The following is a 110,894-nucleotide window of genomic DNA, read 5'->3' on the forward strand; positions in this document are numbered from 1 at the left end:
CCGCGCCCACGGGCTCGGCCACGGCCGCCTGCCCCGCGACGGTCTGGCGCTCGAACATCAGGCGCGGCGTGAGCTTCCAGCCCGCCGTGCGCAGCCGCGACACGATCTGCAGGCTCAGGATCGAATCGCCGCCGAGTTCGAAGAAGTTGTCCTGCCGACCCACGCGCGGAAGGCCGAGCACCTCGGCCCAGACCGTTGCCAGAGCCTGTTCGATCTCGCCCTCGGGCGCTTCGTAGGTCTGCGCCCCACCGCGCTCGGGCTTGGGCAGCGACTTGCGGTCGATCTTGCCGTTGGCATTGAGCGGCAGGGCCGGCAGCACGCACAGCAGCGCTGGCACCATGTACTCGGGCAGCACCTCGGCCAGGCGCGCCTTGAGCACGGCCACGTCCAACGCCGCACCGGGCTGCGGCGACACATAGCCGACCAGCCGCGTGCCACCCGGTCCTTCGTCGGCCACCACCACGGCCTCGCGCACGTGCGGCTGGGCCAGCAGCTGCGCCTCGATCTCGCCGAGCTCGATGCGGAAGCCCCGCACCTTCACCTGGTGGTCGATGCGGCCCAGGTACGCCAGCTGGCCGTCGTCGCGCCAGCGCACGAGGTCGCCCGTGCGGTACAGGCGCTCGCCGCTGTCGCTGAAGGGGTCGGCGACGAAACGCTCGGCCGTGAGGCCCAGCCGGTGCAGGTAGCCGCGCGCCAGGCCGATGCCACCCAGGTACAGCTCACCGCCCACGCCCGGCGGCACCGGGTTCAGGCCCGCGTCGAGCACGTAGGTCTTGCAGCCCGCGATGGGGCGGCCGATGGCGACATGGTTCAGCCCGTCGGCGCGGCAGGTCCAGTGCGTCACGTCGATGGCCGCCTCGGTCGGGCCGTAGAGGTTGTAGAGCCCCGCGCCCGGCAGGCGCTCGAACACCTTCGCCTGCGCCTCGGCGGGCAACGCCTCGCCGCTGCAGACGATGCGCCGCAGGCTGGTGCAGGCCTCGATGCCGTCGTGCGCGAGGAAAGCCTGCAGCATCGAGGGCACGAAATGCAGCGTGGTCACGCCGTGCGAACGGATCAGCTCGACCAGGCGTGCCGGCTCGCGGTGATCGCCAGGCGCGGCCACGACAAGGCACGCGCCCTGCATCAAAGGCCAGAAGAACTCCCACACCGACACGTCGAAACCGAACGGCGTCTTCTGCAGCACGGTGTCGCCATCGTTCAACGCGTAGGCGTCCTGCATCCAAGCCAGGCGGTTGTAGAGCGCGTTGTGGCGGTTGGCCGCGCCCTTGGGGCGGCCCGTGGAGCCCGAGGTGAAGATCACGTAGGCGAGGTTCTCGCCATGCAGCGCGACCTGCGGGCACGCGGTGGATTCGCCGGACAGGTCAATTGCATCCAGCGCCAGCATTTGCACATGCGCCGCCACCGGCAGCGCCTCGCGCAGGTGCGACTGCGTGAGCAGCAGCGTCACGCCGCTGTCTTCCAGCATGTAGGCGATGCGCTCGCGCGGCAGTTCGGGGTCGACGGGCACATACGCGCCGCCGGCCTTCAGGATCGCCAGCAGCCCCACCACCATCTCGAGGCTGCGCTCGGCGGCGATCCCCACGGGCATGTCGGGCCGTACGCCCAGGCCGATCAAACGATGCGCGAGCGCGTTGGCGCGCGCGTCGAGTTCGCCGTAGCGCAGCACCGTGTCGCCGAACACCAGCGCGACCGCCTCGGGCCGCTCGCGCGCCTGCGCTTCGATCAGCCGGTGCACGGGCTGCGTGTACGGGCGATGCGGCAGGTTCTCGCTCCAGCCGCGCAGCCGCGCCTCGTCGTCCGCATCGATGAGCACGAGGTTCGCGAGCACGCGGTCGGGGTCGTCCGACATCGCCTGCAGCACGCGCTGGTAGGCGCGCACCAGGCGCTGCGCCGTCGTGGCGTCGAACAGGTCGGTGTTGTATTCGAGCCGCCCGCGCACGCCGTGCGGGTCGATGTAGAAGTCCAGCGACAGGTCGAACTTGGCGCCCGCGTCGTCGAACTCTTCCAACTCGGCGCGCACGCCGGCGAAGTCGAGTGCGACGGCCTCGCCGGCCATCTGCACGCCGAACATGGCCTGGAACAGCGGGCTGCGCGCGGGGTCGCGGCGGTCCTTGCGGCTGGCCAGCAGCACCTCGAACGGCAGGTCGGCATGGTCGAGCGCGGCCAGCGCGTCGGCGCGCACCTGCCGGCACACCTCGCGCAGCGTGCGCCGGGGCGCGAGCCGCGCGCGGAACACCTGCGTGGTGATGAAGAAGCCCAGCAGGTCCTGCACCTCCTCGCGGTGGCGGCCGGCATTGGGCACGCCGATGGCGAAATCATCCTGCCCGCTGCAGCGCGACAGCAGCACCTGCCAGGCCGCGAGCAGCACCACGAACGGCGTGCAGCGTTCGGTGCGGCAGAACTTCTGCAACGCTGCCGCCAGGGCCGGCGGCAGCTCGAAGCCGAGCGCGGTGCCGGCGAAGGTCTGCTGCGCGGGGCGCGCACGGTCGGTCGGCAGATCGAGCGACGGCACCTCGTCGCCGAGGTGGCGGTTCCAGTGGTCCAGCTGCGGCGCGAGCGCCCCGCCCTGCACGCGGGCCCGCTGCCACACGGCGAAGTCGGCGTACTGCACGGGCAGCGGCGACAGCTGCACCGGGCCTTCGCTGCGCAGCGCCAGCGCGTAGGCCGCGCCGAGGTCACGCGCCAGGATCGGGTTCGACCAGGCGTCGGACACGATGTGGTGCAGGCAGACGGTCAGCACATGCCGGTCGTCGGCCAACTTCGCGAGCCGCGCCACCAGCGCGGGCGCGCGGCCCAGGTCGAACACATGCGTCGCGGTGCGGCGCACGAGCGCATCGACAGCGGCTTGTTGCGCTTCGGCGCTCTGGTCCGAGAGGTCGATGCGCTCCAGCGCGAACGGCACCTCGGCCTGCACCACCTGCATCGGCACGCCATCGTGCTCGACGAAGTGCGTGCGCAGGATCGCGTGGCGCGCAATGACCGCCTGGAACGCGCGTTCCAGCGCATCGGCGTCGAGCGCGCCGGTCAGCCGGAACACACGCGGCAGGTTGTAGGCCGTGAGCCCGGGTTCGAGCTTCTGCAGGAAGCACAGCTGCTCCTGCGCATACGACAGCGGCACCGCCTGGGCGTCGTGCACGGTTCGGGTGATCTCGTCCATGGCCCTGCTCATGCGGCCTCGCCCACGGATTCGTCGGCGAGGTCGCGCTGCCGGTGCGTCTGCGCCAGCTGTTCGAGCGCGACGGCATCGGCGCTGGCCTCCCGCAGCACGGCGGCGAGCGCCGCGGGCGTCGGGTGGTCGAACACCACGCCGGCCGCCACCTCGACCTGCAGCAGCTTGCGGATGCGCGCCACCAGCTTGATGACCTGCAGCGAGTGACCGCCGAGTTCGAAGAAGTCGTCTTCCACGCCGACCGGGCCGCTGCCCAGCAGCGTGGCCATGCCGTCGGCGAGCAGCGCTTCGAGCGCGTCGCGCGGGGCCGCGATGACGCGCCGTGGCGCTTCGGCCGGGGCCGAAGCCGCCAGCGCGAGCCGGTCGATCTTGCCGTTCGGCAGGCGCGCGAAGGCGCCCACGGCCGTGCAGCTCGCGGGCACCATGTGCGCTGGCAGCACCGCGGCGAGTTGCTCGCGCAGCGCGCGGCCGTCGCCCCCCTCGCCGTCGCCGACGAAGAAGGCGGCGAGCGTGGTCGCACCGGCCGCATCGGGCACGGCGAGCACGACCGCCTGGCGCACGCCGGGCCGCGCCAGCAGCGCCGCCTCGACCTCGGCCGGCTCCACGCGGTAGCCGTGGACCTTCACCTGGTGGTCGGCGCGCCCCGCGAGTCGCAGGCCGCCTTCGGGCAGCACCCACGCGAGGTCGCCCGTGCGATAGAGGCGCTCACCGGCGCGGAACGGGTCCGCGACGAACACGTCAGCGTTCGCGCGGTTCAGGTAGCCGCGGCACAGCTGCGCACCACCGATGTAAACCTCGCCCAGCCCGCCGGCCGGCACGAGGCCGCGCGACGCATCGAGCACGCGCACGCGGTTGTTCGCGAGCACGCGCGTCAGCGGCAGCTGTTCGGGCACCGCCGCGCCGGGTTCGACGGCATGCACCATGACACCGACCGTGGCCTCGGTCGGCCCGTAGTGGTTGTAGATGGCGCACTGCGGCGCCAGCCGCGCGATGCGCTCGACCAGCGCGCGCGGCGCGGCCTCGCCGCCGAGCACCAGCATGCGCGGCAGGCAGGGCGCGGCGCTTTCAAGCAACGCTTCGAGGTGCGAGGGCACGATCTTCAGCGCGTCGATGGCGTGCGTGCGCATGAAGCGCGCGAAGACCTCGGCGTCTTTCGCCTCATGCGGCGCCGCCACGACAAGGCAGGCGCCGTTGTGGAACGCGCCGAACAGTGCGGTGTTGCCCAGGTCGGCCGCCACCGAGCTGGTGAGCGCCCAGCGGCGGCAGGTGTCGAGCTGCATCGCGGCCGATGCGGCTGCCACGTAGTTCTGCAGCTGGCCCTGCTCGACGGCCACGCCCTTGGGCGTGCCGGTGGAACCGGAGGTGTAGAGCACGTAGGCGAGGTCGCTCGGTGCGGCGATGTGCGACGCGGCTTGCGCTTCGGGCAACGTGCTCGCATCGGGCAATGCCGCGTCGATGGTGAAGATGGGCTTCGCATCGGCCAGCACCGCCGCACGGCGCGCCTCGGGCCAGTCGGGGTCGAGCGGCAGGTAGGCGGCGCCCGCGCGCCAGACGGCGAGGATCGCCACCGGCAGATCAAGCGCGCGCGGCAGGTTCAGCGCGACGATGGTGCCCGGCACCACGCCCTGCCCTTGCAGCCAGCGGGCGACGCGGGCGGTGCGCTGGTCGAGTTCGCGGTAGCTCAGGCGCTGCTCGCCCGCTTCGAGTGCGGGCGCTTCGGGCGTCTCGGTGGCCCAGTGGGCGATGCGCTGCGTGACGGTCTGCGTGCCGAGATCGGCCACGGCTTCTTGCGACTGCAGCAGCAACTCGCGCTCACGCGCACCGACCAGCGGCAACGCGCCGAGCGCGGCGTCGGGGCGTTCGACGATGGCGTCCAGGAGACAGAGGTATTGCATCAGCAGGCGCTGCACCGCCATCTCGCTGTGGCGTGCGGCATCGGCATGCACCGAGAGCGCTGCGCCGTCGGCGTCCCATGCGATCTGCAGGGCGAGTTCGAAAGCCGGCAACGGCCCCGGCAGCGCAACCAGTTGCCATTGCGGATCGACGCCGTGGCGGCGCGGCCGGTCGTGGCACGCGAAGCCGACCGCGAGGTGCGCGGCGATGGACGGCGCCTCGACGGCCCAATACTCCTGCGCCTCGACATGCGCGGCCAGCGTGCCGTCGACGTTGTCGAACCAATCGGCAAAGCGCGTCTCTGGGGTTGTCTCGACGATGAGCGGCAGCACCTTGTCGAACACGCCGACCGCACCCTGCATCGGCGGGTAGTCGCGGCGGCAGTCGTGCTGCCAGCCGGCGACGAAACGGCCGGTGCCGTCCAGCCGCGCGAGCAGCAGCCACCAGACGGCTTGCAACAGCGTGTCGGGCTGTGCGCCCAGTGTGTCGGCGCAGGCGGCGATGCGGCCCGCGAAAGTGGCGTCGATAGATTCGTCGGCCTGCACGCGCACAGCCTGCTGGGAGGCAGCAGCTTGCCGGCCGACGAGGCGCGGCGGCGTGAGCGCGGCGGCCTGCGCGAGGTAGCGTTGCCAGTAGGCACGGCCCTCGGCGGCATCTTCGCCGTCGAGCAGGTCCTGGCGCCAGGTCACGAAGCGTGCGTAGGGGAACACCTCGGCGGCATCGAAAGCGTGTTCGTCCGCGAAGGCCGTGGCGATCTGGTCGAACAGATGTTGCAGGCTGCCCCGGTCGCCGACCCAGGCATGGATGGAAAGCGCCAGCGTGTGGCGTGCTTCACCGGTGCGAGCGAGCCCGGCATGGACCATCTCGCCGCGCGCGATGTCCAGCGGCGCGGCCTGCAGGTTCGCCAGCCATTCGGCCAGTGCGGCTTCAGGCGCATCGCGCAGGTCTGCGTTTGCCCAGGCCAGCGGCGTCATCCCGTCGGTGTACTGCTGGCGCAGGCCGCGGTAGCCCGGCACCGCGCGGATGGCGCTGCACAGCGCGCCATGCGCGCCCAGCACGCGCGCGACCACGTCGCGCAGGCGCGCAGCGTCGAGCCCGCCCTCGATGTCGGCGCGCAGCAGCAGGCGCGGCGCATCGGCCGGCACGGCGCGTTGTTCGGGGCTCAGCGGGAAGGTCGTGTCGTCGAAGTGGTCGGTCATGGTCGTCATTTCAGTCATGCACCTTGCTCATCGGCCAGGCGGGCCTCGGCGCCGCGCGCGCTGTCGTCGAGCGCGGCGCGGTCGAACATCGCGCCCATCGCCACCACGATCTTTCGCGGGCCCTCGAAGGGGTCGCGCGCATGGGCGGCGAGCATGTTGTCGAGCATCACGACGTCGCCCTGGCGCCAGTCGAAGCGCACGGCGCAGGCCTCGTAGGCCTCGCCGACGATGGCCATGGTTTCGTCGGCGATGGGCGAGCCGTCGCCGTAGGTCACGTGGCGCGGCAGGCGCTCGACGCCGCCCATGGCCAGCAGGTCTTCGCGCACCTGCGCCTCGAGGCAGGCGACGTGGTGCAGCTGCACCTGGTTGAAGAACACGCGCTCGCCGGTGAGCGGGTGGCGGATCACGGCGGGACAGCGGGTGCGCGTCTGCAGCGTGTCGCCGTCGAACCAGCGCCATTCGATGCCGGCGGCGGCCAGGCGCGCCTCGACCTCTTCGCGGCGATCGGTCTTGTAAAAGTCCTGCCAGCTCACGTCCAGGCCGGGCGTGAAGGTGCGCACGTACTGCAGCCCCTTGCGCTCGAAGCCGGCGACCACCTCGGCCGGCAGGCGGCGCAGCATCTCGCGGCAGTCGACGATGGGCGTGGCGCCGCCCACGGGCGACGGCAGCTCGCAGAAGAACCACTGCTTGCGCGGCCAGCGGTCCAGGTGCGCGCTCTCGTTGTGGAACAGGATCATCTGGCGCTCGGGGTACGGCGTGGAGCGGTAGGTCTTCTTGCCGCCCTCCTTCTTCGGCAGGTCGCCGTAGCTGCCGTACAGCTCGGGCTCGATGGCCTCGGCGAAGGCCTCGAAGTCCTGCGGCGTCTTCAGGCCGAAGTCGCGGAACAGGATGCCGCCGTGCTTGGCCACCAGCATCTCGATGTAGTCGGCCTGGCCCTTGGCCCAGGCGACGGTGTCGAGCTCGGGGCTGGTGGCCTGCAGCACGATGGGGAACTCGGCACCGGGCTTGAGGAACGAGGTCTGCACGGCGGGCCGCGCAGCGGCGCGCACGGGGGCACGGCCGGCGCCCAGGGCGTCGAGCTTTCCAAGTTTGCCGAGCTTGTCCAGTTTCGAGGCCGGGCGGACGTTGGGAGCGTTTGTCATGGCGATGGATTCCTCCGAGGGCATGGGGGCCAGCGCGTCGATCGGCTGGCCGGGTGTGGCGACGATCCGCTCCAGCAGCGCATGCCACGAAGCGGTGAAGGTTTCGACGGTCTCCCGCCGGTAGAGGTCGGTGGCGAACACCCACTCGGCGGTGAGCGCGCCGTCGTGTTCGCTGGCGAACACCGCCAGGTCGAACTTGGATTCGTTCATCTGCTGGGGCAGCACCTCGACCTCGGCGCCTTCGATGGCGAACCGGATCTCGGGTGTGTTCTGGAGCACGAAGAGCACCTGTACCAGCGGGTTGCGGTCGCGTGCACGCGGCACGCCCGACAGCTCGACGATGCGGTCGAAAGGCACGTCCTGGTGGTCCATCGCGGCCAGGGTGTCGGCCTTGGTGGCGGCGAGCCATTGCGCGAAATCGGTCGTTCCCTTCGTGCGACGCGAGCGCAGCGGCACCACGTTGACGAAGAAGCCGAGCAGCCCTTCGAGGTCCGGGTGGCCGCGGCCCGCGACGTCGGTGCCGATGACGATGTCGTCGGCGCCCGAGGCCTGGTGGAAGAACAGGAAGAACGACGACAGCAGCAGTGTGAACAGCGACGTGTCCGACGCCCGCGCGAGCGCGGCCAGCGACTGCGACAGCGCGGGCGACAGCGTGAGCCGCACCGAGTCGCCGGCGTGCGTGGGCACTGCCGGGCGCTGGTGGTCAGGTTTGATGCCCGAGGTCTGCGGCGCGCCCGTCAGCCGCTCGCGCCAGAACGCGGCCTTCGGCGCAAAGCCGTCGGAGGCCAGCGCACGCGCATACCAGGCGGCGTAGTCGGCGTACTGCACGGGCAGCGGTGCCAGCTGGAGTGGCTGGCCGCGCCGCGCGCGCTCGTAGAACGCGGCCAGTTCGCGTGCGAACACGGCGATCGACCAGCCGTCGAACACGATGTGGTGCACCACGAGCACCAGCACATGCTCGCGCGCAGCCATGCGCACGACGGTGGCCTTGATGAGGGGGCCCTCGGCCAGTGCGAGCGGTGTGCGCACCAGTTCGTCGAACAGCTGGCCGTAGCGCGCGCTGTCGTCGAGCGCGATCACGGGAATGTCGAGCGGCGCGCCGGAACGCACGACGGCCATGGGTTCGCCGTCGTCGTCCTCGGTGAACACGGTGCGCAGCACCTCGTGGCGCGCGACGATGGCGTCGATGGCGGCGCGCAGCGCGCGGATGTCGAGCTCGCCGTGCAGCGCGAGGCCGGCCGACATGTTGTAGGCCGCGCGGCCGCTGCGGTTGGTGGCGTCGGTGAGGCGGTCGACCAGCCAGAGGCGGCGCTGCATCGGCGACAGCGGCAACGCACCGCCGCGCGCGACGGGAGTGATCTCCATCGCGCTGCGCTGCGGCGCGATGGTGGTCGAGACGACACCGAGCCGCGCGGCCAGGCCTGCGATGGTCGGCGCCTTGAAGAACTCGCTGGGGTGCAGCTCGGTCGCGTAGCGCTTGCGCACGCGCGACAGCAGCTGGATGGCGACGAGCGAATCGCCGCCGAGTTCGAACAGGTTGTCGTCCACGCCGATGGGCGCGATGCCCAGGCGCTCGGTCCACAGCGCGGCGAGCGCGGTCTCGACCTCGCCCTGCGGCGCGACGAACGGGGTCTGCAGCGCGGGCCGGGGATGGGCCGCGCCCGCGGCGGCGGCCGGTGCCTCGTCGCCGAGCAGGTCGAGCATGCCGTTGTCGAGCGGGCCCAGGCGTGTGGCCAGGTCGGCGGTCGAGATGACGGTCTGCGCGCGCGCCGGACCGTTGACGATGCGCTCGAAGACGCGCGCGCCTTCGGGGCCGTCCATGCCGATGTCGTCGGGCACGTCCATGTGCGCGGCCATGCCCAGGCCGCGCCAGGCGTCCCAGTTGACCGAGAACACCGGAAACGCGCCGAGTCGTTCGTGCGCGACGGCCACGGCGTCGAGGTAGGCGTTGGCGGCGGCGTAGTCGCTCATGCCCAGGCCGCCGGCCACGCTGGAGATGGACGAGCACAGCAGCACGAAGTCCAGCGGCTGGCCGCGCAGCGCGTCGAACAGCACGCGCGTGCCGTGCACCTTGGTTGCGAACACGGTGTCGACCTGCGCGCGCGTGCGTCCGGCCATCATGCCGCCGCCCGCATCGCCGGCCGCGTGCACGACGCCGTGCAGCGCACCGAAGCGATCGTTCGCCTGCGCGAGGGCGGCGCGCATCGCGTCGGCGTCGGACACGTCGGACGACACGGTGAGCACCTGTGCGCCGAGCGCTTCGAGTTCGAGCAGTTGATGCAGCCGCGCCTTCAGATCGGCGGGCGTGCTGTCGGCCGCCACCAGCGCGGGCCACTCGGTACGCGCCGGCAGCGCGGTGCGGCCCAGCAGCACCAGCCGCGCCTGCCAGTGCACGGCCAGGTGCTTCGCCAGTGCAAGGCCAACACCGCCCAGGCCGCCGGTGACAAGGTAGACGCCCTCGCGGCGCAGACGCGGTTGCGCGGCGGCGGTCAGTGTCGCGGGCTCGTAGGTCTTGATCCAGCGGTGCGCGCCACGGCAGGCCACCAGCGGCTCGCCGGGCTCGGTCTGCAGCGCCACGGCCTCGGCCACGATCTGCGCGACCAGCCGGCCTTCGGCATCGCTTTCGGGCGCAGGCAGCACCACGTCGATCACGCGGCAATGCACGCGCGGGTATTCCTGGCCGATCACCTTGCCGATGCCGCGCAGCGTGGCCTTCTCGGGGCACAGCGGCTCGGTGCCGGTGACGTCTTCGAGCTGGTTGGCGACGACGGCCAGCGGCAGCGTGCGCTCGCCGACGTCGAGCGACTGCACGAGCGCGAGCAGGCTGAAGAAGCTGCGCTCGAGCAGCTCGGCCTGCGGCTGTTGCGCGGGCAGCGCTTCGTCGAGGCTCCACAGGTGGTAGATGCCGGCGATGGCGCCGAAGTCGGCGGCGATCTCGGCCTGCAGGCGCGCGTGGTCATCGCGTGCGCCGGGGCGCAGCGTCCAGTGGCCGTGGCCCGTGCGCGCGAAGGCGCTGCCGCGCTCGGCCAGCACCACGGTGCGGCCCTGCGCGCGCAGCTGGCGCACGAGGTGGCCCGTGAGGCTGCGGCTGTCGCCGAGCACGAGCAGGCAGCCGCCGGCATCGGTCGAAGGCGCGACGGCCAGCGGCTCCGTGCGCTGCCACGAGGGCACGTAGAACGCGTCGCCAGCCGGACGTTGCGCCACCTTCGCAGCGTTGGGCGCTTCGACCCAGTAACGGCGGCGCTGGAACGGATACGCCGGCAGCGGCACGCGCCGACGCGCGGCGCCCGCGCGGCAGGCGGCCCAGTCGATGTCCACGCCCGCCACCCACAGCTGGGCCAGCGTCTGCGCGATCTGCTGCGCGTTGCGTGCTTGCTGCTGCGGGTGCGCCTGGCTGGCGAGCACGCCGGCGACGGTGTCTACCAGCGGATGCTGGCGCGCCAGGCCCGCCAGCGTTTCGCCGGGGCCGACTTCGAGCAGCACGCGGCCCGGCACCTGCAGCAAGGTGCCCACGCCGTCGGCGTACTGCACGGTGCCGCGCAGGTGGCGCGCCCAGTAGGCGGGGCTCATGGCCTCCTCGGGCGTGATGAGCTGGCCCGTGACGTTCGAGACAAAGGGGATCGTCGGCGGCCGGCGCGGCACCGAGGCGATGAGCGCTTCGAGCGGCGCGAGCAGCGGCTCGGTCATCGCCGAGTGCGAAGCGATCGACACATGCAGCCGGCGCGGCAGGTGGCCCGCCGCGCGCAGCCGCGCCTCGGCGGCCTCGACCGCCTCGCGCGGGCCCGAGATCACGCACAGCTGTTCGGCATTGGCGGCGGCGAGGTCGCAGCCCGGCGCCAGGAAGGGCGCGAGCGCGGCTTGCGACAACGGCACGGCGGTCATCGCGCCGGGCGGCATCGACTGCAGCAGGCGCCCGCGCAGGGCCGCGACGCGCAGTGCATCTTCGAGGCGGAACACGCCCGCCAGGCAGGCGGCAACGTACTCGCCCAGGCTGTGGCCCATCATCACCGCGGGGCGCACGCCGCGGCGCATCCACCACTGCGCCATCGCGTACGCGACGACGAAGAGCGCGGGTTGCGCGAGCGCGATGTCGAACAGCCGCGCGTCGGCCTCGGCCTCGCCGCCGGGCGCGGGGAACAGCACGGTGCGCAGGTCGAAGCCCAGCTCGGGTTCCAGCAGCGCGCAGCAGCGGTCGATGTCGTCGCGGAAGGCCGCGTCGTCTTCGTAGAGCGAGCGACCCATCTGGGCGTGCTGCGTGCCACCGCCGGGAAAGAGGAAGACCACCTCGGGCGCCTGCGCGGGCGCGGCGCGCACGGCCAGGCCCTCGCCCGCTGAGAGCAATTGCACGGCGCCTTCGGCATGGTCGGCCACCACGGCGCTGCGGTGCTCGAAGACGCGGCGGCCCGCCTGCAGGGTGTGGGCAATGTCGGTGAGCGGCAACGCGGGGTGCGCGCGCAGGTGATCGGCCAGCTGCTGCGCGGCCTGCCGTGTCGCGGGCGCGCTGCGGGTCGACAGCGGCAGCACCTGCCAGCCGGCCGCTTCAGTGGCCGTGGCCACGGACGGCGCCTCTTCCAGCACGACGTGCACGTTGGTGCCGCCGATGCCGAAAGAGCTGACGCCCGCGCGGCGCGGCGTATCGCCCTCGGGCCACGGGAGCGCCTCGGTGTTCACGCGGAACGGGCTGTTCGCGAAATCGATCTGCGGGTTCGGCTGCTCGAAGTGCAGGCTCGGCGGCAGCGTGCGGTGGCGCAGCGCCAGCGTCGCCTTGATGAGACCCGCCACGCCGGCTGCTGCATCGAGGTGGCCGATGTTGGTCTTGACCGAGCCGATGGCGCAGTAGCCGCAGCGCCCGCCATCGCCGCCATCGGCACGGAAGGCCTGCGTGAGCGCGGCCAGCTCGATCGGGTCGCCCAGCGTGGTGCCCGTGCCGTGCGCCTCGACATAGCCGATGGTGTGCGCGGGCACGTCGGCCATCAGCTGCGCCGCGCGGATCGCGCCGGCCTGGCCTTGCACGCTCGGTGCGGTGAAGCCGATCTTGTCGGCGCCGTCGTTGTTGGCGGCCGAGCCCTTGATGACGGCGTGGATGGTGTCGCCGTCGCGCAGCGCATCGGCCAGCCGGCGCAGCACGACGATGCCCGCGCCGCTGCCGATCACCGTGCCCGCGGCCCGGGCGTCGAAGGCGCGGCAATGGCCGTCGGGCGAGAGGATGGCGCCGTTCTGGTAGCGGTAGCCGCCGTCCTGCAGCAGGTTGAGCCACACGCCGCCGGCCAGCGCCATGTCGCAGTCGTGGCTCAGCAGGCCCTGGCAGGCCAGGTGCACGGCCACCAGCGAGGTCGAGCATTCGGTCTGCACGCTCAGGGCCGGGCCGCGCAGGTCGAGCTTGTAGGCCACGCGCGTGCACAGCGAGCCGGCGGAGTTGCCGCTCATGAGGCCCAGCATGTCGGCGATGCCGGTGCCCGCGTCGATGCCGACGGCGGGCAGCAGGTGCTTCATGAGGTAGAGGTTGGGGCCGTCGCCCGCGTAGACGCCGACGGGCGCCCCGCCCTTCGGGCCGGTCGGCCAGCCCGCATGGTCCATCGCCTCCCAGGCGCATTCGAGAAAGATGCGCTGCTGCGGATCGAGGTGCTCGGCCTCGCGCGGCGAGTAACCGAAGAAGCCGGCGTCGAAGCGGTCGAAGCCGTCGAAGAGCACGCCGGCCTTCACGTAGTCGGGATCGGCCAGCGCGCGCTCGGGCACGCCGCGCGCACGCAATTCGTCGTCGCTGAAGACGGTGACCGACTCGACACCGTCGCGGATGTTGCGCCAGAAGGCGTCCACGTCGGGCGCGCCGGGAAAGCGGCCGGCCATGCCGACGATGGCGATCTCGAGGCCCGTGGTGTCGGGGGCAGAAAGCGGGGTGTCGTCTTGCGCGTGCATCAGAGGGTTCTTTCCGTGGGTCGGCGGCGTTGCAGCAAGGCGGCGCGCTGCTGCTGCGCGCGTTGCTTCGCCTGCGCGGCGTCGTCGGTGGCGGAAGCAGCGGCGGGGCCGCGCCCCTTCTGCTCGATGTGGCGGGCGAGCGCGCCGACGGTCGGGTACTTGAAGAGGTCGACCACCGCCAGGCCCGGCTGCAGGCGGTCTTCCACCAGCCGGTGCATGCGGATCACGAGCAGCGAGTTGCCGCCGAGGTCGAAGAAGTTGTCGTGCAGGCCGACCTGCGCGACCTTGAGCAGCTCGGCCCAGATCGCGGCCAGCGTCTGCGCGACGTCGCCGTGGGGAGCTTCGTAGCCTGGCGTGCCGACGGCCGCCGGTGCGGGCAGCGCGCGGCGGTCCACCTTGCCGTTGGCGCCGAGCGGGAAGCTGTCGAGCACCATCAGCGCCGAAGGCACCATGTAATCAGGCAACGCCTGCGCCAGCTGCGTCTTGAGCGTGGTCGCGTCGAGCGATGCGCCTGCAGCGGGTGCGACGTAGGCCACGAGCGACGGGCCGGCCGCGCCCTCGTGCAGGCACACCAGCGCCTCACGCACGCCGGGCTGCTCGCGCAAGCGCGCCTCGACCTCGCCGAGCTCGATGCGGAAGCCCCGCACCTTCACCTGGTGGTCGAGCCGCTCCAGGTATTCGAGCTGGCCGTCGGCGCGCCAGCGCACGAGGTCGCCGGTGCGGTACAGGCGACCGCCCGCCCCGTCGAAGGGGTCGGCGACGAAGCGCTCGGCCGTCAGCGCCGCGCGCCCGAGGTAGCCACGCGCGAGGCCGTCGCCGCCGAGGTACAGCTCGCCGGGCACGCCCTGCGGCACGGGCTGCAGATCGGCGTCGAGCACATGGGCCGTGCGGCGGCCGACCGGGCGGCCGATGGGGGCGTAGCCCTGCACGATGGCCTCGGCGTCGGCGGACCACAGGGTCGGCGTGATCACGGCCTCGGTCGGGCCGTAGGCGTTCACGATGCGTGCAGGGTGCAGCACGCGGCGGACCAGCGCGAGGTCTTCGCCGGTCCAGGCCTCGCCGCCGAAGAGCGCGAGGCGCACGGCGTGCTGGAACGGCGGCTGGTCCTGCAGCAGCTGGCGCGCATAGGCCGGCGGCAGGTCGACCACGCTGACGCGGTGGCGTTGCAGCAAGGCATCGAGTTCGCTGGCGAGCGAGCACCACTGCGGCTGCAGCACCAGTGCGGCGCCGGTGGTCAGCGGCAGCAGGCACTGTTCGATGGCGGCATCGACGTGCGGCAGCGCGAACTGCAGCGAGCGGTCGTCCGCCGTGAAGCCGCAGGCGTCGGCCATGGCCTGGAGATGCATCGACAGCGCGCCGTGCGCGACCGCCACGCCCTTGGGGCGGCCGGTGGTGCCCGAGGTGTGGATCACGTAGGCCAGGTGGTGGTCGTGCAGCGCGACCTGCGGGGCCTCGTTCGGTTCGTCGTCGAGCGATGCGTCATCGACTGCGAGGCGCGCGACGGTTTCGTTCACTGAGCTGTGGCTGCCGGCCAGCAGCAGCGCGGCGCCGCTGTCGGCCAGCAACTCCGACAACCGCTGCGGCGGGTGCGACGGGTCCATCGGCAGGTAGGTGCCGCCAGCCTTCAACACGGCCAGCAGGCTGACGACGCGATCGACCGGGGCATCGACGGCCACGGCGACCCGCGTGTCGGGCCGCACGCCGTGGCGCAGCAGGCGGTGCGCGAGGCGGTTGGCGCGGTGGTCGAGTGCGGCGTAGGAGAGCTCGGTGTCGCCGGCGATCAACGCGACGGCATCGGGTGCGCGGCGGACGTGCGCTTCAAACAGGCGATGCGCGGGCGTCGCAGCCAATGCGGACGATGTACCCGTGCCCCAGGCATGCAATTGCGCCTGCTCTTCGGCAGCGAGCCACGGCGCATCGCCAATGGCGCGGGCCGGGTCGGCCGTCAGCGCATCGAGCAACGCACGGTAGTGCACGGCCATGCGCGCGACGGTCTCTTCGTCGAACAGCTCGGCCGCCGCGGTGAAGACCGCGCGCACCTGGCCGTCAGCGCACTCGCGGATGTCGAGCGCGAGTTCGCACTGCGCGGCGCTGTCCTCCATGCGGTACTCTTCGACCGCCAGGCCCGGCAGGCCGCGCAGCACGGCCGTGTCTTCGCGCAGCAGGTTGAACATCACCTGGAACAGCGGGTTGTGGCTGAGGCTGCGCTGCGGCTGCAGGGCGTCCACGAGCTGCTCGAACGGCAGGTCTTGATGGGCCTGCGCGCCGAGCGCGGCCTCGCGGGTCTGGGCCATCAGTTGCGCGAACGGGGTGCGGCCGTTCAGCGTGGCGCGCAGCACCTGCGTGTTGACGAAGAAGCCGATCAGGCCCGTGGTCTCGGGGCGGTGGCGGTTCGCAACCGGCACGCCCACGCGCACGTCGGGCTGGCCCGTGTAGCGATGCAGCAGCGCCTGAAAGCCCGCGAGCAGCACCATGAACAGCGTGGCGCCGTGCGCCTGCGCGGTGGCGTGCAGGCGTGCGACGAGGGCGGCGTCGAGGTCGAAGGCATGCGCGGCGGCGCGGTAGTTCGCGACCGCATGGCGGGGGCGGTCCGTGGGCAAGGCCAGCACGGGGTGCGTGTCGCCGAGCTGGGCGCGCCAGTAGGTCAGTTGCCGTTCGGCCTCGCCCGCGGCGAGCCAGTCGCGTTGCCACGCGGCGTAGTCGGCGTACTGGATCAGTGGCGTGGCGAGCGACGGCGTCTCGCCCTTCGCGTGCGCCGCATAGGCCACGCCGAACTCGTCGAGCAGCACCTGCAGCGAGGCGCCGTCGGACACGATGTGGTGCGTGACGATCGCGAGGATGTGGTGCGCGTCGCCGAGCTGGAGCCAGGCGGCGCGCAGCACGGGGCCGGCCACGAGGTCGAAGGGCTCGGCCTGCAGCGCGCGTGCCTGTGCGGCGGCGGCGCCTTCACGTTCGTCGACCGGCAGCGCGCGAAAGTCGATGTGGGCGAGCGCCAGCGGCGCCGTCGGCAGTACCTGCTGGCCGACCGTGCCGTCGGCCGCGATGCGGAACACGGTGCGCAGGCTCTCGTGGCGCGCGAGCAGGCCTTCGAGCGCCGCCTTCAGTGCGTCGGCATCCAGCACGCCCGACAGGCGCAGCGCCACGCCCACGTGGTAGGCGCTGTTCTGCGGATCGAGTTGCCACAGGAACCACTGGCGCGCCTGCGCATGCGACAGCGCGAGCAGCCCCGTGCGGCGCTCGGCCGGCAGGGCCAGGATCGGCTGGTGCGCGCGGCGCTGGCCGAGCGCGAGCACGCGCCGCAGTTCGCGCGCGAGGTCGCCCAGGCGCGGTTGCTCGAACAGCGCGCGCAATGGAAAGTCGATATTCCAGCGCTCGCCGACGCGCGCGGCCACCTGCGTGGCGGCAAGCGAGTTGCCGCCATGGGTGAAGAAGTGCGCGTCGCGCGCCAGCGGCCGTTCGACGGGGCGGCGCAGCACCTCGTGCCAGATCGTGGCGAGGGCCTGCTCGACGTCGTCGAGCGCGGCTTCGGATGTGTCGACTGCGGGGGCGCTGCCGCCGAGCACGAACGCGCCGTGTGCGTAGATCGCATAGGCGTCCGCGGTGCGATCGATCCAGCCCAGGCGGCAGGCGCCGCGCTGCAGCTTGCCACTCGTGGTCTTGGGCATGCCGCCCGGGTTGAGCAGCATCACGACCGACAGCGGCTCGCCGCACTGTTCGCTCACGGCCGCGCTCAGCGCCTCGACCAGCACCTCGGGCCGCACCAGCTTCTGGATGCTGCGCGACACCTCGGCCGCGAGGCCGATGCCCTCACCTTCTGGCCCGTCGACCGCGAAGGCCGCGACACGACCCTTGCGCACGGCCTCGACCTCGCGCTCGACTTCGCGTTCGATGTCCTGCGGGTACAGGTTGTGGCCGCGCACGATGACCAGGTCCTTGATGCGGCCGGCCACGTAGAGCTGGCCGTCGTGCACGAAGCCCAGGTCACCGGTGCGCAGCCAGCGCGCGCCCTCGTGCTCGACGAAGGTCTGCTGCGACACCTCGGGCTTGTTCCAGTAGCCGCTGCCCAGGCTCGGGCCCGAGGCCCAGATTTCGCCGACGGCACCATCGGCGCACACGCTCAGCGTGGCGGTGTCGACGATGCGCACCGAGTGGTGCGTGACGCTGCGGCCGCAGCCCACGAGCATCGCGCCGGCCTCGTCGCGCACCACGGCACCTTGCGCCAGGCGCGCCTTGTCGAAGGCGTACGCGACCATGCCGGCGCCGCGGTGTCCGCCCGTGACGAACAGCGTCGATTCGGCGAGGCCGTAGCAGGGGTACACCGCCTCGGCCGGAAAGCCCGCGGGCGCGAAGCGTTGCTGGAACGACCGCAGCGTGTCGGCGCGCACCGGCTCGGCGCCGGAGAACGCGAGACACCACGACGACAGGTCGAGCCTTTGCAACTGCGCGTCGGACACGCGGTCCAGGCACAGGCGGTAGGCGAAGTCGGGCCCGCCGCTGACCGTGGCGCGCAGCCGCGAGACGGCTTCGAGCCAGCGCACGGGGCGCTCGAGAAAGTAGCGCGGAGACATCAGCGCCACGACGGCGCCGCGGTGCATCGGCTGCAGCAGGCCGCCGATGAGGCCCATGTCGTGGTTCAGCGGCAGCCAGGTGACGAAGGTGTCGCTCGTGCAGACCGAAAGGCCCTCCTCGATCGCGCGCATGTTCGCCATCAGGTTGGCGTGCGTGACCATGACGCCCTTGGGCGCCGAAGTGGAGCCGGAGGTGTACTGCAGGAAGGCGATGTCGGCGGCGGCCGGCGTGTGCGGGCGCCATGCGTCGGCGCCGGTGGCGTCGATCTCGTCCACGGCGATGAGCGTGGCCTGCGTGAAGGCGTCGGCCACGCCCGCCATCGCGTCGCGGATGGCGGCGTGGGTCAGCACGCAGCAGGCGCCCGCGTCGGCGGCGATGCCCTCGAGCTTGCCCAGGTGGCGCTTGCGCGTGGACTCGGGCGGGAACACCGGCACGGCGACGAGGCCCGCGTAGAGGCAGGCGAAGAAGCTGACAACGTAGTCGTCGCTGTTGTCCAGCATGATGAGCGCACGGCCGCCGGGCGCGAAGGCCTGCTGCAGGTGCGCCGCGAGGCCGCGCACGCGCGCATCGAGGGTGCGGTAGCTGATGGGTGTGTCGAGTGCGGCGCCGTCGCGATCGGTGATGGCGATCAAGGCGATGTCGTCGGGGCGCTGCGCGGCGAGGCTGCGCAGGTGGGTCACGAAGTCCACGGGATGCATCGGATTCACAGGGGTTGTTCCTTGGTGTGCCAGGCCAGCGCGGCGGCGTAGCCCGGCGGCGCGGACAGCGCCATCGCTTCGATGCCGGCCCACGCGGGCACGGCGCAGTCGACGGCGAGCGCGCCATGGGCGTCGGGGTGGATGCCGACGCTTTGCAGGTGTTCGGCCATGCCGACGCCGGCGGCTTTCAACACAGCTTCCTTGCCGACCCAGCGTCGGTAGAAGGCGCGTGGCAGGTCGGCGTCGCTGCGGATCTCGCGCTGTTCGCGCGCGGTGAAGGCCATGGCGAGCAGCGCATCGGCGTCGGCCATGAGGTCGCGCGCGCAGGCTTCGATGTCGACGCCGACGCAGCGCACGCGCGCCGGGTCGGCCAGCGCGATGAGCGCGTGGTCGCCGGCGTGCGAGATGTTGAAGAGGGGCACGGCGTTGTCGCTGCCGGCTTCGACGAAGGGCTTGCCGTGTGCGTCAGTGCGCAGCGGCACGTCCGCTGGACGACAGGCAAGGCGCTGCGCGATCAGGCGGCGCACGGCGGCGCGGGTGTGGGCGAAGCGCACGCGGTCGGCGCGGCGAGCAAAGTGATTCGCGCGTGCGCGTTCGTCGGACGTGAGGTCGGCCCAGGCATCACCGTCCTCCGCCGCGAGGTCCAGGTCCAGGCGGTGCAACGCGATGCCCGGCGGCAACGGGTCATGCCAGGGCACGAGCCGCATCGACGCCTCCTGCCGCCATCACCGCCGGCGCGAGGTGCCGCGCCAGCGCGGCCAGCACGGAGGTCTCGTGCTGGCGGATGAAGAAGTGACCGCCCTCGAACCAATCGAGCGTGAAGCGCGCATGCGTGGTCTCGGCGGCCCAGGCCCGCATGCGCCACGGCGCGATGTCGTCCTGGCGGCCGGCCAGCACATGCAGCGGCACGGGCAGCGGCGCGGGGTCGGCGTGCACGAAGCTGCGGCACAGGCGGTAGTCGGCGCCGAGGGTGTCCAGCGTCATGCACAGCAGCTCGGGGCTGTCGAAGAGTTCGTCGGGCGTGCCGCCCTGCTTGCGCAGGTCGGCGATGAGGGCTGCGTCGTCGGTGATGTCGAGAAAGCGGTCAGGGTCGCGCTGCGACGGTGCAGCGCTGCCGGAGACGATCAGCGCATCCGGCAATGGCCGGTGCTGTTGCCGCTGGTGCTGCGCCATGCCCCAGGCCAGCAAGGCGCCCATGCTGTGGCCGAACAGCACGTAGCGACCTCGCAGCACGCCTTCATGCTCGGTGCACAGCTGCGCGACCATGCGGTCGAAGCTGTCGACGAAGCTTTCGCCCAGGCGCCCGCCGCGGCCCGGCAGCTCGACCGGCACGACCTCGATCCAGCGCGGCAGCGCACGCCGCCAGCGCAGGTACATGGTGGCGCTGGCGCCCGCGCAGGGCAGGCACAGCAGGGGCAGCGAGGCCTGCATGCGCGTCAGGCGGAGGCGTTGTCGGGTTGCTGCTGCGACTGCTGCGCGGCCATCCAGTCGCGCAGCGACTTGGGGCGCATGTCGGTCCACTGGGCTTCGACGTAGTCGAGCACGGTCTTCTTGTCGCCCTTGACGCCGTCGACGGCGGTCCAGCCGCCGGGCACGGCCTTCCAGTGCGGCCAGATGGAGTACTGCGCTTCGTGGTTGACGAGCACGATGAAGGTCTCGTCCTCGCGGTCGAAACAGCTGGTAGACATGGGCGGTCCTCTTGGTAAGTGCAATGACGGGCAGGGTTTGCCCTTGCGATACAAGACGCGCCGCGAGGCCGGGTGTTTAGTCCCGCATGCATCCAGACCGTGCACGGCTGCGCCGCGGCGAGGGCCGCTGCAGGAGCTGCGAAAAAAAGAGGGAGCGGGCTAGCGGGCCGCGTCTTCGGCGTCCGGCGACGGGACGTCGTGCGCAGGCGGCACCAGGCCGACGAGCAGCCAGAGGCGGCCTGCCTCGTCGTAGGCCTGGCGATGGGCAGGATCGGCGGCGAGCCATTGCGCGAGCTCGGCGCTCGCGGCGGCGTCGAGGGCGCCTTCGCCGGCGTCCTGGCGGCGAACCCACGCCCAGGCGGTCTGCCAGGTGGGGTCGCTTTGCGTGTCGTTGGGACTGCTCATCGGCGGCCATCGTAGCGCCGATGCGGTGCGTCGGAAAAATCAGCCGGCTTGCACGAGGTAGCGGCAGCTTTCGAGTGCGGCGTCGGCGTCCTTGATCATGAAGTTCACGAGCGTGGCGGAGCAGCCCAGGCGCGTGGCGATCTCGCGCTGGGTCAGGCCACTGAGACGGTTGAGTTCGAACGCGAGGCGGGTGCGTGGCGGTAGAGCCTCGAGCACGCGGTCGATGGCCACCAGCGCCTGCCGGCCGCCGAGCACGCGGTCGGGTGCGTCGTTGCTGCTGGGCGGGCTCACGAGTTCGACGTCGTCGCAGTAGGTGCGGTAGCTGGCCTCCACGGAATGGTGGCGGTGGTAGTCGACCGCCACGTTGCGCACCACCTGGCAGCAGTAACCGAGCGGCTTGCGGACATCGCGCACCGAAGCGCCGTCGGCGAGCTTCAGATAGGCGTCCTGCAGCACTTCGTCCGCGAGGTCAGCGGTGCGGACGATCTTTTGCGCGACGCGCTGGAGCTGGGCACGGTTCGCGATGAAGACCTCCCCCAGCGTGGGCGCGGACGGGGAAAGCGACAGATCCATGGGTACTCCTGAAGTGTTCAAGGGCAAAGATGCAAATAAGAACTATTACCATTTGATGACGCAAGAAGGCCCTGTTTTTCCCGGTGGCGCCTTCTCGTCTCTCTCCCTGTCTAGACGTTCGAGCGGCCGAAACCGAGACACCTAAAATTCCGCCCCTTACATCGCACCCGTACCCATGAACATCGTCGTCAACGAAGAACTCAAAGCCTATATCGATCCCTTGACGCCGGAGGAGTACGAAGCCCTCGAACGCAGCATCCTCACCGAAGGCTGCCGCGACGCGCTGGTGCTGTGGGGCGACGTGCTGGTGGACGGCCACAACCGCTACGGCATCTGCCAGAAGCACGGCCTGCCCTTTCAGACCGTGCAGAACACGCGTTTCAAGACGCTGCAGGACGTGCACCTGTGGATGATCGACCAGCACCTGGGCCGCCGCAGCATCTCGGACTACCTGCGCGGCGTGCTGGCGCTGCGCAAGAAGGACATCGTGGACGAGCGCCGCGCCCGCAGCAGCGCCGCCACACCGACCACCCCGACCACGGCGGACGATCCGCCCTTCGACGTCGACGACGCGCCCGCTTCGACCTCCGCTCCCGCTTCCGACGAGGCCCTACCGCCGCCCGTGCCGCTGAACAGCCGCGAGGCCATCGCCCGCGCCGCGCGCCTGAGCAGCAGCCAGGTCGTGATGATCGAGAAGATCCAGAAGCAGGCTGCGCCCGAACTGGTGGCGGCCGTGAAGTCAGGCGTGATCTCGATCAACACGGCCGCGGCCGTCGCGTCCCTGCCCGCCGAAGAGCAGGTGTCGGCCGCCAACGCCGGCAAGGATGAGCTGAAGCAGGCCGCCAAGCGCGTGCGCGAGGCCAAGCGCAAGCCGCGCGAAGCCGCGCCCGAAACCGAAGAAGGCGCCGAACCGGCGGCGCTCGACGCCGTGCAGCAACTGCAACAGCGCGTGGCCGAACTCACGGCCGAGAACGCCGACCTGCGCCGGCAAGTGGCCGAGCTGCAGGCCCAGCTGGCGCACTGACGCCCCGGCGGGCGCCCTTCTCCCCGCCAGCCGCTTTCCCCGCCCCTCCCTGAAACCTCGCGTGCCGCGCTGCGGCCCGCGAGGCTTTGTCGCGTCCGCGACCCACTGAAAACAGTTGTTCGTAATCTTGTGTTTTTATTTGCAACAAGTGTTATATTTTTGACGCCACCTCCAAACAAACACTTTAGTTCTCCCAGCCAGCGTTGCGATCGGCGTCTCCGTCCAACTTCTTACAGTGAGTGCTTAAGTTGCAAAAAGAACGGCGATGCCGCCTCCAATCGGTGTTTTCGATGCGGTTGAACGCAACATCCCACAGCGGCCGGCCGATGGGCACGGTGGTGCGGAGGCTGCATGACGGCCGTTAACACCGTTCCCAAAAGTCAACGCGCCCTGCTGAGCTACAGCGTCGAAGGGCTGCCGCACCGCGAAGAAGTGCTGCTCAAGTCGCTGATCCGGCTGCTCGACCACCGCACGCACCAGAACTGGTCGTGGAAGGCCGAACAGGCCGACCTGCGGGTCGTCGGCGACCAGGTCGCCCTCGCAGCCGCCTCGCCCCAACCGGCGGTGCCCACGCTGACCGTTGCCCATGCCGACCCGCAGCGCGGCCCTTTCCTGGCCCTGCCGCTGCACACCGATGCGCTGGAAGTGGCGCTCAACCGCCTGGGCGCGATGGTGGTCCACGCCCGTGGCCTGGGGCTGGCCATGACTGAGGTGCCGATCGGCGAGCACGAAGAGTTCCGCATGCTGCGCTGGCCGCCCGCGGCCGTGCTCGAGGCGCCGATCCGCCTGCGCCTGGCCACGCTGATGTCCAACCGGCCGGCGTCGGTGCTGTCGCTGCAGCAGCGCTCGCCCGCCACGCGCCAGGAGTGCGCGGACTTCCTGGCCGACCTGCAGCGCGCCGGCCTGCTCGAACGCGCCGCCAGTCCCGGCGTTCTTGTGGCCGCCTCGGCCCCCGACAGCGTCTTCCCCGACAGCCGCTTCCCGGCACCCGCCCGCGACACCGTGCAGCCCGGCCTGCTCGCACGCATCAGGAACCGACTCGGCTTGCTGCCGTCAGGCCCTCAATGACCGTAGAACACAAGATCCTCTTCACCGGCACCATGGGCGCCGGCAAAACCACGGCCATCGCCGGCGTGAGCGAGATCCCGCCCGTGAGCACCGACGTGCGCAACAGCGACACCTCGGTCGCCAAGGCCACCACCACGGTCGGCCTGGACTACGGCGAACTCACGCTCGACAACGGCGAGAAGCTGCGCCTGTACGGCACGCCCGGCCAGATGCGCTTCGACTTCATGTGGCGCATCCTGGGGCGCGGCGCGCTCGGCGTGGTGATCCTGGTGGACAACAGCCGCCCCGATCCGCTGGCCGACCTCGACATCTACCTGGACGGCTTTGCCGAACTCATCGCGCAGACCGCCTGCGTGGTGGCCGTGGGCCGCATGGAAACGCACCCGAGCCCCGGCATCGACGCCTACGCCCGGCGCATGGAGGCCAAGGGCGTCGTGTGCCCGGTGCTGCCGGCCAACGTCACCGATGCGCAGCAGGTCGTGCAGCTGCTGGAACTGCTTCTGCTCCAGCTCGAGGTCTGAACGCAGGACGCCCTCTCTTTTTCTCCTTTTCCTTCCATTCAGGCAGCAATGAACATCACTCCAAGAATCAGGCTTGCAGCGGAATCGGCCATCGACACCCTGATGCGGGAAATCAAGGGCGTGAAGGCCGTGGTGATCTCGACCGAAGACGGCCTGGAGCTGGCCGCGCGCGTCGAGAACACCGCGCAGGTCGCGCGCCTGTCGGCCATTGCCAGTTCGCTGGCCGCGCTGGGCGCCGTGGCCGGCGAGGAAAGCCAGCTGGGCCATTGCGACAACGTGGCGATCGAGGCCACGCACGGCCACATCCTGATGCTGCAGGCGCGGCACCCCGAGATGACGCTGATCGTGAGCGTGGTCACCAGCCGCGAAGCCATCATCGGCCAGGTCCTCTACTTCGCGAAACAGGCGACGCAGCTGCTGCAACACGCCTGACGCCGGGCGTCGGCGCACCACACCCATTCGACACCGGCAGCCACCCATCCCCTTCGCCCGGGTGGCCGCCGACTTTCAGGGGCGAGGACTAGGAAAGATTTCGATGGCAAATATCAAGCAATCCATGGACGACCTGATGACCTGCGACGGCGCCCTGTGCGCGGCGCTGGTCGATTCGAGCAGCGGCATGATCCTGGGCCAGATCGGCTCGGGCGTCGATCTCGAGGTGGCCGCCGCCGGCAACACCGAAGTGGTCCGCGCCAAGCTGCGCACCATGCGCGACCTCGGCCTGAACGACAACATCGAAGACATGCTGATCACGCTCGGCAAGCAGTACCACATCATCCGCCCGATGCAGAAGAAGGAAGGCCTGTTCGTCTACCTGGTGCTGGACAAGACCAAGTCGAACCTGGCCATGGCGCGCCGCAAGACGCTCGACGTCGAACAAGGCATGACGGTCTGAGACGCCCGCCGCGTCCCGCGCGGCGGCTGCGCCGCGCGGACGCCTCAGGTTCGCATCAAGCGCGCGTCAGCAGCGTGTTCGACGGCAGCGTCTCGTCGAGCAGCTTGCGCGCCGTTTCCACGCCCGCCACCGGCAGCAGCGCCGCGTCGAGCAGGCCCACCTGCACCAGCACGCTCGCCTGGTCCCAGTAGATGTGCTCGTGGTAGAGCTTGTCGCCGCGGAACTTGATCACCGCGAGCAGCGGAATCTCCACGCGCTTTCCGGTGGGCGCCACGCCGGGCAGCATCCACGGGATCTCGGTGGTGTGGGTGAAACAGAACAGCATCTCGTCGACCACCTGCGTCGCGCCCACGGTGCGCGAGATCGGCACCAGCGAGGTGTCGGGCGGGTTGCTGTTGACGAAGTGGTTCGTATAGAACGCGTGCAGGTTCTTGTAGCCTACGCCACCGGTCATGGTCGGGATGTGGTTGACGTAGGGCTCGGCCACCATGGTGCCCATGGTGTCGTCGACATTGCGCGTGCCGAACTCGTACTCGCAGTGCTTGTCCCACAGCGCGGCCAGGTCGTAGTTCGGGCCGATGGCCGACTTCAGCGCGGCCACGCTGCGCTCGTGCGCCATGAGCGCCGAGGCACGGTGGAAGTGCTCGCCGCCCACGCGCGCGAAGGCGTGGTCGACGCCGGGGTACACATGCACCTCGACGTTCGGCCGGCCGCGCAGCGTCTGCACGATGCGGTCGCGCGCCTCGGGCGGGCAGAAGCCGTCGAGTTCGGCCACGTGCAGCGCCAGCTTGCAGCGGATGCGGTCGGCCTCGTCGAGCGCGGCGTCGATGCCCACGCCGTAGTAGCCCACCGCCACGTCCGCGTCGGTGCGGCAGGCCGCCAGGTAGGCGAGCTTCCCGCCCAGGCAGAAGCCGAGCACGCCGACCTTGCCGCCGGGCACTTCGGGGCGCTGGCGCAGCGCGGTGATGGCGGCCTGCATGTCCTGCATGCCGAGCGCTTCGTCGAAGCCCTGGTACAGCGCGAAGGCACGCTGCCAGTCCTCGGGCGTGTAGCCCAGCTGCACGTCGGGCTGCTGGCGCCAGAACAGGTCGGGCACGAGCACCACGTAGCCTTCCTCGGCGTAGTAGTCGGCCACGTCACGCATGGTCTTGTTGACGCCGAAGATTTCCTGCGCAAGCACCAGGCCCGGGCCGGTGCCGCCGCGCGGCAGGGCCAGGTAGGCGCCGAAGCTGCCGCTGCCGTCGGCGGCCTGGATGCGGATGTCTTGCGACGAGGAGGTGGATGCCTTGTTCTGCATGGGTGTGTGACTCCGTTCAATGCTCAAAGGTGGACGTGGGGAACCAGGGGCTCACTGTACGCATTCCGGATGGCGCGTCGTGACCTGGTAGTAGCCCGAGTGAAAAACCAGCGGCTCGCCGTCGAAGCGCTCGTAGCCTTCGACCTCGCCGATGAAGATCAGGTGGTCGCCGCCGTCGTACTGCCGCACGTTGCGGCACACGAAGCGCGCGAGCACGCCGTTGAGCAGCGGCACGCCGGCCGTGCCTTCGCAGCAATCGACGCCGCCGAACTTGTCGGCCTGCGGCGTCGAGAACTGGCGCGACAGGTGGTGCTGCGGCGCGGCCAGCACGTTGATCGCGAAGTGGCTCGCGCCGGTGAAGTCGGCCACGCTGGGCGCCTGCCGCGCCAGGCTCCACAGCACCAGCGGCGGATCGAGCGACACCGACGAGAACGAGTTGGCCGTCATGCCCACGCGGCGGCCGTCGAGCGCGCGCGTGGTGATCACGGTGACGCCGGTGCTGAACTGGCCGAGCGCCTTGCGGAAGTCGCGCCGGTCGAAGCGATCGACCGCGGCCTCGCGCGCCTTCGCTTCGAGAAAACGGTCGGCCTCGGCCGCGTCGAACCACCAGGGCGCGAAGTTGCGCGGGTCGTCGAAACCGTTGACCACCGCGCTCGCCACGGCCGGCCTGTGCGTGGCGCTCTGCAGCAGCTTCTGCAGGTGCGGCGCGGGCGGCGTGAGCAGGCTGTGCGTCCAGTCGGTGGCCCAGCGGGCGTAGCCCTCCCAGTAGCGGTCGAAGGTCTGCTGCATCCACGCGGCATCGAAAGGTGCGTCGCCGTGCTCGAGGATGCGCTTGAGGTAGATGTCGGCCGCCTTGGCCGCGTTGTTCGAGCCCTGCCCCGTGATCGGGTCGTTGAGCACGACGGCATCGGCGAGCCCCAGCACCTGGCGGCCCGAAGGCAGCGTGGCGACCGGGTGGCGCACCACGGGCGTGACGCGGCCACGCAGCACGCCGTGGTCGTCGGTGAGCTCGATGTGTTCGCAGCGCTCGGCCTCCCAGGGCAGGAAGGTTTCGAGAATCTGCTTGCTGCGCGCCAGGTGCTCCTGCGGCGTCTTCACGTCGTCCCAGCAATCCATCGGGCCACCGGGCACGCCCTCGAACACCATGATCTCGCACGGGCCGCTGGTGGTCAGTGCCGGGAACACGAAGTACTCGCCGACACCCGGAATGAGGTTGAAGCTCACGGCCGCGAACGGTTCGCGCGGGCGCATGCCCTTCACGTAGGTCAGTGCCAGCGCGCGCTGCGGCGCGTCGAAGGGCGAGCGCGCGTCATCGCGCGGGAACAGCGCCGAGATCTCGCCTTTGCCGCTCGCGACGACCACGAGGTCGTGCGTGCGCGCGCAGTCTTCCAGCGTGTCGAGGTCGGCGTCCTCGTGCACGAGGCGACCGCCGCGCGCTTCGAACAGCTGCATCCATGCCGAGATCTTCAGGCGCTGGTCGACCGACTGCGCGGGGCCGTCGAGCCTGGCCTCCCACGCGATGGCGCGCTGGCCCTCGGGGCTGCGCACCGACATGCCGATGCCCTCGACCACCGGGCAGGTGTCGGCCCAGCTGTCGAGCCCCAGTTCGCGCTCGGTCTGCAGCGCGGTCTCGAACATGCACTGGCTGGACATCACCGGCCCGTCGAAGATCTCCTGCGCCGTGCGGTTCGCATACACCGTCACGGCGTACCCTTTCGCCCGCAGGCCCAGTGCGAGCTGCATGCCGGACTGGCCGGCGCCGACGATGGCCACGCGTCGTGTCATGCGCTGGCTCCGCCTACGCAGCCGCCGCGGCAGCCGCGCAGGTGTCAAGGTAGCGGTCGGCCTCCTGCGGGTCGGCGAACCACGGGAAGAAGGTGCGCGGATCGTCGAAGCCGTTGGCGATGGCGCTGGCCATCGGCGCCACGGCGCCCGCGCTGCCGAGCAGCTTGAGCACGTGCGGCGGCGGCGGTGCGAGCAGCATGTTGGTCCAGCGCGTGACCCACTGCGCGTAGCCGAACCAGTAGCGGTCGAAGGTCTGCTGCATCCACGGCGCATCGGCCGCGCCCTCGCCGCGCGCCAGGATGCTTTTCAGGTAGGTGTCGGCGCACTTGGCCGCATTGTTCGAGCCCTGCCCGGTGATCGGGTCGTTGAGCACCACCACGTCGGCCAGGCCGAGCACCTTGCGGCCCGAAGGCAGCGTGGCGATCGGCTTGCGCACGGTGGGCGCGAAGCGGCCGGCGAGGATGCCGTTGTCGTCGGTGAGTTCGATGTCGGCGCAGCGCTCGGCCTCCCAGGGCGTGAAGGTGTCGAGGATCCACTTGCTGCGCGCCAGGTGCTCCTGCGGCGTCTTCACGTCGGCCCAGCAGTCCATCGGGCCGCCGGGCACGCCTTCGAACACCATGATCTCGCACGGGCCCGTGGTGGTGAGCGCCGGGAACACGAAGTACTCGCCCACGCCCGGAATCAGGTTGAAGCACACGGCCGAGTACGGCGTGCGCGGGCGCATGCCCTTCACGTAGGTGAGCGCGAGTGCGCGCTGCGGCTGGTCGTAGGTCGACTTGGCGGCGTCGCGCTCGAAGAGCTTGGAGATCTCGCCCTTGCCGCTGGCCACCAGCGTGAGATCGTGGCTGCGGGTGCAGGCCTCGAGGTCGTCGATGCCGGCGTCCTTGAAGACCAGCTCGCCGCCCTTCTGCTGGAACAGCGCCATCCACGCCGGCACCTTCACGCGCTGGTCGACCGACTGCGCGCTGGAGTTCAGCCGCGCCGCCCATTCGATGGCCTTGGCGCCCTTCTGCTCGGGGTGCGGCACGGCGAAGCCGATGCCATCGACCGTGGGGCAGTCGCTGGCCCAATGGTCGAGCCCGAGGTCGCGCTCGACCTGCAGTGCGGTGTGGAACATGCACTGGCTCGACATGACCTTGCCGTGGCGGATGTCGTCCGCCGTGCGGTTGCTGTACATGGTGACCTCGTAGCCTGCGTCCAGCAGACCGAGTCCCAGTTGCAGGCCCGACTGGCCCGCGCCGACGATGGCGATTCGCTTCATGGCTTGCTCCTTCTTTCGTTGTCTCGTGGGGGTGTTGTTGTGGATGCCGATCAGGGTTCCATCAGGCGGGGAATGGCCGGCACGGCCTGCTCCGGGCCCATGGCGGAGTAGCCGCCGTCCACCGCGTAGTCGGCGCCGGTGACGAAGCTCGCGTGCTCGGAGCACAGGAACAGCACCACCTGCGCCACCTCGTCGGGATCGCCGACGCGCCCCAGCAGGTGGTAGGGCGCGGCCACGCGGTCGGTGCGCGCGCGGTCGCCGCCCGTGAGCTGGTCCATCACCGCCGACCAGGTCCAGCCCGGCGAGACGCTGTTCACGCGGATGCGGTCGGGTGCGAGGTCCATCGCCATGTTGCGCGTGAGCTGCGCCATCGCGGCCTTGCTCACGGGGTAGAGCCAGCGCCCGGTCTGGGCCACGCGCGAGGAGATGCTGGTGAAGTTGACCACCGCCCCGCCGCCCGCCGCGACCATGTGCGGGTGCGCCGCCTGCAGCATGGCCACGGCGCTGGCCACGTTCACGTTGAACGAGGTGAGCCAGTCGGCACGCGGCGACTTGAAGCCGTCGTCCACGTACGAACACGCCAGGTTCACCAGAAAGTGCACGCCGCCGTGGCGGGCCGCGGCCTCGTCGACGCAGGCTTTCACCTGCGCGTCGTCGGTGATGTCGGTGCGCACGAAGCGCACCCCGGCGCCCAGCGCGTCGGCCAGCGGCTGACCCTTGTCGGCGTCGATGTCGGCGATGACCACCTTCACGCCCGCGGCGTGAAAGGCGCGCACCACGCCGGCGCCTATCAATGTCGAACCACCCGTGACGATGGCGCTTTTGCCTTCGAGACCTTTGAACATGACGCTTGCTCTCCTCGGTTGAATCGCCGGTTCGGCGAATGGGCCAAAGGTAGAACGCAAGGCCTCGCCGGCCGATCCGGAAAACGCAGGCGCTGTCCCTGCCGCGCAGGTTTTTTCGGGGGGTCCAAGGGACGGCCCGAATTGTGGGCTGGAAGGCTTTTTGCTACGGTCTGCCCGCTTCCCTATGGAAACCGCCACCGCCCCACGACTGCCGCTGCAGCGTTACCGTTTGTTCGAGAGCCACGACATGGACGAGGCGCGCGAGAGCGTGGCCCGCGTGTTCTGCCCCCACGGCCTCACGATGCTGCGCCCGCGCACCGAACTGGACGCCTGCCACCACAGCGCGCGGCTGCACCGCGACGTGAGCCTCAATTACGTGCAGTACGGCCCCGGCGTGCAGATCGACCCGGGCTACCTGCAAGACTTCTTCCTGTTGCAGATTCCGTTGCGCGGCGGCGCCGACATCCGCTGCGGCGGCCAGCAGGTCGACGCCACGCCGCGCGTCGCCTCGCTGCCCTCGCCCACCGAATTGCTGTCGATGCGCTGGGCCGACGACAGCCCGCACCTGATCGTGCGCATCGCGCGCGCGGCGCTGCTGTCGCGGCTCGAGGCGCTGCTGCAGGCGCCGGTGCGACAGCACCTGGTGTTCGACCTCGGCGTGCCGCTGGACAACCCCGCGCTCGCGCCGCTGGTGCACTTCATCGACTACCTGCGGCTCACGCTCGATGCCGGCAATGCGCTGCAAGGCGGCGGGCGCCTGGCCGAGCATGCCGAGGAGTACCTGATGTCGAGCCTGCTGATGTCGGCGGGCCACAACCACTCGCGCGCCTTGGCCGGCGACGCGCAGCGCCACCTGCTGCCGCGCGCGGTGCGCAAGGCACAGGAGTTCATGGCCGCGCACGCCGAGCAGCCGCTGTCGCTGGCCGACGTGTGCCGCGAGGCCGGCTGCAGCGCGCGCGCCCTGCAGATCGCGTTCCGCCAGCATGCGGGCCAGGGACCGATGGAGTTCCTGCGCGAGCTGCGGCTGGACCGCGTCCGCGCCGAGCTGCAGGCCGCGTCCACGCAGACAGGCGTGCGCGACGTGGCGGAGAAATACGGCTTCCTTCACCTGGGCCATTTCGCGGCCCAGTACCGCGCGCGCTTCGGCGAGCGGCCTTCGGACACCCGCACGCGCCACGCACCGGCGGAACACTGACCCGGCGCGTCGGGCTCAGGCCCGGTCGCGGTGATCGGCTTCGCCGTGCTTCCAGTAGCCCTTGGCGGTCAGGCGCGTGCGCGCCAGGCCCTGGTCGTTCAGGAAATGGGCGCGCAACGTGCGCACCACGCCCGACTCGCCCGCCAGCCAGATGTAACCCGGCCCCGCCGGCTGCGGCCGGTGCATCAGCTGTTGTTGAAGCGCCAGCCCCGGCTCGGCCGGATCGCCGGTGAGCCAGCAGGTGCGCAACACAGCCTGGCTGCGGATCTCCTGCACATCGGCCGCCGTGGGCACTTCGACATAGGTCTTGAGGCGGATCTCCGGCCCGAGGCTCGCGGCAATCGACTGGATCGCAGGCAGCGCGGTCGCGTCGCCGGCCAGCATCACCCAGCGCGCGTCGTCCGGGAGCCCGAAACCGCCGTCGCGCGGCCCGGCGAAGCCGATGCGTTCGCCCGGCTGCGCCCGTGCCGCCCAGGCCGAAGCGGGGCCTTCGTGGCCGCTGTCGCCGTGCAGCACGAAGTCCAGCTCGAGCGTGGCGGCGACGCGGTCGATGCGGCGAAGGGTGTAGGCCCGCCCTTCGCCGCCGGGCACGAACACCTTCACCCAGGCGCCGGGTTGGTCGGCCGCCGCGTGGCGCAAGAAGGCGGCGACGTCCGGGCCGCCGAGGGTGATGCGGCGCATGTGCGGCGTCACGAGGCGGCACTGGAGGACATGGGCTTCCAGCCGCGTGCCCCGTTCGGGCGGGACCGCGGCGATCGGCTGCAGGAGCGGGAAGGCGGAAGGCAACGCACGCGGCGCGTGGGCCTCGGAGGCATTGGCTGTCATGGTGTGTGTATCGATTCGGATGTTGCGAACTCTTGAATGCGAGCATTTGCTCGGCTCTTCTTAGAATACGAGCCTTCACTCGCATTGAAAACTCGCATTCGAACCGCCCGATGAAATCCCTTCCCCAGCCAAGAAAGGCGCCGCGCCAGGCGCGCTCCCAGCAGATGGTCGAGGTCATTCTGGAAGCCACGGCTCGCGTTCTGGGAGAGCGCGGCTATGCCGGCACCAACACCAACGTGGTGGCCGAACGCGCCGGCGTGAGCGTGGGTTCGCTCTACCAGTACTTCCCGAACAAGGACGCGCTGATCACGGCGCTGCACGAGCGGCACGCGGGGCAGATGTACGCGGTGATCGACGAGGTGCTGGCCGCCTCGCGTGCGCGCAGCCTGCGCGGGCGCGTGCAGGCCATGGTGCGCGCGCTGCTCGCGGCGCATGCGCTCTACCCGGCGCTGCATCGCGTGCTCGAAAAGGAGTTTCCCTTCTTCGACACGCCGCGCGAAGAAAGCCCGGCCGACCACGACATCTTCCGGCGCGTGCGCCAGCTGCTGGACGAGCACCGCCCCGAGCTCGCGCCGCGCAACCTCGACCTCGCCACCTGGGTGGTGCTGCAGATCATGGAGACGCTGGTGCACGCGGCCGTCATCGAACCGCCCGCGCAGTTCGAGCCGGCCGCGCTCGAGGCCTCGATCGTCGATGCGCTCATGGGCTATCTCTGCGGCCCGGCCGGGCGCTAAACAGTGGGATCTCATGCGTGAACCTCCAGGAAGACAGGGACAGACACGGAAACACGTCCCCTCCTGCGCATGACAAATGAAAAGGAAAAATGGGAAGCCCAACCGCGCACGCCCTGCACCGCGCGGCTCCAATCTGGCAAAGGTTGTGCGGGTACTGAACGGATTCAGCCGCATCCGGCCTAGACTCCCCCGCATGAACGCCCAGCCCTTCCTCCACACCTTGACGTCCCGCCCCGGCGGTTGCACGCCTGCGTGGGCGCGGGTGACAGCGGCGGCCCAGCAGACGCCCGCACATTCCTGAGCCCGGCGGTCCGCCTCTTTCCCCCTCTCTCTTTTCAGCGCAAACCATCGACCGCCGGGCACCTGCCCCGCGCGGCTGCGCCCCCGTCATCCGGGGTCGCGTTCGACTGGAGTGCGTCATGCATCATCATCAGGTTCAGCGGGAGCACGCCCTTCCCGGAGGCGGCGTCGCATCCAGCACGCCGTCCTTTCAATCCATCCTCGCCGTCACCGACCTGACGGCGCGCGGCAACCGCGCGGTCGAACGCGCCGCACTGCTCGCGGCCGAGCACGGCGCGCTGCTGAAGCTCGTGTACGCGCCCGCGGACCTGGCGCCGCTCGCGCACGCCGAGGCGGCGACCGCGCTCGCGGGGCTGGCCCGCGCCATGGCCTCGCGCTTCGATGTGCTGGTCAAGCAGGTCGCGGGGCCTGGCGGCGGTCTCGCGCAGATCGTGGACGAGGCGCGCTACATCGACCTCGTGGTGCTGAGCCACGAACGCGACCGCTCGCCTGCCGCCTTCTTCACCGGCCAACCCGTGGAGCGCCTGTTGCGGCAGCTGCGCTGCCCGGTGCTCGTGACGCGGCTCGACACGCGCCTGCGCTACAGCCGCATCCTCGTGGCCGTCGACTTCACGCCCGCCTCGCGCGAGCTCGTGAGCCTGGCCCACGGGCTGGACCCCGACGCCGCGCTGGAGCTGTTCCACGCGCTCAACACGATGCACGAGAGCAAGCTGCGCTACGCCGAAGTGTCCGAACACGCCATCAAGACCTACCGCCACGACAGCATGCGACAGGCGCGCGAGCGGCTGTTCTCGCTCACCGACTCGTCCAGCGCGCGGCGCAACCGCGTGCTCTCGGCCATCGGCCGCGGCGACCCGGCGCGGCAGGCGACAGTGCAGCAGCAGCATGCGCGCGCCGAGCTGCTGGTGGTCGGCAAGCGCCGCGCCCATCCGCTGGCCGACTTCCTGTTCGGCAGCGTGGCGCAGCGCGTGCTGTGCTGGGCCACGGGCGACGTGCTGGTCGTGCCCGCGGACCGCCGCGCCGACACCCCGTCGCTCGTCATTTCGAGGAAGCTGCAAGATGTTCGCTGAAGACCCCCTCACCAAGTACCCGCTGCGCCAGTCGCTGCTGCCCGGCGCCGAAGGCCTGGCCGTCTTCGCCCAGCGCGGGCCGGTCGACTGGCTTTCGCGCCCCGACCAGTACGTGTTCATCTGCGAAGGACGCGGCGGCCGGATCTATGCGGCGAACGAGGCCGCGCTCGAAGAGGCCCAGCAGCTGATCCGGGACGCGCACGGCGACCAGGTCGTCTCGCGCGAACCCGAGATCCACACCTTCGTCGATCCCGCACTCGACGCCGTGGTCGAGCCGATCATGTTCCTGCGCCTGAAGAGCCCGCGCGCCTACGCCACCGTGCTGCGCGACGAGCTCGACCGGCGCCGCGCGGACGTGAAGGAAGAAGACCTGCAGCGCCACGACGTCGTGATCCGCGCCGAGGTGCGGCTGGCCGACCTCATGGGCTATGCGAAGGCGGCGTTGGCGATGTCGAACGGCTCGGCGGTGATCTGGAACTGGCTGCTGCGCTACGGGATGGCCTGAGGCTGCGGCCGGGCGCTTCCCCCTCCCACAAACCCGGTAGTCGGATTGCGTGCAGCGCGGCTAGATTCGCGGCATGGCCGACAACCCGCTGTTCCTCTTCTTCACGATGACCGAGAAATTCTCGGACCACCTGAGCGCGACCGGCGCCTATCCGGAAAAGTTCGTGCTGAACCTTGCGCAGCACGACACCTACCTGCGCGACGTGGCGCTCTTCAACGCGGGCCGCCAGCGCCCCCTGGACCCAGCCTTGCACATGGGCATCCGCATCGAGATCGATGCGGCCTCGCCGGGCGTGATGGTGGCCTCCGACGGCACGCAGGTCCTGCTGCTGGGGTAGCGCTGCGCTGCGCTTGAATTTCCGTAGCCAGCAAGGGCGCGAACCGGTCAATGACCGGACAGGGCGCCCGATCAAAACCGGCGCACCGCCAGGCAAAGGCGGCTGACGAGATCCTCCGCAGAATCGGACTCCCCTCGGAGCGACGCGCATCGCCAAGCGTCGATCGAAGTCCAAATGAATCTGAATCTGGGAACTGCTGCGTTCTTCACGGCGCTGGCGGAGTTTGTCCTTGCCGCCGGCATGCTGGCGCTATGGGCGAAGGGACGCGCGCGCTATCTGCTGGTCTGGGGCGTCGGCTTCCTTGTCTTCGGCATCGGCGCCTTGCTGCTCATCCTGCGGGACAGGATCCCCGACTTCTTCTCCATCCTCCTCGGGAATTTCCTCACGACACTGAGTTCGGTCCTGTTCTACGTGGGCATCTGCCTGTTCTTCGATCGGCGCCGCGCGTGGCTGCCCTGGATGGCGGGGGTACTGGCCGTGGAAGTGGCCTTGCTGGCCTGCTTCTCCTATGTCACGTACGACACCTCGGCGCGTGTCTACGTGTACGGCGCGGCCCAGTCGGTGATCGCCCTGATGACCCTCCAGGCCCTGTGCACGATGGGTCGCGGGCGCGGGGGAAACAGCAACCCCGAAGTGCTCGTCGTCGCCTTGCTGGCGTTGCTGGTCCATGGTGCACGCCTGGTCGGCACGCCCTTCTTTCCCGTGCCACAGGATTTTCTGGCGTCGGGCAATTTCCAGACCCTGCTGGCCTTCGGCTTGAAGTTGACCCACATCGGCTACGCACTGGCGTTCGGCAACATGCACGCCGCTGCCTTGCATGCCGATCTGCGCGCGGCCCTCGCCCACATCGAGGCCAAGGCCCATCAGAAAGTCGAGATCCTGGGCTACATCGGCCACGACTTGCGCGCACCGCTTGCGACGATCGGCGGATACGCGTCTCTCCTGCTCGCCGATGCGCACGACACGCAGCGCAAGCATCTGCTGACCATCCAGCGCAGCGTCAAGTACCAGCTCCACCTGATCGACGAACTGCTGGAGTACGCCAAGGCAGAGCTGCAACCGCTGATGGTCCACCCCGTCACCACCGACCTGCCGCGCCTGCTGGACGACATTTCCGACTACGCCGTCGCCCTGTGCGCGCAGCGGAACAACCGCTTTCGCTACCGCCCTTCCGAGCGAATGCCGCGGCAGATCGGCCTGGACGGAAAGCGCATGCAGCAGGTGCTGCTGAACCTGCTGTCCAACGCCGCCAAGTTCACGCGCGACGGCGTGGTGACCTTGTCGGTCACGGCCCGGCCCGAGGGGCGCGCCTGTGTCTTGAGCTTCGCGGTCAGTGACACCGGGATCGGCATCGACATGAGCCGCAACATCGACATCTTCGGCGCCTTCCAGCAGATGCACCCCGCGAGCGGCAGCACGGGACTGGGCCTGTTCATCGCGCAGCGCATCGTCTCGGCCATGGGCGGAACGCTGAGCGTGGCCAGCGTGGCCGGTCAGGGTGCGACGTTCTCCTTCACGCTGTCGGTGCCGGTCGATGCCTCCGACGCGGACTGGCCCGTCGTCGCGCAGCGGGAGACAGCGCCTGGCGAAGCATCACCGACGCCCGCGATGCCCCGACATGCCATGCCGGAGGATCGTGCCCTGGACGAACTTGCCAGCCTGGCGCTTCAGGGTCGCGTCACGGACATCGAGCACTGGATCGAACGCCACGCCGACCAAGCCGCCTACGCGCCGTTCCTGGCTCTGCTTGCCGACCTGCTGGAGCGGTTGGACCTGCGCGGGATTCACGCGCTGGTGAATCGCCCCGCCAAGTCCTAGTGTGGTGTCCCGCAAATAGCTGCGCAAAATGAAATCGATGCGTTTCGCGTCAGGGCAAGGCGCAAACCGCAGCGATACCCGTAGGTATCGCGAGGATTTGCAACGCCGCCCTGGCGTGAAAGGCGCGATTTCATGCGCAGTTATTTGTGGGACACCACACTAGATGTGCAGTGCCGCCAGTGCGCCGATCGCCACGCCCGCGACGGCCACGCCGTACATGGCGCGCTCCAGCCATTTCTTCCGGGTGAGCAGCGCAATGGCCGCCAGCGCGATGGAGACCTGCAGCACGGTGGTGGCCTGCGCCCAACGATGGTGCTGGTGCATCTGCGTCTCGGATTGCGCGTCCCAGCGGCTGGCCTCGTCCTCCAGCTTCTTGGCGGCGGCCTGGATCTCGGTCTTCTCCTGCTCGTAGCGAGTGACCTTCACCTGCCAGCCCTGGCGACGGCCGTCGTCGGTGGCGGTGTCGCGTGCGAACTCCGCCAGCGCCTGCTTGGTGCTCTTCGACTGGAAGTAATTCCACTGGTTGGAGGCCTCGGTCTTCTTGATGGCCGCGTTGTTCTTGTAGAGGCCGGCGTTGGCCTGCGTGGCCCCGCCCATGTACGCGAAGATCGCGCCCGCCGTCGCAATGGCCGCGGTGCTCACCGCAATCTTTCCTGTCGTGCTCATGCCCTTGCCTTGAGAGGCGGCACCGTCATGGCCGTGGCCGTGACCGCCGGAGGCGGCATGTTCGAGTTCGTGATCGTGCGGACCATGCACGTGAAAGCCGTGTCCTGACATGAAGTTCTTCTAGGCGTTGTTGTTGGAAATCTGGAGGGCGCGCGAGTATGCCCGGACTTCATGCGTCGATGACTCGGGGAAAGTCCTGTCGGCTCTGCGGGTGCGCAGGGCTCGCAGGCAACCACCGTGAGCGCGTGGCTGCGCTCCGGAAACGTGCTGCGCTCAGGTCAACCGCGCGTGCGTGCGAGCCGGGCCTGGCAGCAGATCACTGATGCCAGGCCCGGCAGATTCGCAGGGATCGACGTTCCCGATGTCAGTCGCGATCCTCGTAGTAGCGACGGTGCTGCTCGCGCTCCCACTGCCGACGACGCCATTCACGGCGCTCTGCGCGGCGTTCCTCCCAGCGTTGCGCGCGACGTTCTTCCCAACGGGATTCAGGCTCGTAGTAGACAGGTGCCGGGGCGGAGTAGACCGGCTGTGCGGGCTGGTAGTAGGTCGGGGCTGGCCTCGAATAGACAGGCGCCGGCTCGTAGTAGACCGGTGCGGGCTCGCTCACGACCACGCCAGGCAGGTTGACGCCAATGGACCAACTGGTGGCCGCACTGGCCGATGCAGCGGTGAACAAGGCTGCGGCAGCAACGAGACCTGCGAAACCCAGCTTGAGAGTGGCTCGGGGGAAAGTCATTTCATCTCCTGGAGGGCGAGAAATAGCCCTGATGCACAACCAACGCCTGGCCTTGCGGCGCCGCGTACATAGCCACGGTGAAGAACGTTCCCAAATGTCACGCTGCCAGCTGGTCGAGGTGGGGTTGGTCGGAATCCCTGGAACAAGTGCCCATCCGCGCCCAAGCCCCGGAGCAAAACAAAAAGCCCCAGTAGCAAAACTGCTACTGGGGCTTGTGTTTGGCGGAGTGGACGGGACTCGAACCCGCGACCCCCGGCGTGACAGGCCGGTATTCTAACCAACTGAACTACCACTCCTGGTAGACAACGTTCGTTCCTTGCGGAACCGAGTGTTGACGACTCGTGCCGACTTCACCGAAGTGAAACTGGCGACCCTACGGGGATTCGAACCCCGGTAGCCACCGTGAAAGGGTGGTGTCCTAGGCCTCTAGACGATAGGGTCAAAACCTTGGACGTGCTGCGATCAGCATCTCTAACCTACTCGACACTTTGATGGTGGAGGTAAACGGGATCGAACCGATGACCTCTTGCATGCCATGCAAGCGCTCTCCCAGCTGAGCTATACCCCCGTGTGGGTGTCGAGCCTCGAATTATAGCCCGATTTTCAGGCCTTTTTCAATCGCTCGATAACTTTTTCGCGGGAAAAAATTTCGAGCACTGAATCGAGGGACGGTGTCTGCGATGTTCCCATCACAAGCACTCGTACTGGCATCGCTAACACGGGCATTTTCAGCGCGTGTGTCGCGAGGACTTCCTTGATCATAACTGCGATTTCGGCCCTCTCCCAGGCGACCGTCATCAATTTTTCAACGAGTGTTGCGATCGCTGGCTTCACTGCATCGGTGATGTGCTGCGCGCGGTCTGCATCGCTCACTTCGATGTCCGAATAGAACGCTGCAGCCCAACCAGCGAGCGCCGCCGTGGTGTCGCAACGGTCCTTGAAGAGCGCACAGATCGCAGGCAAACGTGCGTCGGCGACGATGCCGCGCTTTTGCAACTGCGCTGCAACAAGCGGTGCAAGCTCGTCACCGCTCTTGGCCTTGATGTACTGCGCATTCACCCACGCGAGCTTGGCCGCGTCCCACTGCGCGGGGCTCTTCGACAGGTGCGATCCGTCGAACCAGCTCACCATCTGCTCGCGCGTGAAGAGCTCGTCGTCGCCGTGGCTCCAGCCCAGGCGCGCGAGGTAGTTGAGCATGGCTTCGGGCAGGTAGCCGTTGTCCTCGTACGCGGTGACGCTCACGGCGCCGCGGCGCTTCGAAAGCTTCTGCCCGTCGTCGCCGAGGATCACGGGCACGTGGCCGAACTGCGGCAGCGGTGCGCCAAGCGCGCGGAAGATGTTGATCTGCCACGGCGTGTTGTTGATGTGCTCATCGCCGCGGAACACGTGCGTGATAGCCATGTCCCAGTCGTCGACCACCACCGCGAAGTTGTAGGTGGGCACACCGTCGGGCCGCAGGATGATCAGGTCGTCGATCTCGCGGTTGTTGATCGTGATCTCGCCCTTGACGAGGTCGTTCCACGTCACGTCGCCTTCGGGCGGATTGCAGAAGCGCACCACGGGCGGCACGCCTTCGGGCACGGGCGGCAGCACCTTGCCGGACTCAGGGCGCCAGCGGCGGTCGTACAGCGTCTTCTCGCCGCGCGCGCGTTGGGCTTCGCGCATCTCGTCGAGTTCGGCCGGCGTGCAGTAGCAGTGGTAGGCGGTACCGGCCGCGAGCATCTGCGCGATGACTTCGCGATAACGCTCGAGGCGTTGCATCTGGTAGATCGGGCCTTCGTCGTAGTCGAGGCCGAGCCAGTGCATCGACGCAAGGATCTGGTCGGTCGAGTCCTGCGTGGAGCGGGCCACGTCGGTGTCCTCGATGCGCAGCACGAACTCGCCGCCGTGGTGGCGCGCATAGGCCCACGAATAGAGTGCGGTGCGCGCCGTGCCCAGGTGCAGGAAGCCGGTGGGAGACGGTGCGATGCGGGTGCGAACTTTGCCGGTCATGAAATGAAAAATCAGGAAGTCAGGGTGCTCAGGCCGCGCGAAAGGTCGGCCGTGATGTCGTCGATGTATTCGAGGCCGACCGCGAGGCGGATCAACCCCTGGCTGATGCCGGCAGCCTGGCGCTGCACTTCGGTGAGGCGGCCGTGCGAGGTCGTGCCGGGGTGCGTGATGATGGTCTTGGTGTCGCCGAGGTTGGTGGCGATGCTCACCACGCGCGTGCTGTTGATCACGTGGAACGCGTTGGCGCGCGCGGCTTCGGGTGTGTCGCCGACCACGTCGAACGACACCACCGCCCCGCCCTGCCCCGACTGCTGGCGCATCGCGAGCTCGTGCTGTCCATGCGAGGCAAGACCGGGGTAGTACACGCGTGCAATGCCGGGCTGCTGCTCGAGCCACTGCGCCACGGCCAGCGCATTCGCGCATTGCGCCTTCATGCGAATGCCGAGCGTTTCCATGCCCTTGAGCACGACCCACGCATTGAATGGCGACAGCGCCATGCCGGCGGTGCGCACCACGGGGCCGAAGACATCGACGATGAGCTTCGACGGACCGCAGATCGCGCCAGCCATCACACGGCCCTGGCCGTCGAGGTACTTGGTGCCCGAATGGATGATGAGGTCGGCGCCCAGCTCAGCCGGCCGCTGCAGGATCGGCGTGCAGAAGCAGTTGTCGACCGCGAGCAGCGCGCCCATGCCGTGGGCCAGGTCGGCCAGTGCCTGGATGTCGCAGACTTCCGTCAGCGGGTTGGTCGGCGTTTCTGCGAAGAGCAGCTTGGTGTTGGGCTTGAGCGCAGCACGCCACTCGGCCACGTCGGTCTGCGAGACGAAGGTGGTCTCGACGCCGAACTTGGCGAACTCCTTGCCGAACAGGTTCAGCGTGGAGCCGAACACCGAGCGCGAGCAGATCACGTGGTCACCGGCCTTGAGCAGGCCCATGCACATCATGAGGATCGCGCCCATGCCGGTGGAGGCGCCGATGGCGGCCTCGGTGCCTTCGAGCGCGGCCAGGCGCTGCTCGAAGCTGGCGACCGTCGGGTTCGAGGTGCGCGAGTAGGTGAAGCCGGCCTCGGTGCCGGCGAAGCGGCGGGCCGAGGTTTCGGCGTCGGGCTGCACGAAGCCGCTCGTGAGGAACAGGGCCTCCGAGTGCTCGCCGTGCTGGCTGGGCGCCAGGCCGGTGCGCAGCGCGAGGGTGTCGCGGTGCAGGCCGGGCGGCAAGGTGCGTTCGTCTTGGCTCACGTCGGCCCTCTCTTCTTTCTCTTACTCGCTGGGGTTCGGCAGGGCGAGGCGCGAAGCGTCTTCTTCGTTTTCCTCGATGCGCGGACGGTTGCCGTTCATGCGCGAGATGGCTTCGGTGTCGATGTCGCCGGTCACGTACACGCCGTCGAAGCACGAGGCGTCGAAACCGGCGAGCTTCGGGTTGAGCGAGCCGATGGCGCGCTTCATGGCGTCGACGTCCTGGTAGATCAGCGCGTCGCAGCCGATGAGCTCGCGGATTTCCTCGACGGTGCGGTCGTGCGCCACGAGTTCGTCCTTGGTCGGCATGTCGATGCCGTAGACGTTCGGGTAGCGCACCGGCGGCGCGGCGCTGGCCAGGTAGACCTTGCGCGCGCCGGCGTCGCGCGCCATCTGCACGATCTCGCGGCTGGTGGTGCCGCGCACGATCGAGTCGTCGACCAGCAGCACGTTGCGGCCCTTGAACTCGCTGGCGATCACGTTGAGCTTCTGGCGCACCGACTTCTTGCGAACGCCCTGCCCCGGCATGATGAAGGTGCGGCCCACGTAGCGGTTCTTCACGAAGCCTTCGCGGTACGGAATGCCCAGGAGGTGCGCGAGCTGCGTGGCGCTCGGGCGGCTCGATTCGGGAATCGGAATGATCACATCGATCTGGTTCGGCGGCACGGTCGAGACCACGCGCTTGGCCAGCGTCTCGCCCAGGTTCAGGCGCGCCTGGTACACCGAGATGCCGTCGAGCACCGAGTCGGGACGCGCGAGGTACACGAACTCGAAGATGCACGGGTTGAGCGACGCGCCTTCGGCGCACTGCATCGAGTGCACGTTGCCTTCGAGGTCGATGAACACGGCTTCGCCCGGCTCGATGTTGCGTTCGAACACGTGGCCCGAGCCTTCGAGCGCGACCGATTCGCTGGCCACCATGACGGTGCCGTCGGCGCTGCGGCCCATGCACAGCGGGCGGATGCCGTAGGGGTCGCGGAAGGCCAGCAAGCCGTGGCCGGCGATCAGCGAGACCACGGCGTAGGAGCCGCGCAGGCGCTTGTAGACGTTCTTGACGGCGGCGAACACCTCGGCCGGGTGCAGCGGCACGCCGCGCGAAGAGCGCTCGACTTCGTGGGCCAGCACGTTGAGCAGCACTTCGGAGTCGCTCTCGGTGTTGGTGTGGCGGTGGTCGGTGGAGAACAGTTCCGCGCGCAGGGCGTGCGCGTTGGTCAGGTTGCCGTTGTGCACGAGCACGATGCCGAAGGGCGCGTTCACGTAGAAGGGCTGCGCCTCTTCTTCGCTGTAGGCGTTGCCCGCGGTCGGGTAGCGCACCTGGCCCAGGCCCACGTTGCCCGGCAGCGCGCGCATGTTGCGGGTGCGGAACACGTCGCGCACCATGCCCTTGGCCTTGTGCATGAAGAACTTGCGTTCCAGCAAGGTCACGATGCCGGCCGCGTCCTGGCCGCGGTGCTGCAGCAGCAGCAGCGCGTCATAGAGCAGCTGGTTGACGGGTGCGTTGCTGACAACGCCGACGATTCCACACATGAACGATTCCTCTCAGGGCAGGTAGCTTGCCAACTTTTCAGGCAGCGAGGGTTTGAGGCCCTGCAATGCCGCATCGAGAACAATGGCGCTGCGCGATTCGTGCCACCAGGCACTGTCGCTCAACGCCAGCAAATGAACAACGACCGCCAGCACGAGCAGGGCCACCGCCCCCCGTGCCGCGCCGAACGCTGCTCCCAAAATCCGGTCCACCGGCCGCAGGCCGACCGCGGCGATCAGCTTGCGCGTGAGGGCTGCCGCCAGCCCCACGCCGAACGCCACCGCCACGAACACCAGCACGAAGGCCAGCGGGTAGCGCCAGGTGGCCTGCGGGTCGCCGAACGGCAGCCAGGCCGCCACGTCGGAAGCCACCCACTGGGCCACGATGAAGGCGGCCACCCATCCGATCAGCGAAATCACTTCGAACACCAGGCCGCGCACCAGCCCGAACAGCATCGACAGCACGATGAGCGCGATGGCGATCCAGTCGAGCAAGGCCACGGCAATGAACTACAGGCAGCGGGCGGCGGCGGTGCTTACAACGTGAGGATGGCCGCGGCCAAAGACAAGCCCTTGACCCGGTCGGCGGCCTTCTCGGCCTCGGCACGCGAGGCGAACGGCCCGACACGCACACGCGTGCGCTCGCCGTCGGTCGTCTTGGCGACGTGTACGTAGGTCTTGAGGCCGGCGCGCTCGAGCTTCTGGCGCACTTCGCGCGCCTTGTCGGCATCGGCAAATGCGCCGACCTGCACGACGAAGCGGCCGTTGTCGTCGGCGGCCGGCTTGGGCGCGGCGGCGGGCGGCTTGCCTTCGAGCAGCGCGCGGGCGCGGGCGCCGTCGTCGGCGTTCGCGGCGGGCTTGGCGGGTTCCGGCTTCGGCTTGGGCTCGGGCTTCGGTTCGGGCTTTTTCGGCTCCGGCTTGGGCTCCGGTTTGGGTTCGGGCTTCGGCTCGGGTTTGGGTTCCGGCTTGGGTTCGGGCTTCTTCGGCTCCACGGCGGGCTTGGGCGCCGCCGGGGTGGCGGGCACGGTCGTGCCGGGCTCGATCACGGTGCCGTCGGCGGTCTCGGTGATCATGCCGCCGGCCGACGAGGCTGCCGCCACGCGGGAGCTGCCGTCGGACGACGACGATGGCGCACTGCTCGTGGCGGGTGCCGGCGTGGCGGGCACGGGCAGCGGCTTGGCCTTGTTGCGGTCGGGAATCTCGATCGGGATGTCGACCGGCACGGGGCGCGGCTGGGTGTCGAACAGCAGCGGGAAGCCGATCACGCCGACCAGCACCAACACCGCCGCGCCGAGCAGCCGATGGCGCGCACGCCGGCGCATGGATTCGACACTTTCCGCCGGCACCGCCGCGGGGGCGCTGCGTCCTTCGTTGCCTTGTGGGCCGCGCGCGCGGAACTTGAAAAACGCCATGAAGTTCGATCCCTGGAGGAGTGCAGCGAGGTGGTGCCCGATGGTGCCGGATGGGTGTGGACAGCCCGACGATCAGCCGCCTGGCAGCAGGTGTTTGGCTTGCAGCCGGGGGGTGCCGTTTTCGAGGACGCCACCCACGGTGAAGAACGATCCGAAGACCACGATTCTATCAGTGGCACCTGCCTGCTCGATGGCCGCGCGCAGGGCGTCCATCGGGCTCGCGTGCACGCTGCCCGAGGCGTCTTTGCGCGTGTTCTGGGCCTGCCACGCGGCCAGCAGATCGGCGGCCTTGGCGGCGCGCGGCGTGGGCAGGTCGGTGAAGTACCAGCGGTCGATCAGCGGCCCGATGCGCGCCAGGATGGGCGCGAGGTCCTTGTCGGCCATGACGCCGAACACGCCGTGCGTGGTGGGCGAAAAACCCATCGCGTCGAGATTCTCGGCCAGCGCCGCGACGGCGTGGGCGTTGTGCGCCACGTCGAGCACCAGCGTGGGCTCGCCCGGCACGATCTGGAAGCGGCCCGGCAGCTCGACCATCGCGAGCCCGTTGCGCACCGCCTGCGCCGTGATCGGCAGCTGCGGGCGCAGCGCCTCGAGCGCCGCGAGCACGCCCGCCGCATTGAGCAACTGGTTGGCGCCGCGCAGCGCCGGGTAGGCCAGCCCGCTGTAGCGCCGGCCGCGGCCCGACCAGCCCCACTGCTGCTTGTCGCCCGAGACGTTGAAGTCGTGCCCGAAGCGCCACAGGTCGGCGCCGATGGCGTTGGCGCGGTCGATGACGCTTTGCGGCGGCACCGGATCGCTCACGATGGCGGGCTTGCCGGCGCGCAGGATGCCGGCCTTCTCGAAGCCGATGCTTTCGCGGTCGGGGCCGAGGTATTCCATGTGGTCCAGGTCGATGCTGGTGATGACCGCACAGTCGGCGTCGATGATGTTCACGGCGTCGAGCCGGCCGCCCAGGCCGACCTCGAGGATCGCCACGTCGGGCTTCTCCTGGATCATGCAATGCAGGATGCCGAGCGTGGTGAACTCGAAGTAGGTCAGGGCCATGTCGCCGCGCGCCTTTTCCACCACCTCGAAGCTTGCTATCAGTTTGGAAGCATCGACCGCCTCGCCCTTGAGCCGCAGCCGCTCCTCGAAGCGCACCAGGTGCGGCGAGGTGAACACGGCCGTGCGGTAGCCCGCGTGCGTCAGGATCGATTCGAGCATGGCGCAGGTCGAGCCCTTGCCATTGGTGCCCGCCACCGTGATGACGGGGCAGTCGAAACGCAGGCCCAGACGCTGCGCCATTTCTTTGGCGCGATCGAGCCCGAGTTCGATCTTGTCGGGATGAAGGTGCTCGGCGCGCGCGAGCCAGTCGTTCAGGGTTTCCATGGAGGCCGGCATTGTCGCCGACCCGCCGCACGCGGCATCATGGCGGCCATGACAACCCTATACGGCATTCCGAACTGCGACACCGTCAAGCGCGCCCGCGCCTGGCTCGACGACCATGGCGTGGCCTACGCCTTCCACGATTTCAAGAAACAGGGCGTGCCCGAGACCGAGCTCGACCGCTGGCTCCAGGCCCCCGGCTGGGAGGCGCTGGTCAACCGCAAGGGCACCACCTGGCGCAAGCTGGACGAGGCCACGCGCAACGCCGTGGTCGACGCCGCTTCGGCCCGCCCCGTGCTGCTGGCCAACCCCAGCCTGATCAAGCGGCCGGTGGTCGATTGGGGCCCGAAGACGGGCGTAACGACTGGTTTCGATGCCGATAGCTGGGCTGTGAACGCCGTGTAAACCCCGGAACCCCGTCCCGCCGGCCGGCCTCCAACCGCGATCTGCAGGAGAGAACACCATGAACAGACACGTTTTTCGCATCCTCACAGGGCTTTCGGCGGCCGGCCTGCTGGCCACGGGCGCCAGCGTCGTGCAGGCCCAGCAAGTGGTCCAGGCGCGCGTGATTTCCGCCACGCCGATCCGCGAAACGACCGGCAGCGACGTCAGCTACAACGTCACCTACGAATACCAGGGCCGCCAGTACACGACCCGCACCACCAGCCGGCCGGGCGCCACCATTCCGATCCAGGCCAGCGGCTACGGGGTGACCACGTCGGGCGTGACCACCGCGCCGGTCCAGCCCCAGTCGCAGTTGCAGCCCTACCCGGTCGAGGCCAACAACGGCCCGCAGTACCCGGAACAGTACCCGCAGCAGGGGCAGTACCCGTACCAGCAAGGCGCCAACTCCCCTTGGGACAGCGTCGTACCCGAACCCGGCGTGGTGGTGTCCAACGCGCCCGCGCCGGTCTACGTGCAGCCGGCCCCGGTGTATGCCCCGCCCGTCTACGTGCAACCCGCCTACACCTACCCGTATGCGCAGCCCTACGTCTACCCGCCGGTCGGCATCTCGCTGAACCTGGGTTATTCGCGCGGCTGGGGCGGTGGCGGCTACTACCGTGGCTACCGCGGATGGGGCGGCCATCGCCACGGCTGGCGCTACTGAGTTCCCCCACGGCGGGCCGGCTCGCCCGAGCCCCTAAAATCGAGGGCTTCTCCAACCCCCGGGGGTGCTGCTGCCGCGGCGCGTCCCTCGATCCGCCGAACGCGCAGGCGCCGGCGCCATCCATCCAATGACGACGACTACCGACACCATCAACAGCGCCGCAGTGGCCACCAAGGCCAATGTGTATTTCGACGGCAAGTGCGTGAGCCACAACCTCACCCTGGCGGACGGCACCAAGAAATCGGTCGGCGTGGTCCTGCCCTCCACCCTCACCTTCAACACCGGCGCGCCTGAAATCATGGAAGGCACCGGCGGCAGCTGCGAATACCAGCTCGCGGGCACCAGCGAATGGGTCGCCTCGGGCCCCGGCCAGAAGTTCAGCATCCCGGGCAATTCGAGTTTCCAGATCCGCGTGAGCGGCGAGCCCTACAGCTACATCTGCCACTTCGGTTGAAACGGAACCCCTGACATGTCGACCATTCTCCAAAACGTTCCCGCCGGCCAGAAGGTCGGCATCGCCTTCTCGGGCGGCCTGGACACCAGTGCGGCGCTGCACTGGATGAAGCTCAAGGGCGCGGTCCCCTACGCCTACACCGCCAACCTCGGCCAGCCCGACGAGCCCGACTACGACGAGATCCCGCGCAAGGCGATGCTCTACGGCGCCGAGAACGCCCGCCTGATCGACTGCCGCGCGCAGCTGGCCAACGAAGGCATCGCCGCCCTGCAGGCCGGCGCCTTCCACGTGACCACCGCCGGCGTCACCTACTTCAACACCACGCCGCTGGGCCGCGCGGTGACGGGCACCATGCTGGTGTCGGCCATGAAGGAAGACGACGTCCACATCTGGGGCGACGGCAGCACCTACAAGGGCAACGACATCGAGCGCTTCTATCGCTACGGCCTGCTCACCAACCCCGCGCTGAAGATCTACAAGCCCTGGCTCGATCAGGTCTTCATCGACGAGCTGGGCGGCCGCGCCGAAATGTCGGCGTTCATGCAAAAGGCCGGCTTCGCCTACAAGATGTCGTCCGAGAAGGCCTACTCGACCGACTCGAACATGCTGGGCGCCACGCACGAGGCCAAAGACCTCGAGCACCTGAACAGCGGCATGCAGATCGTGCAGCCCATCATGGGCGTGGCCTTCTGGAAGGACGAAGTCGAAGTCAAGCGCGAAACCGTCTCGGTGCGCTTCGAGGAAGGCGTGCCCGTCGCGCTGAACGGCGTGCGCTACACGAACCTGGTCGAGCTGATCCTCGAAGCCAACCGCATCGGCGGTCGCCACGGCCTGGGCATGAGCGACCAAATCGAGAACCGCATCATCGAGGCCAAGAGCCGCGGCATCTACGAGGCCCCCGGCCTGGCGCTGCTGTTCATCGCCTACGAGCGCCTGGTCACCGGCATCCACAACGAAGACACCATCGAGCAGTACCGCGACAACGGCCGCCGCCTGGGCCGCCTGCTGTACCAGGGCCGCTGGTTCGACCCGCAGGCCATCATGCTGCGTGAAACGGCCCAGCGCTGGGTGGCGCGCGCCATCACCGGCGAAGTGACGGTCGAGCTGCGCCGCGGCAACGACTACTCGATCCTGAACACCGAATCGGCCAACCTCACGTACAAGCCCGAGCGCCTGAGCATGGAAAAGGTCGAAGGCGCGTTCACGCCGCTGGACCGCATCGGCCAACTCACGATGCGCAACCTGGACATCGTCGACACGCGCGAAAAGCTCGCCATCTACACGCAGGTCGGCCTGCTGTCGTCGGGCGAAGGCGCCTCGCTGCCGAAGCTGGCGAACGACGGCGACGCGAGCTGATCGATCCCTTCGCTGCCCTTGCCAATCGCAAGGGCAGCAATGACAACGGGCCCCTCGGGGCCCGTTTTTCTTTGGGAAGTGCACCCGGCGTCAGTCGCCGCCTCCTCCGCACCCGCCACCGCATCCACCGCCCCCATCGGACGCGCCACCGCCGTCGCTGGAGCCGCCATCGCCGCTCCCGCTCGCCTCGCTGCCGCCGAAGCCTCCGGCATCGCCCGAGCTGCCGCCGTCGGACGACGAATCGCCGAAGCTCGAGCCGCAGTGCGCGTCGGTGCCCGTTGCGCGCTCGATCGCCCGGCAATCGGGGATGTAGTGAAAGCCGTCCGCAATCGCAAACTTGATGTCCAGCGCAAACAGCAGCGGCAGTCGCGCCGGATTACGCGGGTCGATGCTTTCTTCCTTGCAGGCCCAGTACCAGGTGCGGCGCAGGCCGTCGTTGCGCCGCGCGTCCTGCCCCAGTACCTCGGCCGGGCTGTGGTGCAGCAGGCGCCCGAAGGCCGCCTGGCACCAGGTCTGGTAGCCCTGCGTGTGCAGGATGAACTCGTGCCAGGCCGTGTCGACCACCCGCGAGGGCATGGCGACGAACTTGAGGTTGCTGCGCAGGTACGCCATGAAGAACTGCCGCAGCCCGCGCAGCACCAACTCGGCGTCGCGTCGGCTCAGTTGCGGGTGCGCCGCGCGGAGCTTGCCGATCAGGAACGGCGGCAGCCGGGCCTCGCGGATGAACTGGCGGCGCAGGCTGAGTTCGATCTGGCTCAGGAGCCCCGCGAATAAGAGGGCCGCGAGGATCAGCAGCACCGACCCCCACCAGCCCGCCCGCACCAGGAACACCGAGGCGATGCCCGCCACGATGACGGCAAGCTGCGCCCAGCCCAGCACGGCGATGCGCCGGCGGTAGTTCAGGTGCAGGAAATCGAGATCCACCGCGTCAGACCACCACCGGCTCCGGCTCCAATCGGATGCCGAAGCGCTCGTACACGCTGGTCTGGATCGCCTTGGCCAGCGTCATCACCTCGCCGCCGGTCACCGGGTTGGCCGAGCCGCCGCGGTTGACCAGCACCAGCGCCTGCTTTTCGTACACGCCGGCGTTGCCCACCGACTTGCCCTTCCAGCCGCAGGCGTCGATGAGCCAGCCGGCCGCGAGCTTGATGCTGCCGTCGTCCATCGGGTAGTGAACGATCTTCGGGTCGCGCGCGATGATGTCGGCGCACTGCTCAGGCGTGACCGTCGGGTTCTTGAAGAAGCTGCCGGCGTTGCCCAGCACGCGCCAGTCGGGCAGCTTGGCGCGGCGGATGGCGCAGATCCACTCGAAGATGTCCACCGCGCTGGGCGTGAAATTGCCGGTTTCTTCCATCTTTCGCTCGAGGTCGAGGTAGCCGACCACCGGCTTCCACGGCTTGGGCAGCCGGAAGCGCACCCGCGTGATGACCGCGCGGCCCGCCAGGCCGAAATCGTTCGGGCCGCTGCGCACATGCTTGAAGACCGAATCGCGGTAGCCGAAGGCGCACTGCGCCGCGTCGAGCGTGAAGGCGCGGCCGGTTTCGAGGTCGAAGGCGTCGAGCGAGTCGAAGCGGTCCTGCAGCTCGACGCCGTAGGCGCCGATGTTCTGCACCGGCGCGCCGCCCACGGTACCGGGAATGAGCGCCAGGTTTTCCAGCCCCGGGTAGCCGCTGCGCACCATCCATTCGACGGTGTCGTGCCAGGTTTCGCCGGCGCCGGCCTCGACGATCCAGGCGCGCGGCGTCTCTTCGGCCAGCCGGCGCCCCTTGATCTCGACCTTCAGCACCAGCGGCTTGACGTCGCCCGTGAGCACGATGTTGCTGCCGCCGCCGAGCACGAAACGGGGTTCGTCGCGCCAGGCCGGATCGGCGTGCAGCGCGGCCAGGTCGGCCTCGCTGGTGATGCGCGCCAGGTGCTGCGCGCGCGCGACGATGCCGAAGCTGTTGTAGGGCTGCAGCGGGACATTGGACTCCACGATCATGGGAGAATTGTCGCATTCAGTCCCCGTGCGTCCAGGAGAGCCTATGCCGTCTTTCGATACCGTCTGCGAGCCCAATCTGCCCGAAGTGAAGAATGCGGTCGAAAACACCGCCAAGGAAATCGGCACGCGCTTCGATTTCAAGGGCACCGCCGCCGCCGTCGAGCTCAAGGACAAGGAGATCACCATGATCGGCGACGCCGAGTTCCAGCTCGTGCAGGTCGAAGACATCCTTCGCAACAAGCTCACCAAGCGCAGCGTCGACGTGCGTTTCCTCGACAAGGGCGACGTCCAGAAGATGGGCGGCGACAAGGTCAAGCAGGTCATCAAGATCAAGAACGGCATCGAGACCGAGCAGGCCAAGAAGATCACCCGCATCGTCAAGGACAGCAAGCTCAAGGTGCAGGCCGCGATCCAGGGCGACGCCGTGCGCATCACCGGCGCCAAGCGCGACGACCTGCAGGCCGCCATGGCCCTCATCAAGAAGGACGTGCCCGACATGCCGCTGTCCTTCAACAACTTCCGCGACTGACCCGCGCATGAAGGCGCTCCTCGTCGCGGCGCTGTGGGCGGCCGCGGCCATGGCGGCGCACGCCGCCGACTCGGTCACGCTGACCGGCTCCATCGGCAGCCGCGCCATCCTCATCGTGAACGGCGCGCCGCCCAAGACGGTGGCGGTCGGGGAGACCTTCCAGGGCGTCAAGCTCGTGTCGCTGCAGGCCGACCAGGCGGTGGTCGAATCGGCGGGCAAGCGCTTTTCGCTGCGCATGGATTCGCCCGTGAGCATCGGCCGGGGCGGCATTGCCGGCAGCGGCGGCAACCGCATCGTGCTGCAGGCCGACAGCCGGGGCCACTACATGACGCAGGGCCAGATCAACGGCCGCGCCGTCACCTTCATGCTCGATACCGGTGCGACCACCATCGCGCTGTCGGCGGTCGATGCCCAGCGCATCGGGCTCGATTACAGCAAGGGGCAGCCGGTGCAGATGCGCACGGCCAACGGCAACGCTGCGGGCTACAGGCTGCGGCTGCAAAGCGTGCGCGTGGGCGACGTCGAGGTCTACGACATCGACGCCATCGTCTCGCAGCAACCCATGCCCTTCGTGCTGCTGGGCAACAGCTTTCTCAATCGCTTCTCGATGCGGCGCGATGCCGACGAGATGATTCTCGAGAAGCGGTACTGAGACCGCTCCCGATCCGGCCTCAGGCCTGTGCGGCCGTGACGACGATCTCGATCTTGTAGGCCGCGTTGGCCATCTTGGCCTCCACGGTCGCGCGCGGCGGCGTGTTGCCGGCCGGAATCCACGCATCCCACACCTCGTTCATGGCGCCGATGTCGCCGATGTCGGCCAGGAAGATCTGCGTCATGAGGATGCGCGACTTGTCGCTGCCGGCCTCGGCCAGCAGGCGGTCGACCATGCCGAGCACCTGCGCGGTCTGGCCGCGGATGTCCTGCGTGGTGTCGTCGGGCACCTGGCCCGCGAGGTAGATGGTGCCGTTGTGCACCGCGGTCTCGGACAGACGCGGGCCGACGTGGAAGCGGGTGATGGATGCCATGGTGAGTTCAAGCCTTTTTCTTCGAGCCGAGTTTCGACTCCGTGCCGGCCGCGAGCCGGCGGATGTTTTCGCGGTGCCGCCAGATCAGCAGCAGACTCATGATGATGATCGCAATCAGCACCGTGCGGTCGAGTGGCCACGCAATGTTTCCACCCAGCAGGTAGTAGGCCGGCGCGAAGAACGCCGCCACCAGCGACGACAGCGACGAATAGCGGAAGAAAATCGCGATGATCAGCCAGGTCGCGCCCGTGGCCAGCCCCAGCCAGGGTGCGATGCCCACCAGCACGCCGGCGGCCGTGGCCACGCCCTTGCCGCCCTGGAAGCTGAAGAACACCGGGTACAGGTGGCCCAGGAAGGCCGCCAGGCCCGCCAGCGCCGCCACGCCCTCGCCCAGCCCCCACTGCGCGCCGAACTGGCGGATCAGGAACACCGGCAGCCAGCCCTTCGCCGCGTCGAGCAGCAAGGTGGCCAACGCGGCGCCCTTGTTGCCCGAGCGCAGCACGTTGGTGGCACCGGGGTTGCCGCTGCCGTAGCTGCGCGGATCGGCCATGCCGAGCGACTTGCTCACGATGACCGCAAACGACAGCGAACCGATCAGGTACGACGCCACGATGGCAAGGAGGGAAGGCAGATCGAAACTCAAGGCGGGTCTCCGGGGAACGGATTGTTGTTGTGCGCCGCCGGCCTGCACGCCCGGCGGGAAAAAGCAAACGCCGGCTATTCTGCCAGCGCGCACTGCACGGGCTTGGCGCCCAGGAGCGTCACGCACACCTGCGGATCGATGCCCACGAGGTAGCCGCGCCGCCCGCCGTTGATCGCGATCTTCGGCAGTTCGAGCACGCTCGACTCGATGTAGACCGGCATCTCGCGCCGCGTGCCGAAGGGCGAGGTGCCGCCCACCATGTAGCCGCTGTGGCGCTGCGCCACCTCGGGCTTGCAGGGCTCGACCGACTTGGCGCCGATCTGCCGCGCGAGGTTCTTGGTCGAGACCGTGCGGTTGCCGTGCATCAGCACGATCAGCGGTTTGGCGTCCTGGTCCTGCATCACCAGGGTCTTGACCACGGTGAACGGGTCGAAGCCCAGCACCTGCGCGCTGTGCTGGGCGCCGCCGTGCTCCAAGTACTCGTAGGGGTGCTCGGTGAAGGCGACCTTGTTCGCCCGCAGCAGCTGGGTGGCGGGCGTCTCGGAAACGTGGGCTTTCTTGCTCACTTGCTCACTTGTTCGGGTCAGGCGGCGGGGTCGCGGATGTCCAGGCGGATCTTGTCGATCTCAGCCAGCACCTCGGCCGACAGCGTGGTGCCGTAGGCGTCCAGGTCTTCGTCGAGCTGCGCCACCGAGGTCACGCCGATGATCGTGCTCGCCACCTGCCACTTGGTGTAGCAGAAGGCCAGCGCGAGCTGCGTGGGGCTCAGGCCGTGGTCGCGTGCGAGCTGGTTGTAGCGCCGCGCCGCGCGCAGCGCGTCGGGCTTGCCCCAGCGCTGCTTGCGCACCGACTCGTAGCTCGAGATGCGCGCGCCCTTGGGCGCGTCGGGGCCTTCGATGCCGCTCTGGTCGTACTTGCCCGTCAGCAAGCCGAAGGCCAGCGGCGAGTAGGCCAGCAGCGACACGCCGAGCCGGTGCATGGTCTCGTCGAGCGCGTTCTCGTGCGCGCGGCTCACCAGGTTGTAGACGTTCTGCACCGACACCACGCGCGGCAGCCCGTGCTGTTCGGCCAGCCGCACGAACTCGTGCACGCCGTAGGGCGTCTCGTTCGACAGGCCGATGGTGCGCACCTTGCCCGCCTTCACCAGCTTGCCCAGCGCCTCGAGCTGGTCGTGGATCGGCGTCTGCGAGGTTTCCTTCTCGGGGTTGTAGTGGATGTTGCCGAACACCGGCACGTGGCGCTCGGGCCAGTGGATCTGGTACAGGTCGATCACGTCGGTCTGCAGGCGGCGCAGGCTGCCGTGGCACGAGGCCTCGATGTCGGCCGCCGTCATGCCCGTGCCTTCGCGCACCCAGGGCATGCCGCGCGAGGGGCCGGCCACCTTGGTCGCCAGCGTGATCTTCTGGCGCGTGCCGGGGTTGGCCGCAAACCAGTTGCCGATGATGGTTTCGGTCGCGCCGCAGGTTTCCTTGCTTGCCGGCACCGCGTACATCTCGGCCGTGTCGATGAAGTCGACGCCGCGCTCGAGCGAGCGGTTCAGGACGGCGTGGGCCGTTGGCTCGTCGACCTGTTCGCCGAAAGTCATGGTGCCGAGGCAGATCGGGGTGACGTGGAGGTCGCTCTGACCGAGTGGAATCTTTTTCATGCGCGGAATGCTAGCGCGCCCGCGCGGCAGGCGCTGCCCCGGCCCCGAGAAACCGAGCGCCGCCCTGTCCTGTGGCGGACTGCGCGCGGCGCGGCCTCTCCGTATCATCGAGCGCCATATGTACCAAGCCCTCCGCCCCTCGCGCAGCGAATTCGTGCCCGTGCGCAACCTGAACTACCACGTCCGCCTCTGGGGGCAACCGTCGAGCGAGCGCCCGCCGCTGGTGCTGGTGCATGGCTGGATGGACGTGGCGGCCTCCTGGCAGTTCGTGGTCGATGCGCTGAAGGACGACCGCTTCATCATCGCCCCCGACTGGCGCGGCTTCGGCCTCACCGACGGCGGTGGCGTCGACAACTACTGGCTGCCCGACTACCTGGCCGACCTCGAATGGCTGCTCGACCACTATGCCGGTGAAGGCCAGGACGGAGAAAGTGCCCGCCCGGTCGACCTCGTCGGCCACAGCATGGGCGGCAACGTTGCCATGCACTACGCGGGCGTGCGCCCGGCGCGCATCCGCCGCCTCGTCAACCTCGAGGGCTTCGGCATGCCCGCGCGCCAGCCCGCCGAGGCGCCCGCGCGCTACGGCCAGTGGATCGACGAGCTCAAGGGCCTGCACCGCGGCGAGAAGGCGCTCGCGGGCTATTCGGCGGTGGACGGCGTCGCGCGCCGCCTCATGAAGACCAACCCGCGCCTCACGCAGGACAGGGCCGACTGGCTGGCCGGCCACTGGTCGGCGCCGCAGGCCCAGGCCGACGGCAACACGCGCTGGCAGATCCTCGGCGAGGCCGCGCACAAGATCGTCAACGCCAACATCTTCCGCGTCGACGAGACGCTCGCGCTGTACGCGCGCATCACCGCGCCGACGCTGATGGTCGAGGCCTCGGACGACAGCCTGCACGGCTGGTGGAAGGCCCGCTACACGCTCGCCGAGTTCCACGAGCGGCTGAAGTCCGTGCCTTCGGTGCGCATCGAGCAGCTCGACGACGCGGGCCACATGCTGCACCACGACCAGCCGCAGCGCGTGGCGCAGCTGATCGAGGACTTCCTGGCCTAGTTTGACTTCTGCGTGGCGCGGCGCAAGGCCGCGCGCGCCAAGAGCCGCGTCGAATCCAGCGTCGGCAGCGGCGAATTCGCGTCGCTCATGATCAGCGGGATCTCGGTGCAGCCGAGCACGACCGCATCGCAGCCCTCCGCGTCCTTCAGGCGCTGCATCACGCGCTGGAAGGTGGTTACGGCCTCGGGCCTGAAGATGCCGCAGACCAGCTCGTCCATGATGATCCGGCCGATCTCGGCGCGCTCTTCGATCGTGGGGCGCACGTATTCAAGGCCGCGCGCCGAGAGCTTCTCGGGATACACCTCGCTGTCGGTCAGCCAGCGCGTGCCCGTGATGCCGATGCGGCGAAAGCCCCGGCGCACGGCCTCGTCGGCCACCACCTCGGCGATGTGCAGCCACGGCCGCGGCGAGCGCGGCGCCACGTGGTCGAAGGCCTGGTGGATCGTGTTGTCGGGGCAGATCAGGAAATCCGCGCCCGCCGCGGCGAGCTTGTGCGCGGAGCCGAGCATCAACTCGCCCACGCCCGCCAGATCGCCCCCGTCCAGGCAGCGCGTGTACTCCGCGAGCGAGGGCGTGTGCATCGACACCTCGGGGTGCGCGTGCGGGCCGAGCAGCGCCGCACCCTCGATGCAGATGGTCTTGTAGCAAAGGGCCGCGCCTTCGGCGGAGCAGCCGACGATTCCGATGTGCAGGGTCATGGGGCGCATCCTACAAAAGCCGGCGCGGTTTATCCGGCCTGCGGATATGCAAGCGCGCAAATCTTCGTTCGCAGCGCGCAGCGTGCGTCCTAGAGTGCCCGACTCCCCTTGCCGTCTCCCGGAGTTGTCGCCATGCCTTCCCTTTCGCGCGCGCCCTCGTGGCTGCGCCGCCTCGCCCCGCTGTCCGGCGGGCTCGCACTGAGCCTGCTGCTGCTGGCCCCCGCCCACGCGGACGACCTGCGCGTCGGCTTCATGCCGGGCCCCTACCGCGACGCCTTCACCCACGGCATCGAGCCCCAGTTGAAGAAGCTGGGCTACAGCATCAAGTACGTCGAGTTCAGCCAGGGCGTGCAGCCCAACGACGCCGTGGAGCGCGGGCAGATCGACGCCAACATCTTCCAGCACTCGCTGTACCTGAACGCCACCAACAAGCAGCAGGGCTTCGACCTCGTGCCCGTGGTGCATGTGCCGACGCCGCCCATGGGCCTGTATTCGCGCCGCCACAAGACGCTCGACACCGTGCCCGACGGCGCCACCGTCACGCTGCCGGCCGACCCGGTGAATGCGGCGCGCGCACTCAACATCCTCGCGGCCATCGGCTGGGTGACGCTCAAGCCGGGCGTGAGTCCGCTGAGCGTGTCGGAGCGCGACATCGCGAGCAACCCCAAGCGCCTGAAGATCGTTCCGCTGGACGCCGCGCAGGCACCGCGCTCGCTGGCCGATGCCGACCTCGCGGCCGTGCAGGGCAACTTCGCCGTGGCCTCGGGCCTGAAGCTCACCGAGGCGCTGAAGCTCGAAGACATGACGCTGCCCTACGTCAACGTGGTGGCCGTCAAGCGCAGCAACGAGCACGCGAAGTTCGCAAAGGACATCGCCACCGCCTACCAGTCGCCCGAATTCCAGAAGTTCTTCAAGGCCAACCCCGTGTGGGCGGGCTACCGGCTGCCGGACTATTTCAGCCAATGAGCAATCACAACAACTCCACGCCGCGCAGGCAGCTGCACCTCAACGTCAACATCCTGCACTCGGGCTTCGTGCCTTCGGCCTGGCGCCTGCCCGAGAGCGACCCGTGGGCGTTCGCCGACATCCAGCACTACATCCGCACCGCGCAGATCGCCGAGGCCGCCAAGCTCGACGCCGTGTTCCTGGCCGACAACGCGGCCATCGTCGACCAGATCCACTTCCGCCCGATCACCGCGCTGGAGCCCACCATCCTGCTGGCCTGCGTGGCCGCCGCGACCACGCACATCGGCCTCATCGCCACCGCTTCCACCAGCTACAACGAGCCCTACAACCTCGCGCGCCGCTTCGCCACGCTCGACCACGTGAGCGCCGGCCGCGCCGGCTGGAACATGGTGACCACGGCCGACCTGCCCTCGGCGCGCAACTTCGGCCTGGACACGACGCCCGACCATGCCAAGCGCTACGCCCGCGCCTCCGAGTTCGCCGACATCGTCAAGGCGCTGTGGGACAGCTGGGAAGACGACGCCTTCGTCGGCGACAAGGCCGCCGGCCGCTTCATCGACCCGGCCAAGGTGCACGCCCTTGCGCACCGCGGCGAGCACTTCGCGGTGCAGGGCCCACTGAACCTGCCGCGCCCGCCGCAGGGCCACCCGGTGCTGGTGCAGGCCGGCGCCTCGGCCGACGGGCGCGAGCTCGCATCGCGCCATGCCGAAGCCGTGTTCTCCGCCTCGCAATCCTTCGAAGAATCGCAGGCCTACGCACGCGCCCTCAAGACCCGCGCCGCCGAGCTGGGCCGCGGCCCCGACGCGGTGAAGGTGCTGGCCGGCCTCACCACGATCGTCGGCGCCACCGAAGCCCAGGCGCTTCGCCGCCGCGACGCACTGGTCGACCTGATCCCCTGGGACTACAGCCTCACGCGCCTGGCCGGCACGCTGGGCATCACGCCCGACCGCCTCAAGCTCGACGAGCGCCTGCCCGACGACCTGCCGCTGCCCGGCAACGGCAACGGGAACCACACCTTCTTCAACGCCGTGGTCGCGGCCGGTCGCACGCACGGCTACACGGTGCGCCAGCTGATCCGCGAACTCGCAGGCGGCGGCGGGCACCGCGTGATCGTCGGCACGCCCGAGCAGATCGCCGACGACATCGAACGCTGGTTCAGGGGCGGCGCGGCGGACGGGTTCAACCTGATGCCCGACGCGCTGCCGCATGGGCTGCAGGACTTCGTGGACGGCGTGGTGCCGATCCTGCAGAAGCGAGGCATCTTTCGCACGGAATACGAGGGGCGCACGTTGCGCGACCACCTCGGGTTGGCGCGGCCTGCTGGGCGGGCAGCACAACGGCTGGCAGCCTGACGGTTCCGCTCCCCCACAGCGTGCCCTGTGCCCAGGACACTGGGTGCTTCCCGCAGCGAAATCAAGGAGGAGGCCGCAGGCCGGGGGACATTCGCGGAGGGAAGTACCCGGTGGCCTGGGCACGCGCCCTGGACAAGCGGCTCAGGCCTCCCACCACCCCTCGTCAAAGCGCCCCTGCAGGAACGCCACGAACCCCGACACCTTCCCCGGCACCAACTTGGGCGAAGGAAACACCGCGTGAATCTCCTGCTCAGGCAGCGCATGGTCCCCAAGGACGGCGTTCACCTTCCCCGCAGCCAGCGACTCACTCGCCACGTAGCGTGGCATCAACGCAATGCCCAACCCGTCGCGCGCCGCAGCCAGCACAGCCGACAGGTTGTTCGACCGGAAGCGCCCCGACACCGGCACCGTCACCGGCTCCCCGCGCGGCGTGTGCATGCGCCAGAACTCATCGCCCACCACGCTGCTGTAGATCAGCGCCACATGCGCACTCAGGTCCTGCGCGCGCTTGGGCGTTCCATGTTTTTTCAAATAGGCCGGCGACGCCACCATGACCCACGGGTTCGCGCCCAGGTAGCGCGCCCCCAGTGACGAATCGGCCAGCTTGCCCATGCGGATCGCCACGTCGATGCCCTGCGCGATGAGGTCGACATAGCGGTCCTCGAAGCTCAGGTCGAGCTGCACCTGCGGATGCCGGCGCATGTACTCCAGCGCCAGCGGCACCACCACGCGCCGCCCGAAGGCCACCGACGTGCCCACGCGCAACAGCCCCTGCGCCTGGTTCTGGCGCAGCTGCACGATGCTGTCGGCCTCCTCCGCGTCGCGCACGATGGTCTTGCACTTCTCGTAGTACAGCGCGCCCGGTTCCGTGAGGCTCACGCCGCGCGTGTTGCGGTTGAGCAGCCGCACCTTCAGGCGCGCCTCCGTGGCCGCGACCTGCTTGGTCACGGTAGGTTGCGTGGTGTTGAACTCGCGCGCCGCCTTCGAGAAGCTCCCCGTCTCGACGACCCGCACGAACATTTCCATAGCCAGTAGACGGTCCATGGCCGGATGGTAGTCACTTATTCCGCCATGGAATAGGTTTTATGGCCCCCAGCCGTCTTCTTGGAATGCGCCCCGCTTCCTACAGTGAGGCCACCTCAAGGAGACTTTCAAATGGCAAAGATGACAGCGGTCCAGGCCGCAGTTCTGGTGATGGAAAAAGAAGGCGTGACGCAGGCCTTCGGCGTGCCGGGCGCAGCAATCAACCCGTTGTACTCGGCCCTGCGCCAGCGCGGCAGCATCTCGCACATCCTCGCGCGCCACGTCGAGGGCGCCTCGCACATGGCCGAGGGCTACACCCGCGCCGTGGCCGGCAACATCGGCGTGTGCATCGGCACCTCGGGCCCGGCGGGCACCGACATGATCACGGGCCTGTACTCGGCCTGGGCCGATTCCATTCCCATTCTCTGCATCACCGGCCAGGCACCGCGCGCCCGCCTGTACAAGGAAGACTTCCAGGCGGTCGACATCGAGTCGATCTCCAAGCCCGTCACCAAGTGGTCGGTCACCGTGCGCGAACCCGGCCAGGTGCCGCAGGTGTTCCAGCAGGCCTTCCACCTCATGCGCTCGGGCCGCCCCGGCCCCGTGCTCATCGACCTGCCCTTCGACGTGCAGATGGCGCAGATCGAGTTCGACATCGACGCCTACGAGCCCCTCAAGCCCTACAAGCCGGCCGCCACGCGCGCCCAGATCGAGAAGGCCATCGGCATGATGCAGGCGGCCGAGCGCCCGCTCATCGTGGCCGGCGGCGGCATCATCAACGCCGACGCGTCCGAGCTGCTCGTGCGCTTTGCCGAAGCCACCGGCGTGCCGGTGATCCCCACGCTCATGGGCTGGGGCGCCATTCCCGACGACCACCCGCTCATGGCCGGCATGTGCGGCCTGCAGACCAGCCACCGCTACGGCAACGCCACCGTGCTCGCGTCGGACTTCGTGCTGGGCATCGGCAACCGCTGGGCCAACCGTCACACCGGCTCGGTCGACGTCTACACCAAGGGCCGCACCTTCGTGCACGTGGACATCGAGCCCACGCAGATCGGCCGCGTGTTCACGCCCGACTTCGGCATCGTCTCCGACGCCAAGGCCGCGCTCGAACTCTTCGTCGAAGTGGCCGAGGAAATGAAGGCCGCCGGCAAGCTCACCGACCGTGGCGCCTGGGCCGGCGAATGCCGCGAGCGCAAGAAGACCTTGCTGCGCAAGACCAACTTCGACACCGTGCCGATGAAGCCGCAGCGCGTGTACCAGTGCATGAACAACCACCTGGAGCGCGACACCTGCTACGTGAGCACCATCGGCCTGTCGCAGATCGCGGCCGCGCAGTTCCTGCACGTGTACAACCCGCGCCACTGGATCAACTGCGGCCAGGCCGGCCCGCTGGGCTGGACCATTCCCGCCGCGCTGGGCGTGCGCGCCGCCGACCCGACGCGCAAGATCGTCGCGCTCTCGGGCGACTACGACTTCCAGTTCATGATCGAAGAGTTGGCCGTGGGCGCGCAGTTCAAGCTGCCCTACCTGCACATCGTGGTCAACAACTCGTACCTCGGCCTGATCCGTCAGTCGCAGCGCGGCTTCGAGATGGACTACTGCGTGCAGCTGGCCTTCGACAACATCAACGCACCGGCCGACGCCGGCATCGAAGGCAGCTACGGCGTCGATCACCTCAAGGTGGTCGAGGGCCTGGGCTGCAAGGCGATCCGCGTGCACAAGCAGGAAGAGATGGCACCCGCCATCGCCCGCGCCGAAGCGCTCATGGCGGAATTCCAGGTGCCGGTCGTCATCGAGGTGATGCTCGAGCGCGTGACCAACATCGCGATGGGCACCGAGATCGACGCCATCAACGAATTCGAACCGCTGGCCGAAAGCACGGCCGACGCACCGACCGCCCTCGCGGTGGCGATGCTGGACTGACCGAGGAGACAAGACACATGCCCAAGTTCGCAGCCAATCTCACGATGCTCTTCACCGAGCTGCCGTTCATGCAGCGCTTCGAGGCGGCCGCCAAGGCCGGCTTCAAGGCGGTGGAGTACCTCTTCCCCTACCCCTTCGACAAGAAGGAACTCGTGGCCGCCCTGCGCGCCAATGGCCTGCAGCAGGTGCTGCACAACCTGCCGGCCGGCGACTGGGACAAGGGCGAGCGCGGCATCGCCTGCCACCCGGACCGCACCGGCGAGTTCCGCGAAGGCATCGCTCTGGCCATCGACTACGCCACGGCGCTGGGCTGCCCGCAGCTCAACTGCCTGGTCGGCAAGGTGCCGGCGGGCGTGAGCGCCGACGCCGCGCACAAGACCGTGGTCGAGAACCTGCGCCTGGCAGCGCGCGAGCTCGAAGCCGCGGGCCTGCGCCTGCTGATCGAGCCGATCAACACTTTCGACATCCCCGGCTTCTTCCTCACGCGCACCGACCAGGCACTGGCGCTGATCGACGAGGTGGGCTCGGACAACCTGCGCGTGCAGTACGACATCTACCACGCACAGCGCATGGAAGGCGAGCTGGGCAACACGCTCACCAAGCAGCTGGCGCGCATCGGCCACATCCAGCTGGCCGACAACCCGGGCCGCGGCGAGCCGGGCACGGGCGAGATCAACTACCCGTGGCTGTTCCAGCACATCGATGCGCTGGGCTACGACGGCTGGATCGGCTGCGAATACAAGCCCCGCGCCACCACGGTGGAAGGCCTGGGCTGGCGCGAAGCCCTCACGAAGAAGCAATGAACGTTCACGAAGGAAACAGAGACATGACCACTGCAGCAGCACAAAAAATCGGATTCATCGGCCTGGGCATCATGGGCGCCCCCATGGCGGGCCACCTGCTCGACGCAGGCCACGAGCTCTTCGTGAACACGCACGGCAACACGCCGGAGCCCTTCGTCTCCAAGGCCACCATCTGCGGCTCGGCCGCCGAAGTGGCGCGCAAGGCCGACATCGTTTTCATCATGGTGCCCGACACGCCGGACGTGGAGAAGGTGCTGTTCGGCGCACCCGGCGCGGAAGGCGTGGCCGACGGCCTGAAGGGTTCGCAGGGCAAGATCGTGGTGGACTGCAGCTCCATCGACCCGATCGCCACCAAGGAATTCGCGCGCCGCATCGTGGCGCTGGGCGCCGGCTACATCGACGCGCCGGTCTCGGGCGGCGAAGTGGGCGCCAAGGCCGCGAGCCTGACGATCATGTGCGGCGGCGACGAAGGCACCTTCGGCCGCGTGAAGCCGCTGCTGGACAAGATGGGCAAGAACGTGACGCTGGTGGGCGGCGCGGGCGATGGCCAGGTCTGCAAGGTGGCCAACCAGATCATCGTGGCGCTGAACATCGCCGCCGTGAGCGAAGCGCTGGTGTTCGCCTCGAAGGCCGGCGCCGACCCCGCCAAGGTGCGCCAGGCGCTGATGGGCGGCTTCGCCAGCTCGCGCATCCTTGAAGTGCACGGCGAACGCATGATCAAGCGCACCTTCGCGCCGGGCTTCCGCATCGCGCTGCACCAGAAGGACCTGAACCTGGCGATGCAAAGCGCCCGTTCGCTGGGCGTGGCGCTGCCGCAGACCGCGAACGCAGCACAGCTGATGAACGCCTGCGCGGCGATGGGCTACGGCCAGCTGGACCACTCGGCGCTGGTGAAGGCGCTGGAGGCGCTGGCACAGCACACGGTCACGCCGGACTGAGCATCAGGTGGCGGGGTCATTCGGGGAACGTGCCCAGGCCACCGGGTACTTCCCTCCGCGAATGTCCCCCGGGGCTTCGCCCCTCCTCCTTGATTTCGCTGCGGGAAGCACCCAGTGTCCTGGTCACGGGACACGCTGCGGGTGTGCGGCCGATCAACGACCCTTGCGAACAACGCTCGTGTCGATGGGGTGCCTTGCGCAGCGAAATCAAGGAGGAGGCCGCAGGCCGGGGGACATTCGCGGAGCAAGGTGCCCCGTCGGCGCGAGCGCGCCCCGAATGCCCCGCGCGGCCTCGCCGCAGGAATCAGCTCTTTGCAGCTCCCAGAGACTCTTTGAGATTGCGCCGGCGCCATGCCCAGGTCTTCACGGCCTGCGGCAGGATGCCCAGGCACGACGCGTAGTACGTCACCTTGAACCCCCAGAAGCGCGGCCCGATGGGCGTGTTGCGGAACAGGTCGCCGGCCAGGATGGACAAGAGCGCCTCCTGCATGCGCCAGATGTTGCGCGGCGCCATGAACAGGCGGCGGATGGCGGGCGAGGTGATGCGGTAGATGAACCACGAGAACATCTTCGGCCCGTGCTTCATCACCTTCTCGTAATGGCGGAAGGCCTTCTCGGCCTCCTTCGCCTCGCCCTTGAGCCAGTGGTCGGCGCAGGTCGCGGCCTCGAAGCCGCTGTTCATCGCCAGGTACACGCCCGAGGAGAACATCGGGTCGACGAAGGCATAGGCATCGCCCACCATCATGAAGCGGTCGCCGCGGCAGAACTTGGAGTCGTAGGCGTAGTTGCCGGTGGTGGTGGCGCCTTCCATCAGCGTGGCGTTCTTCAGCCGCGCGGCCAGCTTGGGCGCCAGCGCGATGGTCTGCATCAGGAAGTCCTCGAGCGACGCACCCTGGCGCCGCTTGAAATAGGCCGGCGAGGCCACGGCGCCCACGCTCACGGTGCCGTCCTTCAGCGGGATGTACCAGAACCAGCCGTGGTCGAACCAGAAGAGCGAGATGTTGCCCTCGAAGCGGCCCGGCCGGCGCTCGGCGTTGGCGAAGTGGCCGTACAGCGCCGCGCTCGCATGCTTGCGGTTGCGCTGCTTGGCGTCGAACTGGTTCGACAGCAGCGTGTCGCGCCCGCTGGCGTCGATCACGAAGCGCGGGCGCCATTCGGTCTCGGTGCCGTCGTCGGCCTTGACCTTCACCAGCGCCCGGTTGTCGGGCGTGCCCTTGCCCGCGTCCATGTCGACGCCGGTGACGCGCCGGCCCTCGAAGGTGCGCGCGCCGCGCTTGCCGGCGTGGCGGAACAGCAGCTCGTCGAACTCCGAACGGCGCACGTGCACGGCATAGGGAAAACTCTTGTCCATCGCCTGGCCGAAGTCGAAGTGGCTGCTGTGGTCGTGCCAGGGCGAGACGAACTCGGCGCCGTGCTTGCGCAGGCCGATGGCCTCGACCTCGGTGCGCACGCCGAGCCGGTCGAACAGCGGCATGTTCATCGGCAGCAAGGATTCGCCGATGTGAAAGCGCGGGTGCTGCGCCTTCTCGAGCAGCACCACGTCGTGGCCCTTGTCTGCGAGCAAGGCGGCCACCGTGGAGCCCGAGGGGCCTCCGCCGATGACCACGACGTCCGGCTCGGTGCCGGTGAAAGGTCCGGGTGTCATTCGATGTCCCTCCGTGTTGTTCTGTGGTTGTGGACGTTGGTTCGCCGCACCGCCCGTGCGGCACGGATTTGCCCCCCGGAAACGGGGGTGTTGAAGTTTAGCGAGTCGGCAGACCCTCTCGATCAGGCGGAAGATAGAGGGTCTCGTCGTTCCCCCCGAGAGAAGAGGCCGCGCTTTTGCGGTAGCCTCATTGCCCGCCAGAACCTAGGAGACTTTTCAAATGGCTGCATCCCTGTCCCCCGCTGAAGAAGCACTTCGAGAAGCAGCGCGCGAATACCACCGCTCGCCCGTCAAGGGCAAGATCTCGATCACCCCCACCAAGCCCCTGCTGAACCAGCGCGACCTGTCGCTGGCTTACTCGCCGGGCGTGGCCTACCCCTGCCTCGACATTGCGGAAGATCCCGCGCTCGCGGCCGAATACACCGCCCGCGGCAACCTCGTGGGCGTCATCACCAACGGCACCGCCGTGCTGGGCCTGGGCAACATCGGCCCGCTGGCCTCCAAGCCCGTGATGGAAGGCAAAGGCTGCCTGTTCAAGAAATTCGCCGGCATCGACGTGTTCGACATCGAGCTGGCCGAGAACGACCCCGACAAGCTGGTCGACATCATCGCGGCGCTGGAGCCCACGCTGGGCGGCATCAACCTCGAGGACATCAAGGCGCCCGAGTGCTTCTACATCGAGAAGAAGCTGCGCGAGCGCATGAACATCCCCGTGTTCCACGACGACCAGCACGGCACGGCCATCATCTCGGCCGCGGCGCTGCTCAACGGCCTGGAACTGGTCGGCAAGAAGATCGAGGACGTCAAGATCGCCGTCTCGGGCGCCGGCGCCGCCGCCATCGCCTGCCTGGACGTGATGGTCGGCCTGGGCGCCAAGCCCGCCAACATCTACGCCTGCGACTCCAAGGGCCTGATCTACATGGGCCGCGCAGGCGGCTTCGACGAATCGAAGGCCCGCTACGCCCAGAAGGACACCGGTGCGCGCACCCTGGCCGACGTGGTGAAGGACGCCGATGTGTTCCTGGGCTGCTCGGCCCCCGGCGTCATGAGCGCCGAGATGGTCAAGACCATGGGCACGCAGCCGATCATCCTGGCGCTGGCCAACCCCGAGCCTGAAATCCGCCCCGAGCTGGCCAAGGCCGTGCGCCCCGACTGCATCATTGCCACGGGCCGTTCGGACTACCCGAACCAGGTCAACAACGTGCTGTGCTTCCCGTACATCTTCCGCGGCGCACTCGACTGCGGCGCGAGCAAGATCACGGAAGAAATGAAGCTGGCCTGCGTGCGCGAGATTGCCGACCTCACCAAGGCCGACATCAGCGAAGAGGTGGCCACCGCCTACGCCGGCCAGGAGCTGGCCTTCGGCCCCGACTACATCATTCCGAAGCCCTTCGATTCGCGCCTGATCCTGCGCATCGCACCGGCCGTGGCCAAGGCGGCCGCCGCCTCGGGTGTGGCCTCGCGCCCGATCGAGGACATGGAAGCCTACCGCCAGCACCTGACGCGCTTCGTCTACCAGACGGGCATGTTCATGCGCCCGGTGTTCAGCGCCGCAAAAATTTCCACCACCAAGCGCGTGGCCTACGCCGAGGGCGAAGACGAGCGCGTGCTGCGCGCTGCGCAGTGGGCGGTCGACGAAGGCCTGGCCCAGCCCATCCTGGTGGGCCGCCCCGCGGTGATCGAGGCACGCATCCAGAAGGCCGGCCTGCACATCCGCCCCGGCACCGACTTCGAGATCGTGAACCCGGAAGACGATCCGCGCTTTCGCACCTACTGGGAGAGCTTCCACAAGCTCATGGGCCGCCGCGGCGTCACGCCCGAGGCCGCCAAGACCATGGTGCGCCGCTCCAACACGACCATCGCCGCGCTGATGCTGCACCTGGGCGATGCCGACGCGATGATCTGCGGCCTGGTCGGGCGCTTCGACGTGCACCTGGAGCACATCCGCAACCTGATCGGCCTGAAGCGCGGCGCGCCCGGCTTCGCCACGCTGAATGCGCTCACGCTCGAAAAGCGCACGGTGTTCATCACCGACACCAACGTAAACGAAGACCCGAGCGCCGAACTGCTGGCCAGCATCGCCGTGATGGCCGCCGAAGAGGTCCGCCGCTTCGGCCTGCCGCCGAAGGTGGCCTTCCTGTCGCACTCGAACTACGGCACCTCCAGCCGCGGCTCGGCGCGCAAGATGCGCCTGGCGCGCGACCTGTTCTCGCAGATGGCACCCGACATCGAGTGCGACGGCGAGATGCACGGCGACGCCGCGCTGTCCGACGAGATCCGCCGCACCGCCCTGCCCGAGACCACGCTCACGGGCGAGGCCAACCTGCTGGTGTGCCCGAACCTCGACTCGGCCCACATCCTCTACAACGTGCTGAAGATGACGGGCGCGAACGGCATCACGGTGGGCCCGATCCTGCTGGGTGGCGCGAGCTCGGCGCACGTGCTGACGCCTTCGGCGACGGTGCGCCGCATCATCAACATGACGGCGCTGGCCGTGGCGAAGGTGAAGTCCCAGGACTGACGCCGACGTTTCCTCCATGAAACACAACGCCCCGTCGCGGTCTCCGCGGCGGGGCGTTTTTCATGGACGGCCGTGTTCAGGCGTGGACAGGCGACACCACCGGCACGTCGGCCGGGTCGAACACGTTCCAGGCCAGCAGCTCCCTGTCTTCGGGCGGTGGCTCGCAGCCGCCGACGCGGCTGGGCGTCCAGTTGAAACGCTGTTTCGTATCGGCCAGCGCCTCGGCGCGCTTGAAGGCGGCCAACGCCGAATCGATGACGGGCACGCCCAGCGCGTCCTGCAGCTGGCGGTAGAAGCCGAACTCGAGCGTGCAGCCGAGGATGAGCGCTTCGGCGCCGTCCTCGTCGATGGCGCGGCGGCCCTGCGCGATCATGCGGCGCACGGTCTCGTCGCGGTCGCGCTGGAAGTCTTCCACGCCGAGCTCCAGCGCGCGAAACGAGGCGATCAGGTGCGCGTGGCCGTACTCGCGCACGCGCGCCTCGATGCGCGGCACCCACTTGCGCCGCCCCACGATCACCGAGACCTTCTGCGCCAGGTTGGACGCGACCTCGAACGAGGCCTGGCAGGGCGCGACCACCACGGTCTGGCCGGAAATTTCGCGCGCCTCGACCAGCACCGGGTCGTAGAAGCAGCCGACCACCACGGCGTCGAAGCCCTGCTGCACGGTGTCGCGCACGGCGCGCACGATGTCGGCGCCCAGCAGCGCCTCGTAGCTCTGGTACTCGACGTGGTGCTGCACCGACGCATTGCGCAGCGACACCACCTCGACCTCGGTGCCGGGGTTCTTCACCTGCGCGAACTCTTGCGCGAAGCGCGCGTTGTAGGTGTCGTTGCCGACGGCCCGGATCCAGCGGATGCGCAGTGTCATGGCGTGTCTCCGTTCAGGCCGGCGCGAAGGCTTCGCCCAGCGACTTCTCGAGCGGCCGGTACAGCTCGGGCATGAACATCGTGCGCGACAGCAGCAGCCGCGCGCGCGGCGCCACCAGCACACGCAGCCGCGCGCCCTGGCGGACATGCGCCGACACCACGGGCTGGCCGTCGTCCGAGAAGGTCATGATCAGGTCGGGGAAGCGCGCGATGCGCTCGCCGCCCTGCGCCAGCAGCATGTACTCGTTGATGAAGCGCAGCGTGGTGCCGGCCGCGTCGTCGAGCTCGACCACACCGACATCCAGCCCTTCCTGCTGCTCGCAGCGGTAGCTGCGCACTGTGCCCTCGGCCACGAGGCGCCCGTCGAGCGAACGGGCCACGGCATCGACGCCGCCGTCGAGAAAGGTCTGGCCCAGCGCGATGGCGTGGCTGATGGCGCCCGGCGCGCCGTGCTGGCGCGCGTAGCCCACGGTCACGGGGTTGCGCGCCACCGCCACGAGGCCGCCCGCCTCCACCGAGGCGCGGCGCACCACGGCCGAGGTCTGCTCGAGCCGGCCCGACACCACGCCTTCGACATAACGGTGCGGCTCGCCGCCCGCGTAGGCCTGCACCGAGAGGTAGTCGGGCTCGGTGTGCAGGCCCAGCGCGCCCATCACGCTCGAGGGGTGGGCGCGGCCGTTGCACGCGAGGTCGATCACGGGCAGGCCGGTCATGGCGGCGTGGAACCAGCCGTTGACCGTGGTCTCGGCGCCGTTCTCGTTGGCATGCAGCGCGACCAGCTTCTGGCCCGCCGGCAGCTCGCGCCGCAGCAGCTCCAGCGTGCGCAGCAGGTGCGCCGGCTGCACGTGCGGGTCGGGTGCGGCCGGCGCACCCACGAGGGCCATGGTGGCGGTGAGCGCGGCCTCGTCGAACTCGTCGACGCTCCACAGCTGCGGCGTGCCGACCTGCAGCGCCAGGCGCGCGGCGCGCTCGCCGGCCGCGATGAGCCCGCCGCCCCCGCCGCCGAGGATGGCACCGCCCCAGATGGCTGCGCGGACGTCGTCGCTGGTCAGATTGCGTTTCATGGATTCGATTCCTGTGTGTGTGATGAAAGAAAAGAAGGAGATGAAGAACTACTTGCGCAGGCTCTTCACCGCGCCCGAGAAGAAGCTGTAGAGCGCGTCGCCCGCGATGACGCCGCCGGCGAAAACCTCGAGCCGTTCGCGCGCGGCGGCGCCGAGCACGGCGTGCACCGCGAGCCGGCAGGCGATGCCGGCCGCGACCATCCAGCCGGCCATCGGGCTGGCGATGAGCAGGCCGGTGGCGAACAGCACGCCCAGCTGCTGGCGCGGCCCGCCCGCCAGCTGCAGCAGCGCGCCGGGCACGGCCCACAGCGCGAGGTTGCGCGCGGTCTCGCCCGAGATGCCGGCCTTGATCGCGGCCACGTAGGCGGCGTTGATCGGCGCGGTCTGGTGGTTGGCGAAGAACAGCGGGTACGCGCAGGCCACCACCACGATCGCCACGCCGCAGCCGACCATGCCGGCGATCATCTGTTCGCGCCGGCCTTCGAGTTCGAAGGCCGAGCCCGAGGCCTCGCCGCGCAGCAGGTGGCCGGCCTTGAGGTCGTAGCCCATGTCGGCAAAGGCCGGGCCGGTGGCGGCCGAGAAGCCGGCCAGCACCACCAGCGCCTCGGGCGGAAAACCGATCAGGATGCCCAGCAGCAGCGAGATCAGCGCCACCGCGAAGGCCGGGAACCAGCCCGAGTGCATGGCCGCGATGCCCACGATGAGCTCGTGCACGAAGGCCGCGAAGGTGCCGTACACGATGAACAAGGCCAGCATGCCCGGCGACATGCCGGTGTAGATGCCGGTGCCCGCGCACAGCAGCACCATGATCGCCAGGTAGCCCGCGCCGCCGAGCTTGAGCGAGCGGCCGAGCACGCTGGCGCCGCGCGCCTCGGCCAGCGCCTCTGTCGCCGCGGCGGTGCTGTCGGTGTCGGCCGCGCGCCCGTGCTTCTTCAGCACCACGCGCGCCACCTGCACCAGCGCCACGAGGCCGGCGCCGATCATCATCCCGTGCGGCACGTAGCGCGTGCCGATGTCGAAGCCGAACAGCGGCGCCGAGTAGCCGCGCACCAGCAGCCCGATGCCGAAGGCGGTCATGGCGCCGAGCCCGCCGATCAGCGCCACGCCGAAGGCCGACATCGGCAGCTTGAACACCGCGCCCGCCACGCCGGTGGCCAGCCCGCCCAGCAGCAGCCAGGCCTGCTTGCCGCCGCCGTCGCCCGCCTTGATGGCCTCGGCCGCGGCGATGCCCAGCGGCCACGGGTTCTTCGCCGGGAAGGCGGGCGTGTCGAACATGCGGTACAGCAGCCAGGCGTCGAGCAGCATCGCCAGGCTCACGCCGATGAGCATCGGCACCACCATCTGCGGCAGGCCGAACAGGAAGGGAATGCCGATCGGCAAAAACAGGCTGTTGGCCGCGCCGAAGGTGGCCGACGAGATGCTCGTCTGCGCCAGGTTCTGCGCATGCACCGAGCGAAAGCCCCGGAACATGGCCAGCGGCACGCGCGCCAGCGTCATGGCCGCGAGCGCGCCGATCAGCGAGGTGCTCGGCGTGATGCCCAGGCTCGCCAGCATCTGGATGCCGACGATGGCGCCGAACACGCTGAGCACCACCGTGAGGATCAGGTTGGCGGGCGCGAGCGCCTTGGGATGGAGCGCGGCCGGCGGCAACGCGGTGTGCCCGGCGCCCTTGTCTTCCAGCGGCGCGACGGCGGTCACTTCATGGTGCATGGTCATTCCTTGTTAGTTCCATATTCTGGAACCATGTCCAATAAACTTGAACTGAATGATAAAACCGTACTTTCGGCTGTCAAGCGGGCGTTCACCCGGGTCGGCCGAAAAGACGCACCGGCGCCGAACCTATGATTCCCACCCCAACCTACCGAACACGATGAGCACCCTTGCCAACGCCATGGACGTCCTGAAGCTGATCGCGCGACTGCGCCGCGACATCACGGTGACGGACGTCGTGACCGAGCTGGGCCTGCCCAAGAGCTCGGCCTCCCGCACGCTGAGCATGATGGCCGGCTACGGCTTCCTGGACCGCGACGCGGCCACGCGCGCCTACCGCCCGGGCGGCGTGATCATGGAAGCCTCGTACCACTTCCGCGCCTCGCGCAACACGGCCTCGCTGGTCGAGGAGGCGCTCGACGCGCTGGTGCGCGAGACCGGCTATACGGGCTACATCAACGTGCTCGACGGCGCCGACACGCTCGTGATCCAGATGCGCACCGGCGCCGGCGCGCTGCAGATCTACACGCCGCCGGGCAGCCGCGCACCCGCCTACTCCAGCGCCATGGGCCGCGCGCTGCTGGCCCGCCTGGACGACGACGAAGTGGGCGCCCTGATCGGCACCAAGCTCGACCAGGGCCGCGGCCACGCACCGAAGACACGCAAGGACCTGCTCGCGCGCCTGGCCGTGATCCGCGACACGGGCTGGGCCCTGTCGCGCGGCGAGTACGTGACGAACGTGGCGGGCATCTCGTCGGCGGTGCTCGACCCCGCCACGCGCCAGACCTACGCCTTCGGCATCGCGCTGCCGGCGGAACAGCTGTCGGAAGCGCTGGTGGAACGCTTCGGCGCCACCGTGCGCGACGCGGCCAGCAGCGTGGGCAAGCGCGTAGGCGATCCGTACTGGCTGGGCTTCGGGGCAACGACGCCGACCTGAGCACCACGCCGGCGCCAGCCGCACGCCCCGCCGCGTTCGCCGCTGCGGGGCTTTTTTTCGTCCGCTGCATCGTGAGGCGCAGGGTGCGCCAAGGCGGTGCTTCCGGGCGCCCGAACGCCCTTTCCGGAAGCCTCCAACCACCATTTCGGCTGGCATGCAATCTGCTAATACCCTGAGCAGATATTTCTCATATCTTACTAATATATTTAAAAACCAAGCCTTCAAGCCCTGGTTTCGACCGCTGTCCGCAGCGCCCTTTTCTTCTTTTTTTCGAGGTACACACCCATGAGCAATCCCCGCTGGCAAGGCATCTTCCCCGCCATCACCACCAAGTTCCACGCCGACGAAAGCATCGACGCCGAGGGCACCGCCCGCCACATCGACTTCCAGATCCGCAACGGCATCCACGGCCTCGTCACCTGCGGCTCGCTGGGCGAAGCCAGCACGCTGACGCTCGAAGAAAAACTGCAGGTCGCCAAGATCGCCCTGGAAGCCGCCGACGGCCGCATCCCCGTGCTGGCCAATGTGTCGGAGACCAGCACCCGCGAAGCCCTGCGCTACGTCGATGGCGCCAACAAGCTGGGCGTGGCCGGCTACATGGTCATGCCCTCGGTGATCTACGTGGCCGACGCGCGCGAAGCCATGCTCAACGTGCGCACCATCGCCAACGCGGCCCAGAAACCCATCATGGTCTACAACAACCCGGTGGCCTACCGCGTGGACCTGAAGCCCGAGCACATGGTCGAGCTGGCCGATTGCGAGTGGATCGCGGCCATCAAGGAGAGCACCGACAACATTCGCCGCATCACCGACCTGCGCAACACGGTGGGTGACCGCTACCAACTGTTCCTGGGCGTGGACGACCTGGCCTACGAAGGCCTGGCGCTGGGCTGCGACGGCCTGCTGGCCGGTGTGGGCTGCGCCTTCCCGCGCGAGACGGTGGCGCTGTACGACCTGATGAAGGCCGGCAAGTTTGCGGAAGCCCTGAAGCTCTACCAGTGGATGACGCCGATGCTGCACCTGGACGTGTCGACCAAGCTGGTGCAGAACCTCAAGCTCATCGACCTGCTGGTCGGCGTGGGCACCGAGCACATGCGCCGCCCGCGCCTGCCGCTCATCGGCGAGGAGCGCGCCTTCATCGAGAAGGTCGTCGCCAAGGCGCTGGCCACGCGGCCTGCGCAGTACCAGTCGGTCATGTAATCGCCGCGCGCACGACGCACCGCAAGGCCCAGAACACCATGCAAGAAAACGCCTTGAAAGGAAGCGGCGGCCTGTCCCGCCGCGTGCTCGACGCGTCGGACTTCGTCCTGCGCTGCGAGCGCCACCTGCTCAGCAGCCTCATGGGCCTGCTCATCGTGCTGGTGCTGCTGAACGTGGTCACGCGCTACGGCGGCTTTCCGCTCTACTGGGTGGACGAGGCCTCGGTGTACTGCGTGGTCTGGCTCACCTTCTTCGGTGCGTCGGCGATGACGCGGCTGCGGCTGGACTTTGCGGTGACCCTGCTCACCGACAAGCTCGGCACCCGGGCCGCGCGCATCGCCAAGGCCAGTGCCTCGGGCGGCGTGCTGCTGCTCGGGCTGGCCCTGCTCGCGATGTGCTGGCTGTGGATGGACCCGGCCGGCATCGTGCGCCACGGCTTCGACGCGAAGGAGTTCGCGGCCGAGAGCTTCAACTTCCTCTACACCGAGCGCACGCAGACGCTCGACTGGCCGACGTGGGTGGTGCAGCTCATCTTGCCGATCTTCGCGCTCACCCTCAGCGTGCATGCGCTGGCCAACCTCCTCGAAGACCTCGGCCTGCAGCCCAAGCGCACGCACGACGAGTTCCATGTCGCCAACGCGGACGCCGTGAACTGAAATGCTGACCTCTGCCTTCTTCCTGCTGATCATGCTGGTCGGCGTGCCGATCGGTGCCTGCCTGTGCCTGTCGGGCATCGTCTACATCCTCAACTCGGGCGACACGGTGCTGTTCCAGTCGTTCCCGGTGCAGATGTTCGGCGGCGTCGACAGCTACAGCCTCATTGCGATTCCGCTGTTCATCCTCATCGGCGAGATCATGAACGGCGGCGGCATCACGCGCCGCCTCGTCGACCTCGCGCTGGCCTTCATCGGTTCGGTGAAGGGCGGGCTGGCCTACGTGAACATCCTGGCGAACATGCTGGTGTCGTCGATCATCGGCTCGGCCACCGCGCAGGTGGCGATCATGAGCCAGATCATGGTGCCCGAGATGGAGAAGCAGGGCTACGACAAGACCTTCGCGGCCGGCATCACGGTGTACGGCGGCATGCTCGGCCCGATCATTCCGCCCTCGGTGATGTTCGTGGTGTACAGCGTGCTCGCGCAGGTGGCGGTGGGCGACATGCTCATCGCCGGGATCATCCCCGGCGTGATCCTCACGGTGCTGTTCTTCATCGTGATCGCCGGCATGGGCGTGATCTACAACTACCCGCGCACCGAGAAGCGCACCGCCCGCCAGCGGCTGCACACGATCCTCACGGCCTGCCCGACGCTGCTCATTCCCATCGTGATCGTCGGCTCGATCCTCGGCGGGCTGGCCAACCCCACCGAATCGGCGGCGGTGGGCGCGGTGGCCGCGGTGCTGGTGGGGCGCTACGTGACGAAGGAATTCCGCTTCGCGATGATTCCGCAGATCCTGCTGAAGTCGGCGATCTACTCGGCGGTGGTGCTGTTCCTGGTGGCGGCGGCCGCGGTGTTCTCGTGGCTGCTCATCTACGGCAAGGTGCCGCAGGCCACGGCCGCGTGGATACAGACGGTGGCCAAAGACCCGATCGCCTTCCTGCTGCTGGTGAACGTGATCCTGCTGGTGATCGGCACCGTGATCGACGGCATTCCCGGTCTCATCATGACCGTGCCGATCCTGTTGCCCATCGCAACGGAGATCTACGGCATCGACCCGCGCCACTTCGGCGTGGTGGTGGTGATCAACCTCGTGCTCGGGCTGATGACGCCGCCGGTGGGGCTGAGCTTCTTCGTGGCCTCGGCCGTGACGGGCGCCAAGCCCGGAAAGATGTTCATCGTCACGCTGCCCTTCTTCCTGATCTGCTGCGTGGCGCTGGTGCTGCTGTCGCTGTTCCCGAGTCTTTCCCTCGCGCTCATCAAGTAAGCGCTGATCCGCTGTCTCTCGCTTCCATTCACCTCACCCCACAGGAGCTTCGCATGCCCCTCTCCCGCCGCCAGTTCGTCCAGGCCGCCGCCGGCACCGCCGCCGCGTCGACCGCCCTCTTCGGCACCCTGTCGCGTGCCGCCGCCGCCAAGGAATTCCGCCTGGGCCTCATCACGCCCGCGGGGCACTCGTGGAACCGCGCCGCGGTGAGCTTCGGCGAAGCGCTGAAGAAGGCCACCGACGGCCGCCTGAGCGCCACGGTGTTCCACTCGGGCCAGCTCGGCAACGAGTCGGCCATGATGCAGCAGCTGCAGTCGGGCGCGCTCGACATGGGCTGGATCCAGGCGGCCGAACTCGGCTCGCGCGTGGCGAGCGTGGCGGCCATCAATGCGCCCTACCTCGTGCGCTCGACCACCAACGTCGCCTCGCTCGTGCGCACGCCCGCGGCGCTCAAGCTGCTCGACGTGCTGCCGCGCGAGACCGGCACCATCGGCCTGGGCTGGGGCATCACCGGCATGCGCGTGGTGTTCGCGACCAAGGACATCGCCTCGCCCACCGACCTGAAGGGCATGAAGCTGCGCATCAACCCCACGCCGGTGTACCGCGACTTCTACCAACTGCTGGGCGCCGCGCCCACGCCCATTCCCACGCCGGGCGTGTTCGACGCCATGTCCAACGGCCAGGTCGACGGGCTCGAAGCCGACATCGAGTTCTCGTGGAACCAGCGCTTCGACCGCGTCTCGAAAACGCTGCTGCCGATGAACGCGCTGTTCATGCCCTTCGCCCCGCTGGTGTCGGGCCGCATCTGGCAGACGCTCGATGCGAAAGACAAGGCGCTCATCACCGACCTCGTGAAGCAGCAGCTCGACGCGCAGATCAAGGACATCGTGACCACCGAGCTGGGCCTCATCGACAAGTTCAAGGCCAGCGGCATCGCGATCAAGAGCGCCACCGGCTACAACCCTGCGCCGGTCATCGCCGAATTCGACAAGGTCTGGCTGCCCAAGGCGCCGCAGATCGCCGAGCTGCGCAAGATCGGCGCCGCGCTCTGACGACGGCCCAAGGCCCTGATTCCCAGGCGCGGTGCACGCCGCACACGCCCTGGGCGCACCACGCACCTCGGTGATTCACCGGAAGGGTTCGCACCAATCGCGTGCGGGCACCGTTTTTGCTTGAATGCCGAAGCATTCACCTTCACGGAACCCGCATGAACAAGCGTCAACTGATCCAGTCCTTCCTCGCCGCCTCGGCCCTCAGCTTCGGCCTGTCTTCGGCCATGGCCCAGAGCCCGACGCCGATCAAGTTCCAGCTCGACTGGCGTTTCGAAGGACCGGCCGCGCTGTTCCTGCACCCCGCGGCCAAGGGCTACTTCAAGGCCGCCGGCCTGGACGTGACCATCGACGCCGGCAACGGCTCGGGCGGCACCGTGACGCGCGTGGCCTCGGGCGCCTACGACATGGGCTTCGCCGACCTCGCGGCGCTGATGGAGTTCCACGCCAACAACCCCGACAGCCCGAACAAGCCGGTGGCCGTGATGATGGTCTACAACAACACGCCGGCCTCGGTCATGGCGCTCAAGAAGAGCGGCATCACCAAGCCGGCCGACCTCGCCGGCAAGAAGCTGGGCGCGCCGGTGTTCGACGCGGGCCGCCGCGCGTTCCCCATCTTCGCCAAGGCCAACAACATCGGCGCCGTGAACTGGACCGCCATGGACCCGACGCTGCGCGAGACCATGCTGGTGCGCGGCGACATCGACGCCATCACGGGCTTCACCTTCACCTCGCTGCTCAACCTGGAAGCGCGCGGCGCCAAGGCGGCCGACGTGGTGATCCTGCCCTACCCCGACTACGGCGTGAAGCTGTACGGCAACGTGATCATCGCCTCGCCCAAGCTGCTCAAGGACAACCCGGCGGCGGTGAAGAAGTTCCTCTCGGCCTTTGCCAAGGGGGCCAAGGAAGTCATCGCCAACCCGGCGCTGGGCATCGAGTCGGTGAAGGCGCGCGACGGCATCATCGACAGCAAGCTCGAGACGCGCCGCCTGCAGCTGGCCATCGACACCGTCATCAACAGCGCCGACGCGCGCACCGACGGCTTCGGCGCCGTCAACGCGGGCCGCATGTCGCTCATGGCCTCGCAGGTGTCCGATGCCTTCAACACCAAGACGCGCGTGAGCCCCGACGCCGTGTGGACCGCGGCCATGCTCCCGCCCGCGGCCGAGCTCAGCGGAATCCTGCGCAAGTGATGGCGGCCGGCGCAACGACACCCGACGCAGCCGCCCCCTTCGTCGATTTCCAGGACGTCTGGCTCGCCTACAACGAAGAGCTGCTGCGCGCCAACCACTTCGCGGTCGAGGCCATCGACCTGAAGGTGACGCGCGGCGAGTTCATCGCCATCGTCGGCCCCTCGGGCTGCGGCAAGTCGACCTTCATGAAGCTCACCACGGGGCTAAAGATGCCCTCGATGGGCAAGATCCGCATCGACGGCCAGCCCGTGACCGGGCCGCTGAAGATCTCGGGCATGGCCTTCCAGGCGCCCTCGCTGCTGCCGTGGCGCACCACGGTCGACAACGTGCTGCTGCCGCTGGAAATCGTCGAGCCCTACCGCTCGAACTTCAAGGCCAAACGCAAGGAATACGAAGAGCGCGCCCGACGCCTGCTGCAGAAGGTGGGCCTGGGCGGCTACGAGGACAAGTTCCCGTGGCAGCTCTCGGGCGGCATGCAGCAGCGCGCGAGCATCTGCCGCGCACTCATCCACGAGCCCAAGATGCTGCTGCTGGACGAGCCCTTCGGCGCGCTCGACGCGTTCACGCGCGAAGAGCTGTGGTGCATCCTGCGCGACCTGTGGACCGAGCAGCAGTTCAACGTGATCCTGGTCACGCACGACCTGCGCGAGTCGGTGTTCCTGGCCGACACGGTGTACGTGATGAGCAAGAGCCCCGGACGCTTCGTGGTCAAGCGCGAGATCGACCTGCCGCGCCCGCGCGAGCTGGAGCTGACCTACACCAAGGAGTTCACCGACATCGTGCTCGAACTGCGCGGCCACATCGGCGCCATCCGCGGCAACGCCACCACCCCCTCCGCCGCGGCGGCGGCGCACTGAGGAGGCGGCGATGAAAAACACCAAACAACTCGAGCGCTGGTCGCCGTGGCTGCTGCTCGTGGCGGTGCTCCTTCTGTGGCAGGTGATCTGCGCGGGCTTCGGCGTGTCGGACTTCATCTTTCCCAGCCCGCTGCGCATCTGGGAGCAGTTCTGGGAGTTCAAGGAAATCATCGCGGGCCATGCCTGGCGCACCTTCTGGGTCACGATGGCGGGCTTCGGCCTGGCGATCGTGGTGGGCGTGCTGCTGGGTTTCGTGATCGGCAGCTCGCGCCTGGCCTATGCGGCGATCTACCCGCTCATGACGGCCTTCAACGCACTGCCCAAGGCGGCCTTCGTGCCGATCCTGGTCGTGTGGTTCGGCATCGGCATCGGGCCGGCGATCCTCACGGCGTTTCTGATCAGCTTCTTCCCGATCATGGTGAACATCGCGACCGGCCTGGCCACGCTCGAACCCGAGCTGGAAGACGTGCTGCGCGTGCTGGGCGCCAAGCGTTGGGACGTGCTCGTCAAGATCGGCCTGCCGCGCTCCATGCCCTACTTCTTCGGCTCGCTGAAGGTGGCGATCACGCTGGCTTTCGTCGGTACCACGGTGTCGGAGATGACCGCGGCCAACGAGGGCATCGGCTACCTGCTGATCTCGGCCGGCTCGGCCATGCAGATGGGCCTGGCCTTCGCGGGCCTGATGGTGGTGGGCGCGATGGCGATGATCATGTATGAGCTGTTCAGCCTCATCGAGAAGCACACGACAGGCTGGGCGCACCGCGGCTCGCAGAACGCATAAATAATGGGGGCATGACCCCCGAACAGATCACCCGCGCGCTGCGTCGCGCCGACGCCGTGGCGCGACGCGCCATGGCCATGGGCCGCCACCCCTTCGGCGCCGTGCTCGTCGCACCCGACGGCGAGACCATCCTCGCCGAACAGGGCAACATCGACACGGTGCACCACGCGGAGGCCACGCTCGCGCGCCACGCGGCGCAGAACTGGCCGCCCGAGTACCTGTGGCAGTGCACGCTGGTGACCACCTTCGAGCCCTGCGCCATGTGCGCGGGCACGAGCTACTGGGCCAACATCGGGCGCATCGTGTACGGCGCGGAAGAATCCGCGCTGCTCGCCCTCACCGGCGACCACCCCGAGAACCCGACGCTGAGCCTGCCCTGCCGCGAGGTCTTCGCGCGCGGACAGAAACCCGTCGAGGTGATCGGCCCCGTGCCCGAGGTGGCCGACGAGATGATCGCCACGCACCGGGGGTTCTGGGAATCGCGCTAGTGGTCCCGCTCGGCGTGTTCGCGCCTTACCTGGAACGCTGGAACCTCACGCCCGACGGCGAGGCCTTCACCTCGCTGAGCGGCACGCTGCTGCCCGTGCGCCAGCAGGGCGTGGCGGCCATGCTCAAGCTCTCGCACGAGGCCGAGGAACAGGCGGGCAGCCTGTTGATGGCCTGGTGGAACGGCGACGGCGCCGCGCCCGTGCTGGCCCATGACGGCGAAGCCTTGCTGATGGTGCGCGCGCAAGGCACTGCCTCGCTGCCGCAGATGGTTCACGAAGGCCACGACGACGAGGCCACGCGCATCCTGTGCGCCGCCGCCGCGCGCCTGCATGCCCCGCGCGACACGCCGCCGCCCCCGACGCTGGTGCCGCTCTCGCGCTGGTTCGAATCGCTGTGGGCCGGCGCGGCCACGCACGGCGGCGTCTTCGCGCACAGCGCACGCACCGCACGCGAGCTGCTGGCCGCGCCGCGCGAGGTGGTCGTGCTGCATGGCGACATCCACCACGGCAACGTGCTCGACTTCGGCCCAGCCGGTTGGCTCGCCATCGACCCCAAGGGCCTGCACGGCGAGCGCGGCTTCGACCACGCGAACATCCTGTGCAACCCGGATGGCGGGAGCGCGCTGGTGCCGGGGCGCTTCGCGCGCCGCATCGAGGTCATCGCGGAGGCCGCGGGCATCGAGCAGCGGCGATTGCTGCAGTGGGTGCTGGCTTGGGCCGGGCTGTCGTCGGTGTGGATGCTGGAAGACGGCGAAGCGCCTGGGAGCACGCTGGAGGTGGCGAAGCTGGCGGCTGCGGCGCTCGGGATCGCCAGCTAGATTCGGACGCATGTCTCGCCCTCACTCCTACCTCGACGTCCTTGCGCGGGTCCTGGCGCTGCCGATATCGGAAGGCCTTGCGTCTTCTGACGAGCGCTTTCACGCGGCATCGGCGGGTGAAGACGCATTGATCGTCGATGTCGAGAAGCGCCGCTACCACCGCGTGCCCGATGCGCGTCCTCTGAGCTTTGAAGACGCGGCGCAGGACGGCGTCACGCAGGCCGCGCTGCAGCTTGAACACCGCGATGGCATCCGCACGATCGCGCTGGCCGCGCAGGACGACAGCTTCTGGACACCGCTGCCCGATCCGCGCGTGATCGGCCTGCCGCGCATCGTGCAGCGGCATGACACGGCGTGGACGTCTCCGGCACCGCCGCCTTCAAATGCCCCTTCACGAACCAGCATCACCGACTGGCTGGGGTCGCTGGTCGCGCTGGCGGTGCTGGCCTTCTTTGCCGCCTTCGGTTTCAACGCACTGCGCTGGTCGCTGGAGGGCGGTTGGAACCTGCTGTGGCTGCTCGTGGGGCTGCCGGTGTTTCCGATCTTCACCGTGCTGACACTGTCGGCCGCCTACGGCTTTTTCCGAACTGCGGTGCCACCGCGCCAGGCCCTGAGCGCGATCGATGTCCGTCGCGACGAGCGCTTTCGCATCGGCGAACCCCTGGCGTTTCGCGTGGATGCCACGGTGCCAGCGTCGGTGGGCGATCAACCCGCGGAACCGCCGCCCCAAGTCTTTGCTCGCCTGATCGTCCAGACGGTGAACGACAAGGAGGATGGCAGTTGGTCGGTGAACGATCAGGCGTGGGACGCGGACCCCGCCGACTGCGTTCCATCGACGCTCACCGGCACAGGCGAACGCCACGTGCACTATGCCGGCACCGTGACGGCATCGCGCAACATGCCGCGCAAGGCACAGGAGCGCTGGCACCTGGCGTTGTCCGCCAGCCAGGAGGCGGAAACCGAGCCGTTCTATGTCACCAGTCTCGCCACGCCGCCCTTGATCACGCCCCACCGGATGGTGCAACCGCCGGATCGCCTGGCACAGCTCAATGCCCTGCTGCACGACGATGGGTTTGAGTTGGTCCGCACGGCCTACGGCAGAGAACGCAGCAGGGCATTCTTCGACGACTTCACGCCGGAGGATATCCGGGCAGTGTTCACGGTCGACGCCGAGGCGGTGGTGGACCACGCGATGGCCACTGCTTGGTACGAAGGCCAGATCGAGACCGAGCGAGTCGGCGGCGACAGCTCCTACTACCTGCTGAAGGAAGGCTCTGCCTACAAGGTGATGTTCACCGAACGCTGGTGGACCGAGTCACTGTACGAGTCGACCGATCTGCGCAGCACCGTGGCACGCTACCTCGTGGCAACCAACCTCTTTGTCCGACGCCTGCCGGGCGCGCAAGCGCTGGAGATTCCAGCGCCCTACAGCGACATGAGGTCCGACTCAGCCCCTTCGGTTTCCGCGACCGACGAGACGCCTCCTCAATCCAGCAGCAGCGACGCCTCATCCCGCCAATAGGCCACCGCCGCCAGCCACCCTTCCCACACGCACCCATTGCAGCCGCGCCCGCAGCAGGTGGTGGGCTCCGGCGGCGGCGCGCGCATCGCCACGCCTTCGGCATCGAGCATCGCCTGCACGCGCGCGATCAGCGCTTGCGCGCCGGCGAGGTTCGTGGGTTCGGGCAGCCGGTCGATGGCGTTCATGACAAGCGGGTCTTCTTCAGGCCTCGAGGTTCATCAGTTCGAGCCGCATCTTCGCGCCGCCCGATTCGCTCGAGCCGATGCTCAGCTGGCCGCGATGCAGCCGCGCCACCTCGGCCACGAGGTGCAGGCCCAGCCCGGCGCCGCGCCCGCGCGGCACGAGCCGGTGGAACGGCGCCACCACGCGCTCGCGGTCGGCCTCGGGAATGCCGGGGCCCGAGTCGCGCACCTCGATGCACGAGGGCTCGCACAGCCGCACCTGGATGTCGCAGCCCGGCCCGCCGTGCTCGATGGCGTTCTGGATCAGGTTGGTGAGCGCGCGTTCCAGCGAGGGCGCATCGCCGCGCACCGTGAGCGGCTGCGGCGCATCGACCGACAGCGTGCAGCGGCTGCGGATCGCGAGCGGCGCGATGTCGGCCGCCACGCGCTCGCACAGCGACTTCAGCTCCACCTGCTGGTCCAGCGACAGGCCGTGGTCGAGGCGCTGCAGGTCGAGCAGCTGCTCGGCCAGCGTGGCCAGCCGCGCCGAGGCCTGCATGAGCTTCATCTTCAACGGGTCGTTGGGCAGGCCTTCGAGATGGATCTGCAGCGTGGTGATCGGCGTGCGCAGCTCGTGCGCGGCGTCGGCCAGGAAGCGCTCCTGCCGGTCGTAGCCTTCGTTGAGCCGGTCGAAGGCGCGGTTGACCGCATTGACCAGCGGACGGATCTCGCTGGCCACGTTGGCCAGCGGCAGGCGCGTGGTGCGCTCGTGCACGTCGATGCCCTCGGCATGCTCCGCCGTGGCCACCACGCCCTTCAGGCCGCGCTTCACGACGAAGGGCGTCGCCAGGATCACGCCCAGGCAGGTGACGAGCGCCATCGGCGCCACCAGGAACAGGAAGGCGATGCCGGTGCCCTTGAGCGTGTTCTCCACCGTGAGCGGGCCGCCGGTCTGCGCCATCACGGCCACCGGGCCGGCGCGCGATTCGATGCGCTCGAAACGGGCCTTGGGGCGGGTGCCGTCGCTCTCGGGGTCGATGGCCACGCGCTCGGTGTCGTCGAGTGCATCGAGCAGCCGCAGATAGGCGGGCGGCACCTCGCCGTGGCGCAGCTGCACGCCGCGCGGGTCGCGCACGATGAACCAGAACTGCGGGTCGGCCTTCTGCAGCCGCCGCAGCGCGCTCGTGGGCTCGACCACCAGCTGGCCATCGGCGCCGCGCATCAAGGCGTGCTGGATGGAGGCCACCGTCTCGTGGCCGGTCTCGTCGACCACGCGGCCCAACGCCCACGCCAGCCCGAGGAAGCCGCCCATCACCAGCAGGCCGACCACCACCTGCAACAGGATCAGGCTCCAGATCAGCCGCCAGCGCAGCGAAAGCAAGCTAAGGCTCATGCCGACTGTGGCGCGCACATCAGGTAACCCACCCCGCGGATCGCATGGATCTCGACCTGCGCGCCCGCCTTGTCGAGCTTGGAACGCAGGCGCGAGACGTGCGTGTCGAGCGCGTTCGACTGGATGTCGTCCTTGTGGCCGTACACGCGGTCTTGCAGCGCCTCGCGCAGCACGGTGCGGCCGCGGTGTTCGAGCAGCGTCTCGAGCACCAGCAGCTCGCGCCGCGGCAGCGTGAGGCAGGCCTCGCCCACATGGGCCTGGCGCGTGTGGTGGTCGAAGCGCAGCTGCCCCAGCGTCATGATGAAGTTGGCGCGCACCGCGGGGCGGCGTGCCAGCGCGCGCACGCGGGCCAGCAGCTCGTCCATCGAGAAGGGCTTGGCCAGGTAGTCGTCGGCGCCGCCATCCAGGCTCAGCACGCGCTCGGCCACGTCGGTCATGGCGGTGAGCACGAGCACGGCGCAGGCGATGTGGTTCTGCGCGAGGAACGCGACGAGCGAGAGGCCGTCGCCGTCGGGCAGGCCGCGGTCGAGCACGACCACGTCGTAGGGCGCGCCGAGCGCGGCCTCCTCGGCCGCGCGCAGCGAGCTCGCCACATCGACCACCGCCTGGTTCTGGCGCAGCGCCGACGCGAGCGCCTGCGCCAGGTCGGCTTCGTCTTCGACAAGCAGGATTCTCATGGGGGGGATGGGGAGAGACCGGACAGGCGGGTGATTCTAGAGAGCCCCACACGAGGTAACGCAATGTTCACGCAATGCATGCGCCTACGCTGTGGCGCTTCCCTCTCCTGAAAGCGCACCGGTGACGCTGCCCTCCCGCCCGAACCCCGCCGCCCTCCCCGTCACGCCCTGGCACCTGGCGCTGGGGCAGCGCTTCGCCACCCTGTGGGTCGTGAAGATGATCGGCACCACGCTCGGCATCTCGGGCTTCTTCGTCCTGTACTTCTGGGTGATGCACCACCCGCCCTCGGTGCCCACGGTGATGCCGCTCACCGCCATCGACCACTGGGTGGACGTGAGCGACGACGCGATGCTGCTGTACAGCTCGCTGTGGTTCTACATCTCGCTCGCGCCGGCCTTCACGAAAGACAAGGCCGAGCTGTGGGCCTGCGCGCGCGGCGCCGCACTCATGGCGGCCATCGGCCTGGCGGTGTTCTGGTGTTTTCCGACGGTGGTGCCGAGCTTTGCGATCGACTGGTCGCAGTACCCGGCGCTGCAGTTCCTCAAGAGCGCCGATGCGGGCGGCAATGCCTTCCCGTCGCTGCATGTGGCCTTCGCCGTGTTCGCGGCCGTGTGGCTCGGCCGCCAGCTGCGCAGCGTGCAGGCGCCCGCGTGGACGCAATGGGTGAACGTGCTGTGGGCCGCGGGGATCGTCTATTCGACACTGGCCACGCGCCAGCACGTGCTGCTCGACGTGCTCGGCGGTGTGCTGCTGGCGGGCCTGGTGTGCTGGCGTCGCGCGCCGCGTGCCCGCTTGGTGCTGGCCGAGGCGTGAGCGCCGTCGGTTACCAGAAGATCCAGAGGGCCAGGCCGCCGAAGATCGTCCACTTCACGAGGTAGTACGCGCGCTTGTCCCAGGCCTTCAGGCGCTTGCCGATCACGCGGATCTGGTAGATGTACTTGAAGGCGCGGTTCAGGCCGCCCGTCTTGTCGCCCGCGTCGTTGGGCGAAGCGGCGGCGGCCAGCAGGTTCTTCGCGAACCAGCGGTTCACGGCACTGGCCCAGCGGTACTTCAGCGGACGCTCGATGTCGCAGAACAGGATCACGCGGTCGTGGTCGGTGGTGTTCTCGGCGTAGTGGATGTAGGTCTCGTCGAACACCACGGCCTCGCCGTCGCGCCAGTGGTAGCGCTGGCCGTCCACGTCGATGTAGCAGCCTTCGACGCCCGGCGTCCACAGGCCCAGGTGGTAGCGCAGCGAACCGGCGAACGGGTCGCGGTGGCGCACGAGGCGGCTGCCCGGGGGCAGCTCGGCGAACATCGCGGCCTTGATGGTGCCGATGCCCTTGAGCAGCTCGGTGGTGCGCGGGCACAGCACGGCGGCCGAGGGGTGCGCCTCGTCATACCACTTCAGGTAGAAGCGCTTCCAGCCGCTCTTGAAGAAGGAGTTGAAGCCCACGTCGTTGAACTGGCTCGAGGCCTTGATGCTGCCGCCGTTGCGCATGGCCAGCGCTTCTTCGCGGATCACTTCCCAGTTTTCCTCGAGGATGCGCATCTCGGGGAACTGCGCGGGCGACAGGTACGGCGTACCGGGCACCTTCGAGAAAAGGTACATGAAGACGTTCAGCGGCGCCAGGAAGGTCGAGTGATCAGAGAGCTGTCTGAAGAACTTGTGCCGGACCTGGCCACGGAAGTGAACGTAGAGTGCGCTGAGCACGAAGATGGCAAGAATGACCCACTTCATTGGTGAAAGTGTCCTGTAGACGAGCGCCGGGGGAGCCGGCTAGTGTAAATCCTTGCCCCGGAACAGGCCCGGCCGGGGCCTTTTCCCCCGGGCTCAGGCGCCGACGAGCAAAGGCTGCGGCACGTCGGCCTGCGCCAGCGGCAGCCGCACCGTGGCCAGCAGGCCGCCACCCGGGGCCTCGCCCAGCACCGCCTCGCCGCCGTGCCGGTCGACCACCGACTTGACGATGGCCAGGCCCAGCCCGCTGCCGCTTTGCGTCTGGTCGGGGTTGCGGAAGAAGCGGTCGAACACGCGCTCGCGCAGCGCGGGCGGAATGCCTGGGCCCGTGTCGGCCACGGTCAGCAGCGCCCGCGCGCCCTCGCGCGCCACGTGCACCGTCACGGTGGCGCCGCAGGGGCTGTACTTGATCGCGTTGTCGATCAGGTTGTCGATCATCGAGACCAGGCTTTCGCGCTCGCCGAGCACCGGCACGGCGTCGTCGCACACCAGTTCGAGCTCCACGCCGCGCGCACGCGCCAGGCCCTCGATCATGGCCAGCCGGTCCTGCACCAGCCCGTCGAGCGACAGCATCACGGGCAGCGCGTTGGTGGCGACGGCGTCGCTGCGCATGAGCTGCAGCAGCTGCCCCACCAGCCGGGCCGCGCGGTCGTTGCTGCGCAGCAGGTTGGCCATGAGTTCGCGCTGGCCCTCGTCGCTGCTCTGCTCCTTCAGCGCCTCGACGTTCACGCGCATGGCCGCCAGCGGCGTGCGCAACTCGTGCGCCGCGTCAGCGATCAGGCTGCGCTCGCGCGTGGTGCTGTCGCGCACCCGCAGCAGCAGGCTGTTGATGCTCTGCACCATCGGCTTGAGCTCCTTGTGTGGCGGCGTGTACGACAGCGGCGTCAGGTCGTCGGGACCGCGCTCGGCGGTCTCGCGGCTCACCTGGCGCCACGGACGCAGCGCCAGCCGCACCGACAGCCAGGCGGGAAAGACCAGGAACGGCAGGCTGATCACCAGCGGCAGCAGGTAGTAGCCGCGCGACAGCACGGTGACGGCCAGCCGCCACACGCTGGGCTCGGCCAGCACCACGCGGGTGTCGGCGATGGGCGAAGCCATCGTGCGCGCGCGCCACTCGCGGCCGCCCGCGACCACGGTCTCGTTGCGGTCGGGCACCGAGTTCAGCAGCACGGGCACACCGGCGCGCGAGTTGTAGATCAGCTTGCCGTGCTGCCACACCTGCATGACCGCCAGGGCTTCGTTGGTTTCGTCGCCGTCGCTGAGCGCCTCGATGAGCGCGGCGTCGAAGGCCTCGAGCGCCTCTCGTTGCCGCTCGGGTTGGTCCTCGAGCTTCTGCGCAATGGAGATCGCCGCCTTGAAGATGCTGGTGAACCGGAGCAGCCCCGGGTCCTTGTACGAGTCGTACAGCAGCAGCCCCACGGCCGAGGTCCACAGCAGCGCGACCACGGCCATCTGCGCCACCAGCAGGCGGCGCATCAGGGACGGCTGGTTCCAGTTCTTCCAGCCGCGCGCCAGCTGGCGCATCATTTCGACGGGCTCCGCACCAGCGACTGGGTGTCGATCACGTAGCCGATGCCGCGCACCGTGCGGATGTAGCCCTGCCCGATCTTCTTGCGCAGGTTGGAGATGTGCACCTCGAGCGAGTTGCTGCCGTTGGCCTGGCCACCGGGCAGCACCTGCTCTTCCATCACGCGGCGCGTGACCACGCGGCCGGTGCGCTTGAGCAAGAGCGCCAGCAGGTCGAACTCGCAGCGCGACAGCTCCACCGGCTCGCCGTCGACGATCACGCCGCGCGTGGGTTCGTGCAACGCCAGGCCGCGCATGCGGATGGTCTCGTCGTTGAAGCCGTAGCTGCGCCGCGCCAAAGCCCGCACGCGCGACAGCAGCTCGGCGAGCGCAAAGGGCTTCACGAGGTAGTCGTCGGCACCGTCGTCCAGGCTGCGCAGGCGGTCGTTGAGCGCGTCGCGCGCGCTCAGCACCAGCACCGGCAGGATCTGGCGGGTGCGGCGCAGGCGCAGCAGCAGGTCGAGCCCGTCGCCGTCGGGCAGGCCGAGGTCGAGCAGCACCATGTCGAAGGCGCCGTTGTCGAGGGTGCGCAAGGCGTCGTCGAGCCGGCGGACCCACACCACGTCCAGGCCCTGGTTGGCGAGCGCAATGCGCACGCCGTTGCCAAGATCAAGATCGTCCTCAACAAGCAAAAGATTCATGGGAAGGATTCCAAGCGAACAAGCCCGGTTCCGGGAAGTGGCCGAAGTATCTGCCACACCCCGTCGCCCTGCTTCAGGAAGCCTTCATGAAGGCTGCAGGGCTTCTTCAGGCGGCGTGCCCACACTGCAAGGCTCCTGTTTTCTTCTTCCTGCCTGGAGCCCCGACGTGCCTCGCCCCTGTCTTTCCACGGTCCGCCCGCACTGGGCGAACCCGCTTCACTTCCAGCGCCGCGACCTGCTGCGCGCCGTGCTTCTGGGCAGCGCGGCCGGGCTGGCGGCTTGCGGCGGCGGTGGTGGCGGCAACGCCGGCCCCGCCCCCATCGGCAACGACCTTCCCGTGGCGGCCACCGACCGCCGCGTGAAAGTGTCGACCACGCCCGAGGTCTCGCTGCAGGTGCGCGACTGGCAGCGCGGCGACGACGGTGGTCCCGTGCTCGTGCTGCTCGCCGGCCTGGGCGGCAACGCGCGCTGCTTCGACAGCCTGGCGCCCGCGCTCGTCGCGGCCGGCGCCGCCTCGCGCGTGCTCGCGGTGAGCCGGCGCGGCTACGGCCTGTCGGACAAGCCGCTGCCGGTGAAGAGCGCCACGCAGCACTACGAAGTCGACACGCTGGTCGACGACCTGGTCGCACTGTGCGATGCGCTCGGCCTCACGCGCGTGGTGCTCGGCGGCCATTCGATCGCCGGCAACGAACTCACGCGTTTCGCGGGCCGCTTTCCCGAGCGGGTGCGCGGCCTGGTGTACCTCGATACCACCTTCGACTACACGAAGGACGCCGACACCGGCGGCGAAGACCCGCCGCTGAACCGCCGGCTCGACGAGCCCGCGCCCACGCCCGAGGACGGGCGCTCGATGAAGGCGGCCATTGCCTACCTGCGGCGCAAGTCGAAGAACTGGTGGCCGGCGCTCGAGGCCAACCTGCGCGACGCGCTCGACGAGCTGGCCGACGGCAGCGTGCGGCCCAACACGCCCGACGCCGTGGAAACCGCGATGGACACCGCGGCCCACCGCTTCTCGCCCGACTACCGGCCGGTGCGCGCGCCAGCGCTGGTGGTGACCGCGCTGCCGTTCGACCAGCGCGACCTGTTCCCCTGGCTCGAACGGCCGCTCGACGCGCAGACCGGCCAGGACGCCGCCGACTTCCTGCGCATCTTCCGCCGCGTGCGCCGCACCGACGCCGACCACCTGGCCGCCGCGCTGCAGACCTCGCACCGGCTCACGCTGGACCACTGCAACCACACCGACTTCTTCATGGAACGCGAGGCCGAGGTGGTGCGCGCGATCCAGTCGATGCGCTGGGCCTGATCCTTACTGCCGCAGCAGCTTGATCAGCGCCGCCAGTTCCTCGCCGCCGAGCCCCGCCGCATCGGCGCGCCGGAACAGGCCCGCGGCAAAGGCCGGGAACTCGGTGTTGATGCCCGCCTCCTGCGCGGTCTGCAGGATGCGCTGCGTGGCCTCGACCGAGATGCGCATCGGGCTCTGCGTGATCGCGAAGTCGCCCGACTGGATCACCGCGCCCTCGTGCTGGAGAAAGCCCGCGAAGGTCGGCATGATGCCGGCCACGATGCGGCCGTACTCGGCCACGTCGAAGCCTTCGTGCTCGGCGATGCGCGCGCCGTGCAGAAAGCCGAGCATCGTGCCGTAGATGCTGGACAGCGTGGCCAGGTCCATGGCCGCGGCCGCACTGGCCTTCTCGCCGAGGTAGACGATGCCGCCGGCCAGCACCTTCAGCAAGGGCTCGGCCTCGGCGAACACGGCCTGCGCACCCGACACCAGCAGCGGCGTGTCGGGCCGGCCCATCTGGTCCGGCGCGGCCTGGATCGCGCCTTCGAGGTAGGCGGCGCCGTGGCGGTGCGCCCAGGCCTCGGCCTCGCGCGCGTCCTTCGGGCTGCCGGTGGTGAGCTGCGCGAGCAGGCGGCCGTCCATGGCTGCGGCCACGCCGTCCATCGCGAAGATCGCGTCGGCGGCGCGGTAGTCGTACACGCACATCACGGCCATGCGGCTCGCGCGCAAGGCCTCGGCCGCGCTGCGTGCCAGCACGGCGCCGCGGGCGACCAGCGCGTCGGCCTTGTCGGCCGTGCGGTTCCACAGCGTGACCTTGTAGCCCTGGTCGAGAAAGAGCCGCGCGATGACGACGCCCATGGCGCCCAGGCCCAGAACCGAAACTTCCTTGTTGGTGTTGCTCATGGCAATCCGATGCAGTGGTGGTTGATGACGCCTGCATGGTAGAAATTACACTTCCACATGGTCAAGTACCTACGATAAAGTAAGGTACTTACCAAATGGGAAGTATTGGAATCGCAAGGAGCAAGAGATGGCAGCGAAGAAGCCCTACAACTGCGGCATCGGCCCCGCGTTCGAGGTCATCGGCGGCAAGTGGAAAGCCGTCATCCTGTGGGAGCTGCACCTGCAGCCCTACCGCTTCGGCGAGCTGAAGCGGCTGCTGCCCGAGGTCAGCGAGAAGATGCTGATCCAGCAGCTGCGCGAGATGGAAACCGACGGCCTCGTGCACCGCGAGGTGTTCCACGAAGTGCCGCCGCGCGTCGAGTATTCCGAGACCTCGCTCGGCGCCACGCTCAATGCGGCGCTGGGGCCGCTGGCCGATTGGGGTGACCGCTATGCCAAGCGCGTGGCGGCGGCGCGCAAGCAGGCCGAAGCGGCGAAGTAAGACCGGCGCCTCTGAAGGCGCGAAGAAACCGTAGCGAGCGCCCCGAGGTCGCGTCGAGGACCGGAACCGTACTCCCGTACGGTGAGGACCGCAGATGCGAGATCGGGACGCGCAGTAGGTTTATTGGGCCTTCAGTCGGCCCAGCCGGTTTCGATTTCTGTTTTCACTTCGGTCATGAGCTTGTGCACGGGGCACTTGCCGGCCACGCGCAGCAGCTCGTCGCGCTGCGCCTCGGTCAGCTCGCCCGTCAGGCGCAGGCCCGACTTCAGGCGGTAGATGCCCTTGCGCTCCTCGCTGTCGTCGCGGTCGACCACGACCTCGATGTCTTCCACCGGAATGCCCTTGCGGCGCGCATAGAGCAGCACCGTGAGCGCCTTGCAGGCCGCCAGCGACGCGTCGTACAGGTCGTGCGGCTCGGCACCGCCGTCGCTGCCGCCGCCCGCGGGCGAGGCATCGACGGGGATCTCGTGGTTGCGGATCTTGAGGATGTGGCGCGTGCCGGTGGTGCCGTCGCGGCGGATCGAGAGGGTCATGCCGATGTCCTTGAAGGGGTGAAAAGAAAGCTCAGGCCAAGTCTTTCACATACAGGATGGTCGTGAATCCGCTGTGCCATTCGAGGTCGGGGTAGCGGCCGGCTTCGCGGTAGCCGAGCGCGCGATACAGGCCCTGGCTCTGCGTGTTGAAGGTGTCGGTCTCGAGCCGCGCCTGCGTCACGCCGTCGGCGCGCATGCCGGCTTCGGCAAAGGCCATGAGCGCGCGGGCGATGCCCTTGCGCTGGTGCGCGGCGGGCACGTGCAGGGCCTGCACGAAGTCGTGCTCCCAGTGCACCATGCCGACCACCTCGCCATCGAGTTCCGCCACGAAGAAGGCCGGGCCGCTCTCGTCGATGTAGCCCACGGGCTCGCCGCTGTCGGCATAGGCCTTGGCTGCCTCGGGCGTGAGCTGCGGCAGCCAGGTGCTCGCGAAGGTGTCGTCGAGGATGGCCTTCACCGCATCGAAGTCGGCTAGGCGCCAAGGCCGGATGGCAACGGCGGCGGCGCTCACCGGTCCACCGCCAGCATCAGCGTTTCCTTGATCTCTTCCATCACCACGTAGCTGTGCGACTCGGCCGCCACCGGCAGCTTCTTGAGGATGTCACCCAGCAGGTGCCGGTACTCGCTCATGCCGCTCAGGCGCGCCTTCACGAGGTAGTCGAAGCTGCCCGACACCAGATGGCATTCGAGCACCTCGGGCATGTGCAGCAGCTCCTGCTTGACCTTGTCGAACACGTCGCCCGACTTGGCCGAGAGCTTGATCTCCACGAACACCAGCAGCGTCTTGCCCAGCGCCTCGGGCGAGACGTGCGCGTGGTAGCCGGTGATGACGCCGTCGCGCTCCATGCGCTTGACGCGCTCGGCGCAAGGCGAGGCCGACAGGCCGATGCGCTCGGCCAGTTCGGTCATGGAAATGCGGCCCTGGCGCTGCAGCAGGTCGAGGATCTTGCGGTCGATTCGGTCGAGTTCGGGCATTTCACTCCGCGTGGGGCCTTGGACGGTTTTCGGCAGCGATTTTCACGGCCAAAGACCTAAAAACAATGGAATCCACTGCATTGTGCACTTTAGATTCACATCATTCCATTCAGATCAGCGGATACACCATGAAAGTCATCGTTCTCGGCGGCGGCGTGATCGGCACCACCACGGCGTACTACCTCGCGCGCTCCGGCGCCGAAGTCACCTTGCTCGACCGGCAGGCCGGCCCGGCCGAGGAAACGAGCTTCGGCAACGCCGGCCAGGTGTCGCCCGGCTACTCGACGCCGTGGGCCGCACCCGGGATTCCGCTGAAGGCGATCAAGTGGATGTTCCAGAAGCACGCGCCGCTGTCGATCCGACCCGACGGCACGCTGTTCCAGCTGCGCTGGATGGCCGCGATGCTGCGCAACTGCTCGCCCGAGCGCTATGCGGTCAACAAGGAACGCATGATGCGCGTGGCCGAATACAGCCGCGGCTGCCTGCAGCAGCTGCGCGCCGACACCGGCCTGCAGTACGAGCACCGCACCGGCGGCACGCTGCAGCTGTTCCGCACGCAGGCGCAGCTCGACGCGGTGCAGCGCGACATCGCCGTGCTCGAGGAATGCGGCGTGCCTTATGAACTGCTCGACCGCGACGCCCTGGCGCGCGTCGAACCCGGCCTGGCCGGCGCGCGCGACCGCCTCACGGGCGGCCTGCGCCTGCCCAACGACGAAACCGGCGACTGCCACCTGTTCACGCGCGGCCTGGCCGAAATCGCACACGGCTTGGGCGTGGACTTCCGCTTCGGCCAGACCATCGACGGCCTGGAGACCGACGGCGGCCGCATCACCGGCGTGCGCACGCGTGCCGGCAAGATCCTCACGGCCGACCGCTATGTGATGGCCTTCGGCAGCTACTCGCGCGCCGCCATCGCTTCGCTGGGGCTGGACATTCCGGTGTACCCGGTCAAGGGCTATTCGCTCACGGTGCCGCTGCTCGACGAATCGCTCGCACCGCAATCGACCGTGCTCGACGAAACCTACAAGGTCGCCGTCACGCGCTTCGACAACCGCATCCGCGTGGGCGGCATGGCCGAGCTCGGCGGCTTCGACCTGCGCCTGAACCCGGCGCGCCGCGCCACGCTCGAGAAAGTGGTGAGCGACCTGTTCCCGGGCGGCGACCTGCCCAACGCCAGCTTCTGGACCGGCCTGCGCCCGATGACGCCCGACAGCACGCCGATCGTCGGCGCCACGCGCTACCCCAACCTGTTCCTGAACACGGGCCACGGCACGCTGGGGTGGACCATGGCCTGCGGCTCGGGCAAGCTGATCTCGGACCTGGTCACGGGCCAACGGCCGGAGATCCGCACGGACGGGTTGGCGATGGACCGCTACACGCAAGGGCCGTCGCGTTCGGCACGCCCGAACCCGACGACGGCGCCGGCCTGAGCGACGCCTGGGATGCGACGGGCCGCGCAGGCCCGCGCTGACCTACTCGTCGCTCGCGTCGTTGCCCGTCATCGCGAGCACCTCTTCGACAAAGGCCTCGAAGCGCGGCAACGCGGCAGGCAGCCCGTCGGGCGAAGCCACCTCGCCCGCATCGAAGAAATGCGGCGCACCGGCGGGAATGGCGACCCACTCCCCGCCTTCGACCAACAGCCCCAGATACCCCTCTGCCGTCGGCAGATAGAACAGCCCCGCGCTGTCGAGCACGCGCTGGCCGTCGGCCTCGCCGCGTCCCCAGCGCACGCCGTGGCGCGCGAGGTGGCCGCTGATCCAGCCGTCGCACACGTGCGTGTCGCGCCAATTGGCCTGGCCATCGAATACGGCGAGCACGGGCATGGGGCGTCCTTCGCTGAAGCGTGAGGGATTACTGCAGGAAGCTGGGCTTGGCGTAGCCCTGGAACTTGCTGTCGACCACCGTCTTGAATTCCTTCGAGCGGTAGGCGTCGGCGATGTCCTTGGCCCAGGCGGCGTTCTTGTCGGCGCTCTTCACGGCAACCACATTCAGGTAGTAGTCGGGCGTCTTCTCGAGCACCACGGCCTCGGTGAGCTTCAGGCCCGACGAGATCGCGAAGTTGCCGTTGACGATGGCGTACTCGGTGTCGCCCAGCGAACGCGGCAGCTGCGCGGCCTCGAGCGGAATGAACTTGAGCTTCTTCGGGTTCTCGGCCACGTCCTTCTCGGACGCGCGCAGCGGATCGATGCCGGCCTTGATCGTGACCAGCTTGTTCTGCTCCAGCAGCACCAGCGCGCGCGCCAGGTTGCTCGGATCGTTCGGCAGCGTCACGCGGTCGCCTTCCTTCACGTCGGCCAGCGTCTTGCGCTTGGTCGAGTACACACCCATGGGCGCGATCGGGCCCTGCACCAGCTCGGCGAGGTCCAGCTTCTGGTCGGCCGAGAACTTCTGCAGGTAGACCCGATGCTGGAAGAAATTGGCGTCGAGCGAGCCCTGGGCCAGCGCGAGGTTGGGCTGCACGTAGTCGTTGAACTCGACCAGCTTCACCTTGTAGCCCTTCTTCTCGAGGATCGGAATGATGCCGGCCTTGAGCTGGTCGGCATTGGAGCCGGCGGTGCCGCCGATCACGAGGCTCTTCTTGGCGTCCTGCGCCTGCGCCGACAGCGAGAGGCCGCCGAGCGACAGCGCGACGAGGGAAACGGCGAGGACGGAACGGCGCAGCAGTGCGGTTTTCATGGAATGAACTGAAAGATGAGAGAAGAAAAAGAAGAAAGGGACATCAACGCTTGTCGAGCCGGCGCGCCGTGGTGTTGCCCACGAACTGCAGGATCTGCACCAGCACCACGAGCAGCGCCACGGTGAGCACCATCACGTCGGTCTGGAAGCGGTAGTAGCCGTAGCGGATCGCCAGGTCGCCGATCCCGCCGCCGCCCACCACGCCGGCAATGGCCGAGTACGACAGGAAGCTCACGGCCAGCACGGTGAGCGCGAGCACCAGGCCCGAGCGCGCCTCGACGATCAGCACGCGCCAGACGATCTGCAGCTCCGAGGCGCCCATGGCATGCGCCGCCTCGATCACGCCGCGCGGCACCTCGCGCAGGCACTGGTCGACCAGCCGCGCAAAGTACGGAATGGCCGCGAACGACAGCGGCACCGCGGCCGCCAGCGGGCCGATGGAGGTGCCCGCGATGATCCGCGTGAACGGCACCAGCGCCACCAGCAGGATGATGAACGGGAAGGAACGCACCGTGTTCACGATCCAGTTGAGGATGTGGAACGCGGGCTTGTTCTCGAGCGACTGGCCCGGGCCGAGCAGGAACAGCAGGATGCCCAGCGGCCCGCCGATGAGCACCGCCGCCGACAGGCCGATGGCCAGCATCAGGAAGGTCTGGCCCGTGGCCGTCCACAGCTCGGGAAGGATGGGGGTGATGTTCTCAAACATAGGCCAGCTCCTGCGCGTTGCGCTGTGCGGTCGCCACGCGCGGCGCCACGGGTTCGCGCGCCTCGCGTTCGCGGCGGCGCACCAGTTCGTCGATCTCGCGGCCCAGCGCGGTCTTGCGTTCCTCGCTCGGGGCATCGACGGCGAACTGCTCGATGAGGCGGCCCTTTTCGAGGATGGCCACGTTGCGGCACAACACCTCGACCACCGAGAGCTCGTGCGTGACGATCACGATGGTCACGCCGATCTTCTGGTTGATGTCGCGCAGCGTCTCGAGCAGCGCGCGGGTGGTTTCGGTGTCGAGCGCCGAGGTGGGCTCGTCGCACAACAGCACCTGCGGGCGCGGCGCCAGCGCGCGGGCGATGGCCACGCGCTGCTTCTGGCCGCCCGAGAGCTGGGCCGGGTAGGTGTCGATCTTTTCGGCCAGGCCCACGAGGTCGAGGCACTCGCGCACCCGCTCGTTGATCTCGGCCTTGGAGTGGCGGCCGTGGATCTTCAGCGGGAAGGCCACGTTGTCGAACACCGTGGCGTTCTGCAGCAGGTTGAACTGCTGGAAGATCATGCCGATGTTCTGGCGCGTGTCGCGCAGCTCGCGGCGCGACAGCGTCGTGAGGTCGCGCCCGCCGACGAACACCCGGCCCGCGTCGGGCCGCTCGAGCAGGTTGATGAGGCGCAGCAAGGTCGACTTGCCGGCGCCGCTCTTGCCGATCAGGCCGAACACGTCGCCCTGCTGGATTTCGAGCGACAGCGATTGCACGGCATCGAACACCTCGCCGCTGGGCAAGGCAAACGACTTCTGCACCGATTGAAGACGGATGACCGGCGCCGCGTTGCCGCGTGCCGCATCAGGCGAAGGGAAGGTCATGAAAGAAGGCGCGGGCCGCACAGGCGCGACCGCGCAGGTTCGCAAAAAGGTGCCGAGTATGAAAAGAAACAAGCCGAAAGGGAACGAACAAATCGGCTCGTGCTTATATGAAAAATCAGATAAGAAAGACCATATGGAACGAGTGGACGCCATATCGATATGAGGATTGGTTCGTTCCCGATCCGCGGCGGCAATGCCACATTCGGCGCCTTCATTTCTTCGATTTCGCGCCACCATGCATTCCACTTTCCGCCGCCGCGGCCTCACGCTCGCCACCCTCGCCACCCTCGCCACCGCCCTTTTCGCTGGCGGCACTGCCTTTGCGCAGGACAACAAGAACACCGTCAAGGTCGGCATTTCCGTCGGCAGCGCCGAGCAGGTGTTCGAGGTGGTCAAGAAGGTCGCCGCCAAGGACGGCCTGACCGTCCAGGTCGTGGTGTTCAACGACTACCAGCTGCCCAACGCGGCGCTGGCCGCCGGCGACCTGGACGCCAACGCCTTCCAGCACCAGCCCTTCCTGGACAACCAGATCAAGGCGCGCGGCTTCGACCTCGTGCCCGTGGGCCTGACCATCACCGCGCCGCTGGGCTTCTACTCGCGCAAGATCAAGTCGATCGACCAGCTGGCCGACGGCGCCTCGGTCGGCATCCAGAACGACCCGTCGAACGGCAACCGCGCCCTGCTGCTCTTGCAACAGGCCAAGCTCATCACCCTCAAGCCCGAGGCCGTGAAGAACAACAACGCCACGCCGCTGGACGTGGTGACCAACCCCAAGAAGCTCAAGCTGGTGTCGCTGGACGCCGCCCAGCTGCCTCGCTCGCTCGACGACCTGGCCATTTCGGCCATCAACAACGACTACGCCGAGAAGGCCGGCCTGTCCTTCGGCAAGGACGCCGTCATCAAGGAATCGGCCCAGAGCCCCTACGCCAACCTGATCGCCGTGCGCCGCGCCGACAAGGACAAGCCCTGGGCCAAGCGCCTCGTGGCGGCCTACCAGTCGCCGGAGGTGCGCAGCTTCATCGAGACGCAGTTCAAGGGGTCGCTGATTCCGGCGTTCTGATTCCGGTGCCCGCGCCTTCCCCCCGAGAGGGAAGGCGCAATACAGGGGCGCTGCCTGGCGGGTTGGCGGACCGTGAGAAAATGACGGGTTCCCCCGAACACCAACCTCACACAGTCAGGACACCCCATGGACGCAGAACAGATCAACCAAATCGGCGCAATGCTCGCGGACCTGAGCGTCCGTACGGTCGATTTACGGAGGTATCTTTGACTACGATGCCAAAGCCGAACGACTGAGGACAGTCAACGCATCGCTCGAAGACCCGAACGTCTGGAACGACCCCAAGAAGGCCCAGGAACTGGGCAAGGAAAAGAAGTCGCTCGACGACGTGGTCGTCACGCTCGACCGGCTCACCAACGGGCTGTCGGACAACACCGAACTCTTCGAGATGTCGAAGGAAGACGGCGACCTCGACGGCCTGCAGGCCATTGCCGATGACGCCGCCACGCTCGAAGCCGACATCAAGCAGCTCGAGTTCCGCCGGATGTTCAACAACCCGGCCGACCCGCTGAACGCCTTTGTCGACATCCAGGCCGGCGCCGGCGGCACCGAGGCCTGCGACTGGGCCAGCATGCTGCTGCGCCAGTACCTGAAGTACGCCGAGCGCAAGGGCTTCAAGACGCAGATCGAAGACGAAACGCCCGGCGACACCGCCGGCATCAAGGGCGCGACCATCAAGGTCGAGGGCGACTACGCCTTCGGGCTGCTGCGCACCGAGACCGGCGTGCACCGCCTGGTGCGCAAGTCGCCGTTCGACTCGTCGGGCGGGCGCCACACCAGCTTCGCATCGATCTTCGTGTACCCCGAGATCGACGACTCGATCGAGATCGAGATCAACCCTTCCGACGTGCGCACCGACACCTTCCGCGCCAGCGGCGCCGGCGGCCAGCACATCAACAAGACCGACTCGGCCGTGCGCCTGACGCACATCCCGACCGGCATCGTGGTGCAGTGCCAGGACGGCCGCAGCCAGCACAGCAACCGCGACGTGGCGTGGAAGCGCCTGCGCTCGCGCCTGTACGACCACGAGATGCGCAAGCGCCAGGAAGAGCAGCAAAAGCTCGAGGACAGCAAGACCGACGTGGGCTGGGGCCACCAGATCCGCAGCTACGTGCTGGACAACAGCCGCATCAAGGACCTGCGCACCAACGTCGAAGTCTCGGCCACGCAGAAGGTGCTCGACGGCGACCTCGACGTGTTCATCGAAGCCTCGCTCAAGCAAGGCGTCTGACCGATGAGCCTGAACACCGGCAGGGTCGAAGCCCTGATCTTCGACATGGACGGCACCATGATCGACTCCATGCCCTGGCATGCGCGCTCGTGGGTGACCTTCGCGCAGCGCCACGGCGTGCAGCTCGACGTGAGCGAGATCCTCGCGCGCACCACGGGCCGCACCGGCACCGAGAGCATGCGCGAGCTGTTCGAGCGCGAGCTCTCCGATGCCGAGTGCCAGGCCATGGTGCACGAGAAGGAAGAGATCTACCGCGAGCTCTTCCACGACAACTTCACCGAAGTGGCGGGCTTCACCGCCTTCGCCAAGGCCGCGGTGGCACGCGGCCTGAAGGTCGCGGTGGGCACGGCCGGCGACCGGCACAACATCGCGTTCGCCATGTCGCGCCTGAAGATGGACCCGCTGCCGCTGGCCATCGTCGGCGGCGACGAAGGCTTTTCGGGCAAGCCCACGCCCGCGATCTTCCTGGAAGCCGCGCGCCGCATCGGCGTGGCGCCCGAGCGCTGCATCGTCTTCGAAGACGCGCCCTTCGGCATCGAAGCCGCCCGCCGCGGCGGCATGCGCGCCGTGGCCGTGTGCAGCACCCATACGGCCGCCGAGCTGGCCGGCCCCCACGTGATCGCCGCCGTTCGCGACTACAACGAACTGGCCCATTCGAATTTTCTGGAGACCCTCGATGCTGCTTCAGCGTGACGCCCAAGGGCAACCCATTGCCATCCGCCGCGAAGACTATGCCGCGCCGGCGTTCTGGATCGACACCGTCGACCTGACCTTCGACCTCGACCCCGCCAAGACCCGCGTGCTCAACCGCATGCAGCTGCGCCGCAACCCCGAGGTGCCGGCCCAGCCGCTGCGCCTGGACGGCGACGAGCTCAACCTGGCGCGCGTGCTCGTGAACGGCCAGGGCGCCTCGTTCCGCATGGAAGGCGACCAGCTCGTCATCGACGGATTGCCCGACGCGTTCGAGCTCGAACTCTTCACCACCTGCTGCCCCATCAAGAACACCAAGCTGATGGGCCTGTTCGTGAGCGAAGACACCTTCTTCACGCAGTGCGAGGCCGAGGGCTTCCGCCGCATCACCTACTTCCTCGACCGTCCCGACGTGATGGCGATGTACACCGTCACGCTGCGCGCCAGCAAGGCCGCCTACCCGGTGCTGCTGTCCAACGGCAACCTGGTCGACCAGGGCGAGCTGCCCGAGGGCCGCCACTTCGCCAAGTGGGTCGACCCCTTCAAGAAACCCAGCTACCTGTTCGCCCTGGTGGCGGGCAAGCTCGTGGCGCGCGAGCAGCGCATCAAAGCGCGCAGCGGCAAGGAACATCTGCTGCAGGTGTACGTGCGCGCCGGCGACCTCGACAAGACCGAGCACGCCATGAACTCGCTGATCAACTCCGTGCTGTGGGACGAAGCCCGCTTCGGCCTGCCGCTGGACCTGGACCGCTTCATGATCGTGGCCACCAGCGACTTCAACATGGGCGCCATGGAGAACAAGGGCCTGAACATCTTCAACACGAAGTACGTTCTGGCCAACCAGGCCACCGCCACCGACGCCGACTACAGCAACATCGAAAGCGTGGTCGGCCACGAGTACTTCCACAACTGGAGCGGCGACCGCGTGACCTGCCGCGACTGGTTCCAGCTCTCGCTGAAAGAAGGCCTCACCGTCTTCCGCGACCAGGAGTTCAGCCAGGACCTGTGCGCCGACGCCTCGGCCCGCGCCGTCAAGCGCATCGAAGACGTGCGCGTGCTGCGCACCGCCCAGTTCCCCGAAGATGCCGGCCCCATGGCCCACCCGGTGCGGCCCGACAGCTACATCGAGATCAGCAACTTCTACACCGTCACCATCTACGAAAAGGGTGCCGAGGTCGTTCGCATGATGCAGACGCTGGTCGGCCGCAAGGGCTTCGAGAAGGGCATCACCCTGTACTTCGAACGCCACGACGGCCAGGCCGTGACCTGCGACGACTTCGCCCAGGCCATTGCCGACGCCAACCCCGACTCCGAACTGGCCCGCCTGCTGCCCCAGTTCAAGCGCTGGTACAGCCAGGCCGGCACGCCCCGCCTGGCCGCGCACGGCGTGTACGACGCGCAGAACCGCAGCTACACCCTGAGCGTGGTGCAAAGCTGCCCGCCCACGCCGGGCCAGCAGACCAAGGAACCCTTCGTCATCCCGCTGAACATCGGCCTGCTCGACGCCGCCACCGGCCGCGAGCTGCCCATGCAGCTCGAGGGCGAAAGCGACGTCGCACGCGGCACCCGCACCATCGTGCTGTCGCGCGCCGGCGAGCAGATCACCTTCGTGGGCCTGGACGCCGAGCCCGTGCCGTCGATCTTGCGCGGCTTCAGCGCGCCGGTGATCCTCGACTTTGCGTACACCGACGCCCAGCTGCTCACCCTGCTGGCCAACGACCCCGACCCGTTCAACCGCTGGGAAGCCGGCCAACGCCTGGGCCTGCGCGCCGCGCTGCAAGCCATTGCCGCGCACGCCACCGACACCACGCCGGTGCTGAACGACGCCTACCTCGACGCCATGCGCGGCGTGCTGCGCCACCCGCAGCTCGACGCCGCCTTCAAGGAACTGGTGCTCACGCTGCCGTCGGAAACCTACATCGCCGAGCAGCTTGACGTGGTCGATCCGCAGCGCGTGCACCTCGTGCGCGAAGCCATGCGCGCCCAGCTCGCCACCGCCCTTTTTGCCGACTGGGAACAGGCCTACGAAGACAACAAGGACACCGGCGCCTACACGCCCGACCAGACCTCGTCGGGCCGCCGCGCGCTGGCCGGCATGGCGCTCAACTTTTTGTGCCTGGCGGCGCGCGCCTCGGGCGACACCGTGTGGCCGGGCAAGACCCTGCAGCGCTTCAAGGACGCGGGCAACATGACCGACCGCTTCAACGCGCTCAACGCGCTCGTGTCGTCGGGCCACACCTTGGCGGCGCAGGCGCTTGCGCGCTTCCACGCCATGTTCAAGGACGAGGCGCTGGTCATCGACAAGTGGTTCTCGCTGCAAGCCGGCGCCAGCGACCGCGGCGGCGACATCCTGCCACTGGTGAAGCAGCTCATGAAGCACCCCGACTTCTCGCTGAAGAACCCCAACCGCGCGCGCAGCGTGATCTTCAGCTACTGCAGCGGCAACCCCGGCGCCTTCCACCGCGCCGATGCGGCCGGCTACGTGTTCTGGAGCGAGCGCGTGATCGAGCTCGACGCCATCAACCCCCAGGTGGCCGCACGCCTGGCGCGCGCACTCGACCGCTGGAGCAAGCTGGCCGAGCCGTACCGCAGCGCCGCGCGCGAAGCGATTGCCCGCGTGGCCGCCAAGCCCGACCTGAGCAAAGACACCCACGAAGTCGTGACGCGCGCCCTTGCCGGAAACTGAACCCACTGAACCCCACAAGATCCATGGCTCAACAAAAAATCTCCTTCACCCGCTACCTCGTCGAGCAGCAACGCGCCGACGGCCTCATTCCCGGCCAGCTGCGCCTGTTGCTCGAAGTGGTCGCCCGCGCCTGCAAGAGCATCAGCCAGGCCGTCAACAAGGGTGCGCTGGGTGGCGTGCTCGGCACCGCCGAGAGCGAGAACGTGCAGGGCGAAATCCAGAAGAAGCTGGACATCATCGCCAACGAAGTGCTCATTGAAGCCAACGAATGGGGCGGCCACCTCGCGGCCATGGCCAGCGAAGAGATGGAAACCATCCACGTGGTGCCCAACCGCTACCCGCAGGGCGAATACCTCCTGATGTTCGACCCGCTCGACGGCAGCAGCAACATCGACGTCAACGTGAGCATCGGCACCATCTTCAGCGTGCTGAAGAAGCCCGACGACACCCCCGGCGTGCAGGAAGCCGACTTTCTGCAGCCCGGCACCCAGCAGGTGGCCGCCGGCTACTGCATCTACGGCCCGCAGACCACCCTGGTGCTCACCGTGGGCAACGGCGTGGCCATGTTCACGCTCGACCGCGAGCAAGGCAGCTTCGTGCTCACGCAGGAAGACATTCAGATTCCGGCCGACACCAAGGAATTTGCCATCAACATGAGCAACATGCGCCACTGGGACGAGCCCGTGAAGCGCTACATCGACGAATGCCTGGCCGGCAAGGAAGGCCCGCGCGGCAAGGACTTCAACATGCGCTGGATTGCCAGCATGGTGGCCGACGTGCACCGCATCCTGATGCGCGGCGGCGTGTTCATGTACCCGTGGGACAAGCGCGAGCCCGAAAAGGCCGGCAAGCTGCGCTTGATGTACGAGGCCAACCCCATGAGCTGGCTCGTCGAGCAGGCCGGCGGCGCCGCCACCAACGGCAAGCAGCGCATCCTCGACCTGAAGCCCACCAAACTGCACGAGCGCGTGAGCGTGATGTTGGGTTCACGTCACGAAGTGGAGCGTTTGACGCAGTACCACGCCGAGAAGCCTTGATTTCTTGGCTATAATCTGAGGCTTCGCCGGTGTAGCTCAGTCGGTAGAGCAGCTCATTCGTAATGAGAAGGTCGGGTGTTCGATTCATCTCTCCGGCACCAATTAAAAGCCCCGTTGCTATCAACTCGATAGCAACGGGGCTTTTCTCATATGCGCGACCCAAAGAGCTTTTTACTTTGGACCAGAGCAGGAAGTGCAAGCGCTCGCGAAATATCCGAAATTCCTGGTTCAAGCCGGCTCTAGACAGGCCGGGCTGATCAACGCTCCAAGTTCTTCGCTGCGGCAGCGCCCATACGAAAGAATCTGTTAACGTTCCCCAACGAAAAATGTTGTCGCACTAACAGTTGGGCCCGCTGCTTCATGCCGCTTCTTGATCTCTGGAAATCGTCTCCCGACCAGCTCAAAGATAAGCAGGTTCAACAACTGATCGCGTTTGCAGGTGGTGGCCGCTTGCTCGACGACAGTCCGTGCTCTACGGAATTTCGATCCTTCTTAGGCAGCGTTTCTTCAGCGAGCCTGTTGACTTATGCCGACCAATGCCTGGAGCAATCTTTTCAGGACTCCGGTCTAGCACTACAAGATATCGTGAACGAGATCGGGGCCCGCTTGGGAGCTCACATCACGAACGGTCGCTATCGCGGAACAGTTAAGCACACAGGCTTCGATGGCCTTTGGGTCTTTCCAAATGGGCATGCCATCGTTGCCGAAGTAAAGACAACGGACACATACCGCATCGACCTCAATACGATCGCCAACTATCGAAGAGCACTGATCAACAAGGAAGTTGTAGAGGAAGCAAAATCTTCAATGCTCCTCGTGGTTGGTCGACAAGATACGGGTGACCTTGAGGCACAAATAAGAGGTTCAAGGCACGCGTGGGATATCCGAATCATCTCGGTAGACGCGCTCGCTCGACTGGCATCTATCAAAGAAGAAGTCGAGGACCCTTCGATCGTTCAACGGATACACAATATTCTGATACCGCACGAGTTCACTCGCCTTGATGCCATTGCGGACATTCTTTTCTCGGCGGCAGAAGATATTCGACAAGAAGACAGTTCAGGCTCAAGCATTGAAGAAACGAAGAGCATCCCGCTTGTCAAAGACGGACGCAAGTTCATTCCCGTTGCATTTCAAGAAGCCTGCGTACAACGAGTTCAGTCGAATCTAGGCATGTCATTTGTGCGCCAGAGCCGCACTGGATACGTCTCAGCCGACAAACTGGTCGCGCTCAGTTGCTCTGCTTCGAAAGAGCACAACCCGGATACCAGCCCAAACTACTGGTTCGCATTTCACCCTCACCAGCGTGCCTTCCTGAAAGAGCACTCTCAGTCGTACGTAGCTCTGGGCTGCGGAAGCAGCGAACGCCTGTTGCTCATCCCATTCACCGAGTTCGAAACATGGCTCGATGGCATGGGAACCACAGCAAATGACACGCGCATGTATTGGCACATCACGATTTTCCGCAAGGGGAATAGCTACATCCTGCGACGATCAAAAGGTGAAGAGCCAATTGACTTGACCCGCTTCGTACTCCCCACCTAGCAGGGAAAAAGACCCTGGCCTAGTGAACAGCCATGTCCACTGGTTTCAGAGCTCAAGTTTTGACCGGTGTGTTCATGTCGGATCTTTTCGACAGTAGCTGCGAAAGCTCCATCGCATCCCCAGCCAAGTCTGCAGCGATCCACATGATGTTGTCCCGACGCCGGGCTCCAATCGCCTCGAACCACTCGCCCTCGTCCCCATAGCAGCAACTTAGCAAAGACCGCAGCTGGGTCAGCTTGTTTTCAAGGATGTCAGACGCGTCCAGTTGGTAGCTTGCGTCGTGAGATGTGGGCGTGGTTTGCCCGGCGATAATTTGATCAGCCATTTGATGTGCTCGCTTTCCAAAGTCAGTGCACGTTGCTTGGTCAGACGGTCAGGGTGTTAGCGCACCCTGGCCGTCGCCTTTTGTGCCTCACATCAACATCGTTGCGGTGTGCATCGATGTCCCGCCGTGAGGCGCGGCGGTCGTTCAAATGTAGGGAGAGAAGCGCATCAGCGGAAGCCTCTCACGGTGAACAAATGAGGACTCGCGTCGACTTGTAGTGACGCACGCGAAGGCAATCGCGCTGCGAGCCGCCCAGCCTGCCTCAACCCGCACCCGCCTCCCACGCCTCCACCCGCCGCACCAACGCATCCCGCCGCGCCGCCACCTCCGCCAACAGGTACTGCCGCGCCTGCTCTTGCGCCACATCGCTCGACAGAAACCACTGCTCGCGTTCGGCGCTGCCTTGCGGTGGCGGGGTGCCCCACCCTGCTTCGCCGTTGGCACCTCTGAACGCTTCGGTCATGGGCAGGCGGCCGTCGGTCTTGCCGATGCTCGACAGCGCATCGGGCGGGCCGTCGAGCGCGATGCGCACGTGCACGACGCTCTCGCCTTCGGTGCGGATCGATGCGCCCAGGCCGCCCTCGCGGTGCACGCGCCACAGCTCGGCCGCGGAGGCGTTGCGGACCCAGCTCTCCAGGGCGCGGACCAGGCTCTCGAGAATGATTTGTTGGTTCATGAGGAATATTTCACACGTTTCTGTCTGGTGTCGGCAAGTGGCCACGGTGCGATGGGGCCAAAAAGCCGTTGTAACTTCTTGCCTTGGCGCCTGCGCTATATTTCTTGGCATGGAAAAGGCATCCGACATAGGCAAACCCACGGTTCCGATCGATCTGATCGGGCCGGAGCATTGGGTCCGTTCACGGCGCGGCCCTCGCCGTACGACGAAGGTGCTCTTCATCTTGCTCGGCGGGCTCGCAGCAGCCACCGCAGTGGCCTACAGCTTCTTCGGCGCGGGGCGCTGAACACAACAAGCCACTCGCGCCTTCATTCACTCACACACGCATCGCTCGCGCACCGCGAGCCGCACAAGGCAAAGCCCGCTGTCCGTTGATCCAACGGGCAGCGGGCTTTTCTCTTTGTGCGCATGCCGCTATTGCAGCCGCGAGCCGCGCGGCAGGCGCCTGGCCAGCCACTCGTGCACGTCCGCGCGGATGTTGCGGCCTTCGAGCAGGAAGTTCTCGAAGCGGCTCGGCACGTACGGCAGGTAGACCAGCGGCATGCCCGCTTCTTCGGGCGTGCGCGCGGCCTTGCGGTTGTTGCAGACGGCGCAGGCGCTGACGAGGTTGGTCCAGCTCCACGGGCCGCCGCGCGACTCGGGCATGACGTGTTCGCACTGCAGGTCGCGGTCGGCGAACACCTGCGCGCAGTAGGCGCAGGTGTGGCGGTCGCGGCGCAGCAGCTTGGCCTTGGTCACGCCGGGCACGACGTCGAAGAGGTTGATCTTCGACGCGCCGCGCAGCGCGATGATGGGCGCGACATCGATGCGCGACTGCACACCGCGCGCCACGTTGAAGCCGCCGCGCAGCGTGGCCAGCGGCAGCGCGCCGTCTTCCCAGGCCACGTTGCCGGTGGCGTAGTGCAACACCGCCTGCTCCAGCGAGATCCAGGCTTGCGGCGTGCCCTGAATATCGAGTTGCAGGACGTGTGAATGCATGACGAATCGCCTCCCTTCGCGGCGATGGCTTGTGGTGAACGGTTGGGGTGCACGAACGGAATCGAACCGTTGTCAGCGGGACCACAACCCGCGGCTCTGCCATTGAGCTACACGCACCATTGAGAAAAGAAAGAAACCGAGCGACGCCGGCCAGCTACCACTCGCCCGACGCGCGCACGCGCTGGTCGAGGTCGAGGCTGTCGAGCGATGCCTCGCTGCCGCTTGGCAATGCCGACGCGCGATCGGCCACGTAGCGCAGCCCGAGCCCCACGCCGAAGCGCTGGGCCAGCGACCACACCATGTGCCTGCGCGGCAGCGGCGCCGGGTGCACGGCGATCATCCGGATCGGTGAGTTGCGCTTGCGCATGAGGGCCTCCTTGGTGGGTGAGAGAGAAAAAGTAGTGACTTGAAAAATGTCCGGTGACGGGTTCCGGCGCCGCCCTATCTTTGTGGCCGGTTTCCGCGGGCGGGCCACGCGTTGGCATGGCCCGGTCCCGCTCGGGTGTGGTCCGTGTGGCAGGAGTTGAACCTGCGACCCTCTGGTCCCAAACCAGATGCGCTACCAGGCTGCGCCACACACGGAAGAAAAAACAAAAGAAGCCTGCCGCGCTTCCATTTCGGTTGTGTCCTCACGCGACGGGCCGCGCGCTGGGCGCGGCCCCGTCGAACGTCGCTGCACAGGAGTGATCAACTCATGCACATCCCGCCAGACCGTCGACGCGGCAATTTCTGGCGGTGGGGTGAAGGCACACCCGAAATGGAAAGCGGCAAAAACAAAAAGGCCCGGAACCTTGCGGTGTCCGGGCCTCTTTGCGAGAGAGCTTGAGAGATGCGCGCCTACGCGCGACCTCCACCCGGGAGCACCTGATGAGCCTCGAACTGACCACCCACGCGCAGACGGGCTGCGGCTTTGGCGGCGTACGCGGTGTTCAGGTGCGAAGACAACGACAGGGGCGACGGCATATCGAAACCATGGCAGAACCCGACGCGCACGAGCGGTCGGCCCGAGGCGGGTCGAATGCTGGTGAGGATCAGTGCGGTGTTCACGATGGTTCCTGGTCAAAAATTGCCGCTGTCGGCTGTAAGGGGTTGGAAAAAAGGGACGGCTGGTGCCGTGAATTGGAGGCAACTGTAAAGAGTGTTTACGGCGACGTCAACAACCGGGACAATCTTTTCTTGTCTTGTTGTTGTTTTTGAACAGTGCCCCATACCACCGTCGCGCGCCGCCGCAATGCGCTTGTGCTGCATCGCCGCTTTCTCGAGGACGCCGTCGCGGCGGGCCTGCCCGCCAAGGGGCTCGACCAGGCGTTCGCGCGCAAGCTCGAAATCTCTCCGAGCATGTGGAGCCAGATCAAGAGTGCGCGGCCCATCGGCGACAAGCTCGCACGGCAGATCGAACGGCACTGCGACGTGGCCGCCGGCTGGCTCGACGAAGACAACACACCACCTTCGGAAGCACCGCCCGATGCGGCGGAAGAACGCTTCGTGGCCGCCGCACGTGAGGCGTGGCGCCAGGCCAATGCGAAGGGAAAGCGGGAACTCAGCGGCTGGCTGAAGAAGCACGCGCAGGAGAAGAAGGCGCTCGAGCCTGCCGACGGCGCTGCGCCGGCGCCCTAGCCTTGCTCAGGCCTTCAGGCCTTGCCAGCGGGCTCGGCAGCAGCCAGCGCCGGCGCATCGCGCAGGATGGCCGCGCGCATGTCATCCGGCACGGCGATGGCGCGGTGGGTGTCGAGCGAGGTCGTCACCAGCACCTGCCGCACCTGCATGCGCACTTCGCCCGTCGTGGGCTCGAAGCAACGCAGCGACAGCGTGATCGAGCGCGAACCCAGCTGCGCCACCGAGAGGCCGAGCGTCACGCGGTCGCCCATGCGGCTCACGGCGCGGAAGTCGGCGTCGAGCTTCACGGTCGGCAGGCCGACGCGGCGCTCGCCGATCAGTGCGTGGTAGCCCACGCCGAGCCCCTCGCTCACCCAGTCTTCGACCAGGCCGTTGAGCATCACGAAGTACTGCGGATAGAAGACGATGCCCGCCGGGTCGCAGTCGGAAAAACGGATCAGGCGCGGGCGCTGGAACTCCACCCCACCGCCCTCGCCGCTCATGCGCGGTCCTCGACCGCGCCGTCGCCGCGCATCACGTGCACGCGCAGCAGCCCGAGCTGGTTGTGCATCTGCTTGACGGTCTTCATGTCCAGGCCCGAGAACATCTCGAGGATCCACTGCTCGTGCTCGGTGGCCATGGCTTCGAAGGCGTTGCGGCCTTCGGGCGTGAGGCTCACGATCCAGGCGCGGCGGTCGTCGGGGCTGGGCGCGCGCGCCACCATGCCTTCGCGCTCGAGCTCGTCGGTCAGGCCGGTGACGTTGCCGCCGGTGACCATCAGGTAGCGCGAGAGCACGCGCATCTTCAGGCCGTCTTCGTAGCGGTACAGCTGGGCCATGTAGTCGAAGCGCGCCAGCGAGATGCCGAAGCGCTCGCGCAGCCGGCGCCGGATCTCGGCCTCGATCTGCGTGGTGCTCGCGAGCATGCGCAGCCACAGCTTGAGCATGGCGTGGTCTTCATGGCCGGCGCGCGCTTCGTGGCCGAGTTCTTCGGCGTCGCTCAGCACGGCGTGGGAGGCATCGTTGCGACTCATGTGACTTCTCCTCCGGAAACGGAGATCGACTGGCCCGTGACCGACGCGGCACCTTCGCCGCACAGCCAGCGCACGGCGTCGGCCACTTCGGCGGGCTGCACGATGCGCTTTTGCGGGTTCACGCTGGAGAACTCGGCCAGCGCATCGGCTTCGCTGCGGCCGGTCTTGCCGACCACGTTGGCGACGCTGTTGCGCAGGATGTCGGTGTCGGTGTAGCCCGGGCACACGGCGTTCACGGTGATGCCCTTGCGCGCCACTTCGAGCGCCAGCGCGCGCGTGAGGCCGATCACCCCGTGCTTGGCGGCCGTGTAGGCCGACACGTAGGCGTAGCCCTTCTGCCCCGCCGTGCTGGCGATGTTGACGATGCGGCCCCAGCCGGCGTCGAGCATGTCGGGCAGCGCGGCCTGCGCGCACAGGAAGCTGCCGGTGAGGTTGACCGACAGCATGCGCTGCCACAGCTCGACCGAGGTCTTCAGGAACGGCGCGCTCTCCGCGGCGCCCGCGTTGTTGACCAGCACGGTCACCGCCCCGCGTTCGGCCCGCGCCTGCGCAAAGGCCGACTGCACGGCCTGCGGGTCGGCCACGTCGGCCGCCACCACGCCGTGGCCGCTGCCCGCCAGGGTCTCGGCCACGCGCTGCAGGGCCTGCGCATCGCGGCCCAGCAGGGTCAGCACTGCCCCCTGGGCAGCAAGGGTGCGGGCGATCTCCGCGCCGATGCCGCGAGCGGCGCCGGTGACGAGGGCATGACGGCCAGTGAGCGAATTTGCGTGCATACCTGAATGGTTTAGTTCTGAATCATTTTAGCCATTTGCGCACCAGCAGGGTGCTACCGCATGAAACGGCCGCCGTTGAGGTCCAGCGTCGCCCCGGTCATGAAGGCCGCGGCCGGCGAGGCCAGGTAGACGACGGCGGCCGCCACCTCGTCGGCCAGCCCGAAGCGGCCCAGCGGGATGCCGGCCTTCAGCGCCTGCTGCCGCTCGGGTGGCAGCGCGGCGAGCGCGGGGCTGTCGATGGCGGCGGGGGCCAGCGCGTTCACGGTCACGCCGTGCGGCGCCAGCTCCTGCGCAAAGGCACGCGTCAGCGCCAGCAGGCCGGCCTTGCTGGCCGCGTAGTGCACGCCGGTGGCGCTGCTGACCTGCTGCCCCGCCAGCGAGGCCAGGTTGACGATGCGGCCCGCGCCGCGCTCGCGCATGTGCCTTCCGGCGATGCGGCAGCCGAAGAAGCTGCCGCGCAGGTTGATGGCGAGCACGTCGTCCCACTCGGCGGGCGTGATGTCCCACAGCGAGGTGGTCGGCGTGCGCGCCGCGTTGTTGACCAGGATGTCGACCGCGCCGAAGTGCGCCACGGCTTGTGCGAAGCAGTCGCTGAAGGCCTGCTCGTCGCGCACGTCGAGGAGCAGCGCGAGGCCGTTCACCTCGGCGGCAACGGCCTGGGCCTTGGCTTGGTCGATATCGGCCACCGCCACGCGCGCACCGGCCTGTGCCAGCCCGCGCGCGATGGCCGCACCCAGCCCCTGCCCCGCGCCGCTCACGAAGGCCACGCGCCCTGCCAGCGGAAGCGCGGTGGCGTGCGTCATCCGGCTTTGGCGGGCCGACCGTCCCAGGTCTGCGGCCCCACGCCGCGCTCGCGCAGCTTGAACTTCTGCACCTTGCCGTTCTCGGTGCGCGGCAGGTCGGGCAAGAGGTCGATGTAGCGCGGCACCGCGAAGTACGGCAGGCGGCCTTCACA

The 110,894-nt window shown here is 68.4% G+C and carries 104 protein-coding genes, 6 tRNA genes and 2 pseudogenes (2 of these 112 cut by a window edge); 49 read left to right on the plus strand and 63 right to left on the minus strand.

Going from position 1 to position 110,894, the window contains the following annotated elements; translation table 11 throughout:
* From ACAM42_RS24315 to ACAM42_RS24355, 9 genes are all read right to left on the minus strand, one after another.
* Window positions 1-3,157: the start of an amino acid adenylation domain-containing protein gene (locus ACAM42_RS24315; RefSeq protein ID WP_369629690.1), read on the minus strand. The gene continues 4,595 nt to the left of window position 1, outside the view; the window shows 3,157 of its 7,752 coding nt (coding positions 1-3,157); it begins with the start codon at window positions 3,155-3,157; the stop codon falls past the left edge of the window.
* Between the two features lie 8 nt (window positions 3,158-3,165).
* Complete coding sequence (locus tag ACAM42_RS24320) at window positions 3,166-6,279, minus strand: amino acid adenylation domain-containing protein (protein WP_369629691.1); 3,114 nt, start codon at window positions 6,277-6,279, stop codon at window positions 3,166-3,168.
* Window positions 6,276-13,319, minus strand: a complete 7,044-nt coding sequence (locus tag ACAM42_RS24325; RefSeq protein WP_369629692.1) for an SDR family NAD(P)-dependent oxidoreductase — start codon at window positions 13,317-13,319, stop codon at window positions 6,276-6,278. Before ACAM42_RS24325 ends, ACAM42_RS24320 begins: the two co-directional genes overlap by 4 nt.
* Window positions 13,319-18,586, minus strand: coding sequence for an amino acid adenylation domain-containing protein (locus ACAM42_RS24330; protein WP_369632801.1), 5,268 nt, complete (start codon window positions 18,584-18,586; stop codon window positions 13,319-13,321). Before ACAM42_RS24330 ends, ACAM42_RS24325 begins: the two co-directional genes overlap by 1 nt.
* A gap of 5 nt (window positions 18,587-18,591) precedes the next feature.
* Window positions 18,592-19,293: a 4'-phosphopantetheinyl transferase superfamily protein gene (locus tag ACAM42_RS24335; protein WP_369629693.1), complete on the minus strand. Its 702-nt coding sequence runs from the start codon at window positions 19,291-19,293 to the stop codon at window positions 18,592-18,594.
* The gene (locus ACAM42_RS24340) at window positions 19,271-20,017 is read right to left on the minus strand and encodes a thioesterase II family protein (protein ID WP_369629694.1); all 747 of its coding nucleotides are present in this window, start codon (window positions 20,015-20,017) and stop codon (window positions 19,271-19,273) included. The genes ACAM42_RS24335 and ACAM42_RS24340 overlap by 23 nt, the downstream gene beginning before the upstream one ends.
* A gap of 5 nt (window positions 20,018-20,022) precedes the next feature.
* Complete coding sequence (locus ACAM42_RS24345; RefSeq protein ID WP_139706685.1) at window positions 20,023-20,274, minus strand: MbtH family NRPS accessory protein; 252 nt, start codon at window positions 20,272-20,274, stop codon at window positions 20,023-20,025.
* Between the two features lie 159 nt (window positions 20,275-20,433).
* Window positions 20,434-20,679: a FecR/PupR family sigma factor regulator gene (locus tag ACAM42_RS24350; protein ID WP_369629695.1), complete on the minus strand. Its 246-nt coding sequence runs from the start codon at window positions 20,677-20,679 to the stop codon at window positions 20,434-20,436.
* A gap of 39 nt (window positions 20,680-20,718) precedes the next feature.
* Window positions 20,719-21,252 (minus strand): sigma-70 family RNA polymerase sigma factor, encoded by a 534-nt coding sequence (locus ACAM42_RS24355; protein WP_369629696.1) that lies wholly within the window; start codon window positions 21,250-21,252, stop codon window positions 20,719-20,721.
* A 175-nt stretch (window positions 21,253-21,427) separates the two neighbouring features.
* Here ACAM42_RS24355 and ACAM42_RS24360 point away from each other — a divergent pair, with 175 nt between their 5' ends.
* The 5 genes from ACAM42_RS24360 (at window position 21,428) to ACAM42_RS24380 (ending at window position 24,760) form a co-directional block, all read left to right on the plus strand.
* Window positions 21,428-22,276, plus strand: coding sequence for a plasmid replication/partition related protein (locus ACAM42_RS24360; protein WP_369629697.1), 849 nt, complete (start codon window positions 21,428-21,430; stop codon window positions 22,274-22,276).
* Window positions 22,277-22,627: 351 nt separating this feature from the next.
* Window positions 22,628-23,344 carry a hypothetical protein gene (locus ACAM42_RS24365; protein ID WP_095950834.1) on the plus strand — a complete coding sequence of 239 codons (717 nt, stop codon included), beginning with the start codon at window positions 22,628-22,630 and terminating at the stop codon, window positions 23,342-23,344.
* Window positions 23,341-23,865, plus strand: coding sequence for an ATP/GTP-binding protein (locus ACAM42_RS24370; protein WP_062469903.1), 525 nt, complete (start codon window positions 23,341-23,343; stop codon window positions 23,863-23,865). The genes ACAM42_RS24365 and ACAM42_RS24370 overlap by 4 nt, the downstream gene beginning before the upstream one ends.
* A gap of 48 nt (window positions 23,866-23,913) precedes the next feature.
* The gene (locus tag ACAM42_RS24375; RefSeq protein WP_062469906.1) at window positions 23,914-24,297 is read left to right on the plus strand and encodes a hypothetical protein; all 384 of its coding nucleotides are present in this window, start codon (window positions 23,914-23,916) and stop codon (window positions 24,295-24,297) included.
* A gap of 103 nt (window positions 24,298-24,400) precedes the next feature.
* The gene (locus ACAM42_RS24380; protein WP_062469909.1) at window positions 24,401-24,760 is read left to right on the plus strand and encodes a hypothetical protein; all 360 of its coding nucleotides are present in this window, start codon (window positions 24,401-24,403) and stop codon (window positions 24,758-24,760) included.
* A gap of 55 nt (window positions 24,761-24,815) precedes the next feature.
* Here ACAM42_RS24380 and ACAM42_RS24385 read toward each other — a convergent pair whose 3' ends face one another.
* The 5 genes and pseudogenes from ACAM42_RS24385 to ACAM42_RS24405 all read right to left on the minus strand — a co-directional run bounded on the left by ACAM42_RS24385 (window position 24,816) and on the right by ACAM42_RS24405 (window position 29,948).
* Window positions 24,816-26,057, minus strand: a complete 1,242-nt coding sequence (locus tag ACAM42_RS24385) for a dienelactone hydrolase family protein (protein ID WP_369629698.1) — start codon at window positions 26,055-26,057, stop codon at window positions 24,816-24,818.
* Window positions 26,058-26,108: 51 nt separating this feature from the next.
* A pseudogene (locus ACAM42_RS24390) lies at window positions 26,109-26,597 on the minus strand (flavin reductase family protein); the annotation flags it as partial.
* Between the two features lie 30 nt (window positions 26,598-26,627).
* A pseudogene (locus ACAM42_RS24395) lies at window positions 26,628-27,842 on the minus strand (styrene monooxygenase/indole monooxygenase family protein); the annotation flags it as partial.
* 13 nt (window positions 27,843-27,855) lie between these two features.
* Window positions 27,856-29,103 carry a styrene monooxygenase/indole monooxygenase family protein gene (locus ACAM42_RS24400; protein ID WP_369629699.1) on the minus strand — a complete coding sequence of 416 codons (1,248 nt, stop codon included), beginning with the start codon at window positions 29,101-29,103 and terminating at the stop codon, window positions 27,856-27,858.
* Between the two features lie 50 nt (window positions 29,104-29,153).
* Window positions 29,154-29,948: an SDR family oxidoreductase gene (locus tag ACAM42_RS24405; protein WP_369629700.1), complete on the minus strand. Its 795-nt coding sequence runs from the start codon at window positions 29,946-29,948 to the stop codon at window positions 29,154-29,156.
* A 184-nt stretch (window positions 29,949-30,132) separates the two neighbouring features.
* On the opposite strand from ACAM42_RS24405, the gene ACAM42_RS24410 reads away from it, so the two are divergent.
* Window positions 30,133-31,143, plus strand: a complete 1,011-nt coding sequence (locus tag ACAM42_RS24410; protein WP_307637827.1) for an AraC family transcriptional regulator — start codon at window positions 30,133-30,135, stop codon at window positions 31,141-31,143.
* A 15-nt stretch (window positions 31,144-31,158) separates the two neighbouring features.
* Here ACAM42_RS24410 and ACAM42_RS24415 read toward each other — a convergent pair whose 3' ends face one another.
* Entirely contained in the window at window positions 31,159-31,968 is an 810-nt protein-coding gene (locus ACAM42_RS24415) for a siderophore-interacting protein (protein ID WP_369629701.1), read from the minus strand.
* Window positions 31,969-32,078: 110 nt separating this feature from the next.
* Between ACAM42_RS24415 and ACAM42_RS24420 the strand changes: the two genes are divergently transcribed.
* The 5 genes from ACAM42_RS24420 (at window position 32,079) to ACAM42_RS24440 (ending at window position 36,732) form a co-directional block, all read left to right on the plus strand.
* The gene (locus tag ACAM42_RS24420) at window positions 32,079-32,702 is read left to right on the plus strand and encodes a TetR/AcrR family transcriptional regulator (RefSeq protein ID WP_369629702.1); all 624 of its coding nucleotides are present in this window, start codon (window positions 32,079-32,081) and stop codon (window positions 32,700-32,702) included.
* Between the two features lie 419 nt (window positions 32,703-33,121).
* Window positions 33,122-34,072, plus strand: a complete 951-nt coding sequence (locus ACAM42_RS24425) for a universal stress protein (protein ID WP_369629703.1) — start codon at window positions 33,122-33,124, stop codon at window positions 34,070-34,072.
* Window positions 34,062-34,577 carry a hypothetical protein gene (locus ACAM42_RS24430; protein WP_354343854.1) on the plus strand — a complete coding sequence of 172 codons (516 nt, stop codon included), beginning with the start codon at window positions 34,062-34,064 and terminating at the stop codon, window positions 34,575-34,577. Before ACAM42_RS24425 ends, ACAM42_RS24430 begins: the two co-directional genes overlap by 11 nt.
* A 73-nt stretch (window positions 34,578-34,650) precedes the next feature.
* Window positions 34,651-34,914 carry a hypothetical protein gene (locus ACAM42_RS24435; protein ID WP_070062421.1) on the plus strand — a complete coding sequence of 88 codons (264 nt, stop codon included), beginning with the start codon at window positions 34,651-34,653 and terminating at the stop codon, window positions 34,912-34,914.
* Between the two features lie 174 nt (window positions 34,915-35,088).
* Window positions 35,089-36,732, plus strand: coding sequence for an ATP-binding protein (locus tag ACAM42_RS24440; protein ID WP_369629704.1), 1,644 nt, complete (start codon window positions 35,089-35,091; stop codon window positions 36,730-36,732).
* 159 nt (window positions 36,733-36,891) lie between these two features.
* On the opposite strand, the gene ACAM42_RS24445 is transcribed toward ACAM42_RS24440, so the two are convergent.
* From ACAM42_RS24445 to folC, 11 genes are all read right to left on the minus strand, one after another.
* On the minus strand, window positions 36,892-37,398 hold the full coding sequence (locus ACAM42_RS24445; RefSeq protein WP_369629705.1) for a DUF4337 domain-containing protein: 507 nt from the start codon (window positions 37,396-37,398) through the stop codon (window positions 36,892-36,894).
* Between the two features lie 364 nt (window positions 37,399-37,762).
* Entirely contained in the window at window positions 37,763-38,134 is a 372-nt protein-coding gene (locus tag ACAM42_RS24450; protein WP_070062418.1) for a hypothetical protein, read from the minus strand.
* 219 nt (window positions 38,135-38,353) lie between these two features.
* Window positions 38,354-38,430 (minus strand) — tRNA-Asp (locus ACAM42_RS24455).
* A gap of 69 nt (window positions 38,431-38,499) precedes the next feature.
* Window positions 38,500-38,575 (minus strand) — tRNA-Glu (locus tag ACAM42_RS24460).
* Between the two features lie 51 nt (window positions 38,576-38,626).
* Window positions 38,627-38,702, minus strand: a tRNA-Ala gene (locus ACAM42_RS24465).
* Window positions 38,703-38,737: 35 nt separating this feature from the next.
* Window positions 38,738-40,126, minus strand: coding sequence for a glutamate--tRNA ligase (gene gltX / locus ACAM42_RS24470; RefSeq protein ID WP_369629706.1), 1,389 nt, complete (start codon window positions 40,124-40,126; stop codon window positions 38,738-38,740).
* An 11-nt stretch (window positions 40,127-40,137) separates the two neighbouring features.
* Window positions 40,138-41,361, minus strand: coding sequence for an O-succinylhomoserine sulfhydrylase (locus ACAM42_RS24475; protein WP_369629707.1), 1,224 nt, complete (start codon window positions 41,359-41,361; stop codon window positions 40,138-40,140).
* A gap of 21 nt (window positions 41,362-41,382) precedes the next feature.
* The gene (gene purF, locus ACAM42_RS24480) at window positions 41,383-42,885 is read right to left on the minus strand and encodes an amidophosphoribosyltransferase (RefSeq protein WP_056571670.1); all 1,503 of its coding nucleotides are present in this window, start codon (window positions 42,883-42,885) and stop codon (window positions 41,383-41,385) included.
* Between the two features lie 12 nt (window positions 42,886-42,897).
* A complete protein-coding gene (locus ACAM42_RS24485; protein ID WP_070062414.1) occupies window positions 42,898-43,383 on the minus strand; it encodes a CvpA family protein in 486 nt (161 codons plus the stop codon).
* Window positions 43,384-43,418: 35 nt separating this feature from the next.
* Window positions 43,419-44,294 (minus strand): SPOR domain-containing protein, encoded by an 876-nt coding sequence (locus ACAM42_RS24490; RefSeq protein WP_159275268.1) that lies wholly within the window; start codon window positions 44,292-44,294, stop codon window positions 43,419-43,421.
* Window positions 44,295-44,366: 72 nt separating this feature from the next.
* Window positions 44,367-45,674, minus strand: a complete 1,308-nt coding sequence (gene folC / locus ACAM42_RS24495; RefSeq protein ID WP_369629708.1) for a bifunctional tetrahydrofolate synthase/dihydrofolate synthase — start codon at window positions 45,672-45,674, stop codon at window positions 44,367-44,369.
* Between the two features lie 36 nt (window positions 45,675-45,710).
* On the opposite strand from folC, the gene ACAM42_RS24500 reads away from it, so the two are divergent.
* The 4 genes from ACAM42_RS24500 (at window position 45,711) to argG (ending at window position 48,577) form a co-directional block, all read left to right on the plus strand.
* Window positions 45,711-46,064: an ArsC family reductase gene (locus ACAM42_RS24500; protein WP_369629709.1), complete on the plus strand. Its 354-nt coding sequence runs from the start codon at window positions 45,711-45,713 to the stop codon at window positions 46,062-46,064.
* A gap of 58 nt (window positions 46,065-46,122) precedes the next feature.
* Window positions 46,123-46,767, plus strand: coding sequence for a hypothetical protein (locus tag ACAM42_RS24505; protein ID WP_369629710.1), 645 nt, complete (start codon window positions 46,123-46,125; stop codon window positions 46,765-46,767).
* A 127-nt stretch (window positions 46,768-46,894) separates the two neighbouring features.
* Window positions 46,895-47,221, plus strand: coding sequence for a pyrimidine/purine nucleoside phosphorylase (locus tag ACAM42_RS24510; RefSeq protein WP_369629711.1), 327 nt, complete (start codon window positions 46,895-46,897; stop codon window positions 47,219-47,221).
* Window positions 47,222-47,236: 15 nt separating this feature from the next.
* Window positions 47,237-48,577, plus strand: a complete 1,341-nt coding sequence (gene argG, locus ACAM42_RS24515) for an argininosuccinate synthase (protein ID WP_062469963.1) — start codon at window positions 47,237-47,239, stop codon at window positions 48,575-48,577.
* Between the two features lie 90 nt (window positions 48,578-48,667).
* Here argG and ACAM42_RS24520 read toward each other — a convergent pair whose 3' ends face one another.
* Complete coding sequence (locus ACAM42_RS24520) at window positions 48,668-49,501, minus strand: hypothetical protein (RefSeq protein WP_369629712.1); 834 nt, start codon at window positions 49,499-49,501, stop codon at window positions 48,668-48,670.
* A gap of 4 nt (window positions 49,502-49,505) precedes the next feature.
* On the minus strand, window positions 49,506-50,558 hold the full coding sequence (murB, locus tag ACAM42_RS24525) for a UDP-N-acetylmuramate dehydrogenase (protein WP_369629713.1): 1,053 nt from the start codon (window positions 50,556-50,558) through the stop codon (window positions 49,506-49,508).
* A 43-nt stretch (window positions 50,559-50,601) separates the two neighbouring features.
* Between murB and ACAM42_RS24530 the strand changes: the two genes are divergently transcribed.
* Both ACAM42_RS24530 and ACAM42_RS24535 read left to right on the plus strand, forming a co-directional pair.
* Window positions 50,602-51,087, plus strand: coding sequence for a YajQ family cyclic di-GMP-binding protein (locus ACAM42_RS24530; protein ID WP_062469970.1), 486 nt, complete (start codon window positions 50,602-50,604; stop codon window positions 51,085-51,087).
* 7 nt (window positions 51,088-51,094) lie between these two features.
* Window positions 51,095-51,739 (plus strand): TIGR02281 family clan AA aspartic protease, encoded by a 645-nt coding sequence (locus ACAM42_RS24535; RefSeq protein ID WP_095746333.1) that lies wholly within the window; start codon window positions 51,095-51,097, stop codon window positions 51,737-51,739.
* Between the two features lie 19 nt (window positions 51,740-51,758).
* Here the strand turns inward: ACAM42_RS24535 and ACAM42_RS24540 are convergent, their stop codons facing one another.
* The 4 genes from ACAM42_RS24540 to ACAM42_RS24555 form a co-directional block, all read right to left on the minus strand.
* A complete protein-coding gene (locus ACAM42_RS24540) occupies window positions 51,759-52,112 on the minus strand; it encodes a RidA family protein (protein WP_070062404.1) in 354 nt (117 codons plus the stop codon).
* A 7-nt stretch (window positions 52,113-52,119) separates the two neighbouring features.
* Window positions 52,120-52,755, minus strand: a complete 636-nt coding sequence (gene plsY, locus ACAM42_RS24545) for a glycerol-3-phosphate 1-O-acyltransferase PlsY (RefSeq protein ID WP_070062403.1) — start codon at window positions 52,753-52,755, stop codon at window positions 52,120-52,122.
* A 74-nt stretch (window positions 52,756-52,829) separates the two neighbouring features.
* Window positions 52,830-53,321 (minus strand): aminoacyl-tRNA deacylase, encoded by a 492-nt coding sequence (locus ACAM42_RS24550; protein WP_369629714.1) that lies wholly within the window; start codon window positions 53,319-53,321, stop codon window positions 52,830-52,832.
* 17 nt (window positions 53,322-53,338) lie between these two features.
* The gene (locus tag ACAM42_RS24555; RefSeq protein WP_062469984.1) at window positions 53,339-54,400 is read right to left on the minus strand and encodes an aldo/keto reductase; all 1,062 of its coding nucleotides are present in this window, start codon (window positions 54,398-54,400) and stop codon (window positions 53,339-53,341) included.
* 118 nt (window positions 54,401-54,518) lie between these two features.
* Here ACAM42_RS24555 and ACAM42_RS24560 point away from each other — a divergent pair, with 118 nt between their 5' ends.
* Window positions 54,519-55,454 (plus strand): alpha/beta fold hydrolase, encoded by a 936-nt coding sequence (locus tag ACAM42_RS24560; protein ID WP_369629715.1) that lies wholly within the window; start codon window positions 54,519-54,521, stop codon window positions 55,452-55,454.
* Here ACAM42_RS24560 and ACAM42_RS24565 read toward each other — a convergent pair.
* Window positions 55,451-56,152 (minus strand): aspartate/glutamate racemase family protein, encoded by a 702-nt coding sequence (locus tag ACAM42_RS24565; protein ID WP_369629716.1) that lies wholly within the window; start codon window positions 56,150-56,152, stop codon window positions 55,451-55,453. The two genes, ACAM42_RS24560 and ACAM42_RS24565, sit on opposite strands and share 4 nt — an antisense overlap.
* Window positions 56,153-56,284: 132 nt before the next feature.
* Between ACAM42_RS24565 and ACAM42_RS24570 the strand changes: the two genes are divergently transcribed.
* On the plus strand, window positions 56,285-57,118 hold the full coding sequence (locus ACAM42_RS24570) for a MetQ/NlpA family ABC transporter substrate-binding protein (RefSeq protein WP_369629717.1): 834 nt from the start codon (window positions 56,285-56,287) through the stop codon (window positions 57,116-57,118).
* The gene (locus tag ACAM42_RS24575; protein WP_369629718.1) at window positions 57,115-58,470 is read left to right on the plus strand and encodes an LLM class flavin-dependent oxidoreductase; all 1,356 of its coding nucleotides are present in this window, start codon (window positions 57,115-57,117) and stop codon (window positions 58,468-58,470) included. Before ACAM42_RS24570 ends, ACAM42_RS24575 begins: the two co-directional genes overlap by 4 nt.
* Before the next feature lie 141 nt (window positions 58,471-58,611).
* On the opposite strand, the gene ACAM42_RS24580 is transcribed toward ACAM42_RS24575, so the two are convergent.
* Entirely contained in the window at window positions 58,612-59,514 is a 903-nt protein-coding gene (locus ACAM42_RS24580; RefSeq protein WP_159273302.1) for a LysR family transcriptional regulator, read from the minus strand.
* 111 nt (window positions 59,515-59,625) lie between these two features.
* Between ACAM42_RS24580 and gcl the strand changes: the two genes are divergently transcribed.
* The 3 genes from gcl to ACAM42_RS24595 are packed head-to-tail and all read left to right on the plus strand — an operon-like array spanning window position 59,626 to window position 63,160.
* A complete protein-coding gene (gene gcl, locus ACAM42_RS24585; protein WP_159273301.1) occupies window positions 59,626-61,419 on the plus strand; it encodes a glyoxylate carboligase in 1,794 nt (597 codons plus the stop codon).
* Between the two features lie 17 nt (window positions 61,420-61,436).
* Entirely contained in the window at window positions 61,437-62,222 is a 786-nt protein-coding gene (gene hyi / locus ACAM42_RS24590) for a hydroxypyruvate isomerase (protein WP_369629719.1), read from the plus strand.
* Window positions 62,223-62,245: 23 nt separating this feature from the next.
* Window positions 62,246-63,160 (plus strand): 2-hydroxy-3-oxopropionate reductase, encoded by a 915-nt coding sequence (locus tag ACAM42_RS24595; protein WP_369629720.1) that lies wholly within the window; start codon window positions 62,246-62,248, stop codon window positions 63,158-63,160.
* Between the two features lie 304 nt (window positions 63,161-63,464).
* Here ACAM42_RS24595 and ACAM42_RS24600 read toward each other — a convergent pair whose 3' ends face one another.
* Entirely contained in the window at window positions 63,465-64,805 is a 1,341-nt protein-coding gene (locus ACAM42_RS24600; protein ID WP_369629721.1) for an NAD(P)/FAD-dependent oxidoreductase, read from the minus strand.
* Window positions 64,806-65,025: 220 nt separating this feature from the next.
* Between ACAM42_RS24600 and ACAM42_RS24605 the strand changes: the two genes are divergently transcribed.
* Window positions 65,026-67,326, plus strand: a complete 2,301-nt coding sequence (locus tag ACAM42_RS24605; RefSeq protein WP_070062392.1) for an NADP-dependent malic enzyme — start codon at window positions 65,026-65,028, stop codon at window positions 67,324-67,326.
* Between the two features lie 76 nt (window positions 67,327-67,402).
* Here the strand turns inward: ACAM42_RS24605 and ACAM42_RS24610 are convergent, their stop codons facing one another.
* From ACAM42_RS24610 to ACAM42_RS24620, 3 genes are read right to left on the minus strand one after another with little or no spacing between them, the layout of a single operon-like run.
* Entirely contained in the window at window positions 67,403-68,194 is a 792-nt protein-coding gene (locus ACAM42_RS24610; RefSeq protein ID WP_369629722.1) for an aspartate/glutamate racemase family protein, read from the minus strand.
* 13 nt (window positions 68,195-68,207) lie between these two features.
* Complete coding sequence (locus ACAM42_RS24615; RefSeq protein ID WP_369629723.1) at window positions 68,208-69,257, minus strand: DUF917 family protein; 1,050 nt, start codon at window positions 69,255-69,257, stop codon at window positions 68,208-68,210.
* A 48-nt stretch (window positions 69,258-69,305) separates the two neighbouring features.
* On the minus strand, window positions 69,306-70,967 hold the full coding sequence (locus ACAM42_RS24620; protein WP_369629724.1) for an OPT/YSL family transporter: 1,662 nt from the start codon (window positions 70,965-70,967) through the stop codon (window positions 69,306-69,308).
* A gap of 160 nt (window positions 70,968-71,127) precedes the next feature.
* On the opposite strand from ACAM42_RS24620, the gene ACAM42_RS24625 reads away from it, so the two are divergent.
* The 11 genes from ACAM42_RS24625 to ACAM42_RS24675 all read left to right on the plus strand — a co-directional run bounded on the left by ACAM42_RS24625 (window position 71,128) and on the right by ACAM42_RS24675 (window position 81,735).
* Window positions 71,128-71,904, plus strand: coding sequence for an IclR family transcriptional regulator (locus ACAM42_RS24625; RefSeq protein ID WP_369629725.1), 777 nt, complete (start codon window positions 71,128-71,130; stop codon window positions 71,902-71,904).
* A gap of 285 nt (window positions 71,905-72,189) precedes the next feature.
* Entirely contained in the window at window positions 72,190-73,104 is a 915-nt protein-coding gene (locus tag ACAM42_RS24630; RefSeq protein ID WP_369629726.1) for a dihydrodipicolinate synthase family protein, read from the plus strand.
* Window positions 73,105-73,142: 38 nt separating this feature from the next.
* The gene (locus tag ACAM42_RS24635) at window positions 73,143-73,760 is read left to right on the plus strand and encodes a TRAP transporter small permease (RefSeq protein ID WP_369629727.1); all 618 of its coding nucleotides are present in this window, start codon (window positions 73,143-73,145) and stop codon (window positions 73,758-73,760) included.
* A gap of 1 nt (window position 73,761) precedes the next feature.
* Window positions 73,762-75,027: a TRAP transporter large permease gene (locus tag ACAM42_RS24640; protein WP_062473357.1), complete on the plus strand. Its 1,266-nt coding sequence runs from the start codon at window positions 73,762-73,764 to the stop codon at window positions 75,025-75,027.
* A gap of 53 nt (window positions 75,028-75,080) precedes the next feature.
* Complete coding sequence (locus ACAM42_RS24645) at window positions 75,081-76,079, plus strand: TRAP transporter substrate-binding protein (RefSeq protein WP_369629728.1); 999 nt, start codon at window positions 75,081-75,083, stop codon at window positions 76,077-76,079.
* A gap of 155 nt (window positions 76,080-76,234) precedes the next feature.
* Window positions 76,235-77,269 carry an ABC transporter substrate-binding protein gene (locus ACAM42_RS24650; RefSeq protein ID WP_062473355.1) on the plus strand — a complete coding sequence of 345 codons (1,035 nt, stop codon included), beginning with the start codon at window positions 76,235-76,237 and terminating at the stop codon, window positions 77,267-77,269.
* On the plus strand, window positions 77,269-78,126 hold the full coding sequence (locus ACAM42_RS24655; RefSeq protein WP_070062386.1) for an ABC transporter ATP-binding protein: 858 nt from the start codon (window positions 77,269-77,271) through the stop codon (window positions 78,124-78,126). The genes ACAM42_RS24650 and ACAM42_RS24655 overlap by 1 nt, the downstream gene beginning before the upstream one ends.
* A gap of 10 nt (window positions 78,127-78,136) precedes the next feature.
* Entirely contained in the window at window positions 78,137-78,907 is a 771-nt protein-coding gene (locus ACAM42_RS24660; RefSeq protein ID WP_095746348.1) for an ABC transporter permease, read from the plus strand.
* Between the two features lie 11 nt (window positions 78,908-78,918).
* Window positions 78,919-79,395 (plus strand): nucleoside deaminase, encoded by a 477-nt coding sequence (locus ACAM42_RS24665; protein ID WP_159273291.1) that lies wholly within the window; start codon window positions 78,919-78,921, stop codon window positions 79,393-79,395.
* Entirely contained in the window at window positions 79,395-80,213 is an 819-nt protein-coding gene (locus ACAM42_RS24670; RefSeq protein WP_369629729.1) for an aminoglycoside phosphotransferase family protein, read from the plus strand. The genes ACAM42_RS24665 and ACAM42_RS24670 overlap by 1 nt, the downstream gene beginning before the upstream one ends.
* A 10-nt stretch (window positions 80,214-80,223) precedes the next feature.
* Window positions 80,224-81,735, plus strand: coding sequence for a hypothetical protein (locus ACAM42_RS24675; protein WP_369629730.1), 1,512 nt, complete (start codon window positions 80,224-80,226; stop codon window positions 81,733-81,735).
* Here ACAM42_RS24675 and ACAM42_RS24680 read toward each other — a convergent pair.
* From ACAM42_RS24680 to ACAM42_RS24690, 3 genes are read right to left on the minus strand one after another with little or no spacing between them, the layout of a single operon-like run.
* Window positions 81,699-81,920 carry an oxidoreductase-like domain-containing protein gene (locus ACAM42_RS24680; protein ID WP_307588791.1) on the minus strand — a complete coding sequence of 74 codons (222 nt, stop codon included), beginning with the start codon at window positions 81,918-81,920 and terminating at the stop codon, window positions 81,699-81,701. The two genes, ACAM42_RS24675 and ACAM42_RS24680, sit on opposite strands and share 37 nt — an antisense overlap.
* Before the next feature lie 16 nt (window positions 81,921-81,936).
* Window positions 81,937-83,289: a sensor histidine kinase gene (locus tag ACAM42_RS24685; protein WP_369629731.1), complete on the minus strand. Its 1,353-nt coding sequence runs from the start codon at window positions 83,287-83,289 to the stop codon at window positions 81,937-81,939.
* The gene (locus ACAM42_RS24690) at window positions 83,286-83,966 is read right to left on the minus strand and encodes a response regulator transcription factor (RefSeq protein ID WP_062473345.1); all 681 of its coding nucleotides are present in this window, start codon (window positions 83,964-83,966) and stop codon (window positions 83,286-83,288) included. The genes ACAM42_RS24685 and ACAM42_RS24690 overlap by 4 nt, the downstream gene beginning before the upstream one ends.
* A gap of 121 nt (window positions 83,967-84,087) precedes the next feature.
* Between ACAM42_RS24690 and ACAM42_RS24695 the strand changes: the two genes are divergently transcribed.
* Entirely contained in the window at window positions 84,088-84,780 is a 693-nt protein-coding gene (locus ACAM42_RS24695; protein ID WP_235944182.1) for a phosphatase PAP2 family protein, read from the plus strand.
* Window positions 84,781-84,790: 10 nt separating this feature from the next.
* Here the strand turns inward: ACAM42_RS24695 and lpxO are convergent, their stop codons facing one another.
* The 3 genes from lpxO to ACAM42_RS24710 form a co-directional block, all read right to left on the minus strand.
* Window positions 84,791-85,687 (minus strand): lipid A hydroxylase LpxO, encoded by an 897-nt coding sequence (lpxO, locus tag ACAM42_RS24700; protein ID WP_070062382.1) that lies wholly within the window; start codon window positions 85,685-85,687, stop codon window positions 84,791-84,793.
* Between the two features lie 93 nt (window positions 85,688-85,780).
* Complete coding sequence (locus ACAM42_RS24705) at window positions 85,781-87,211, minus strand: HAMP domain-containing sensor histidine kinase (protein WP_307637751.1); 1,431 nt, start codon at window positions 87,209-87,211, stop codon at window positions 85,781-85,783.
* A complete protein-coding gene (locus ACAM42_RS24710) occupies window positions 87,208-87,891 on the minus strand; it encodes a response regulator (protein ID WP_062473337.1) in 684 nt (227 codons plus the stop codon). Before ACAM42_RS24710 ends, ACAM42_RS24705 begins: the two co-directional genes overlap by 4 nt.
* 166 nt (window positions 87,892-88,057) lie before the next feature.
* Between ACAM42_RS24710 and ACAM42_RS24715 the strand changes: the two genes are divergently transcribed.
* On the plus strand, window positions 88,058-89,194 hold the full coding sequence (locus tag ACAM42_RS24715) for an alpha/beta fold hydrolase (protein ID WP_369629732.1): 1,137 nt from the start codon (window positions 88,058-88,060) through the stop codon (window positions 89,192-89,194).
* Window positions 89,195-89,197: 3 nt separating this feature from the next.
* Here ACAM42_RS24715 and ACAM42_RS24720 read toward each other — a convergent pair whose 3' ends face one another.
* Window positions 89,198-90,076: an NAD(P)-dependent oxidoreductase gene (locus tag ACAM42_RS24720; RefSeq protein ID WP_369629733.1), complete on the minus strand. Its 879-nt coding sequence runs from the start codon at window positions 90,074-90,076 to the stop codon at window positions 89,198-89,200.
* A gap of 127 nt (window positions 90,077-90,203) precedes the next feature.
* Between ACAM42_RS24720 and ACAM42_RS24725 the strand changes: the two genes are divergently transcribed.
* On the plus strand, window positions 90,204-90,557 hold the full coding sequence (locus ACAM42_RS24725) for a helix-turn-helix domain-containing protein (protein ID WP_062473331.1): 354 nt from the start codon (window positions 90,204-90,206) through the stop codon (window positions 90,555-90,557).
* A 131-nt stretch (window positions 90,558-90,688) separates the two neighbouring features.
* Here the strand turns inward: ACAM42_RS24725 and ACAM42_RS24730 are convergent, their stop codons facing one another.
* Genes ACAM42_RS24730 through ACAM42_RS24740 form a run of 3 tightly spaced genes read right to left on the minus strand, consistent with a single transcriptional unit; the run spans window position 90,689 to window position 92,065 of the window.
* The gene (locus ACAM42_RS24730) at window positions 90,689-91,090 is read right to left on the minus strand and encodes an OsmC family protein (protein ID WP_062473329.1); all 402 of its coding nucleotides are present in this window, start codon (window positions 91,088-91,090) and stop codon (window positions 90,689-90,691) included.
* Between the two features lie 31 nt (window positions 91,091-91,121).
* Window positions 91,122-91,601, minus strand: a complete 480-nt coding sequence (locus ACAM42_RS24735) for a GNAT family N-acetyltransferase (protein WP_307588800.1) — start codon at window positions 91,599-91,601, stop codon at window positions 91,122-91,124.
* Window positions 91,598-92,065 carry a winged helix-turn-helix transcriptional regulator gene (locus tag ACAM42_RS24740; protein ID WP_062473326.1) on the minus strand — a complete coding sequence of 156 codons (468 nt, stop codon included), beginning with the start codon at window positions 92,063-92,065 and terminating at the stop codon, window positions 91,598-91,600. The genes ACAM42_RS24735 and ACAM42_RS24740 overlap by 4 nt, the downstream gene beginning before the upstream one ends.
* Window positions 92,066-92,193: 128 nt before the next feature.
* On the opposite strand from ACAM42_RS24740, the gene ACAM42_RS24745 reads away from it, so the two are divergent.
* Window positions 92,194-93,495, plus strand: a complete 1,302-nt coding sequence (locus ACAM42_RS24745) for a D-amino acid dehydrogenase (protein WP_369629734.1) — start codon at window positions 92,194-92,196, stop codon at window positions 93,493-93,495.
* Between the two features lie 42 nt (window positions 93,496-93,537).
* Here the strand turns inward: ACAM42_RS24745 and ACAM42_RS24750 are convergent, their stop codons facing one another.
* From ACAM42_RS24750 to ACAM42_RS24765, 4 genes are read right to left on the minus strand one after another with little or no spacing between them, the layout of a single operon-like run.
* Entirely contained in the window at window positions 93,538-93,888 is a 351-nt protein-coding gene (locus ACAM42_RS24750) for a hypothetical protein (protein WP_369629735.1), read from the minus strand.
* A 28-nt stretch (window positions 93,889-93,916) separates the two neighbouring features.
* Entirely contained in the window at window positions 93,917-94,741 is an 825-nt protein-coding gene (locus tag ACAM42_RS24755) for a MetQ/NlpA family ABC transporter substrate-binding protein (RefSeq protein ID WP_369629736.1), read from the minus strand.
* 43 nt (window positions 94,742-94,784) lie between these two features.
* On the minus strand, window positions 94,785-95,447 hold the full coding sequence (locus ACAM42_RS24760) for a methionine ABC transporter permease (RefSeq protein WP_062473319.1): 663 nt from the start codon (window positions 95,445-95,447) through the stop codon (window positions 94,785-94,787).
* Window positions 95,440-96,309, minus strand: coding sequence for a methionine ABC transporter ATP-binding protein (locus tag ACAM42_RS24765; RefSeq protein ID WP_070062373.1), 870 nt, complete (start codon window positions 96,307-96,309; stop codon window positions 95,440-95,442). The genes ACAM42_RS24760 and ACAM42_RS24765 overlap by 8 nt, the downstream gene beginning before the upstream one ends.
* 235 nt (window positions 96,310-96,544) lie before the next feature.
* Between ACAM42_RS24765 and ACAM42_RS24770 the strand changes: the two genes are divergently transcribed.
* The 7 genes from ACAM42_RS24770 (at window position 96,545) to ACAM42_RS24800 (ending at window position 104,558) form a co-directional block, all read left to right on the plus strand.
* Complete coding sequence (locus ACAM42_RS24770) at window positions 96,545-97,369, plus strand: MetQ/NlpA family ABC transporter substrate-binding protein (protein ID WP_369629737.1); 825 nt, start codon at window positions 96,545-96,547, stop codon at window positions 97,367-97,369.
* Between the two features lie 126 nt (window positions 97,370-97,495).
* A protein-coding gene (gene prfB, locus ACAM42_RS24775; RefSeq protein ID WP_095950518.1) for a peptide chain release factor 2 occupies window positions 97,496-98,600 on the plus strand; the annotation gives its coding sequence in 2 pieces (ribosomal slippage) (window positions 97,496-97,576 and window positions 97,578-98,600; 1,104 coding nt in all).
* Window positions 98,601-98,603: 3 nt separating this feature from the next.
* Entirely contained in the window at window positions 98,604-99,293 is a 690-nt protein-coding gene (locus ACAM42_RS24780; protein ID WP_070062371.1) for an HAD family phosphatase, read from the plus strand.
* Window positions 99,277-101,976, plus strand: coding sequence for an aminopeptidase N (gene pepN / locus ACAM42_RS24785; RefSeq protein WP_369629738.1), 2,700 nt, complete (start codon window positions 99,277-99,279; stop codon window positions 101,974-101,976). Before ACAM42_RS24780 ends, pepN begins: the two co-directional genes overlap by 17 nt.
* Window positions 101,977-101,999: 23 nt before the next feature.
* Window positions 102,000-103,013 carry a class 1 fructose-bisphosphatase gene (locus ACAM42_RS24790; protein ID WP_056571748.1) on the plus strand — a complete coding sequence of 338 codons (1,014 nt, stop codon included), beginning with the start codon at window positions 102,000-102,002 and terminating at the stop codon, window positions 103,011-103,013.
* A gap of 25 nt (window positions 103,014-103,038) precedes the next feature.
* Window positions 103,039-103,114 (plus strand) — tRNA-Thr (locus tag ACAM42_RS24795).
* Between the two features lie 259 nt (window positions 103,115-103,373).
* On the plus strand, window positions 103,374-104,558 hold the full coding sequence (locus tag ACAM42_RS24800) for a hypothetical protein (protein ID WP_369629739.1): 1,185 nt from the start codon (window positions 103,374-103,376) through the stop codon (window positions 104,556-104,558).
* A gap of 52 nt (window positions 104,559-104,610) precedes the next feature.
* Here the strand turns inward: ACAM42_RS24800 and ACAM42_RS24805 are convergent, their stop codons facing one another.
* On the minus strand, window positions 104,611-104,883 hold the full coding sequence (locus ACAM42_RS24805; RefSeq protein ID WP_369629740.1) for a hypothetical protein: 273 nt from the start codon (window positions 104,881-104,883) through the stop codon (window positions 104,611-104,613).
* 262 nt (window positions 104,884-105,145) lie between these two features.
* Window positions 105,146-105,559, minus strand: a complete 414-nt coding sequence (locus ACAM42_RS24810) for a hypothetical protein (protein WP_369629741.1) — start codon at window positions 105,557-105,559, stop codon at window positions 105,146-105,148.
* A gap of 109 nt (window positions 105,560-105,668) precedes the next feature.
* On the opposite strand from ACAM42_RS24810, the gene ACAM42_RS24815 reads away from it, so the two are divergent.
* Complete coding sequence (locus tag ACAM42_RS24815) at window positions 105,669-105,845, plus strand: hypothetical protein (protein WP_157627325.1); 177 nt, start codon at window positions 105,669-105,671, stop codon at window positions 105,843-105,845.
* Between the two features lie 128 nt (window positions 105,846-105,973).
* Here ACAM42_RS24815 and ACAM42_RS24820 read toward each other — a convergent pair whose 3' ends face one another.
* From ACAM42_RS24820 to ACAM42_RS24835, 4 genes are all read right to left on the minus strand, one after another.
* Entirely contained in the window at window positions 105,974-106,537 is a 564-nt protein-coding gene (locus ACAM42_RS24820; RefSeq protein ID WP_159275721.1) for an HNH endonuclease, read from the minus strand.
* Between the two features lie 43 nt (window positions 106,538-106,580).
* A tRNA-His gene (locus tag ACAM42_RS24825) sits at window positions 106,581-106,654 on the minus strand.
* A gap of 37 nt (window positions 106,655-106,691) precedes the next feature.
* On the minus strand, window positions 106,692-106,904 hold the full coding sequence (locus tag ACAM42_RS24830) for a short-chain dehydrogenase (protein ID WP_369629742.1): 213 nt from the start codon (window positions 106,902-106,904) through the stop codon (window positions 106,692-106,694).
* Window positions 106,905-107,042: 138 nt separating this feature from the next.
* Window positions 107,043-107,119, minus strand: a tRNA-Pro gene (locus ACAM42_RS24835).
* Window positions 107,120-107,404: 285 nt separating this feature from the next.
* Here ACAM42_RS24835 and ACAM42_RS24840 point away from each other — a divergent pair.
* Window positions 107,405-107,734: a hypothetical protein gene (locus tag ACAM42_RS24840; RefSeq protein WP_369629743.1), complete on the plus strand. Its 330-nt coding sequence runs from the start codon at window positions 107,405-107,407 to the stop codon at window positions 107,732-107,734.
* A gap of 3 nt (window positions 107,735-107,737) precedes the next feature.
* A complete protein-coding gene (locus ACAM42_RS24845; RefSeq protein ID WP_369629744.1) occupies window positions 107,738-108,154 on the plus strand; it encodes a hypothetical protein in 417 nt (138 codons plus the stop codon).
* Window positions 108,155-108,168: 14 nt separating this feature from the next.
* Here ACAM42_RS24845 and ACAM42_RS24850 read toward each other — a convergent pair whose 3' ends face one another.
* The 5 genes in view from ACAM42_RS24850 to ACAM42_RS24870 are tightly spaced (at most 53 nt apart) and all read right to left on the minus strand, a layout consistent with a single transcriptional unit that may run on beyond the window.
* The gene (locus ACAM42_RS24850; protein ID WP_369629745.1) at window positions 108,169-108,636 is read right to left on the minus strand and encodes an acyl-CoA thioesterase; all 468 of its coding nucleotides are present in this window, start codon (window positions 108,634-108,636) and stop codon (window positions 108,169-108,171) included.
* A complete protein-coding gene (locus ACAM42_RS24855) occupies window positions 108,633-109,166 on the minus strand; it encodes a MarR family winged helix-turn-helix transcriptional regulator (RefSeq protein ID WP_062473285.1) in 534 nt (177 codons plus the stop codon). The genes ACAM42_RS24850 and ACAM42_RS24855 overlap by 4 nt, the downstream gene beginning before the upstream one ends.
* On the minus strand, window positions 109,163-109,939 hold the full coding sequence (locus tag ACAM42_RS24860; protein ID WP_369629746.1) for an SDR family NAD(P)-dependent oxidoreductase: 777 nt from the start codon (window positions 109,937-109,939) through the stop codon (window positions 109,163-109,165). The genes ACAM42_RS24855 and ACAM42_RS24860 overlap by 4 nt, the downstream gene beginning before the upstream one ends.
* Window positions 109,940-109,992: 53 nt before the next feature.
* Entirely contained in the window at window positions 109,993-110,742 is a 750-nt protein-coding gene (locus tag ACAM42_RS24865) for an SDR family NAD(P)-dependent oxidoreductase (protein WP_369629747.1), read from the minus strand.
* Window positions 110,739-110,894, minus strand: the final stretch of a protein-coding gene (locus ACAM42_RS24870; protein ID WP_369629748.1) for an ATP-dependent acyl-CoA ligase. The gene runs 1,434 nt beyond the window's last position; the window shows 156 of its 1,590 coding nt (coding positions 1,435-1,590); the start codon falls outside the window, past its right edge — the gene reads right to left on this strand; the stop codon is at window positions 110,739-110,741. The genes ACAM42_RS24865 and ACAM42_RS24870 overlap by 4 nt, the downstream gene beginning before the upstream one ends.

Source organism: Variovorax sp. V35 (assembly GCF_041154465.1).
Classification (GTDB): domain Bacteria; phylum Pseudomonadota; class Gammaproteobacteria; order Burkholderiales; family Burkholderiaceae_C; genus Variovorax; species Variovorax boronicumulans.

Excerpts from the sequence above, each read along its gene's own strand:
- ACAM42_RS24810 (WP_369629741.1), bottom strand. The coding sequence starts at position 105,559 with ATGAACCAACAAATCATTCTCGAGAGCCTGGTCCGCGCCCTGGAGAGC.
- ACAM42_RS24500 (WP_369629709.1), top strand. The coding sequence starts at position 45,711 with ATGACAACCCTATACGGCATTCCGAACTGCGACACCGTCAAGCGCGCC.
- ACAM42_RS24815 (WP_157627325.1), top strand. The coding sequence starts at position 105,669 with ATGGAAAAGGCATCCGACATAGGCAAACCCACGGTTCCGATCGATCTG.
- ACAM42_RS24860 (WP_369629746.1), bottom strand. The coding sequence starts at position 109,939 with ATGCACGCAAATTCGCTCACTGGCCGTCATGCCCTCGTCACCGGCGCC.
- ACAM42_RS24830 (WP_369629742.1), bottom strand. The coding sequence starts at position 106,904 with ATGCGCAAGCGCAACTCACCGATCCGGATGATCGCCGTGCACCCGGCG.
- ACAM42_RS24375 (WP_062469906.1), top strand. The coding sequence starts at position 23,914 with ATGAACATCACTCCAAGAATCAGGCTTGCAGCGGAATCGGCCATCGAC.
- ACAM42_RS24405 (WP_369629700.1), bottom strand. The coding sequence starts at position 29,948 with ATGTTCAAAGGTCTCGAAGGCAAAAGCGCCATCGTCACGGGTGGTTCG.
- ACAM42_RS24805 (WP_369629740.1), bottom strand. The coding sequence starts at position 104,883 with ATGGCTGATCAAATTATCGCCGGGCAAACCACGCCCACATCTCACGAC.
- ACAM42_RS24770 (WP_369629737.1), top strand. The coding sequence starts at position 96,545 with ATGCATTCCACTTTCCGCCGCCGCGGCCTCACGCTCGCCACCCTCGCC.
- ACAM42_RS24750 (WP_369629735.1), bottom strand. The coding sequence starts at position 93,888 with ATGCCCGTGCTCGCCGTATTCGATGGCCAGGCCAATTGGCGCGACACG.
- ACAM42_RS24420 (WP_369629702.1), top strand. The coding sequence starts at position 32,079 with ATGAAATCCCTTCCCCAGCCAAGAAAGGCGCCGCGCCAGGCGCGCTCC.
- ACAM42_RS24335 (WP_369629693.1), bottom strand. The coding sequence starts at position 19,293 with ATGCGGCTCGTGCCCTGGCATGACCCGTTGCCGCCGGGCATCGCGTTG.
- ACAM42_RS24705 (WP_307637751.1), bottom strand. The coding sequence starts at position 87,211 with ATGATGCGCCAGCTGGCGCGCGGCTGGAAGAACTGGAACCAGCCGTCC.
- ACAM42_RS24570 (WP_369629717.1), top strand. The coding sequence starts at position 56,285 with ATGCCTTCCCTTTCGCGCGCGCCCTCGTGGCTGCGCCGCCTCGCCCCG.
- ACAM42_RS24640 (WP_062473357.1), top strand. The coding sequence starts at position 73,762 with ATGCTGACCTCTGCCTTCTTCCTGCTGATCATGCTGGTCGGCGTGCCG.
- purF (WP_056571670.1), bottom strand. The coding sequence starts at position 42,885 with ATGTGTGGAATCGTCGGCGTTGTCAGCAACGCACCCGTCAACCAGCTG.
- ACAM42_RS24510 (WP_369629711.1), top strand. The coding sequence starts at position 46,895 with ATGACGACGACTACCGACACCATCAACAGCGCCGCAGTGGCCACCAAG.
- ACAM42_RS24800 (WP_369629739.1), top strand. The coding sequence starts at position 103,374 with ATGCCGCTTCTTGATCTCTGGAAATCGTCTCCCGACCAGCTCAAAGAT.
- ACAM42_RS24580 (WP_159273302.1), bottom strand. The coding sequence starts at position 59,514 with ATGGACCGTCTACTGGCTATGGAAATGTTCGTGCGGGTCGTCGAGACG.
- ACAM42_RS24595 (WP_369629720.1), top strand. The coding sequence starts at position 62,246 with ATGACCACTGCAGCAGCACAAAAAATCGGATTCATCGGCCTGGGCATC.
- ACAM42_RS24620 (WP_369629724.1), bottom strand. The coding sequence starts at position 70,967 with ATGCACCATGAAGTGACCGCCGTCGCGCCGCTGGAAGACAAGGGCGCC.
- ACAM42_RS24535 (WP_095746333.1), top strand. The coding sequence starts at position 51,095 with ATGAAGGCGCTCCTCGTCGCGGCGCTGTGGGCGGCCGCGGCCATGGCG.
- ACAM42_RS24505 (WP_369629710.1), top strand. The coding sequence starts at position 46,123 with ATGAACAGACACGTTTTTCGCATCCTCACAGGGCTTTCGGCGGCCGGC.
- ACAM42_RS24410 (WP_307637827.1), top strand. The coding sequence starts at position 30,133 with ATGGAAACCGCCACCGCCCCACGACTGCCGCTGCAGCGTTACCGTTTG.
- ACAM42_RS24350 (WP_369629695.1), bottom strand. The coding sequence starts at position 20,679 with ATGAGCAGTCCCAACGACACGCAAAGCGACCCCACCTGGCAGACCGCC.
- ACAM42_RS24440 (WP_369629704.1), top strand. The coding sequence starts at position 35,089 with ATGAATCTGAATCTGGGAACTGCTGCGTTCTTCACGGCGCTGGCGGAG.
- ACAM42_RS24820 (WP_159275721.1), bottom strand. The coding sequence starts at position 106,537 with ATGCATTCACACGTCCTGCAACTCGATATTCAGGGCACGCCGCAAGCC.
- ACAM42_RS24325 (WP_369629692.1), bottom strand. The coding sequence starts at position 13,319 with ATGCACGCGCAAGACGACACCCCGCTTTCTGCCCCCGACACCACGGGC.
- ACAM42_RS24680 (WP_307588791.1), bottom strand. The coding sequence starts at position 81,920 with ATGAACGCCATCGACCGGCTGCCCGAACCCACGAACCTCGCCGGCGCG.
- ACAM42_RS24435 (WP_070062421.1), top strand. The coding sequence starts at position 34,651 with ATGGCCGACAACCCGCTGTTCCTCTTCTTCACGATGACCGAGAAATTC.
- pepN (WP_369629738.1), top strand. The coding sequence starts at position 99,277 with ATGCTGCTTCAGCGTGACGCCCAAGGGCAACCCATTGCCATCCGCCGC.
- ACAM42_RS24760 (WP_062473319.1), bottom strand. The coding sequence starts at position 95,447 with ATGTTTGAGAACATCACCCCCATCCTTCCCGAGCTGTGGACGGCCACG.
- folC (WP_369629708.1), bottom strand. The coding sequence starts at position 45,674 with ATGCCGGCCTCCATGGAAACCCTGAACGACTGGCTCGCGCGCGCCGAG.
- ACAM42_RS24790 (WP_056571748.1), top strand. The coding sequence starts at position 102,000 with ATGGCTCAACAAAAAATCTCCTTCACCCGCTACCTCGTCGAGCAGCAA.
- ACAM42_RS24565 (WP_369629716.1), bottom strand. The coding sequence starts at position 56,152 with ATGACCCTGCACATCGGAATCGTCGGCTGCTCCGCCGAAGGCGCGGCC.
- ACAM42_RS24370 (WP_062469903.1), top strand. The coding sequence starts at position 23,341 with ATGACCGTAGAACACAAGATCCTCTTCACCGGCACCATGGGCGCCGGC.
- ACAM42_RS24555 (WP_062469984.1), bottom strand. The coding sequence starts at position 54,400 with ATGAAAAAGATTCCACTCGGTCAGAGCGACCTCCACGTCACCCCGATC.
- ACAM42_RS24645 (WP_369629728.1), top strand. The coding sequence starts at position 75,081 with ATGCCCCTCTCCCGCCGCCAGTTCGTCCAGGCCGCCGCCGGCACCGCC.
- ACAM42_RS24450 (WP_070062418.1), bottom strand. The coding sequence starts at position 38,134 with ATGACTTTCCCCCGAGCCACTCTCAAGCTGGGTTTCGCAGGTCTCGTT.
- ACAM42_RS24615 (WP_369629723.1), bottom strand. The coding sequence starts at position 69,257 with ATGAAACGCAATCTGACCAGCGACGACGTCCGCGCAGCCATCTGGGGC.
- ACAM42_RS24850 (WP_369629745.1), bottom strand. The coding sequence starts at position 108,636 with ATGAGCGGCGAGGGCGGTGGGGTGGAGTTCCAGCGCCCGCGCCTGATC.
- ACAM42_RS24425 (WP_369629703.1), top strand. The coding sequence starts at position 33,122 with ATGCATCATCATCAGGTTCAGCGGGAGCACGCCCTTCCCGGAGGCGGC.
- ACAM42_RS24635 (WP_369629727.1), top strand. The coding sequence starts at position 73,143 with ATGCAAGAAAACGCCTTGAAAGGAAGCGGCGGCCTGTCCCGCCGCGTG.
- ACAM42_RS24605 (WP_070062392.1), top strand. The coding sequence starts at position 65,026 with ATGGCTGCATCCCTGTCCCCCGCTGAAGAAGCACTTCGAGAAGCAGCG.
- gltX (WP_369629706.1), bottom strand. The coding sequence starts at position 40,126 with ATGACCGGCAAAGTTCGCACCCGCATCGCACCGTCTCCCACCGGCTTC.
- ACAM42_RS24365 (WP_095950834.1), top strand. The coding sequence starts at position 22,628 with ATGACGGCCGTTAACACCGTTCCCAAAAGTCAACGCGCCCTGCTGAGC.
- ACAM42_RS24360 (WP_369629697.1), top strand. The coding sequence starts at position 21,428 with ATGAACATCGTCGTCAACGAAGAACTCAAAGCCTATATCGATCCCTTG.
- ACAM42_RS24540 (WP_070062404.1), bottom strand. The coding sequence starts at position 52,112 with ATGGCATCCATCACCCGCTTCCACGTCGGCCCGCGTCTGTCCGAGACC.
- ACAM42_RS24725 (WP_062473331.1), top strand. The coding sequence starts at position 90,204 with ATGGCAGCGAAGAAGCCCTACAACTGCGGCATCGGCCCCGCGTTCGAG.
- ACAM42_RS24765 (WP_070062373.1), bottom strand. The coding sequence starts at position 96,309 with ATGACCTTCCCTTCGCCTGATGCGGCACGCGGCAACGCGGCGCCGGTC.
- ACAM42_RS24685 (WP_369629731.1), bottom strand. The coding sequence starts at position 83,289 with ATGAGCCTTAGCTTGCTTTCGCTGCGCTGGCGGCTGATCTGGAGCCTG.
- ACAM42_RS24730 (WP_062473329.1), bottom strand. The coding sequence starts at position 91,090 with ATGACCCTCTCGATCCGCCGCGACGGCACCACCGGCACGCGCCACATC.
- ACAM42_RS24320 (WP_369629691.1), bottom strand. The coding sequence starts at position 6,279 with ATGACTGAAATGACGACCATGACCGACCACTTCGACGACACGACCTTC.
- ACAM42_RS24575 (WP_369629718.1), top strand. The coding sequence starts at position 57,115 with ATGAGCAATCACAACAACTCCACGCCGCGCAGGCAGCTGCACCTCAAC.
- ACAM42_RS24625 (WP_369629725.1), top strand. The coding sequence starts at position 71,128 with ATGAGCACCCTTGCCAACGCCATGGACGTCCTGAAGCTGATCGCGCGA.
- ACAM42_RS24720 (WP_369629733.1), bottom strand. The coding sequence starts at position 90,076 with ATGAGCAACACCAACAAGGAAGTTTCGGTTCTGGGCCTGGGCGCCATG.
- ACAM42_RS24630 (WP_369629726.1), top strand. The coding sequence starts at position 72,190 with ATGAGCAATCCCCGCTGGCAAGGCATCTTCCCCGCCATCACCACCAAG.
- ACAM42_RS24740 (WP_062473326.1), bottom strand. The coding sequence starts at position 92,065 with ATGCCCGAACTCGACCGAATCGACCGCAAGATCCTCGACCTGCTGCAG.
- ACAM42_RS24385 (WP_369629698.1), bottom strand. The coding sequence starts at position 26,057 with ATGCAGAACAAGGCATCCACCTCCTCGTCGCAAGACATCCGCATCCAG.
- ACAM42_RS24490 (WP_159275268.1), bottom strand. The coding sequence starts at position 44,294 with ATGGCGTTTTTCAAGTTCCGCGCGCGCGGCCCACAAGGCAACGAAGGA.
- ACAM42_RS24355 (WP_369629696.1), bottom strand. The coding sequence starts at position 21,252 with ATGGATCTGTCGCTTTCCCCGTCCGCGCCCACGCTGGGGGAGGTCTTC.
- hyi (WP_369629719.1), top strand. The coding sequence starts at position 61,437 with ATGCCCAAGTTCGCAGCCAATCTCACGATGCTCTTCACCGAGCTGCCG.
- ACAM42_RS24345 (WP_139706685.1), bottom strand. The coding sequence starts at position 20,274 with ATGTCTACCAGCTGTTTCGACCGCGAGGACGAGACCTTCATCGTGCTC.
- ACAM42_RS24865 (WP_369629747.1), bottom strand. The coding sequence starts at position 110,742 with ATGACGCACGCCACCGCGCTTCCGCTGGCAGGGCGCGTGGCCTTCGTG.
- ACAM42_RS24610 (WP_369629722.1), bottom strand. The coding sequence starts at position 68,194 with ATGACACTGCGCATCCGCTGGATCCGGGCCGTCGGCAACGACACCTAC.
- ACAM42_RS24415 (WP_369629701.1), bottom strand. The coding sequence starts at position 31,968 with ATGACAGCCAATGCCTCCGAGGCCCACGCGCCGCGTGCGTTGCCTTCC.
- ACAM42_RS24780 (WP_070062371.1), top strand. The coding sequence starts at position 98,604 with ATGAGCCTGAACACCGGCAGGGTCGAAGCCCTGATCTTCGACATGGAC.
- ACAM42_RS24530 (WP_062469970.1), top strand. The coding sequence starts at position 50,602 with ATGCCGTCTTTCGATACCGTCTGCGAGCCCAATCTGCCCGAAGTGAAG.
- ACAM42_RS24560 (WP_369629715.1), top strand. The coding sequence starts at position 54,519 with ATGTACCAAGCCCTCCGCCCCTCGCGCAGCGAATTCGTGCCCGTGCGC.
- murB (WP_369629713.1), bottom strand. The coding sequence starts at position 50,558 with ATGATCGTGGAGTCCAATGTCCCGCTGCAGCCCTACAACAGCTTCGGC.
- ACAM42_RS24655 (WP_070062386.1), top strand. The coding sequence starts at position 77,269 with ATGGCGGCCGGCGCAACGACACCCGACGCAGCCGCCCCCTTCGTCGAT.
- ACAM42_RS24840 (WP_369629743.1), top strand. The coding sequence starts at position 107,405 with ATGAGCCTCGAACTGACCACCCACGCGCAGACGGGCTGCGGCTTTGGC.
- ACAM42_RS24600 (WP_369629721.1), bottom strand. The coding sequence starts at position 64,805 with ATGACACCCGGACCTTTCACCGGCACCGAGCCGGACGTCGTGGTCATC.
- ACAM42_RS24755 (WP_369629736.1), bottom strand. The coding sequence starts at position 94,741 with ATGAAAACCGCACTGCTGCGCCGTTCCGTCCTCGCCGTTTCCCTCGTC.
- ACAM42_RS24340 (WP_369629694.1), bottom strand. The coding sequence starts at position 20,017 with ATGCAGGCCTCGCTGCCCCTGCTGTGCCTGCCCTGCGCGGGCGCCAGC.
- ACAM42_RS24430 (WP_354343854.1), top strand. The coding sequence starts at position 34,062 with ATGTTCGCTGAAGACCCCCTCACCAAGTACCCGCTGCGCCAGTCGCTG.
- ACAM42_RS24665 (WP_159273291.1), top strand. The coding sequence starts at position 78,919 with ATGACCCCCGAACAGATCACCCGCGCGCTGCGTCGCGCCGACGCCGTG.
- ACAM42_RS24855 (WP_062473285.1), bottom strand. The coding sequence starts at position 109,166 with ATGAGTCGCAACGATGCCTCCCACGCCGTGCTGAGCGACGCCGAAGAA.
- ACAM42_RS24650 (WP_062473355.1), top strand. The coding sequence starts at position 76,235 with ATGAACAAGCGTCAACTGATCCAGTCCTTCCTCGCCGCCTCGGCCCTC.
- ACAM42_RS24660 (WP_095746348.1), top strand. The coding sequence starts at position 78,137 with ATGAAAAACACCAAACAACTCGAGCGCTGGTCGCCGTGGCTGCTGCTC.
- ACAM42_RS24745 (WP_369629734.1), top strand. The coding sequence starts at position 92,194 with ATGAAAGTCATCGTTCTCGGCGGCGGCGTGATCGGCACCACCACGGCG.
- ACAM42_RS24675 (WP_369629730.1), top strand. The coding sequence starts at position 80,224 with ATGTCTCGCCCTCACTCCTACCTCGACGTCCTTGCGCGGGTCCTGGCG.
- ACAM42_RS24710 (WP_062473337.1), bottom strand. The coding sequence starts at position 87,891 with ATGAATCTTTTGCTTGTTGAGGACGATCTTGATCTTGGCAACGGCGTG.
- argG (WP_062469963.1), top strand. The coding sequence starts at position 47,237 with ATGTCGACCATTCTCCAAAACGTTCCCGCCGGCCAGAAGGTCGGCATC.
- lpxO (WP_070062382.1), bottom strand. The coding sequence starts at position 85,687 with ATGAAGTGGGTCATTCTTGCCATCTTCGTGCTCAGCGCACTCTACGTT.
- ACAM42_RS24380 (WP_062469909.1), top strand. The coding sequence starts at position 24,401 with ATGGCAAATATCAAGCAATCCATGGACGACCTGATGACCTGCGACGGC.
- ACAM42_RS24330 (WP_369632801.1), bottom strand. The coding sequence starts at position 18,586 with ATGCATCCCGTGGACTTCGTGACCCACCTGCGCAGCCTCGCCGCGCAG.
- ACAM42_RS24400 (WP_369629699.1), bottom strand. The coding sequence starts at position 29,103 with ATGAAGCGAATCGCCATCGTCGGCGCGGGCCAGTCGGGCCTGCAACTG.
- ACAM42_RS24445 (WP_369629705.1), bottom strand. The coding sequence starts at position 37,398 with ATGAGCACGACAGGAAAGATTGCGGTGAGCACCGCGGCCATTGCGACG.
- ACAM42_RS24690 (WP_062473345.1), bottom strand. The coding sequence starts at position 83,966 with ATGAGAATCCTGCTTGTCGAAGACGAAGCCGACCTGGCGCAGGCGCTC.
- gcl (WP_159273301.1), top strand. The coding sequence starts at position 59,626 with ATGGCAAAGATGACAGCGGTCCAGGCCGCAGTTCTGGTGATGGAAAAA.